The organism is Streptomyces malaysiense, assembly GCF_000980885.2.
GTDB lineage: Bacteria > Actinomycetota > Actinomycetes > Streptomycetales > Streptomycetaceae > Streptomyces > Streptomyces malaysiense.
Map to the genome: position 1 here is coordinate 1 of NZ_LBDA02000012.1, position 112974 is coordinate 112974.

The window sequence follows — 112974 nt, forward strand, 5'->3', positions numbered from 1 at the left end:
AGCGCGACCCCGAACGCGCCACCCGCCGCGCGGTCAACGCGCTCAACCAGCTCGGCTACACCGTCACCCTCAACCCGCTGCAAGGCACGGCCTGACCAGCCAGAGCCAGGACACCCGACGACCGCCACGGCCACCGGGCACTCAGACCTGCCCCCACCCACCCTGACCTGCTGCTATTTACGCGTCAGAGCGCCGTACCCGGGAAAACACAAGACCGGATGCACCTGTCGGTCCCGGTTCGCGCGGGTCATCCTGGAACGGCGGGCCCGCCCGGGGCCGCGCCCCGCGGAAGGAGCCCCTGTGGACGGCTGGTACGTCGACGACCGCTGTACCGACTGCGACGTCGCCCGGCAGCTCGCGCCGGACCTGATCGACGAGGAGAACGGCACGTCCCGGATCGTGCGGCAGCCCGAGACCGAGGAGGAGAACCGGCGTCTGCACGCGGCCGTCTTCGCCTGCCACACCCGTTCGATCCGCCCCACCACCGGGCAGGCCGACCAGGCGCTCGACCCGTTCCCCCTGGCCCTGGACGACGGCGTGCTGCTGTGCGGCCACAACTCGCGGCGCACGGCGGCCGCCAACTCCTATCTGCTGTGCCGGCCCGACGGCACCCGGATGATGGTCGACACCCCTCGCTGGAGCCCCGCCCTCGCCGACCGGTACACGGCCCGGGGCCGGATCACGGACGTACTGCTCACCCACCGCGACCACGCCGCCCACGGCCGCCGCTACGCCGACCACCTCGGCGCCCGGCTGTGGATCCACGAGGGCGACCTCGACGCCGCGCCCGACGCGGACCAGGTGATCCGGGGCCGTGAGCCGGTGGAGATCGGCCCGGGGGTCACCGTGCACCCGCTGCCCGGCCACACCCGGGGCAGCGTGCTCTACCTCGCGGACGACCGGTACTGCTTCAGCGGCGACAGCTTCTACTGGTCGCGCTCGCTCGGCGACCTCGCCGTCGCGGACAGCGTGACCTGGTACTCCATCGAGGAGTTGGCCGCCTCCCTGGCGCGTACGGCGGACCGGTTGCGCTTCGAGTGGGTCCTGCCGGGCCACGGCGACCGCAGGCACCTGCCCGCCGACGAGATGTCCCGCCGCCTGCGCGCCCTGACCGAGCGCACGCGCTCCCTGCGCCCGCGTCCCGTCGACTTCACGGCCGTACGGTGGTGAGGAGGCGGTGACGGGCCGCCGGCCGGCCACCCGGAGCCTTCCGGGAGGCCGGAGCGGGCCCGCGAGACCGGAACCCGGCCGGGCCCGGAGGTCCGGGCGCCCGGGGGCGCCTCGCCGCCGTCTCACCGCCCGCGCGTCTCCAGTTCCTGCTCCGGTTCCTCCCGCGTGGCCCGCAGCCGTTCGTCGCACCACCGCCTGGCCGCGGCGGAGACCTCGGCCAGCGCGCGCGGGTCCTCGAAGAGATGGGTGGCGTCGGGTACGACGTGCAGTGCGTGCGCGGCCCGCAGCCGCCGGGCCGCGTCCTGGTTCAGCCGCAGGATCTCGTGGTCCTGCCCGCCGACGACCAGCAGCACCGGCGCCCGGACCTGCTCCAGCGCGTCGCCCGCCAGATCGGGCCGTCCGTCCCGGGAGACCACGGCCAGGACGCGGTCGGGCCGCTCGGCGGCGGCCGTCAGCGCGGCGGCGGTGCCGGTGCTCGCGCCGAACAGCACCACCGGCGTCCCCCGGGTGTCCGGCTGCTCCGCGAGCCAGTCGATCGCGCCCACCAGCCGGTGCGCGAGGAGCGGGATGTCGAAGCGGTGCTCCGCGTTCAGCGCGTCGTGGCGCTCCTCCCGCTCGTTGAGCAGATCGAGCAGCAACGTGCCGTACCCGGCCGTGCGCAACTCGGCGGCCACGGTCCGGTTGCGGGTGCTGTGCCGGGAGCTGCCGTTGCCGTGCGCGAAGAGCACGACCGCGCGCGAGGGCGCCTGGACCACGAGGTCACCGTGGAGCGCGGCGTCGTCCATGCGGACGAGAACCATCTCGGAGATCATCGGCCTCCACCCTTCCCGGGGCGCCGTTCCCGCCGAGCGATACGGCCCGGATGTCCCACCTCCCATGATGCCCACGGGACCCGGCCCCCGGCACCCGCAGGACCGGTCCCTGCGGGGACCGGCGTCACCAGCCGGTCAGCAGCAGATGATTGACGAGCAGCGCGAGCACGGCCTGGGCGGCGAGCCAGGGACGGGGGCGGGGGAGCAGGGCGCAGGCGGGCAGCAGCCACAGCGCGAAGGGCAGCCAGATCCGCTCGGTCTCGGCCTTGCTCATGCCGGACAGGTCGGCCACCAGCACGGCGAGGAGCACGGCCCAGACGAGGAGGGCGAGCCGGGCCCGGGAGCCGGTGCGGCGGTGGAGGAGCACGGCGCCGGTACGGCGCAGGCCCGCCGCGGTGGCCGGGCCGGCGATGACCGCGGCGCAGGCGAGATCGGCCCACACCCAGTAGCCGTAGGGCCGGATGCCGCCCACGCCCTGGTAGTAGCGGATCGTCAGGAGCCGGTAACCGTGCCACCAGTCGAAACCGGCGAGCGTGAACACCGCGGGGAACACGGCGAGTCCGGCGAGCAGGGGCAGCAGCAGGACGGGTCTGGCGCGTAGTTCGCGGCGGGCGAGGAGGAGCACCGCCACGCCGGCGAGGGCGAAGAGCGTGAGGCCGTACGAGAGGTAGCAGGTCAGCCCGAACAGCAGGCCCGAGCAGGCGGCCGCCCAGGGGGAGGGGCGGGTCAGGGCGAGGGCGAGCAGGGCCACGGACCAGGCGGCGACCGCCGCGAAGTAGCCGTCGGCGGAGACGCCCTGCCACACCGCGGCCGGGGCCAGCACCGTGAACGGGGCCGCCCGCCGCGCGAGCGCCTCGCCGGCCAGGGCGCGCACGGCGATCAGCACCGCCACGCATCCGCTCGCGCCGACGACCACGCAGAACATCCCGGCCCAGCCGCCGCCCCGCAGCCCGATCCGGTCGAGCAGCACGAAGGTCAGCGTGGCGGCCGGGGGGTGCCCGGCGACATGGGCGGGCCAGGGGTGGGGGGTGCCGCTGACGATGTGCCGGGTGAAGTCGTGCAGGGTGGCCGGGATGTCATGGAACCGGCCGATCACCCGGAGGTACTCCTCACGGGAGGTCAGCCGGCCCGCGACACCCCGCTGCCAGCCGTCCACCAGCGCCAGCGAGACGATCCACGCCAGCGCGGTCCCCCAGGCCGCCGCGAGCAGCCCGCGCCAGGGCAGCCGGGCCGCCAGCGCGGGACCGAGGGACACCGTCGCCGCGGCCACGGCCAGTGCGGCGGGGGTGCCGGGACCGAGGTGCGGGTCCCAGTCGGCGAACAGCGGGGGCCAGTGCACGAACAGCGTGCGGTGGACCTGCTGGATATGGCGGCCGACCACGACGGCCGCCGTCACCAGCAGGACGGCGGCAGCGGCGGCGTACAGATCGCGGCGCGTGGCACGGGCGGCGCCGGCGGGATCCGCGGCACTGTCCGGCGCGAGGTCTCGGTGGAGAGAACGGGTCACACCGGAACGCTAGGCCGCACGGGCGGTACCGGGCCGCCGTCCGGGCCGGACGTCAGGGTTTCGTCACCAGTCGTACCGCCTTTCCCGGAGGTCCCGCGGCTTACGGTCAGGACATGCGTGACCAAGACCGCCTCCCCACCTCACCGGGATTCTGGCGCAGCCCCCTGCGCGGCCCGTGGTTCACCTCGGTGCTCGGCCTCGTCCTCCTCGTCGGCATCACCGTGCTGTTCGTGACCGGCCTGGTGTCGTACGCCGCCTACAACCCGGGCCTGTCCCGGGTCAACGACACGACGCCGGACAAGGGCCTCCTGGGCTTCTACCTCTTCGCGTGGCCGACCGGCCCGGTCTGGCTGTACCGCCTCACCCAGGGCGTCCACGTCACCCTGGGCATCACCCTGATCCCCGTCCTGCTGGCCAAGCTGTGGTCGGTGGTGCCCAAGCTGTTCGCCCTGCCCCCGGCCCGCTCCGTCGCCCACGCCCTGGAACGGATCTCCCTGCTGCTGCTGGTCGGCGGCGGCCTGTTCGAGTTCACCACGGGCGTGCTCAACATCCAGCTGGACTACATCTTCCCGGGCTCCTTCTACCCGCTGCACTTCTACGGCGCCTGGGTGTTCTTCGCGGCCTTCCTCGCCCACGCCGCGCTGAAGACACCCACGGCGCTGCGCGCCGTCCGAGGGCGGCTGCGCGACCGACCCGGGGAAGGCGCCGCACCGGAACCGGACACCCTGACCTCCCCGCGTCCCGATCCGCCCACCGTCTCCCGGCGCGGCGCTCTCGGGCTGGTCGGCGGCGGCTCGCTGCTGCTGTTCCTGACCACGGTCGGACAGAGCCTCGGCGGACCCTTCCGGCGCACCGCCCTGCTCGCACCGCACGGCACGGCCGATCCGAACGGCGGACCCAACGGCTTCCAGATCAACAAGACCGCCGCGTACGCCGGGATCACCGCGGCCGACACCCACGAGGACGCCTGGCGGCTCGTCGTCACGGGCCGCACCGGCACCGTCCGTCTCAGCCGGGCCCAGCTGCTCGAACTGCCCTTGTACAGCGCTTCGTTGCCCATCGCCTGTGTGGAGGGCTGGTCGACCGCCGACCAGTGGTGGCGGGGGGTACGGCTGCGCGACCTCGCCGCGCTCGTCGGCTACGAAGGCGATCCGCCGGACGTGCTCGTGGAGTCCCTGCAACGCCACGGCGCCTTCCGCCGCGCGGCCCTGCGCGCAAACCAGGTGGCCGATCCGCGTTCCCTGCTCGCCCTGTACGTCAACGGCGAGGAACTGTCGCCCGACCACGGCCACCCGGCGCGTGTCATCGTGCCCGCCGCACCCGGTGTGCTCAACACCAAATGGGTGGCCCGACTGAGCTTCGGAGCCCTGTGATGATCCCTCGCCGGATGCGCGTTCCGCTCGGCAGCCCCTTCCAACTGCTGCTGCTCGGCTGCTCGTTCGCGCTGGCCGCGTACGCCGGGGTCCGGCTGCTGGCCGGTGACTGGTTCGGGGTGGCGCTGTGGATCGTGGGCGCCGCCCTGCTGCACGATCTCGTGCTGGTGCCCCTGTACGCGGCGGCCGACCGGGCGGTGACCCACGGTCTCACGACGGTCGGACGGCGCGCCTGGACCCTCTACGTCCGGGTCCCGGCCGCGCTGTCCGCTCTCCTGCTCCTCGTGTGGTTCCCGCTGATCAGCGGGCGGGTCGCCGAGCGCTACCGGCTGGCGACCGGCCTGTCCCCGGACGGCTTCCTCACCCGCTGGCTGCTGATCACCGCCGTGCTCTTCGGCGGTTGTGCCGTGCTGCTGGCGTGGCGGGTGCGCAGGGCGGCGAAGCACCGGCCGTCGGCGCTCCACTGAGCGACGCGCCGCCACCCGGCCCCGCGCGCACGGCGCAGCAGGGCCGGGGTGCCGAGCCGGGCCCACGGGAACGGGGCGCCGCGGCCCTGCGGGCCGGCGGTCACGTCGACCACCTCGACCTGGGCGCGTTCGTCGACATCGACCGGCGCGGTCTCCGCGATCAGCAGGCCGCCCGGCCGCAGCAGCCCGGCCACCCGCCCCAGCAGCGCGGCCGGGTCCCCGCCGATGCCGATGTTGCCGTCCATGAGCAGCACGGTGTCCCAGTGGCCCTCGCCGGGCAGCGCCTCGAACACCGAGCGGCGCAGCACCGGACCGCCGAGCCCGGTGGTGTGCTCCACCGCCGCGTCGCTGACGTCGATGCCGAGCACGGTACGGCCCCGGGCGGCGAGTTCCGCCACCAGCCGGCCGGGCCCGCAGCCCACGTCCAGCACGGCGCCTTCACAGCGGTCCAGCACCGCGAGGTCGACCGGATCGGGCCGGCCGCACCAGCGCTCCACCTCCAGCGGCAGCAGCCAGCCGTCGGTACGGCGCAGGAACAGCGGGCCCCGGCCGGTGCGCAGCGCCGTGGCGTACGGGTCGGCGGCGGCCCAGGCGACGGAGCCGCTCATCGGGGCAGCCCCGGGGCGCAGCGGGCCAGCCGCTCGGCGAACCGGCCGTGCGGGGCCAGCCCGGCGACCGCATGGGCGTCGGCGGCGACATCGACGTCCCGCAGCCGGGGCAGCTCGCGCACCCGCAGCCCGGCGGCGGTCAGCCGCGCCCGCTGCGCGGCGCCGGTGCCGGGCGTCGACATGGGCACGCCGCGCAGCAGCGCCGGATCGGGCTCGGCCAGCCCCAGCGCCCAGAACCCGCCGTCCTGCGCCGGGCCCAGCCACGCGTCACAGTCCGCGAAGTCCACGGTCAGCAGCTCGGGCGTGACCTGCGGGGTGTCCATGCCGATCAGCAGCGCCGGGCCGGGGCAGCGCGCGAAGGCGTCCGCCAGCCGCTCGTCCAGTCCGCCCGCGCACTGGGGTACGACCTCGAAGCCCGGCGGCAGCCAGGCTCCCGGTGCCCCGTCCAGTACCAGGACCCGCCGGGACGCGGGCGTCCGCGCCACCGCGTGCAGGGTGTCACGAAGCGCCGCCTCGGCGAGCTCGGCCGCCTCCCGAGGGGTGAACGGCGGCGTCAGCCGGGTCTTGACCCGCCCCGGGCGGGGTTCCTTGGCGATGACGAGCAATGTGGTCACTGTGCCGTCCTCTCCCGGGCCGGGGCCTCGGTCAGCACCCGGCGCATGTCGCGCACCGCGTGCCAGGTGCCGGTCCAGGTGCCCGTCACCTTGGAGGCACCGGTGCGCGGGAGGTACGGCACATCCCGCTCGGCGATCCGCCAGCCGGCGTCGGCGGCGCGTACCACCATCTCCAGCGGGTACCCGCTGCGCCGGTCGGTGAGACCCAGCCCGAGCAGCGCCTCGCGCCGGGCGGCACGCAGCGGCCCCAGGTCGTGCAGCCGCAGACCGGTGCGGTGCCGCAGCATCCGCGCCAGCGCGAGGTTCCCGGCCCGCGCGTGCACCGGCCAGGTGCCCCGGGCGACCGGGCGCCGCCGGCCCAGCACCAGATCGGCCGTCCCCTCGTGGATCCGCTGCACGAAGGGCACGAGCAGGGCCGGGTCCAGCGAGGCGTCGCAGTCGCAGAAGCACACGATGCCGGCGGTGGCGGCGGTCAGCCCGGCATGGCACGCGGCGCCGAAGCCGCGCCGCGGCTCGTCCACCACGGTCGCGCCCAGTGCTCGGGCGATCCGGGCCGAGCCGTCGCGGGAGCCGTTGTCGACGACGAGAGCACGCCAGCCCGCCGGGATCCGGCCGAGCACCCAGGGCAGGGCCTCGGCCTCGTCCAGACAGGGCAGCACCACGTCGACGTCCGAAGAAGAGATCGTCATGGCTCTCACCCTACGAACGCGAACCGGGCATAACGGACTTCCGGTCCTTACGAAACGCGGACACCGAACCCGCCGCCGTACCCCCTGACCGCGGGCGGTGGGACGCTTGGGGCATGCGATCGCAGTACGAGCCCCACCGGGCCACCACCACGGACGACCCGGTACGAGACCGAGACCGGGACGGAGCCCGCGCCCGGGTCCTCGTCGTGGACGACGACCCCACCGTCGCCGAGGTGGTCGCCGGATACCTGGACCGGGCCGGCTACGCGGTCGACCGGGCCGACGACGGCCCGGCGGCGCTCGGCCGCGCCGGCGCCCAGTGGCCCGACCTCGTCGTGCTCGACCTGATGCTGCCGGGAATGGACGGCCTGGAGGTGTGCCGGCGGCTGCGGGAGCGGGGAGCCGTGCCGGTCATCATGCTGACCGCGCGCGGCGACGAGGACGACCGCATCCTCGGCCTGGAGGTCGGCGCCGACGACTACGTCACCAAGCCCTTCAGCCCCCGCGAGCTCGTCCTGCGCGTGGAGTCCGTGCTGCGTCGCAGCCGCCCCGCCGCCGACGCCGGGCACCGGCTGGCCGCGGCCGGTCTCTCGGTCGACCCGGAAGCCCGTCGCGCCACCAAGAACGGCGCTGAACTGGCGCTCACCCTCAGGGAGTTCGACCTGCTCGCCTTCTTCCTGCGCCATCCCGGCCGCGCGTTCGGCCGGGAGGACCTGATGCGGGAGGTGTGGGGCTGGGACTTCGGTGACCTCTCGACGGTGACGGTGCACGTGCGCCGGCTGCGCGGCAAGATCGAGGACGACCCGGCCCGGCCCCGGCTGATCCGGACCGTGTGGGGCGTCGGCTACCGCTTCGAGCCCGGCGGGGCGGTGGACTGACCGTGCACGCCACCCTTGTCATGGCCCTCTACGCCTTCGCCGGCGCCGCCGCCACCGGCCTCGCCGGAGCCTGCGTCCTGCGGCTGATCCGGCGCCGCTCGCTCACCTCCTCCCTCGCCGTGGTCGCGGCCGTCGGTGTGGTCGCCATGCTCGCCGGCACCCTCGCGGTCGCCTGGGCGATGTTCCTGTCCCCGCACGACCTGTCCGTGGTGACCACCGTCGTCGCCATGGCCGCCGTGGTCTCCCTGGCCACCGCGCTGCTGATGGGCCGCTGGGTGGTCGCCCGCAGCCGCGAACTCACCGACGCGGCCCGCTCGTTCGGCGACGGCGGGGCCTTCGCCGTGCCCCCCGCACCGGCGACCGCCGAGCTGGAGGCCATAAGCAGGGAGCTGGCCGCCACCAGCGCCCGGCTCGCCGAGTCCCGGGAACGGGAGCGCGCGTTGGAGACCTCGCGGCGCGAGCTGGTCGCCTGGATCTCGCACGACCTGCGCACCCCGCTGGCCGGACTGCGGGCCATGGCCGAGGCCCTGGAGGACGGCGTCGCCGCCGACCCGGACCGCTATCTGAAGCAGATCCGCGCCGAGGTTGAACGCCTCAACGACATGGTCGGCGACCTTTTCGAACTCTCCCGGATACACGCGGGCACCCTCTCCCTGAGCCTGTCCCGGATCTCCCTGTACGACCTGGTCGGCGACGCCCTGGCCGGCGCCGACCCGCTGGCCAGGGAGCACGGGGTGCGGCTGGTGGGGGAGCGGGTCGAACCCGTGCCGGTGGAGGTCGACGGCAGGGAGATGAGCCGGGTGCTCGGCAACCTGCTGGTCAACGCGATCCGCCGGACGCCTGCCGACGGCACGGTCGCGATCGCCGCCGAACGCACCGACGAGGGCGTGGTGCTGTCCGTCACCGACGGCTGCGGGGGCATCCCCGACGAGGACCTGCCGCGCGTCTTCGACACCGGCTGGCGCGGCACCGACGCCCGGACGCCCCCGGCGGGCGCGGGTCTCGGCCTCGCCATCGTCCGCGGCATCGTGGAGGCGCACCGGGGCCGGGCCTCCGTGCGCAACATCGCGGGCGGCTGCCGCTTCGAGGTCACGCTGCCGGCGGCGCCGTAGCGGGCGGCTCCCGGGGCGCGAAGCCCCGGGAGCCCCCGGAGGTCATCCCTCCCGCAGCCCGGCCCGCGCGAACTCCCGCATCCCGTCCTCGAAAGCGACCTGCGGCTTCCACCCCAGCTCGGCCCGCAGCCGCCCGGAGTCCGCGGTGATGTGCCGTACGTCCCCCAGCCGGTACTCCCCGGTGACCACCGGCTCCGGGCCGCCGCACGCCTCGGCCAGCGCCCGCGCCAGCTCGCCGACGGTACGGGGCTCACCGCTGCCGGTGTTGTACGCGCTGAGCGCGCCCGGCGCGGACTCCGCCTCCAGCGCCGCCACGTTCGCCGCGGCCACGTCCCGGACGTGCACGAAGTCCCGCCGCTGGCCGCCGTCCTCGAAGACCCGGGGAGCCTGTCCGCGGGCGAGCGCGGAGCGGAAGAAGGAGGCGACACCGGCGTAGGGGGTGTCGCGGGGCATCCGCGGGCCGTACACGTTGTGATAGCGCAGGGAGACCGCCGTACCGCCCGTGGCCCGGGTCCAGGCGGCGGCCAGGTGCTCCTGGGCGAGCTTGGTCGCCGCGTACACGTTACGGGGGTCGGCCGGGGCGTCCTCCCCGACCAGGCCGGGGGACAGCCCCGCCCCGCACGCCGGGCAGCGGGGCTCGAACCGGCCCGCGTCCAGGTCGGCCACGGCGCGCGGGCCGGGCCGTACGACACCGTGGCGCGGGCAGGTGTACCGGCCCTCGCCGTAGACGACCATGGACCCGGCGACCACCAGGTGCCTCACGCCCGCCTCCGCCATCGCGGCGAGCAGCACGGCCGTCCCCAGGTCGTTGCGCGAGACGTACTCCGGGGCGTCGGCGACGCCGTCGCCGAGCCCGACCATCGCCGCCTGATGGCACACGGCGTCCGCACCGGCCAGCGCACGCGCCACCGCCCCGGGGTCCCGGACGTCCGCGCCGGGGTCCGTGCGGACGTCGTACACCACCGGCTCGTGACCGCGCGCCCGCAGCGCCTCGACGACATGAGAACCGATGAACCCGGCACCGCCGGTGACCAATACGCGCATACGGCCACGCTAGTCGCGGCCGGCGCCGCGCCCCCGCCGCGGGCGGGTCATGTCACGACTCCGTAAGACGCCGGAGCCGCTCAGCCGATGCAGAGCACCAGCACGCAGAGCTGTTCCGGCGAGGTCGACGCGCGCGCCGGGGGCGGGGCGGCGGCCGTGCTCCGGCCGGTGCCGCCGGTGGTGGAGGCGGGCGCGGGGGTGGCCGGCGCGGCGGATACGGGAGAGCCGGTGCCGCCGGTCGCGGGGGCGGCGGCCGTCGTGCTCCGCGGCTGCCGCGCGGTGGCGGGCCGGGCCTGGGGGACCGGAGTGACGGGGGCGGCGGAGTCCGGGCGGGGGTCCGGGGCTGCCGCGCGGTGGTGGGTCGCGAGGGTCTGCCGGACGGTGCCCGTGCCGCCCGGTGTCCCGGCCGTGCGGGCCGGACGGTGGGCCGGGGGCGTACCGGGCGTGGCCGCCGGGTCGGGGGCCTGACCGGGCGCCTCGTCCTGTGGCGCGCCGCTCATGCTCCGGTCGTCCGGCGGCGCGGACGCCTGTGCCCGGTCGGCGGTGTGCCGGTCCATCGAGGCGACGGTCAGCCCGCCCCCGACGAGGGCCACGGCGGTGGCGACCACGGCCCGGCGCTGGTTCTTCTTCCAGCGCGCCCGCTGCCGCCGTCGCGCCGCCCGGCCCTCTCCCGCGGACGGCGCGTCCGCGACGTCGGCGGAGGTGTGTGCGACCGGGTCCGGCTCATCCGGGAACGAGTCCGGGGCCGTTCCGGACTCCCGGCCGGGCCGGGGCACTTCGGTCATCGCGGCGCGCGCCGGCGACCCACCGGCGCCGGGGGCGACGTCCGGGGCGCAGGCGCCGCAGCCGGGGCACACCAGCGCGCCGTTGAGGTGCCGACGGCACCCGGAGCAGTAGTCCATCTGCGTCTTCCGGTCTTCCCTGTTCGACTGCGCCATCGGCCCGTCCGGGCCACGGCCTGGTCACGTTCGTACGGAGGATCGAGCGGCCAGTCACGCTAACGGGGCTTTCGAAAGGCTGTGTGCAGTCGGTGTGTCGCTCCTGCGCAGATTCGCCGGGAGCCGTGCGCCGGGGCCGGGGCCCGGCGCGAGCGCCCCGCCGCCGGGACCGGAGGGGCCCCGGCACGGTGGCGTCCACCGTGCCGGGGCGCGGGGGTCAGTCGGTCGTCAGCAGGCGCCGTACGACGTAACCGGCCGAGTCCACGCCGGAGGTGCCGCCCTCGACCAGAGCCGCGACCGCGATGTGCGAGTCGTAGGCGGTCAGCCAGCCGTTGGTGTGGTCGCCCTCCTCGGCGGTGCCCGTCTTGGCGCCCACCCCGGCGAGGCCGGCCAGGCGCGGCGCGGCGGTGCCGCCGGTGGCGGTCGCGCGCATCATCGACCGGAGGTAGCCCGCGGTGCGGGGCGTGATGGTCCGCGGCGCGCTCGTCTGCTGCTGCCCCGGCACGATGATCGGCTGCCGGAAGCCGCCGGCCCGCACGGTGGCCGCCACGGAGGCCATGAACAGCGGGGTGGCGGAGACCCGCCCCTGTCCGATGAACTGGGCCGCCTGGTCGCCGCCCTGGGCCTCCACCGGAATGCTCGGGTCGGTGGTGGCGACCCCGCCGCCGATGGACCAGCTGCCCATGCCGAAGACGTTCACGGCCTCGTCGTGCAGGGCGGAGGCGTCACCGTCGTGCACGAGGTAGTGGAAACCGTCCTTGATGAAGGAGGTGTTGCACGACACGGCGAAGGCCTGCGCCAGGGTGGACCCCGGATTCGCCTTCACCCCCGAGTCGTTGTGGAACGTCTGGCTGTTGGCCGTCAGGGAGTCGGTGCACGGCGCCGCACTGGCGGGGGTGAGGCCCGCCTTGTCGAACAGGGCCGCCGACGTGATGATCTTCATGGTGGAGCCGGGGGACTTGATGCCGTTGATGGCGATGTCCCCGTCCGCGCCCGTGTGCGCGACCGCCAGGATGTGCCCGTCGCTCCAGTCGACGGCCACCGTGCCGGCGGGCCTGCCGGCGAGGTGCGGGTCCTTCACCGCCTGCTCCGCCGCGGCCTGGAGCCGCGCGTCGATCGTGGTCCTGATGACCGGAGCGCTGCCCTTCTTGAACGTCTTCAGCGTCTTCACGCCCGCTCCGTCGGCGTCCACGACGGCCACGCCGGTACCGGGACGGCCGCCGGTGGCCTTGCCGTTCTTCCGGATCGTCGCCGCGATCTCCCGCAGCGAGTCGAACCCCGACAGGTCCGTCTTGCCGTCGTCGGCCACCACCTTCGCGTCGACCGAACCCGCGGGCAGCGTGCCCGCGGTCAGCGACTGGCCGTCCCCGAGACCCGGGTACAGCACCGAGTTGTTCCAGTGCACCGCCGTCGCCCCGTTGTCGCTCTTGCGCACGGCCACCGCGCTCGGATAGCTCCAACTGCCGCCCGCCACTCGCGCGGTGACGGTGAAGGTGACCTTGGTCGCCCCGGGGGTCACGCTCGACGGACCCGCCGGGAGAACGTTGTCGAACGTCACCTTCTCCAGACGCAGCCCCTCCTTGTACTGCCGCAGCGCCAGGGTCGCCGCGTCCGGCTCGTCGGTCTCCGCGGCCGCCGCGCCGACGTTCTGCCCGGACCAGTGGTCCAGGAAGGCACGGGTCAGCTTCACCGCCTCGGTTCCGGAGGGCGGTGTGGTCGACGCCGCCGACGGATCGAAGCCCGTGTCCTGCGTCCGGTTCCCGGCCGTACCGCCGGTCAGCCCGTGCAGGAGGTTGTAGGTGCCTATCCCCCCCAGAACGAGCAGGGCGGTGGACGTACCGGCAATGCCGATCTTCACAGCTCTGTTCATGCGCTGGATCGTATGTACGTTCCATGAAGTGACGAGACGGCTACAACGGGATCGTTACCTGAATGTCAATACGGACTGCTCAAAAATCCGGCGTGAGCCGACGCGTCGCCCCGGTGGGACCGCCGTCCTCGGGGCTCCGACGGTTAAACCGTCCGATACTGGTGTAAAAGTGAGACTGATGGAACCAGCGCGCAAGAGCGGCACCGCAGCCACGTCCATGGGGTCGGCGGACCTCTTCGACGCGTCCACGGACGCGGTCGCGGTGATCGCGCGGGACGGCGCGGTGGTGGGCTGGACCCGCGGTGCCGAGGCGCTGCTCGGCTACTCCGCGGCGGAGATGGCCGGCGTCATGGCCGGACGCCTGCTCGCCGAGCCCGAGGACCCCGCCCGGATCGCCGGCGTCGCGGAACGCTGCGGCGCCGGAAACGGCTGGAGCGGCACGATCCGGGTGCGGCACCGCGACGGCCGTCCGCTGGAGGTCCTGCTGCGGGTCTCGGCCGCCTTCCGCATGGCCGGGCGGGACTGCTTCCTGCTGTCGGCGCGCGAGGAGCGCGGGCGGTGGACGGTGGCCCAGTCCGTCCTCGACGGATTCCTCGCCCGCTCACCGGTCGGCATGGCCGTACTGGACCGCGACCTGCGCTACGTGTGGCTGAACGGCAGCCTGGAACAGCTCGGCGGGGTGCCCCAGGAGGAGCGGCTCGGCCGGCGGCTGAGCGAACTGCTGCCGGGCCTGCAGGGCGAGGCACTGGAAAAGCTGATGCGCAAGGTGCTGGCCAGCGGCGTGCCCGTCACCGACTACGAGTACGACGGCTGGAGCTGGGCCGACCCGCACCGCAGGCACGCCTACTCGGCGTCGTTCTTCCCCCTGGCGGACGCCGACGACACCGTCACCGGCATCTGCTACATGGTCCTGGACGTGACCGAACGCTGGGTCGCACGCCGGATCCTGTCGATGGTCAACGAGGCCGGCACCAGCATCGGCACCACCCTCGACGTGCTGCGCACGGCCGAGGAACTGGCCGACTTCGTCGTCCCGCGCTTCGCCGACTTCGTGGCCGTGGACCTGCTCGAACCCGTGCTCGGCGACGAGACGCAGGAGGCGCTGCTCGACGACGCCGGGTCCGCGCCGGCCAGGCCCGCACTGCGCCGCGCCGCCCTGCGCTCGGTGCGCGAGGGCTGCCCCGAGGCCGTCTTCCGGGTCGGCGACCGGGTCGGGTTCCTCGGCCCGCCCTACGACGCCAAGACCCTCATCAAGGGCGACCCGCTGTTCGTCCCGGTCCTGGACGCGGACCAGGGCCCCTGGGTCGCCGCCGAGCCGCTGCGCGCCGACCGCATCCGCGAGTTCGGCATGCACTCGCTGATCTCCGTCCCCGTACGGGCCCGCAACGCCGCGCTCGGCCTCGCCACCTTCGCCCGCACGACCGAGCCGGCGCCCTTCGGCTCCGACGACGTACTGCTGGCCCGGGAACTCGTGGCGCGGGCGGCGGTCTGCCTGGACAACGCCCGCCGCTACACCAGGGAGCACACGGCCGCCCTCACTCTCCAGCGCAGCCTGCTGCCCCCGGCACTGACCGGCGGCAGCGCGCTGGACGTGGCCTCCTCCTACCTCCCGGCCGACTCGGCCGGCGGGGTCGGCGGCGACTGGTTCGACGTGATCCCGCTGTCCGGGGCGCGGGTCGGGCTCGTCGTCGGCGACGTGGTGGGCCACGGCATCAGCGCCGCCGCGAGCATGGGGCGGCTGCGCACCGCCGTACAGACGCTCGCCGACATGGAACTGCCCCCGGACGAGCTCCTCGCCCACCTGGACGACCTCGTCCTGCGGCTGGGCGGCGAGGAGTCCGTCTCCGGAGCCGACGTGCGGGGCGCGGCCGCCCTCACCGGCGCGACCTGCCTCTACGCGGTGTACGACCCCGTCACCCGGCGGTGCGCCATGGCGCGCGCCGGACACCCGCCGCCCGTGATCGTCCCCCCGGACGGGCCCGCCTACTTCCCGGAGATCCCCGTCGGCCCCCCGCTGGGCCTTGGCGGCATGGCCTTCGAGGCCACCGAGGTCGAGCTGGCCGAGCACAGCCTGTTCGGCCTGTTCACCAACGGTCTCATCCAGGCCCGCGACGACGTGGAGCGCGGTATGACCCGGCTCGCCGAGGTCCTCGCCCGCCCCGAGCCGGATCTGGAGAGACTCTGCGCCGCCGCCGTGCGCGACCTGGTCCCCGGGCCGCAGCCCGACGACATCGCGCTCCTGCTGACCCGCACCCGCACCCTCGGCGCCGGCCACGCGGTCTCCTGGGACGTCCCCGACGACCCGGCCGCCGTCGGCGAGATCCGCGCGCTGGCCGCCCGCCAGGTCACGGAGTGGGGCCTCGGGGAGCTGGCCATGACGACGGAACTCCTGGTGAGCGAGCTGGTCACCAACGCGATCCGCTACGCCGCCCCGCCCATCCGGGTACGGCTCCTCCGCGATGCCCGGCTGACCTGCGAGGTCGCCGACGCCAGCAGCACCGCGCCCCGCCTCAGGCACGCCCGCAGCACCGACGAGGGCGGTCGCGGACTGTTCCTCGTCGCCCAGATGTCGCTGCGCTGGGGCGTCCGCTACACCGGCGAGGGAAAGATCATCTGGGCCGAGCAGAAGATTCCCGCCGTCCACCCGGCCCCCCCGGTCCCCGGTGAGGGGGAGAGCGCCTAGCCAGGGGACGGATGGCCCGGCTGGGACAGGTGCGGCTCGTCCGCGGCGCGGATCCCGTCGTCCGCGAGCAGGCACGCCGCGAGCGCCGCGGTGTCGTCCTGGAGGTTGTCGCCGCTGTAGTCCAGCAGATCGTGGTGCAGCCGTTCCAGCAGTTCGTGCGGGGGCAGCGGGCCGAAGGAGCGCAGGCGCCGCATCAGGGGGTAGAAGGTGCCGGACGCGTCCCTGGTCTCGGTCACGCCGTCCGTGTACAGCAGCAACTGCTCGCCGGGCGCGAAGGGGTAGCTGTCGACGTGGTGCGGATCCGGGAGCAGCACGCCGAGGTTGAGCGGGGGGCCCGAACACCCGTTGTCCAGCTCCCGCACCTCGTCGGCGCGGATCAGCAGCGGCGGCGGATGACCGCAGTTGACGACCCGGACGACCCGCCCGTCGGCCGGGATCTCGGCGAAGACCGCGGTCACGAACCGCTCGCCGATCTCGCTGCCGCCGAGGTGCTCGGCCCGGCGCGTCATGCTGCGCTCCATGCGCAGGGCCAGGGCGGCGAGGTCGGGCTCGTCGTGCGCGGCCTCACGGAAGGCGCCGAGCAGCGCCGCGGCCGTCTCCACCGCGAGCAGTCCCTTGCCGCGTACGTCGCCGATGAGCAGCCGTACCCCGAACGCGGTGGGGACGGCCTCGTAGAGGTCGCCGCCGATGCGCGCCTCCGCGGCGGCGGACAGGTAGAGGCTCTCCAGGAGGAGATTGCCGATCCGCTGCGGAAGCGGCCGCAGCAGCACCCGCTGCGCGATGTCGGCGACGAACCGTACGTCGGCCAGGGTGCGTTCACGGTGGATGCGGTGCGCGGAGAGGATCGTGCCGAGCGCGCCCACCAGGGCCGTGCAGACGTAGTCGGCGACGTAGTGGCGGTCCCACAGGTAGCCGACCGGACGGCCCGCGCAGCACGGCGTGCCGGCCAGGATCCCCTCCATGAAGACGGCGAACACCGTGGCGCCCGCGACGGTGCGGGGCCCGTGCGCGAACGCGGTCACCAACGGCAGGGCGACCAGCAGGAAGCTCACGGGCCAGTCGACGGGCGTGATCGGTTCGAGGACCAGCACGGCCGCGACGTAGAACACCGGGAGCCAGCGCATCCAGCCCGGAGGCGCCGGCGCTCCGGTCCGCGTGGCGGCACCGACCTCCGGCTGGCGACGTGGACTTCGCACACAGGACTCCTGTCACACGGGCTCGACAAGTGTCCAGCCTGGTGCGCGGGTCCACGCCGCACCGGTCATTGCTCCACTCAGCGGCATGTTCCGGTCCCAGGGGGCCAACGGGCCCCGGTGGGGAACCGGGGCGCCCGGCCGGGGGAACGGTTCACCAGTAGTGCCGGCGGCCGGCGACCGCGTGTCCCATCGAGCCGAGGATCCACAGCACCGCGCCGACCACCAGGAGGATGATCCCGATGGTCCACAGAATGGATATCCCGGTGAGGAATCCGACGATGAGCAAGATGATGCCGAGGGCGATCATGACCCGCCTCCTGTCGACGAATGTTCCTGGCAAGCGGGTGCCCCGAAGTGCGCCGAGTCATCATCCGGGATGCGAAATTCTGTCCGGATGTCTTCCGGGAAGCTGTCCTCGCGGGACCCGCCGCCGTTCAGCCCCCGGGCGCACCCCGGCGCAGGCCGTCCATCACCAGGTCCAGGAGCCGGGTGGCGCGCGGCCGCCAGTCCTCGCGGGGGTCGAGCTGCCAGAGGCCCGCGATGGCGAGCAGGAAGTCGTCCGCGGTGATCCCGGGCCGGATGGTGCCGGCCTCCTCGTTGGCCCGCAGCAGCAGCGCGGCCGCGTCGGTCACCGGGGTGTGCGCGGGCTTGGCCGGCCCGCCCGGTGCGCCGGTGACCTGCCGGATCGCGTCGGCCAGACCGGCCTTGGCCATGGCGAACTCGGAGAGCCGGTCCATCCAGGCGCGCAGGGCCTGCTCGGGCGGCCGGGTGTCCAGCAACCGCGCCGCGCTGTCCGCGACCTGTCCCATCTCGTGGCGGTAGACCTCCAGGACCAGCGCCTCGCGGTTGGGGAAGTTGCGGTAGAAGGTCCCCTGGCCGACGCAGGCCTCGCGGGCGATGGCGCTCAGCGGGACGTCCGGGCAGCGCGACAGCTCGGCGAGGGCCACCTCCAGGATGCGCTCCCGGTTGCGCTGGGCGTCCGAGCGCCGTGATGAGTCCTTCATGTGCGGTACTCGTCCTCCCCGAGGGTCGTGGCCGAACCTCGCCCTTGCTAAGCGGACAGTTGTCCGTTACGTTTCCGAAGTAACGGACAGTTGTCCGGTTGACTCCACGATAGCCGCGGAACCGTCACCGCGGCAGCCCTCGGGCCGTCGCCCCGCCGCGGGCGGGCCGCATCGGCCCGCCCGCGGCGATCCGCACCGGCTCCGCGTGTCGCCGCACCGCATGCCGAAGCTCCGCTGCATCGGCTCCGCACACCCCGTGTTCCTGGAAATGCGAAAGAAGCTGCCATGGCCTCCTCGACGTCCAGTGTCATCACCCTGCACATCAACGGCGAGAAGTTCACACTGCCCGTCGACCACCGCACCACTTTGCTCGACGCACTGCGTGAACGCCTCACCCTGACCGGCACCAAGAAAGGCTGTGATCAAGGGCAGTGCGGGGCCTGCACCGTCCTGCTGGACGGGCGCAGGACGGTCTCCTGCCTGCAACTGGCCGTGGCGGCCGAGGGGCGGGAGATCACCACGATCGAAGGCGTCGCCGAGGGGGACCGGCTGCACCCCGTGCAGCGGGCGTTCCTCGAACTCGACGGCTACCAGTGCGGTTACTGCACCCCGGGGCAGATCTGCTCCGCGATCGGGGCGCTGCGGGAGCACGCCGAGGGCCTGCCGAGCGCCGTCACCGACGACATCCGGCCGGAGGCGGGACCGCCTCCGCTGACCGAGGAGGAGATCCGGGAGCGCATGAGCGGGAACCTGTGCCGGTGCGGCGCCTACGTCGCCATCGTCGAGGCCGTGGCCAGGGCGGCCGCGGACGGCGGGCGCACGGGTGCCGCGACCGGGTCCGAGGAGGTCGTGGCATGAGGGAGTTCGACTACCGGCGGGCCACCGACGTCGCGGGCGCGGTCGCGCTGCTCGGCGCCGACCCGGACACCCGCTACCTCGGCGGCGGCACCAACCTCGTGGACCTGATGAAGACCGGCGTCGAACGCCCGGCCCGGCTGGTCGACATCCGCGAACTCCCGCTCGACCGGATCGAGCCGGCGCCGGACGGCGGCCTGCGCATCGGCGCCACCGTCACCAACGCCGACCTCGCCGCCCATCCCGAGGTGCGCCGGCGCTACCCGGCGCTGGCCCAGGCCGTGCTGGCCGGTGCCTCCGGGCAGCTGCGCAACATGGCCACGGTCGGCGGGAACCTGCTCCAGCGCACCCGCTGCGGCTACTTCGCCGATGTCACCCGGCCCTGCAACAAGCGGATCCCGGGCAGCGGCTGCCCGGCCGTCGAGGGCGAGCACCACAACCACGCGATCCTCGGTGCCTCCGAGCACTGCGTGGCCGTACACCCCTCGGACATGGCCGTCCCGCTCGCCGCCTTCGACGCGGTCGTCCACTACGAGACCGCCGACGGGCCGGGGGAGCTGCCGCTCGCGGACTTCTACCCGCCGGTCGGCGAGACCCCGCACCTGGAGACCTCCCTGCCGGCCGGTGCGCTGATCACCGGCGTCGTCCTGCCGCCCGCGCCGGTCGCCGCCCGCTCCCGCTACCGCAAGGTGCGCGAGCGCGCCTCGTACGCGTTCGCCATCGGCTCCCTCGCGGCCGCGCTCGACATCAGGGACGGTGCCGTGCACGAGGCGCGGCTGGCCCTCGGCGCGGTCGCCTCCCGGCCCTGGCGGGCCCGGACCGCCGAAGAGGTGCTGACCGGGGCGCCGGCCGCACCCGAGACCTACGCCGCCGCCGCCGAGGCCGAACTGGCCGCCGCCCGGCCGCTGCCGCACAACGGATACAAGGTGACCCTGATGCGCAACCTCGTCGTGGCCGTGCTCACCGAACTCGCCGAGGAGGCCGCCCGATGACCACCGTCACCGCCACCGGCACGAGCACCCGCACGCCGTCCGTCGGCACCGCCCGCACCCGCGTGGAGGGCGTGGAGAAGGTCACGGGCGCCGCCCGCTACGCGGGCGAGATCCCCTTCGCCGGCCTCGCCCACGGCTGGCTGACCCTCTCCACGGTCGCCCGCGGCCGTATCAGCGCCCTCGACACCGACGCGGTGCTCGCCATGCCCGGCGTCCTCGCCGTGCTCGACCACCGCAACGCGCCGCGCCTGAACACCGACTTCGTCAGCCTGCTCGGTCAGCGGCCCGACCCGACCTGCGCCGTCTTCCAGCACGACCGGGTGCCGCACCTGGGCTGGCCGGTGGCGCTCGTCGTGGCCGAGACCTCCGAACAGGCCCGGGAGGCGGCCGAGTCGCTCGTGGTGCACTACGAACCGGAGCCGCACGCGACCGACTTCGGCGCGGACACCCCCGACAGCTATCCGCTGGACGGCTTCATGCCGGCGCTGACGGAGAAGGGCGACATCGAGGACGAACTCGCCGCCTCCGCCGTGGTGCTGGACGCCACTTACACCACCCCCGAAGAGCACCACAACCCGATGGAGCCGCACGCGGCCGCCGCCCTGTGGGACGACGGCCGCCTGGAGGTGGTCGACTCCAACCAGGGCGCCACCTGGGTCGGGGGCGACCTCGCCAACCTCTTCTCGCTCGATCCGGCCGCCGTACGCGTGCGCTCCGAACACGTCGGCGGCGGCTTCGGCAGCAAGGGCGTGCGGGCTCATCAGGTGGCCGCCGCGATGGCCGCGAGCGTACTGGGGCGCCCGGTGCGCGTGGTCATGACCCGCCGTCAGATGTTCACGCTGGCCGGCCACCGCAGCCCCACGGTCCAGCGGATCAGGCTCGGCGCCGACGCCGGGGGACGGCTGCGCGCCCTGGAACACCGCTCCCTCAGCCACACCTCCACCGTCTACGAGTTCGTGGAGCCGAGTGCCGGGGTGGCACGGGTGATGTACGACGCCGACGCCCACCGCACCGAGAACCGCGTGGTGCGGCTCGACGTGCCGAGCCCGACCTTCATGCGCGCCCCGGGCGAGGCGCCGGGCTCGTTCGCGCTGGAGTCCGCGCTGGACGAGCTCGCCGCGGCCTGCGGACTGGACCCGATCGAACTGCGGCTGCGCAACGACGCCGAACGGGGGCCGGTCTCGGGGCTGCCGTTCGCGGGCCGGCGGCTGGCCGACTGTTTCCGGGAGGGCGCCCGCAGGTTCGGCTGGGCCGGCCGCGATCCGCGCCCGGCGGTCCGCCGCGACGGCCGCTGGCTGCTGGGCACCGGCACCGCCGCGGCCTCCTTCCAGGCGGGCGCGGCCCCCTCCACGGCGACCGCGACCGCCCACCCGGACGGCGGCTTCACCGTCCGGATCGCCGCCGCCGACATCGGCACCGGGGCCCGTACGGCCCTCACCCTGGTCGCCGCGGACGCGCTGGGCGTGGCGCCCGAGCGGGTCCGGGTCCGCATCGGCGACAGCGCCTTCGGACCGGCGATGATCGCCGGCGGCTCCATGGGTACCCGCTCCTGGTCCTGGGCGGTCAAGGCCGCGGCCGAGGAACTGCGCGAGCGGCTCGCCCTCGGCACCGGCATCCCGGCCGAGGGCATCACCGTCCGCTCGGACACCACCGCGGCCATCGGCGCGCTCGCCGCCGCCGAACGGCACTCCTTCGGCGCCCAGTTCGCCGAGGTGGCCGTGGACGTCACCACCGGCGAGGTGCGGGTGCGCAGGATGCTCGGGATCTTCGCGGCGGGCCGGATCATCAACCCGCTCACCGCGCGCAACCAGTTCCTCGGCGGCATGACCTGGGGCATCTCCATGGCCCTGCACGAGGAGGCGCTGCGTGACCGCGCCTCGGGCGGCCTGGTCGGCGCGGATCTGGCCGGGTACCACGTCGCGACCCACGCGGACGTCCCGCGGATCGAGGCCGACTGGATCGACGACCCGGACCCGGACGACCCGGTCGGCATCAAGGGCATCGGCGAGATCGGCATCGTGGGCGCGGCGGCCGCCGTCGCCAACGCCGTCTGGCACGCGACCGGCGCCCGCCACCGCGATCTGCCGATCAGCCCGGACCGCGTCCTGACCGCGGGGGCGCCGGATGCTTGACCTGGCCGCGGAGCTGACCCGATGGCTGGCCGAGGGGCGGGAGTTCGCCGTCGCCACCGTGGTGTCCGTCGGCGGCAGCGCCCCGCGCGATCCCGGTGCCGCCCTCGCGGTCGACCGTGCGGGCACCGTCATCGGCTCGGTCTCCGGCGGCTGCGTGGAGGGCGCGGTCTACGACCTGTGCCAGGAGGCACTGGAGAGCGGCCGGAGCGTCGTCGAGCGGTTCGGGTACAGCGACGAGGACGCCTTCGCCGTGGGGCTGACCTGCGGCGGGGTGATCGACGTCCTGGTCACCGCGGTGGGCGCCCGGGCGCCCGCCCGGCCGGTCCTCGCCGCGGCCCTCGCGCTCGCCGCCGAGGGCGGTCCGACGGCCCTCGTCCGGGTCGCCCGCGGTCCGGAAGACCTGCTGGGCCGGGCCCTGCTGGTGCGGCCGGACGGCGCCCACGAGGGAACGCTCGGCGGCCCCGCGGACCTCGACCGCACGGCGGCGGCCGAGGCGAGCGCGCTGCTGGAGGCGGGCCGCACCGGCACGGTGGAGATCTCCGCGGACGGCTCCCGCTGTCCCGGCGGGCTCACCCTGCTGGTCGAGTCCGACGTGCCGCCCCCGCGCATGATCATCTTCGGTGCGGTGGACTTCGCCGCGGCGCTGGCGCGGGCCGGCAAGTTCCTCGGCCACCATGTGACCGTCTGCGACGCCCGCCCCGTCTTCGCCACTTCGGCCCGCTTCCCCGACGCCGACGAGGTGGTGGTCGACTGGCCGCACCGCTATCTGCGGCGCACCGCGACCGACGCGCGGACCGTGCTCTGCGTGCTCACCCACGACGCGAAGTTCGACGTACCGCTGCTCAAGGTGGCCCTCGGCATGCCGCTGGCGTTCGTCGGGGCGATGGGTTCCCGGCGCACGCACGCGGACCGGACGCGACGGCTGCGCGCGGAGGGCGTGAGCGAAAGCCGGCTGGCCCGGCTGCGCTCGCCGATCGGCCTCGACCTGGGCGCCCGCACACCCGAGGAGACCGCCCTGTCCATCGCGGCGGAGATCGTCGCCGCCCGGCGGGGCGGCACCGGCGCGCCCCTGACCGGCGGCCGGGCACCGATCCACCGGGACCGGCCGCCCGCCGTGGCGGCCGGCGTGTGAGAAGGGAGGCGGCGGGTACAGTGGAGCAGAGATATTCACTGTCCGATGAATTGCTGCTCCGGCGAAGGGCAGGGCCGTGATGGACACGGTGGACACGGTGGGCGCGGGAAACACGGGCGACGCCGTCGAGCGGACCACGTGCTGCGTGGTGGGCGGCGGCCCCGCGGGCATGGTGCTCGCCCTGCTGCTGGCCCGGTCCGGCGTCGAGGTGACGGTGCTGGAGAAACACGCCGACTTCTTGCGCGACTTCCGCGGCGACACCGTCCACCCCTCCACCCTGGCACTGCTGGACGAACTGGGTCTGGCCGAGCGGTTCGCCCGGCTGCCGCAGCGCCGGGTGCGCACCGTGCGGCTGCCCGTCGACCCCGGCCGCCCCGAGGTCACCGTCGCGGACCTGTCGGTGCTGCGTGGCCCCTACGACTACGTGGCCATGGTGCCCCAGTGGGACCTCCTGGACCTGCTCGCCGACGAGGCCCGCCGTGAGCCCTCCTTCCGGCTGCGGATGAACACGGAGGCCACCGGCTTCCTGACCGAGGAGGGGCGGGTGACCGGGGTTCGCTACCGCACCGCCGACGGCCGCACCGGCGAACTGCGCGCCGGGCTCACCGTCGCCTGCGACGGCCGCGGCTCCCTCGCCCGCGCCCGCCGGGAACTGGGACCGCGCTCCTTCGGCTGCCCGATGGACGCCTGGTGGTTCCGGCTGCCGCGCCGCGCGGACGACCCGAGCGGGCTGGTCGGCCGCGCGGGCGACCGCTTCCTCACCGCACTGATCGACCGCGGCGAGTACTGGCAGTGCGCCGTGCTCATCCCCAAGGGCACCGACGGCAGCCGCCGCGCCGCCGGACTCGCCCGGTTCCGGGCCCAGTTCGCCGCCGCCGTGCCCTGGCTCGGGGACCGCACCGCCGCCCTGCGCTCCTGGGACGAGGTCAAGCTCCTGGACGTGCGCATGGACCGGCTGCGCCGCTGGCACCGCCCCGGACTGCTGTGCATCGGCGACGCGGCCCACGCCATGTCCCCGGTCTTCGGCATCGGCATCAACCTCGCGGTGCAGGACGCCGTGGCCGCCGCCCGCCATCTCGCCGGACCACTGCGCCGGGGCGCCGTGAGCGAGCGCGACCTGCGCGCGGTGCAGCGCCGCCGCCGGCCCACCACGGTCGCCACCCAGGCTCTCCAGCGGCTGGCCCACGCCCGCCTCGTCCGGCCCGTGCTGGAGGGCCGGCCGCCACTGGGCGACGCGGACCGGGCCCGGCGCGTCGCCCATCTGCTCGCCGGATCGCGGTGGTTGCGCAGGCTGCCCGCCTCCTTCATCGCGTACGGCGCCCTGCGCGAGCGGCCACCCGCGGCGGCGGTCCGCGGCGCCGCCCGAGGGCCGGCGGAGGGCGGCCGGACGAGGCGTCCTGGCGGCGGCGAACCCTACTGACGAGGTGTCGTGCGGACAGGAAATTCCCAGCAGACGGACAGGTAACCGCGGGTAAGCGGGGTAATCCATAACGATCTTGGCGCAGACCTTGCGCAAGGGACGAACACCCCTAGCCTCCCCCCATGGCTTTTCTTTCAAGTCGCCGCAGGAGAACGCGTCTGGCCCCGGAGCTGGACGACCAGGAGCTGGGCAGACTTCTCAAATCCCTGCGGGCGACGACCCGGACGGGGACGATCGCGACGACGGACCTGTGCGCGGCGCAGATCACCCGCCTGCTCGACCAGGACCCGGGCGACTGGGACCGGCGCACCCACCGCGTCGACGTCCTGGCGGACTTCCTGACGGCGTCCCACCTGCCGCGCTCCTGGGCCGCGCGCGAGCCGCGCAACGCCGACGCGCTGGTGCTGTACGCGTGGACCCTGGTCGGCGACGCCCGTGCCCGGGACCGCCCGGAGGACGCCTCCGAGGCCACCGACATCTGTCTGCGGGCCGCCGAGATCGCCCCCGACGACCCCACCCCCTGGGTCGCCCTGCTGGCGGTGGCCCGCCTCCAACGCTGGGCGCAGCCACAGGCGTTCGGCGTGTGGAACGAGGTGCTCGCCCGCGACCGCTGGAACCGCGAGGCCTACCTCGGCATGCTCGGCTACCTCAGCCCCGAGGAGGGCGGCTCGCGCATCCAGGTCCTGGAGTTCGTGGACACCCTGTGCGCCCGCATGCCGGCGAACGCCCCCTGCGCGGGCATCGAGCTCACCGCCCAGGTCCTCCAGTACCACTCCGTCCTCGGCCGCGGCGGATTCGAGGCCCTGGTGGCCCGCAACCACTGGTCCCACGCCATGGCCGCGCAGGCCCTCGACCGCGTCGCCCACACCTGGCCCCAGCCGGGTTTCCTGCGCCACGCCAGGGCGCTCGCCGACCTCAACCTGCTCGCCTACGCGCTGATGGCCGCCGACCGCCGCCGCGACGCCGCGCCCGTGTTCGAGGCCCTGGGCGGCATCGTCACCTCCTGGCCCTGGAACCTCGGCGGCGAGGCCCTCGACGAGTACGACCAGGCGCAGCGCAGGGCCACCGTCGGCCTGTGACGGCGCGGCGCCCGGGGCCCGCCGGCGCGGGCTCCCCGGTGCCGGAATATCCGGGGCGGGCCCCCTGTTGCCACGCGGTGATCGGCATGCCCGGAACAGAGCCCGCCAAGGGCGGGAGCGACGGCCGGGCGGAAAGGCATCCCATGGCACGCAGCACCGCGCGTCCCGTCGTCAGGCTGAAGTCGACGGCCGGGACCGGCGTCACCTACGTGACGCGAAAGAACCGTCTCAACGACCCCGAGCGACTCGTACTGCGCAAGTACGACCCGGTCGCCGGGGGGCATGTCGCGTTCCGCGAGGAGCGCTGAGCCCCAGGGGGCGCCTCGGGCGCCTCCGGTGATCGACCGGCCCGGTTCCGCCACTGGCGGGACCGGGCCGGTCTCCGTCCGGGCCGAGACCGGCCCGGTTGTGATGTCCCCCACCCACCCTTGTGATAGCGGAGAAGGGCTACCTAAGTTCGTATGTATGTCCGCTTATGACCCCACCCCGCCCGTCCAGCCGGTCGAGTTCTCCGTCGACCTCACCGCCCACGAGATGCTCCGGCGCGCCCATGTCATGGACGCCGTCGGCCCCACGTGGGACCCCGTCAAGGCGCTGCGGGACGAGGACGCGGCCCGGGACCTGCTCTACTCCGACCTCGACGAGGAGCAGCAGCGCGTCTACGACGAGCTGGTCGCCGCCGGTGTCCTGCCCCAGCGCGGAGACGGCCGTGCTACCGCTTGATCCGCAGGCGGACATCGGCCGCCGTGCCTGGGTGACCTGCCCGAACTGCTCGGACCACCAGGACTGCGCCACCTGCCGGGAACGCCGCCGGTGCGCCCGGCACTGGCGGTATCTGCTCTCGAACACCGGCAGCGTGCTCCACCTCCAGTGTCCGACCTGCACCCACGTCTGGGACCACGAGACGGGCTTCGGCGCGAGCCGGGGACGCCCGAACCGGGCGCCGGACGACCGCTGACGCTCGTGTCGCCGGCGCCGCCGGCGCCGTGCTCGCCGGGGGCTCCCGGTCTCAGGCGGCGCGCGTGAACAGGGGCAGGTAGCCGAGGGCCTGCCCGGAGGCGTTCGGGTGGTACGACTCGGTGAGGTCCAGCACCTCGACGCTGCGCAGCCACGGACCCGCGGAACAGATCTCGTGCCCGCTGAACGCGGTCCGGGCGTCCGCGAACGCGAACCCGTGACCGGTGGCGTGCTCGGCGATCACACCGTCGAGGTGGTCGATGGCCGCGTTGAGCGCCGCCCGCTCGGTGTCCTCCAGTCCCCGCGAGCAGGTGCCGTGGAGCTGGTAGAAGTGCGGATAGCCGAGCACCACGACGCGGGCGCCCGGCGCCTTTCCCCTGATCGCCGAGTAGACCCGGTCCAGATTGCCGGGCAGCGTCCTGTCGACGTAGGCGCGCGCGGTGCCGATGGCGTTGAGGCACGCCGTGGTGCCGGGCAGCGCGCAGATCCCCATCACCTTGGCCCAGCTCGCGTCACTGCCGCCGACGGTGACGCTGACCAGGTTGGTGCGGCCGCTCAGCGCGCCGAGCTGCTTGTTCAGCACGTCCCCGGTCTTGGCGCCGTTGCAGGCGGCGAAGGAGAACGACGAGGCGTGCGCCGAGGCCCACAGCGCCGGGTACGCCCGGCTGCTGCGCAGGCAGCTCGCGCCCTCGGGGAGGTAGTCGCCGGCGCCGACACCGGCCGAGTAGGAGTCCCCGAGCGCCACGTAGTCCAGGGCCGCGCGGTTCGGCGCCGCCGGTGCGCTGGCGGGACCGGTGAGGGCACAGGCGCCCGCGAGGGACAGGGCGGCGGCCCAGGACTGGATGCGGAACGGTCTCATGCCCCGTTTATCGCGGACCCCTGACACCTCCGCCTGGTCACGTTCCGCGATGTTGACAATCCGCTCAGTCAGTGCGCCCCCGGGGGCTGGTTCGGGCCGGAAGGCGTCGAAGCGCGGTGCCGTCGGGCCGTCGCCGGGCCGGCGTTCACCCGGAAGGACGTCACCCGGACGGGGGGCGGAGACGGGAAAGGCAAGGAGTGCGTACTCCTTGCCACTCTCAACTTATAGCGGGTGGGGGGCCTTGCGGCAAGGCCCCTCCGATGCCGCACAATCTCCGCTCTGGACGGCGAACCGCAGGTGGGACGCCTTTGCGGGGGAGGGACTTTCATGATCGACGTGATCATCACGGGCGGCGGGCCGACCGGGCTGATGCTGGCCGCCGAGCTGCGGCTGCACGGCGTGCGCACCGTCGTGCTGGAGAAGGAGACGGAGCCCACCCGGGTGGTCCGGGCGCTCGGGCTGCACGCGCGCAGCATCGAGGTGCTGGACCAGCGCGGCCTGCTGGAACGCTTCCTGGCCCAGGGCAGGAAGTACCCGCTCGGCGGCTTCTTCGCCGGCATCCGCAAACCGTCGCCGACGGGCCTGGACACCGCGCACGGGTATGTCCTCGGCATCCCGCAGCCCGTCACCGACCGCCTGCTGGCCGAGCACGCCGCACGGCTGGGCGCCGAGGTCCGCCGGGGCGCTGAACTGGTCGGGCTGGGCCAGGACGAGGACGGCGTGAGCGTCGAACTGGCCGACGGCACGCGGCTGCGCTCGCGCTACCTCGTCGGCTGCGACGGCGGCCGCAGTACGGTGCGCAAGCTGCTCGGCGTCGCCTTCCCCGGCGAGCCCTCCCGGACCGACACACTGCTCGGCGAGGCACGGCTGACCGCCTCGCCCGAGGAGGTGGACGCCGTGGTGACCGAGGTCCGCGCCACCCAGGTGCGGTTCGGCGTCGGACCCCTCGACGACGGGGTGTACCGCTTCGTCGTACCGGCCGACGGCGTCGCCGAGGACCGTACGGCCCAGCCGACCCTCGACGAGGTACGTCTCCGGTTGCGGGCCGTCGCCGGCACCGACTTCGGCATCCACGCGCCCCGCTGGCTCTCCCGCTTCGGCGACGGCACCCGGCAGGCCGAGCGCTACCGGGTCGGCCGCGTCCTGCTGGCGGGCGACGCGGCCCACGTCCATCCGCCGATGGGCGGGCAGGGGCTCAACCTCGGCCTCCAGGACGCGTTCAACCTCGGCTGGAAACTGGCCGCCGAGATCGCCGGCTGGGCGCCCGAGGGGCTGCTCGACACCTACGAGCGCGAACGCCATCCCGTCGCCGCCGACGTGCTCGACAACACCCGGGCCCAGATGGAACTGGTCTCCCTCGAACCCGGAGCCCGTGCGGTGCGCCGCCTGCTGTCGGAACTGATGGACTTCGAGGAGGTGAACCGCCGTCTGACCGAGAAGATCATCGCGACCGGGATCCGCTACGACTTCGGCGACGGCCCCGAACTCCTCGGCCGCCGTCTCCCGGACATGCCGCTGAAGCAGGGGCGCCTGTACGAGCTGCTGCACCGGGGCCGGGGCCTGCTGCTCGACCGTACCGGCCGCCTCTCGGTGACCGGCTGGGCCGACCGGATCGACCATGTCGTCGACGGCAGCGACGAACTGGACGTCCCCGCGGTGCTCCTGCGGCCCGACGGCCACGTGGCCTGGGCGGGCGAGGACCCGTCCGGCCTCGCCGAACGGCTGCCGAGGTGGTTCGGCGCGCCCGTTCCGTCCCGCTAGCGGCGCCCGCGCCGTCCACGGGCGCTCGGGCGCGGCGGTGTCCGCGCCCGAGCACCCGTGCCGGGCGCGCCGCGGGCCGCACGGACTCGCACGCCCGGGAGCCTCGGTGTCAGACGGCGCCGTCCTCGGCGGCCCGGAAGTAGTGGCCCTCCTCCAGGTCGGCGAGGAGGCTCGGACCGGTCGGGTCCCAGCCGAGCAGGGCGCGGGTGGCGGCGTTCGAGGCGGGGGCGTCGAGGGCGACGAAGCCGCTCATCCAGCCGAAGTGCCCGGCCAGGTCCTCGGCACCCACCGGCGCCGTCGGCAGCTTCAGCCGACGGCCGATCACCTCGGCGATCTCGCGCAGCGGCACGCCCTCCTCGGCAACCCCGTGCAGCACCGTGCCGGCGGGGGCCTTCTCGATCGCGAGCCGGAACAGCCGCGCGGCGTCCAGCCGGTGGACGGCCGACCAGCGGTTGGCGCCCGTGCCGGGATAGCCGGAGACGCCCTTTTCCCGCGCGACGCCGATCAGGAAGGTCATGAAGCCGTTGTCCCCGTCGCCGTGGCAGGTGGGGGAGAGGCGCACCACGGACGAGCGCACGCCGCGCCGCGCGCACGCGAGGACGGCCTGCGCGGTGACGGCGCGGATCAGGACCGGTGAGTCGCCCTCGGTCACCGGCATGTCCTGCTCCGTCGCCACCTGCCCCGGCTTGAGCCCGGCCAGTCCGGAGGCGAGCACGAAGGGGCGGTCGCTGTCCGCGAGCGCGTCGGTGAGCACGTCCACGGCCCTGCGGTCGGCCTCCGCGGCGCTCTGGAAGCCGCCGGAGAAGGCCACGTCGTGCTTGAAGGCGAGGTGGATCACCCCGTCCGAACCGGCGGCCGCGGCGCGCAGGACGTCCAGGTCGTCCAGGCCGCCCCGGACGACCTCGGCGCCGGCCGCGGTCAGCGACTCGGCGGAGGAGTCGGAACGGGCGAGGCCGACGACCTGATGACCCGCCCCGATGAGTTCAGGGACGACGGCCGAACCGATCCAGCCGGACGCCCCGGTCACGAAAACGCGCATGAGAGATCCCCAGACAGTTGATGTCAGTTACTGACATCGACGCTAGCACTGATGTCAGTCGCTGTCATCGCGTAGGATTCGGGCCATGGGCAGATGGGAGCCGAACACTCGTGAGCGCCTCGCGAAGGCGGCGTTGGACCTCTACGGCGAGCGTGGGTTCGAGCGGACCACCGTGGCGGAGATCGCCAAGAGCGCGGGACTCACCGAGCGCACCTTCTTCCGGCACTACGCCGACAAGCGCGAGGTGCTGTTCTCCGGCGCCATCGAATTCGAGCAGCTGTTCGCGCGAGCGGTCGCCGACGCCCCGCCGTCGGCCGCGCCGATCGACGCGCTGGCTTCGGGCCTCGACGCGATCTGCGCGGTGTTCGAGGAACGGCGCGACTTCGCGCGCAAGCGCCAGGCCGTCATCTCGGCGACCGCGGAACTCCGTGAACGCGAACTGATCAAACTGGCCTCCCTGGCGGCCGCCCTCACCGAGACCCTCCGCGGCCGGGGCGTCCCGTCCACGACCGCCGCCCTCACCGCCGAGACCGGCGTCGCCGTCTTCAAGGTGGCCTTCGAGCGCTGGATCACCGGCGACGAGGCACGTCCGCTGGGGCGATTGGCGCGGGAATCGCTCGCCGAACTCAAGGCCGTGGCCGTGGGCGGGAACGCCCCGGCGAGTGAGGTGTGACCGGCGGGGCGGACCCCTCCACCGGCCGGGGCGGCTCCGGTCGGTGCGGCCCCGCGTGCCACTGCCCCGGCCGCGACGGCGGCGCCTTTGAGCGCCACGCGCCTCCCCGCCCGGTCCGGCCCCTGGACCGAGGGGGAGCCGGCCCGGTCCGACCCCTGGGTGGAGCGTCGGTCGGCCCGGTACGCGCCCGCTTCCCGCGATCAGGGCCGGCACGGGCCCGCGGTACGCTCCCGCCGGCGCCCTCGGCCGGGGTGGGCCCCGGCCTTTTTGCCCGGGGTGTCCGTAGGGGACGCCGGATGCCGGGCACTCCCGGCCACCCGCGTTCCCGGCCCCCGTCCCCGTGTCACCCCTGCCCGCCGCCCGCCTCCGCGGGGGGCGCCCCGGTGACCGCCGCGCCGTACAGCGCGCGGGTCGCGGAGCCGAAGTACGCGCTGTACGAGACCTGCGGGGTGTTGCCGCCCGTGTGGTACCCGCCGATCACGCCGACGACCGCCCACCCGTCGACCCACGGAACGAGCATGGGGCCGCCGCTCGTGCCGCCGACGAAGGCGTCGCAGGCGATGCGCGAGAAGGTCCCCGGGTCGGCCGGATCGTCGCTGGCCCATCTCGTGGTCCGGCTCCAGCACTCCAGCGGCTTCTCCGCGCCCGCCGGGTAGCCGATCATCCGTACCGGCGCGTGGCGGTACCCGGTCCCCGTGAGCAGCCGAACCCCGCCGACCGCGTCCTGCAGCGACGTCCCGTCCTGGTCGGGTTCCGTCACCGCGAAGCCGAAGTCGTAGGCGGCGCCCGCGTGTTCGCCCCGGTCGTAGTACTGCTGCGGCACGTAGACCCCGTCGGGCGTGACCGGGAAGACCCCGTAGGGCTTGACCCCGTCGTGGTACTGGGGGACGAAGGCCAGCCGGCGCTGCGGGGCGGTGCCGGAGTAGCCCTTCAGGCAGTGGCCCGCGCTGAGGACCAGGTCGTGCCCGGGGCTGCGGACGACGGAGCCGCTGCAGGTGCGCCCGGTGCCCCGGGCGTCGGTCCAGAAGAAGGTGCCGGCCTGCGGGATGCCGTCGAAGCTGCGGCTGGGCGGGATGTACTCGCCCGGCCGGGGGCCGTCCACCGCGGGAGAGGCCGCGGGGCCCGGCTCGGAACCCTTCGCCCCCTCGGCGGGCAGGGCGGCCGTCATGCGGGCCGCCGTCCAGTAGGCGTCGAGCCGGGCGGCGACCGGATTCGGCCCCGCCGCCGTGTCCTTCGCGGAGGCCGCCGGGGTCGCCGGGACCGGCGAGGCCGAAGCCGCCCCGGCCGGACCGCCCGACAGCAGCAGCGCGGTGGCGCAGACGGCGAGGTGGCGCAAGCCCGGAATCCCACGCACCATCAGTTCCTCCCGGGGCACGGGTACATGACGGCTCACCCTAGGCCCGGGGCCGAAGCGGCGGAAGAACGCGTGGCGGTGGCGGCGGCCCCGCCGGGTCGCGTCGCGGCGGCGCCTCGTCGGCCGCTTCCCGCTCCGCCCCCGCCCGGCCGACGACATGGGGCGGCGTCAGAGGTGACAGGTGGGGCGTCGTCGGAGACGGCACCGCGCGAGATGCAAATGCTATGAAGCGCCTGAATGGGTACATTCTGTACAGGTGTATCTGTGTGGCACGTGAGTGTCACAGCCCGCCTCGGGGGCACTGACCAGCATGTTTGCGGGCTCGGCGAGCAAGGGCCTTGGGCCCTGCTGACCATTGGTCGAAGGGATGCCGGTTATGAACGAGGACACGAGGAGCCCGCACCCGGAGCAGCCGCCGCCCGGGGCGGTCCCCCCTGGGGACACCGCGCACGAGGCGACCCCGCGCGCGGCGGCCTGGGCCGATCCGGCCCCCCTGGGTCTGGCCGGCTTCGCCCTGACGACTCTGCTGCTGTCGATCATCAACACCAACCTGCTGAAGGAGACCGCCGGCATCCTGCCGGTCCTGGGTCTCGCCCTGTTCTACGGCGGACTCGCCCAGTTCGCCGCGGGCCTCATGGAGTTCCGCCGGGGCAACACCTTCGGGGCGACGGCGTTCGTCTCCTTCGCGGCCTTCTGGCTGTCCTACTGGTGGATCGCGCCCCGCGTGGCGCTCGCCGGTGACGCGCACAACGCGCTGGGCCTGTTCCTGCTCGGGTGGGCGATCTTCACCGCCTACATGACCGTCGGCGCCCTGCGGGTCAGCCTCCCGGTGCTCGCGGTGTTCGTGCTGCTGACCCTGACCTTCCTCTTCCTGGCCATCGGGTCGTTCCAGGGCGGCGCCGGGCACGTCATGACCGAGGTGGGCGGCTGGTTCGGCATCCTGACGGGGCTCGCCGCCTGGTACGCGTCGGCGGCCGGTGTCATCAACGCGGCGCACGGGCGCACCGTGGTGCCGCTCGGCTCGCTCCCGGGCCGGGCCGGGCCGGGAGCACGGGTGCGCCACGAGGAGCGGTCCGTCTGACAAGGGCGGCGTGATCCGCGTACCCGCCGGACGCGTCCTTCACCCGCCGCACCCGCCGCACCCGCCGCACCCGCCGCACCCGCCGCACCCGCCGCACCCGCCTCATCCCCGCCGCGCCGTCTCCGCCGCCGCCCCGCCCGCGCGCGGCCGCGCGCACCCGCGGCGCACCCCGTCGTACTCCGGCTCCCGCGGTCGCAGCCCCGCCACGGCGAAGCCGGCCGCCCCGGCGGCACGGCACGACGCCGGGTCGTCGGCCCGGTGGCCGGGTTCGAGGCGGAAGGGTCCGGCGTCGTCGAAGGCCCGGCGGGCCAGGGAGCGGCAGGCCCCGGAGGCCACGCCACCGCCCTCCCCGGGACGCCGGGTCCGGTGGGACACCCGGCCCGTCGAGTGGCGCCGGTCGACCGCGCTCACGGCCACATGGACGGTGTCCCCTCGTCCACGACGGCGAACGCGAAGGCCGTCTCGGACCAGCGCCGTGGCCACGGTCCCGTCGATGCCTCCAGCCGATCACCCGTCGCCGCGGTCTCCCGCACCGACCGCATGCCGGTCCCTCTCACCCGATCGGTGGACGGTTCGACTCGCGCGGTCCGGGGAGAGTGGGGTGGGGCACATGATCCGTTGCGTGTCCCCGCGCGGGCGCCGGACCGGTGGCGCCCGGCATGCGGAGCAAAGCTGCGCAGCCGTGAACGCGGAGGTGAACGCCGTACCTCGGCGGAGGACCAGAATTGCATCGCTCGTTTTCTTGAATCCTTCGTCTTTGTGAGAGTAGGTTCGGCCACATGACCGCCTCCCCGACTCCGACCACCGCCGAGGAGCTCCGCGGTGCCGGCCTGCGCGTGACGGCGGCTCGCGTCGCGCTGCTGGAGACGGTCCGGGATGGCGACCACCTCGGTGCCGAGGCGATCGCCTCCGGGGTCCGTGACCGCGTAGGCCATATATCCCTGCAAGCCGTCTACGAGGCTCTGCACGCGCTCACCGCGGCGGGGCTCGTGCGCCGCATCGAGCCGGCCGGTCATCCGGCCAGGTTCGAGGGGCGCGTCGGCGACAACCACCACCACATCGTGTGCCGGTCGTGCGGGGCCGTCGTCGACGTCGACTGCGTCGTCGGCGAAGCGCCCTGCCTGGCCGCCGCCGACGACCGGGGCTTCGCCATCGAGGAGGCCGAGGTCGTCTACTGGGGCGTGTGCCCCGGCTGTTCCACCGGCCGCAGTTCCTGAGCACCTGGTTCCGCTTAGTTCGGAAGGATTGCCATGACTGAGAACCACGACGCGATCGTCACAGACGCGAAGTCACAGGAGGGGAGCGGCGGCTGCCCCGTCGTTCACGACCGGGCTCTGCACCCGACCCAGGGCGGCGGCAACCGCCAGTGGTGGCCGGAGCGGCTCAACCTGAAGATCCTCGCCAAGAACCCGCCCGCGGCCAACCCGCTGGGCGAGGAATTCGACTACGCGGCGGCCTTCCGGAGCCTCGACCTCCCGGCGGTGAAGCGGGACATCGAGGAGGTGCTCACCACCTCCCAGGACTGGTGGCCCGCCGACTTCGGCCACTACGGCGGTCTGATCATCCGGATGGCCTGGCACGCCGCCGGTACCTACCGCATCAGCGACGGCCGCGGCGGCGCCGGTCACGGCCAGCAGCGCTTCGCCCCGCTGAACAGCTGGCCCGACAACGTCAACCTGGACAAGGCCCGCCGCCTGCTGTGGCCGGTGAAGAAGAAGTACGGCCAGAAGATCTCCTGGGGCGACCTGATGGTCCTCGCGGGCAACGTGGCGCTGGAGTCCATGGGCTTCGAGACCTTCGGCTTCGGCGGCGGCCGCAAGGACGTCTGGGAACCGGAGGAGGACGTCTACTGGGGTCCCGAGACCACCTGGCTCGACGACCGCCGCTACACCGGCGACCGCGAGCTGGAGAACCCGCTCGGCGCCGTCCAGATGGGCCTGATCTACGTCAACCCCGAGGGTCCGAACGGCAACCCGGACCCGCTGGCCGCGGCCCGCGACATCCGTGAGACCTTCCGCCGCATGGCGATGAACGACGAGGAGACCGTCGCCCTGATCGCCGGCGGCCACACCTTCGGCAAGACCCATGGCGCCGGCCCCGCCGACCACGTCGGCCTCGACCCCGAGGCCGCGGGCCTGGAGGAGCAGGGCATGGGGTGGAGGAGCACCTACGGCAGCGGCAAGGGCCGGGACGCCATCGGTTCCGGCCTAGAGGTCACCTGGACCTCCACCCCGACCCGGTGGAGCAACGGCTTCTTCGACAACCTGTTCGGCTACGAGTGGGAGCTGACCGAGTCCCCGGCCGGCGCCAAGCAGTGGGTCGCGAAGGACGCCGAGGCCACGGTCCCCGACCCGCAGGACCCGTCCGAGAAGCGTCTGCCCACGATGCTCACCACGGACCTCTCCCTGCGCTTCGACCCGATCTACGAGCCGATCTCCCGCCGCTTCCACGAGAACCCGCAGGAGTTCGCCGACGCCTTCGCCCGCGCCTGGTACAAGCTCACCCACCGCGACATGGGCCCGAAGTCCCTGTACCTCGGCCCCGAGGTCCCCGAGGAGACCCTGATCTGGCAGGACCCGCTGCCGGAGCGCGAGGGCGAGCTGATCGACGACGCGGACATCGCGGCCCTCAAGGACAAGCTGCTCGGCTCCGGTCTGAGCGTCGGCCAGCTGGTCACCACCGCGTGGGCCTCCGCGTCCACCTTCCGCGGCAGCGACAAGCGCGGCGGCGCCAACGGCGCCCGCATCCGCCTCGCGCCGCAGCGCGGCTGGGAGGTCAACCAGCCCGACGAGCTGGCCCAGGTGCTGCGCACCCTGGAGGGCGTCCAGCGGGACTTCGACGCCGCCGGCGCCAAGAAGGTCTCGATGGCCGACCTGATCGTCCTCGGCGGTGTCGCCGCGGTCGAGAAGGCGGCGAAGGAGGGCGGTTTCGAGGTCCGGGTGCCGTTCACACCGGGCCGGGTGGACGCCGGTGACGAGCACACCGACACGGAGTCCTTCGAGGCGCTGGAGCCGACCGCGGACGGCTTCCGCAACTACCTCGGCAAGGGCAACCGGCTGCCGGGCGAGTACCTGCTGCTCGACCGTGCCAACCTGCTCACCCTCAGCGCCCCCGAGCTGACCGTCCTCGTCGGCGGTCTGCGCGTGCTCGGCACCAACCACGCGCAGGCCCAGCAGCAGGGCGTCCTCACCAAGACGCCCGGCGTCCTCACCAACGACTTCTTCGTCAACCTGCTCGACATGGGCACGACCTGGAAGTCCACCTCCGAGGACCAGACCGCCTTCGAGGGCCGCGACACCGTGACGGGCGAGCTGAAGTGGGCCGGCAGCCGTGCCGACCTCGTCTTCGGCTCCAACTCCGAGCTGCGCGCCCTCGCCGAGGTCTACGCGAGCGACGACGCCAGGGAGAAGTTCGTGAAGGACTTCGTCGCCGCCTGGGACAAGGTCATGAACCTGGACCGGTTCGACGTCGCCTGATCCGGCCGGCACGGTGTCCGGGCCGCCCCGTGCGGGCGGCCCGGACACCGTCGTCCTGTCGGCTCGTCCCATCGGTGCGGGTCGGCGGGGGGGCGAGCGGGTACGACACCCGCGTGTGCGTCAGCCGTCAGCCGCGCAGCGCCTCGAAGGCGTCCCGGGCCGCCGCGCCCATCGCCAGCTCGATGTCCGGCGCCAGAGCGGCCCGCCGACCGGCGCGGGTGAGCGCGGCCATGGCGACCCGGTCGCCGGACTCCGCCTCCACCACGCCGATCTCGTGCCGCAGATGGAGGAACGTGCCGGTCTTCCCGCTCCAGCGCAGGGAGTCCGCGCGCAGGTCGCACGCCAGCCGCTGGGTGAAGACCTGCGAGCCCATCAGCCGCCGCAGCTCGGCCGTCGCCCCGGGCACGGCGATCTCGTCGCACCACACCCGCCGCAGCAGGCCGACGAGCGCCGCCGCCGAGCCGCTGTTGGCGCGCGCCGGGTCCAGGGTCTCGATGGTCGCCAGGCCCGCCCGTTCGTCCCGTACGGCCAGCTCCAGGGCGAGCGAGAAGTCGTTGCCCGCGGCGCCGACCGCGCATTCGTACATATGGTTCATCCGGTGCCGCATCCGGATGCCGTCGCACCCCCACGCCCGCAGCCGCGCGTCCACCTCGGCCACCTGCACCAGGTCGAACAGCGCGTCCGCGGCGGCGTTGTCACTCACCGACAGCATCAGCAGGAGCAGATCACCGACGGCCACGGTGGCCGGGTGCCGGAACGCCGAGAGACCGGTGGACCCGACGCTGCTGCGGGCCGGATCGACCGTCACCGGCCGCGCCGCGTCCAGTTCGCCGGCCGCGATCCGGTCGAGCACGACCAGTGCCAGCGGAACCTTCGCGACGGACGCGAGGGGCATCGACTCGTCGACGCCGAAGCCGAGTCGCGTACCCGTGTCCAGGTTCAGGGCGAGGAACGAGCCGCGCACGCCGAGCGCCGCCCAGTCCGCAGCGACCGCCTCGGCGACATCCATCAGGGCGCCGTCGTCGCCGACGCAGACCGGCCGGCCGTGCGCGGCGCCCGTCTCCGCCGGGCTCATCCACGGGCCGCCAGACGTGCGGGCACGTCGCCGGCGGCCCGGAGGTCCCCGGTGTCACCGTGCCGTGCCGCCCCGACCGCGCCGACGGCCTGGGCCAGTGGCCGAGTCAGCCATCGCGGCACCTCCGGTGTGCCTCGCGGGCCGGGGGGCGCGCTCACGTCGTACCCGCGGTGCAGGGCGGTGTCGCCCAGGGGCGCCCACCGGGCGTCGTAGCGGTGCGCGTACTGCTCCGTGCACAGCAGCAGGGCGCGCCCGGCCAGGGTCTCGGTGAGCGCGTCGGCCGCCGGGCCGGCCGGTGCGATCCGTCCCTCCGGCAGCCCGGCGCGTGCGACGGCCCGTGCGAACCGCTCCTCGAAGCAGGGGACCCGGTCCTCGGCCAGGACGAGGACCGGGAGCGGCGGGGACGCGGGCGGTGCGCCGGTACGGCGACGACGGGGCCGCAGCTCTTCGAGGTGGAGGGCGCGCGGCGCCTGCGGGGTGCCGGCCGGCGCGGAGGCCAGCCCCAACGGGACCCGGAGGGCCGCGCGTTCCGGTACGACGCGGACGAGCGCGTAGGCGAGCGAGCCGTCGCTCAGGCCCGACTCGCGCTCCATGGGCGGCAGTTCGCGCATGCCGAGGGTGATCCCGTGCTCGGTGCCGGCCCGCAGGGCGCGGGCCAGGGCGGCGGGCGCGCAGTCCCCGGGCACGCCGACGGCGCGGACCCTGCGGGCCGACTGGGCGGCCTGCCGCAGCCGCTGGGCGCGGTCCAGGACGTCGCGGGCGTATGGCAGGAGCAGCACGCCCAGCTCGGTGGTCGTGACCTGGCGCCGGGAACGGTCGAACAGCGGACCGCCGAAGTGGCCCTCCAGCGTCTTGATCCGCCGGCTGAGCAGCGGCTGCGCGATACCGAGCCGGTCGGCCGCCCTGGAGAAGCTCGCCTCGTCGGCGGTCGCCACGTACGCCTCCAGGTGCGCCAGTAGATCCATCCAGTAGTCATATCAAAAAGGCATGGGACATGCACAGTTCACTCTTGGACATGAGCGTCCCCGTGCTGTTTCGCTGTCCCCCATGGATCAGCCCGCCCGACAGGGCGTGACCTGGGAGGACTTCACCATGACCGCTTCCGGACCGCTCGCGCGTCGTGGCCTGCTGAAGGCAGGCTTCGCGCTCACCTCCGTGGCCGCCGTCGCGTCCGCCGGGCGGGCCGCCGCCGCCCCGGCCGCCCCGCACTCCGGAGAGTTGGCCGATCTGGAGCGGCGCTACGGTGCCCGGCTCGGCGTCCACGCGCGCAATGTGCGCACCGGACAGGTGCTCGCCCACCGGGCGGGCGAACGGTTCGCGATGTGCTCGGTGTTCAAGGCGTTCGCGGCCGCCGCCGTGCTGCGTGACGAGGCGCGCTGCGCGCCGATGGACAAGGTGATCCACTACCCGCCGCACGACCTGCTGCCCAACTCGCCCCGTACGGAGGAGAATCAGCCCACCGGCATGGCCATGGCCGAGGTGTGCGCGGCGGCGATCCAGTACAGCGACAACGCGGCAGGCAACCTGCTCCTCCGCCAACTGGACGGGCCGGCCGGCCTCACCCGGTTCTTCCGCTCGCTCGGCGACGGGGTGAGCCGGCTCGACCGGTGGGAGCCCGAGCTGAACACGGCGGTCCCCGGGGACCCGCGCGACACCACGACCCCCGGTGCCGTCGCCGCGAGCATCGAGCGGCTGGCCCTCGGCCGGGCCCTGGCCGCCCCCGACCGCGAGCGGTTCGTGGCCTGGCTGAAGGGCAACACCACCAGCGGAACGCGGTTCCGCGCCGGACTGCCCGTGGGCTGGACCGTCGCCGACAAGACCGGGACCGGGGACTACGCGAGCGCCAACGACGTCGGCGTCGCCTGGACCACCCGGCGGACCCCCGTCGTCCTGGCCGTCCTGTCGACGAAGGAGGACGACAAGGACGCCCCGGTGGACGAGGCCCTCATCGCCGAGGCGGCCCGCATCGCCGCACGGACGGTGGCGCCCGGGGAGTGAGCCCCGCACAGGACGCGGGGCAGGCTGCGCCTACGCGGTCGGCCGGCCGCCGTAGGGAACCGTGAGGAGTTCCATCGCGTGTCCGACCGGATCCATGAAGTACACGCCCTTGCCGCCGTCGTTGCGGTTGATGGTGCCGGGGTGTTTCTGGTGCGGGTCGGCGTAGTGCTCTATGCCGCGCTCGGTGATGCGGGCGTACGCGGCGTCGAACTCCTCCTCGGAGACCAGGAACGCGTAGTGCTGCGGAGTGATCCTGTCCTCGGGGACGGTGGCGAAGTCCAGCGTGACGCCGTTGCCCAGGGCCACGGCCACGAACGGGCCCCACTCCCCGGTGATGTCCAGGCCCACGATCTCGGTGAAGAAGCGCGCGGACTCCCGGTTGTCCCGGGCATGGACGATGGTGTGGTTCAGATCTACCGACAAGGAATGCCTCCAGGGGCATCTCCCGGCACCTCCATGCCTCACCCGGCCGGTGACCGGCACGCGATGCCGCCGCCCAGTGTAGTCAGCCGTTCGGCGTAGCGGAGAGGGCAGGATTTGAACCTGCGCGGGCTCCGAGGAACCCGACCGTGAGCTGTGCTCGCTGGTCCCCGATAAGCCACTCCGGGCACCTCTCCCTGTGATCGCTGTGATCACTGTGACCGGTTCCGGTCTCCCGTCCCGCTCACAGGATCAACGGTGCCAGGAGGGGCTGACCGGGGGCTGACGCCCCGCTGACCCCGGCCGCCCGTCAGGGGGGCGGTGCCGAGCGATCACCAGCAGCAGCCGTGGCCGCCGCGGGCAGGCAGAGCGCGGTGACGGCCCGGAACGTGGCCCGCCGGCCGGGCGGCGTGGCCGGCACCGATCCCGCCGGGACGCCGGCGAGCGCGGACTCGGGGCTCGGCATGAGCCCGAGGCCCGGCACCCGGCCGGCGGCCCGCGCCCGAGCGGGGCCGTTCGGCCCAAGGCGGACGGGGACGGGGCCCCTGGGGTTTTTGATCGTGCGGCGTCGTGTCCGGACTCCAGTGGGGGGAGGCCGGACACGACGGTTCCCGGATACCCCGGTCCACCCAGGTGGTAGACGGGATGCCCCGGTGGTAGAGGTGGTACGAGCCAGGGCCCCGGCCGCCCGAGGGCCGAACACGCCGCCCGAGGGGTGCGCGCGGACACCGCGCGCGCCGGCGGTCCGGGAACCCGGCGAGGAGTGAGCGAGCATGGCAGAACGCCCCACACCTGGGCACGGCGAGTCCGAGCCGGAGGACCCTCCCGCGCGGGGCGACCTCGGTCGCCGGCTCCGGCGGCGCCGGGCGGAACTCGGGCTGAGCCGGGAAGAGGTGGCCGCGCGCGCCGGTATGGCCGAGGCGTACGTCGCCCATCTGGAGCAGCACAGCACCGCCGCGCCCGACTCCGGCACCCTGCTGCGGCTCGCCGGGGCGCTGCGCACCAGTCCCCAGGAACTCGGCGGCGGATACGCCGGGCTGCCGTCCGGGCTGGGGCAGGCCGCCCGCGAGCCGCGGATGGACGAACTCGACGAACAGGAATGCAGGGAGCTGCTGTCGACGCACGGTGTCGGAAGGTTCTCCCTCAGCACCGAGGGCGCGCCCGTCGTCCTGCCGGTGAACTACACCGTCGTGGACGGCGCGATCGTGTTCCGGACCCGCGAGGGCTCGGTGATCACCCAGGGCCTCGACCGTGAGGTGGCCTTCGAGGTGGACCGGGTGGACGACGCGCTGAGCGAGGGCTGGAGCGTGCTGGTGCGGGGGACCGCCCGGGTCGTGGGCGATCCCGTCGAGGCGGAGCGGCTGGCCGGACGGGCGTACAGCACCCCGTGGGCCGGCGGGGGCCGTGATCTGTGGGTGCGGATCGAGCCCGCCGCGTACACGGGCCGTCGTATCGAGGCGGGCTGAGGCCGACGGGGGTTGGGAGCGCCCGGGTGTCGCCGGGCCGCCGTGTCCCGAGCCCCGGCCGCACGGGCGTCACCCCGGGCGAGCCACGCCGTCCGGGGATGCCGACGGCACCAGGTTGACCACGCCCACGACCCCGTCCAGCCGCCAGGCCGCGAAGCCGGCGCGGGCGATGGCGCCGCGCAGTTCCGCGCCGCCCGCGAGGGTGACGATGCCGTCCCGCACGGACACGGTGACCGCCTCCGGGGGCAGGCCCAGCTCGCCCGACACGATCTCCTCGGACACCTGGCGGCGGATCTCGTCGTCCCCGCGCAGAAAGACCCGGAGCAGGTCACGGCGGGTGACGATTCCGATCAGCCGGTCCTCCTCGTCCACCACCGGCAGGCGCTCCACGCCGCGCCGCTCCATCAGCCGGGCGGCGTCCGGGACCCGCTGCTCGGGGTGGACGGTGACGGCGGGCGTCGACATCAGTTCGCGCGCCGGTGGCTCCCGTACCGGCTCGTCGGGGGCCCGTCCCTGCCGTGCCGCCCGTTCGCGCACCAGGTCGGAGGCCGAGACGACGCCGAGCACCTTGTCGTCATGGTCGACCACCGGCAGCCCGCTGATCCCGTACCGGTCCAGCAGCCGGGCCACGGCCGCGGACGACGTCGTCTCCGACGCGGTGACCACATCGCCTGTCATCACCTCGCCGATCGTGCTCTGGGTCACGGCTCTTCCTCCTTCAGGGTGGGCGGGCCCCCTTCGATGGATGGCGGTGCTCTCCCGCCTCCGTGAGCCCCCTCGACGCCCCGGCCACGCGCGTCGCCGCTGTCCGATTCGAGCCGGTACCACCAGCGTGCCCCGTCCGTCGCCCGGGGCCGAGGGCCGGGTGCCCCCGGGGAGGGGACCTTTGGTCCCGTCCCCGGACCCCTTACGGCTCCGCCGGGGTGCTTCTCCACGGGGCACGCGGCCCCTCCGGACGGCCCGCACGGCCCACGGGCGCGAGTCCCCTCCAAGGGGGACGCTTGTCCTACGGGAGAGCGTTCGGTGGACGGCGGGAAGCGTCGGGTCGGATCCGGAGGGACACGTCATGGCTGGTCGTATCGCGGTGGGAGTCGACGGGTCGCCGCAGAGTGTCGCCGCCGCTCACTGGGCCGCGCAGGAGGCGGTGCGCCGGGGCGCCGAGCTGGTCGTGGCGCACGCGTGGGTCACCGACGTGCGGTCGTCGCCGGCGGCGACACGGGACAGTACGGAACGCGGCTGGGCGGAGCGCGTGCTGCGGGAGGCGGTCGGCAGCGTGCGCGCGGCACATCCGACGCTGGCCGTGACCGGCAGGCTGATCGCCGAGTCGCCCGTGCCCGCGCTGCTGTCCGTGGCCGCCGAGGCGGACACGCTGGTGGTGGGCACGCTCGGACTCGGCCGGGCCGCCGGGGTCCTCGTCGGCTCGGTCTCGCTGCGGGTCGCGGGCCGCGCCCCCTGCCCGGTGGTGCTGGTACGGGCCGGCCGCGGTGCCGCCGACGAGCATCTGCCGGCCTCTCCCGGACTCGCGCCGGACGAGATCCCGAGCATCCCGTACCGCGCGGTCGTGCTCGGCCTGGACGTCGGCAGCGCGTGCGACCAGCCGATCGGGTTCGCCTTCGAGGCCGCCCGGCGGCGCTGTACCGAGCTGCGCGTGTGCCATGTCCGGGAGCCGGACGAGGGCACCGGCGCCGAGGGGGCGGCCGCCGCCGAGCACGCCGTGATCGCGCTTCTGCGGCCCTGGCACGAGAAGTACCCGGACGTGTCCGTCGCCACGACCGTCACGGAGGGCCGGGCGGGCGACGAGCTCGTGCGGGCCACGGACGGTGCCGGACTCGTCGTGGTGGGCCGCCGGATCAGCGGCAGCAGGCTCGGCGAACGCCTCGGCCATGTCGCCCACGCGGTCGTCCAGCACGCCGAGTGCCCGGTCGCGATCGTCCCGCACAACTGAGCGCGCGGCCCGTCGAGTGGCGGAGAGGGCAGGATTTGAACCTGCGCGGGCTCCGAGGAACCCGACCGTGAGCTGTGCTCGCTGGTCCCCGATAAGCCACTCCGGGCACCTCTCCCTGTGATCGCTGTGATCACTGTGACCGGTTCCGGTCTCCCGTCCCGCTCACAGGAACAACGGTGCCAGGAGGGGCTGACCGGGGACTGACGCCCCGCTGACCCCGGCCGCCCGTCACCGTCAACGCCACCGGCGCGTCGCAGAGTTCGCCGGGGGACGCGAGCACGGGGTCCACACCCGGCGCGGAGCCCGGGTTCGTCCGGGGGTCCGCGGTCCCCGAGGGCTGCCGAATTTCCCAGTACCGCCAGTAACATGATCACCTTTGTCACTGGTTGTATCGGCCAGTCAAGTCGGCGCGCCGCTCGATGTCGTGTCTTTCCCGGAGATGCCCATGTCTGCTGTCAGTGACGCATTAGAAGACGCCCGTACCCAGTACGAGCAGCACACCCGTGCCTGTCGCCAGTGCCGCGCCGACTCCGCGCCCTGCGCCGTGGCCAAGCACCTGTGGCGGCTGTTCAACAAGGCCCGGCAGAACCAGTTGCGGTCGGACGGGGCCTGACCGGGTCGCGGTCAACTGCCCCGCACGGCGCGCGGGCGGGCGTCGGGCGGCGGCGCGTTCCGGGCCGCCGGGCCCCGCGCGAACAAGCGGAGCACGTTCTCCGTGGTGCGGGTGACGAAGGCGCGGGTGCGGGCGTCCATCCCGTGGTCGCGGCCGAGTTCGCCCGTCCCGGCAAGCAGCCCCTCCACCCAGCGCATGGTCCCCGTCGCGAACACCCCGGCCCCGGCCGGGGTGGTGTAGTACGCCGAGTCGCTGTGACTCGGCCGGCCCTCGCACACCAGCGGGGAACGCGCTGTGATCTCCAGCGGGCCGGGGACCGGGAAGCCCGGGGTGACCCGGTCGTACTCCACGCCCACCAGATGCGCGAAGCCGTCCCCGGCACGGACGCCGGTGCCCTCGTACGCCCAGTGGCCCGGCGTCCGTACGACGTACGACGCGTCGACGGGGTAGCCCTCGTAGAGCACACCGGTGAGCGCGGACTCGGGGTCGGCCCCCGGCGGGAGCCGGAAGTCGGTGGTCACCAGCTCCGGGGCGGACGGATAGGACGGGTCGGCGCGGTAGTCGCTCTTGTAGCAGACCACCGTACGATCCGCCGCGCCCTCCCCGGGCTCCAGCCGCACCCGGCGGAAGCAGGTGTTCGCGCCGAGGAAGGCGATGTTCGTCCCGGCGTCCCGGGCGGCGGTGACGTGGGCGCGCTGCTCGGGCGTCCAGTACTCGTCGTGCCCCAGGCAGACCACGGCGTGCGCGCCCCGCAGCACCCCCGGGTCCCGGTGGACGTCGGTACCGGTGCTGTACGCGAGCGGGATGCCGAGCCGCTCGGCGAGCACCACCAGCGCCCGTTCGTAGGTCAGGAACTTCTCCGCCCCGCTCCCGTCGTAGGGCCGGTCGAAGCTGACCGCGAGGGAGCGGGTGGCGTACGTGCCGTCCGCTCCGGCGTACAGGCTGGCGCCGCCCCAGCGGTTGTACGCCTGCCAGGTGGCCGGGGCGTGCAGCAGCACCGTACGGCCCGTGCCGTCGGTGGAGCGGACCACGAGCGGGACGTAACGCTGGTGCCCGGTCTCCGCCTCCAGGCGCAGCAGATAGGCGCCTTCCGGCCAGCCGGTGGTGTCCACGGGCAGGGTGACCGGCCAGCCGGCGCGCACGGTCCGGGTGGCGGTCAGCACCCCGGGGGCGGCCCGCGCCCGGCCGGGTGTCCGGCCCGACACCCAGATCCGCCGGGCCCCGGCGCCGTCGTACCAGCCGACGCGGAACGCCGAGACCCGGAACGCCGCCGCCGTGGTCGACACATGCAGTCCGAAGGTCTCGCCCGGGGCCACGCTCACCCGGTCCGGGTAGCCGCTCACCGCGTCCGGCGGCCCGGTCGGACCGAGCCGCCAGGCGGCGGTGCCCGGCGCGTCCCGTTCCGACTCCGGCCGCGGCCGGCCGCCGCCGGAACGGGCCGGCGCGCCGGTGCACGCGGCGGCCGTACCGAGCCCCGCGCCCGCGCACAGGGCGAGGAACCGCCGCCGCCCGAACCCGGGGCCGCTCGCCGGGTCGGTGCCGAATCCCGGATGGGTCATCGCTCCAGCGTCGGGGCGGGCCCGGCCGGGACGCAACCCGTCGGCCGGTGGTGCGGGTCTGCGACGCCCCCCGTGGACCTGCGGCGCGACCCGTCGGGCGCGGACTCCGGTGCGCGTGTGCCGATGGCGGGTGGCGTCGCCGAGGAACCCGCCGGGGCCCCGTCCGCACGGGGCGCCTGCCGTCCGGCCGACGTCCGGGGAGAGCCGTACGTCCGCCGCCGTACCGGCTCGTACCGCCCGGGGCGCCCTGCCGCCGTGCCGGGCCCAGCGCCGGCACCCCGGCCGGCCGGGACGGGACGCGGCCGCACTGCGCGAGCACCGGCCGGAGCGCGGCCCCGTCCGCCGAGGGCGCGGGCGGTCCGGTCCGGCCGGCGTGCGCGGCCGGCGGCCCTGAGCCGGGAGCGCGCGGCGGCGGCCCCGCCGCGTCCGTGCGGCCACGCGCCGAATCGACTCCGCCACCCTCACGGCGCGCGCCCCGGTGCCCGAGCGGCCCGCCCCCGCGAGCGCGGCCGGCCGGCTGCCGACCCCCTACAGCGCCGGTTCGTCGAGGAGGCTCAGCAGCCACTCCGCGCTCTGTGTGACGCCGGGCGCGGGGCGCCCCGGGTCGGGGAACATCCGGCTCCAGGAGGCGGCGCGGCCCAGCGAGCTGAGCCGCCAGGCGAGGCTCGCGGCCCGCCGCAGGTCGGCGGCCGGGCGCCCGGCCCCGGTCCAGGGCTCCAGATAGGCGTCGCGCAGCCGGGGCAGCGCCTGCGCGCCGTACCGCTCGCGGACCTGCTCGCCGGTGACCCTGAGGCTGCAGAACGGGTGGGACACGGCCGCGTCCCCCCAGTCGAAGAACGTGAACCGGCCCGGCGCCGGGCGGAACAGCTGCCCGTCGTGCAGATCCGCGTGTTCGAGGGTGTCCGCGACGCCGACGGCGGCGAGTTCGGCGCACCAGTCCACGAGCCGTGGCCGTACGGCCGCCACCCGGGCGCGGGCGCCGGGATCGAGCGCGGTGTCAGCCGCGAGCAGCCGGTCGAACACCTCGGGCAGGTCGAGGGTGCGGGCCGGCGGGACCCCGAGCCGCTCCAGTTCCCCGGCGTACGGGGTCAGGGTGCGCTGCACGCCCGCGTACTGGCGCAGCAGGTCCTCCCAGACCTCCGGTCCGACCGTCTCCCGCGCCAGCACCTGCCGGAACAGATCGCCGCCGTCGGGGAGCAGCGACCAGGCGCGCGCCGCGTCCACGGCCAGCGGCTCCAGCACATGTCCGGGCACCCAGCGGGCCAGCGCGGCGGTCAGCGGGCCCTCGAAGGCACTGGACCGCGGATTCGCCTTGAACCAGACCGCGTCCCCGTCCGCCACGGGCACCCGCGCCAGCACCGACCACGGCCGCAGCCGCACCCGGAGTTCACCGTCCGCGCGCAGGCCCCGCTCGGCCAGGCACCCCTCGATCCAGTCGAGGGCCGCGGCCCGCCAGGACTCCTGCTCCCACGGTGTCACCGCGTCCGGGAAGGCGCCCCGGTCCACGGTCATCGAGATCTCACTGCGCATCACGCCATCCCAGCAGCACGGCCCCGGGCCTGACCACCGGTTTTCTGGCGTGGGCACGCGTGTGCCCCCGGCCGAGGGCCGGGGGCACACCCGTAGGGCCGGCTGTCGTCAGCTCTGCTGACGGCGGCGCATGGTGAAGTACGTGCCCGTCAGACCGGCGGCCAGCAGGGCGCCGACGCCGAGGCCGACCGGGAGGGCCGGGAAGGACGCGTCCGAGGTGTCGGCCGCGTTCTGGAGGGCCGGGCCCGGGGTGATGCTGGTGTGCACCGGGGCGACGTGCTTGATCCGGCCGACGGACTTCACGGAGCCGTCGGTGTTCAGCAGCACCTGCTTGTTGTTCGGGTGCCGGAAGTCGAACATCCCGCGGAGCGAGCCCGCCTTGGCGTCGAAGGAGGCGTCACCGACGCGGCCGGTGTGCCAGTTGTCCTCGATGAAGCGGGTGATGGACGCCTGGTCGGTGAGCGTGTGGTCGACCTTGTTCACCTTGCTGTAGGGCGAGATGACCAGCAGCGGCTGCCGGGTGCCGGGACCGCAGCGGTCGGCGTAGCCGCCGGCCGCCTTCGGGCCGCTCTGGCAGGCCGGACTGTCGACGGTCTTGCCGTTGGAGCCGACCGAGGTGTCGGTGGAGCCGTTGCGCGGGGCGACGAACGCGTGGTCGTACCAGCCGTCGGAGTCGTCGTAGGCGACCACGATCGCGGTGGACCTCCACTGCGGCGAGCTCTGGATCGCGTTGATCTCGCCGACCAGGAAGTGCTGCTCGTCGATCGGGTCCGAGTACCCGGCGTGGCCGTCCTGGTACGAGCCGGCCTTGAGGAAGCTGACGGCCGGGAGCCTGCCCGACTTGAGCGCGGCGGAGAAGTCGGTCAGGTCGTAGTTGTGGTTGGCCTGGCCGCTGTGGCCGATCTCGGAGACGGACTTCGGCGGCAGGTGGTGCGGGTTGGCCGTCGACTTGTAGTACGAGAACGGGTTGTGGTGCGGGCTGTAGTCGACCACGGCCGCGCCGCCCACGTTGGTGTGCGTGGTGTCGCACTTCGCGTACGAGCCGGACTTGCCGTCCCACGCGGTCGACGGACGGAAGCCGCCCTGGAACCAACCCCAGGAGACCTTCTTGGCGTTGAGCAGGTCACCGACGTTCTTGCCCTGCATGGACGCCAGCGCGTTGCCGCTGGTGTGGTCCTTGCCGGAGCAGTCGTCCCAGGCCGGGTCCGGGTCGTTGACGACCGTGCCGACACCGTCGGCGTCCGGCGACTGGACCGTGTACGAGTCCGGCTTGTCGGTCTGCTTGCCGGTGGCCGGGTCGATGGAGACCACGCCGTGCGTGTTGCCGGAGGCCAGGTTGAGGGCACCGGGGGTGGACGGCCCGTAGTTGGAGCTGTAGGAGCGGTCGCTCAGCGTGTAGTGCTGGGCGTAGTTCCACAGCGCGGTGACGGTGTTGCCGTCGTAGTAGTCCATCGCCAGGCCCGGCTCGCCGAACAGGCCGCCGCTGCACTTGTCGACCTCGGTGTTCTGCACGAACTGGTCGGCCTTGCCGCCGTTGTAGGCGTACTGCTCCGGGCCGTAGGAGTGGTTCTGGTCACAGGTCATGGCCTGGGACGGCGACAGCCGCTTCGGCGCGTACTGATTCGGGTTGTTCTTCAGCAGCCCGGCGTTGGCGAGGGTGTCGATGTTCTTCGGCGTGTGCTTCGACGCGGTGAACTTCGTGCCGTCGGTGTTGGCGGCCTTCGGGTACGTGGCGAAGTAGTGGTCGAAGGAGATGTTCTCGTCGAAGAGCACGACGACATGCTTGATCGGCGTCGCGGTCGACGAGGCCCCGTGTACGTGGGCGGGCGTCGCCGCCCACCCGGGCGCGTTGCTGCCGAGCGCGGTGAGCGCCGCGACTCCCGCGAGCGCGCCCAGGCTGCGCATCGCGGCTCGCCTTCCTCTGCTGGCCATGGTGGTTAACCCCTTTGGACAGAACGTCTGTGCGGTGTACGAGCAGGCATGCTGCGCTCCTTGCGGGGCGCGATGGCGGAGCAATGATGTCGCGTGGGTGAACACCGAGTCAGGGAACCTGTGGGAAAACTTGACGGTGTATTGACCAAGTGGACCGTCGGCTTGTCCGGACAGGTTCGGGTGAACTGCCCGCTCGAACAGGGGAAAAGGACCGGACCGGCCCGCCGGCGGACCGGACACGTCAGGCGAACAGGGCGCGTCCGTACCAGTCCTGGACATCGCGTACCCCGGGCAGCGCGAAGAAGTAGCCGCCGCCGAACGGGCTGATGTAGTCGGTCAGCGGCTCGCCGGCCAGCCGGTGCTGCACGGTCTCGAACTGCCTTACGAGATCCTGCTGGTAGCAGGTGAACAACAGGCCCATGTCGAGGTTGCCGTTGGCATCCATGCCCAGGTCGTAGTTGTACGCGCGGCGCAACAGGCGTTGCCGGGCGGTGGCCGGGGTGCGCGGGTTGGCGAGCCGGATGTGCGCGTCCAGCGGGATGACGTCGCCCTTGGGGTCGTCGGCGTACTTCGGCACGTCGTGCTCACGGTCACCGTCCAGCGGCGCGCCGGAGGAACGGGAACGGCCGATCATCCGCTCCTGCTCGGTGAGCGAGACCCGGTCCCAGAACTCCACCAGCATCCGGATCAGCCGTACGACCTGGTAGCTGCCGCCGACGGCCCAGTCCGGCTCGCCCGAGTCCCGGTCCACCCAGATCAGTCGGTCCATCTCGCGGGCGCTGGCGGTGTCCGGGTTGGCTATGCCGTCACGGAACCCGAGCAGATTGCGCGGGGTGCCGGAGGGCCGGGGCGGGCTGGCGAAGCCGTCCATCCGCCAGCGGACCTGGATGCCGCCCCGGGTGTGCCGGGCGATGTCCCGCAGCGCGTGCAGGGTGGTGTCCGGGTCGTCGGCGTGCAGCTGGAGGCTGAGATCGCCGTGGCACCACTCGGGCCTGAGGTCGTCGTCGGGGAAGGCGGGCATGGCGGTCAGCCGTCCGGGCCTGCGCGCGGTCAGCCCGAACCGGTCGTCGAACAGCGAGGCGCCGACTCCCAAGGTGACGGCCAGCTGCCCGCCGGGCAGCCGGTCCCCGAGGATGCCCGAGTCGGCGGGCGGCCCGGTGACGCCCACCGGGTCCGGGCTGCCGCCGGTGGTGAGCAGCCGGGCCCGTTCGGTCAACGTCCTCAGCAGATCCACGAGTTCGGCACGCGTCTCGGCGGTCACGTCGAGGGCGGCGAACACACAGGTACGGCGGGGTGCCGCGATCGCCGATGCCTGGTGGACGCCGTGGAACGGCGCGAGGGCGGTCTTCGCCCCGGCCGTGCCCGGGTCCGGGGCGGCGGCGCCGGTGGTGAGCCCCGCGCCCGCGAGCGCGGCACCGCGAAGGAAGCCGCGCCGGGCGAGTCCGGAGGGTCGTTCGGCGGTGCTCACACGGTCCTCCGGGGGTCGCACAGGGTCGCCACCGACGCCAGCCGCTCCACGAGTCCGCCGAGCGCGGAGTCGACCCGCTCCCGCTGGGCGCGGGTCAGCCGGTCGAGCGCGGTCCAGTGCCCGTCGTGCCGGAACCCGTCGAGGGTCCGGCCGGCCTGTGTCGACTCCTGCTCCAGGCCCGGCAGATCGGCGTACCTGGTGGTGAGCAGCGGACGCAGCCGGGACAGCACCTCGCGGGTGCCGTCGAGGTTGGCGCGGGCGGTGGCGAGGTTGCTGCCGCTGCCGTAGTCGGTGCGGCCGGTCAGTTCGAACTGGACGGTGTTCTCCAGGATCTCGTGCGCGCGCAGCCCGAGCTGGGCGGGGTCCATGCGGCTCTGCGCCCAGCCGTCACGCAGCCCGGTGAGCGCCTTGACCAGGGCGGCGGCCGGAGCGCGCAGTCCGTTGGCCGACTCTCCGTGCCACAGGCCGTACTCGATGCGGTGGAACCCGGTGAAGCCCTTGTCGTGCACCCCGCCCGGCAGTCCGGCGTCGGTCCCGTTGATCTCGCCGTCCACGTCGCCGAAGGCGTCGTACGCCGCTCCGAGCCGTTCGTACTGGAGATGTGCCGGCAGCCAGGCCGAGCGGGCGGCGGCGAGGTCGCCCCGGTCGATGGCGTCCTTGAGGCCGGCCGACAGCCGTACGGCCGTGGAGAGTCCGCCGCCCACCCACTTCTGGTAGGCGAGGGCGGGCGGGATCAGATCGTGCTCGGTGACCGGGGCGGCACCGGGGCCGCGCCGCCCGCCGGTGACCCGCACGGTGGGTCCGGTGACGGCGTCGGCGTCGTCGGGGACGCACATGAACGCGTACGAACCCTTTCCCACCCGGACCGTCAACTGCCGTGTGGTGCCGGGGCCGATGCCCTCCACCTCGCCGTACACCGCGTGGGTGCCCGGGTCCTCCAGGTAGACCTCGGCGGCGCCGTCGGAGGTGTTGTGCAGGTCGAAGGTCTGCACCCCGGGCTCGGGACGGGTCCAGCCCCGGCCGCACCGGCTCTCGGAGACCTCGACGACCAGGCGCCGGGTGGCGGTCCTCTTCTGCCCGGAGCCGCCGGAGCAGAGGGCGACCAGGGCGAGCGCGACGGCGAGTACGAGGAACACGGTCGGTGCCGTCCGGGGACGATGCGACCGCGTGCCGAGGCGGGGCAACGGCATGCTGAGCCTTTCCGGACGACGTACGCAGGTGTCCGCGGGGCGGGTCGACCGCCGGCGGAACGGCCTCATCGTAGACACCCGGAGTGAACCGAACACCCGTCCGGGGTGTTCGGTGGCCAAGAATTTCCCGGGGGTTCACCGGACGGAGGCCCGACCGGGGGTCCGTCCGGTGGGTGGACCGGGGTCCGGCCGGGGCGGTGCGTTCAGCGTACGGGGAAGCCGAAACCGTAGCCCTGCTGCTTCAGCCACGGCAGCAGGGTGCGCAGCGCGGCCACGGTCTGCGAGCGGTCGCCGCCCGCGTCGTGGAAGAGCAGGGTGGGCCCGTTGGCCAGTTCGTTCCTGACGGTGGAGACGATGGCGTCCGTGCCCGGTCGTTCGAAGTCCTTGGAGTCCACGTTCCAGCCCAGCGGCCGCATCCCGTGCGACGCGGCGAGTTTCCTGCTGTACGGCGTGAAGGCGCCGCCCGGTGCCCGGTAGTACATCGGGCGGACGCCCCCGGACGCCTCGGTTATCTGCCGCTCTGCGTCCAGGATCTGCTGCGACTGGTAGGACTCGGACTTGTGGTCCATGCCGGTGTCGTGCGACACCGTGTGGTCGCACAGCCGGTGCCCGGCCGCGACCACACGCTTGACGATGTCCGGGTGCGCCTGCGCCTCGGGGCCGATCATGCAGAACGTCGCCTTGACGCCGTTCTCCCGCAGCACCTGGAGCACCTGCGGGGTCCAGGTCGGGTCGGGGCCGTCGTCGATGGTGATGTTGACGGCGTGCGCGCCGCCGTCCGAGGAGTGGGCGATGACGGGGGACACGGTCACCGTCTTCGGCGCGGTGTGGTGGGCCGGCGCGGCCGGGGTGTTCTGCCCCGCCTGCGCGGTCCACACCGAGGCGCCGGCCGTCAGCGCCGTGACCCCGACCGCCGCCCCGATCACCCATCCGTACCATCCTCGCCCGCCGTGCCGCGCCATGTCCCGCCCCCTGCTCCCCGCCGTGTCCCCGGCTCTCGTGTCGTGCACTGCACCTGCCAGGACGGTGGCGACACCGCCCGCGCTCCCGCTGTTACCGATCAAGGACAATTCCGCGACAACGCCTGGACGTGGTGTCCGCCGCCGAGGGGCGCGCACCGGTTTTCGAAGGGGCGGTGCTCCGCGGCGCGGGCCGCCGTGTTCGGCGTGGCGGCCGAGCCGGGGCCCCGGACGGTCGGGGGGGCGGCAGGGCCCGCGCATCGTCCAGGGGGCCCGGCCGACGGCGGTGCCCGGCTCAGCCCTCGTGCCTCAGATACAGCCGGGTGCCGCCGGACCGGAAGCCGACGCGTTCGTACACGCGGCGGGAGCCGTCCCCGGAGTACTCCAGCCACACCGTCCGGGCACCCCGGGCGAACAGGGTTTCGGCGAGGCTCACGGTGACCGCCCCGGCGATGCCACGGCCCCGGTACGCGGACAGGGTGCCGACGCCCGCCAGTTCCGCGGTGCCCTCGGCCGGTGCCGAGCACAGGGCGCCGCCCGCGCAGCCCCCGTCCTCGGCGCGGACGAACCGGACCGCCCCGCCGCCCTCCTCGGTGCGCCGCAACCGCGCCGCGCCCTCCGGGGACGGGGCCCACTCGCCGCCGAACGCCTCGGAGAGGGCCCTGTCGATCGCGCTGTAGTCCTCGTCGGTGACCGGTGCCTCGACGCGCACCCGGGCCCCCGGTCCGGGCGCGGCTCCCGGGGGAGTGAGCGCCGCGGGGGTGCAGACCAGGTACTCGTGCACCGCCTCCGTGGTGAATCCCGCGCGCCGGAGCGCCGGTTCGACCCCGGGGGCGGCGTCCGGGGCGAATTCGAGCCGCGGCATGAGGCCGCGGGCGCGGAACGCGGCGATCAGGTCCGCCACGTCCGTGTCGGTGGGCTCGGCGCCCGGGACGGGGGTGGCGTAGTTGACGTACGGGCTCGTGGTGGCCGGATCGAACCCCAGGACGAAGCCGCCCGCACGGCAGGCGTCGGGGCGGCGAAGGAGATGGGCCGCGGCAAAGCTCTGGACATCGGTGTGCACGCTGAGAAGTCCTCACGGTGAAAGCGGTCGTGCGTACGAGGGATCGCCTCGGTGAGCGAGGCGGCGGTGTGCTGGACACCGCGTCGTCGGGCCGCCGTGAGGAGGGCGTGGGAACGTACGGGCGCGCTGCCGCGGGGGCGACGGGCGCTCAGTTCCGACGGCGGCCGCTGCGGGACGCCAGAACCATGGACTTCGGTCCTTCGTGGAGAAGTGCGTGCGGTGGAGCTGCTGTTCGAGCTGGACGGATCCTGCCATCACCGGAACGGGGACGGCAAGCCCTTTGCCCGGTGCCGGGCCGGATCCCGCGGGTCAGCCGTGCCGGGTGTCGAGCCAGCCGAGGATCTCGGGGGTCACCTCGTCCGTGATGTCCGCGAACTCCTCGTGCTTCTTGAGGAACTTGGCGACGTACGGGCACACGGGCACGATCCGCTTGCCGAGCGCGCGCACATCCGTGAGGGCGTACTCGACCAGTTGACCGGCCAGGCCCTGCCCCGCGTGTGCGTCGTCGATCTCGGTGTGGAAGAAGACCCGTTGCCCGCCGCGGTCGCGGTAGGCGGTGAGGCCGGCGCGTTCGCCGCCGACCAGGATCTCGTATCGGTGCCGTGCGTCCACGCGCCGCACGGCCGGCGTGGGGGAGGACTGCTCCATGGTCGTCCTTTCGGTGGGGGGTCACCGGTGTCGCGGGGCGCGGGAGGATGCCGCCGAGGGCCCGCCACGCCCCGCACTCTATCCCCGTCACCGCAGGTCAGCGTCAGGAGCCCGGCTCCCGGGGGGAATCCGGTGGCGGCTCGGTGGCTCGGTGGCACGGCGGCGCGGCGCCTGGCTGCCGCCGGGACAGGCCGCCGACACGCCGGGACCGGCGCCCGTCGGTCCACCGCTCCGAGGGGCATCCGTGCTCGAATTATCCGTCATGCACCCATTGCGCCGCCGGACGGTCATGACGGCCCGTCACCGGGGTCCAGGTGCCGTACCGGCGCCAAGTCCTCCCGCTGTGACGGAATTTCTTCATCCATGTTTCATGAGCGTTTCAAGAACTTCGGTCCGCAATGTTGACTCGGCGATCAGACGCCCGCACATTACCTAGCGGTAGAACTCGTCAGTAGTACCGCAACTCCCTGCTCCACGGCCGTCGTTGTGCGCACCCCACGCAGCGCCCCGGCGACCGGCGATACCCCCTGCCCCGCACCCGTCGCCCAGAAGAGGGAGCACTCCTCATGCCCACCCCCGCCCTGCGCCGTACCGCCGCCGCGGCGTCCGCGCTCGCCGGCACACTGGCCCTCGGCCTCACCGCCGCACCCGCCCATGCCGCGACGCCCCTCAACTACGTCGCCCTCGGCGACAGTTACAGCGCGGGCTCGGGCGTCACACCCATCGACACCAGCATCTCCTCTGTCTGCGCTCCACCGCGAACTACCCGCACGACCTCGCTCGGTCGACGGGTGCCGCGCTGACGGACGTCACCTGCGGGGGCGCCGAGACCAAGGACTTCACCCAGTCCCAGTACCCGGGCGTGGCACCGCAGCTGGACGCGGTGAACGCGGACACCGACCTGGTGACGCTGACCATCGGCGGCAACGACAACAGCACCTTCGTGAGCGCCATCGTGGACTGCGGCACCGCCGGCGTGCTCAGTGCCGGCTTCGGCCACCCCTGCAAGGACAAGTACGGGACGTCCTTCGACGACGCGATCGACGCGAACACCTACCCCGCGCTGAAGAGCGCCCTGACCGCTCTGCGGGCCAAGGCGCCCAACGCCCGGGTGGCGGTGCTGGGTTACCCCTGGATCGTCCCCTCGGCCTTCGAGGCGTCCTGCTTCGTGAAGATGCCGATCGCCGCCGGTGACATCCCCTACCTGCGGGCGCTCCAGGCCCACCTCAACTCAGTCGTCCAGCGCGCCGCCCAGGAGACCGGCGCCACCTTCGTGGACTTCTCGCAGGTGTCCGACGGACACGACGCCTGCCGGCCCTCGGGCACCCGGTGGATCGAGCCGCTGCTGTTCGGTTCGAACATCGTGCCGGTCCACCCCAACGCGCTCGGCGAGCAGCGCATGGCCGAGCGCACGATGAGCGTCATGGGGCTCGGCTGACGAAGACCCGGATCAGGCGCGGGCGCCCCCGTCGACCCGTAGCACCGTGCCGGTCACGAAGGAGGACCGGTCGCTGAGGAGCCACGCGGCGGCCTCGGCGATCTCCTCCGGGGCGGCCACCCGGCCCAGCGGGACCGCCGCCGTGATCCGCTCCCGGACACCGGGCGACGCCGCCTCCCAGGTCCGGGTCATCTCCGTCAGCGTGAAGCCGGGCGCGATCGCGTTGACCCGGATGCCCTCCGGGCCGTAGGTCACGGCGGCCGACTCGGTGAGGCTGTTCACCGCCCGCTTCGCCGCGCCGTAGGCGGGCAGCTCGGGGTTCCCGCGCAGGCTGCCCACGGACGAGTTGTTGACGATGGCGCCGGTCCCGGAGGTCGCCCGGACGGCGGCGACCTCGGCGGCCATGGCCAGCCAGACGCCCTTCATGTTCACGGTGTAGATCTCGTCGAGATCGGCCTCGGGCAACTCGTCCATGGGGCCGGGCCGCTGGATCGTGGCACCGTTGTTGAACGCGACGTCGAGCCGGCCGAACCGCTCCACGGCACGGTCCACGGCGGCGCGCACACTCGCCCCGTCGGCCAGATCGCACACGACGTGCTCCGCGGTGCCGCCCGCCGCCCTGATCTCCTCGGCCACCGCCCTCAGCTGATCCTCCGTGCGGGCCGCGAGCAGCACCCGCGCGCCCTCCCGGGCGAACAGCCGCGCCGCCGCCGCGCCGATGCCGCGCCCGGCACCGGTGATGAAGGCGACCTTGCCGGCCGGCAGCCCGGCGGACGCGGGGTGAGGCGTACCGGTGTTCTGTGTGGTGTTCATGGCTGTGAGCCTCCGCCGCGCCCCGGTCCGTATCCAGGCACCGGCTGTACCTGGCTCGGCCGTCCGGCGGGCGCGCACACTGGAACGGTGGACAGAGCGGAACTGGGAGCCTTCCTGCGCAGCAGGCGCGAGCGGATCGGACCGGCCGACGTCGGACTGCCCCTCGGGCCGCGCCGTCGTACGCCGGGACTGCGGCGCGAGGAGGTGGCGGCGCTGGCGTTCATCTCCACCGAGTACTACGCCCGGCTCGAACAGGCCCGCGCCCCGCGCCCCTCGCGCGAGGTGCTGGCCGGGTTGTCCCGGGCACTGCGGTTGACCGACGCCGAACGCGATCATCTCCACCGGCTGGCCGGCGCCCCGCCGAGCACCGCGCCCGGACCCCCGCGCGAGGTCCGGCAGAGCGTCCTCGACCTGGTGCACCGGCTCCCGGGCGCTGCGGCCTTCGTCACCTCGGCCACCCTGGAGGTGCTCGCCTGGAACGACCTGGCGGCCGCCCTCATGGAGGACTTCTCGGCCCTGCCCCGCCGCGACCGCAACCTCGCCCGCCGGGCCTTCCTCGGACCGGGCGCCGAGGGCAGGGGGCTGTACGGGGTGTCCGACACCGCCGCGTTCGCGCGGCACGCCGCGAGCCGCCTGCGCACCGCCGCAGTCCGCTATCCGGACGACCCCGAGGTGTCCGGACTGATCCGCGAACTCCTGGACGGCAGCGCGGACTTCGCCCGCCTGTGGGCCGCCCGCGAGGTGGACGGCGGACCGACCGTGCGAAAGACCTTCCGGCACCCGCTGGTGGGACCGGTCGCCGTCAACTGCGACGCCCTCGAACTGACCGACCGCGACCAGCAGGTCGTCATCTACACGGCCGTCCCGGGCTCCTCCTCCGAGGAGGCCCTGCGGCTGCTGTCGGTCATCGGCACCCAGCGTATGACGACCCCCGGCTGAGCGGGTCGGGCGGGAGCGCGGCCGTCCGGCCGGGCCCTGGTGTTCGGATCATGACAGAGCGACGGGCCATCCCCGGCGGTTCGGTCGTCGAGGAGCAGATCGGTTACGCCCGTGCCGTGGTCGACGGAGACCAGGTGCATGTGTCCGGGACCACCGGGTTCGACTACAGCGCCATGACCATCTCGGACGACGTGGTGGAGCAGGCCGGGCAGTGCCTGTGCAACATCGGGGCCGCACTGGCCGAGGCGGGGTGCACGTTCGCCGATGTGGTGCGGGTGCGCTGTCTGCTGTCCGACCGTGCGGACTTCGAGCCCTGCTGGCCGGTGCTGCGCGCCTGTTTCGGCGAGGTCCGTCCGGCCGCCACCATGATGGAGTGCGGTCTCGCCGACCCGCGGATGAAGATCGAGATCGGGGTGTACGCCCGCCGCGCCGGCGGCTGAACCCGTACCGCGCCGCGCTACTTGGCCGGGCGCAGGAACGAACTCCAGCCGCCCGGCGGCTTCTCGCCGACCTCCAGGGTGCGCAGGCGCGCGAGGATCGCCGGGTCCTGGGCGTCGAGCCAGTCGACGAACTGCCGGAAGGAGACCAGCCGTACCTCCGGCCGCCCGGCGATCTGCCGCAGCGCCTCCTCGACCGCGTCCATGTAGATGCCGCCGTTCCACTGCTCGAAGTGGTTGCCGATGAACAGCGGAGCGCGGTTCGCCTCGTAGGCCCGGTCGAAGCCCGCCATGTACGCCTGGGAGGTCTGGGCGCGCCAGTAGGGGTAGTTGTACGAGGGGGCGCGCGTCGAGTTCAGGGACTGGTTGGCGAGCATGTTCCAGTCCATGGACAGCACCTCGAAGCTGCGTCCGGGGAACGGGATGCCCTGCAGCGGCAGATCCCACACGCCCTCCCGCTTCCTCGGCCAGCGCTGCACCCCGCCCGGCGAGGACGCGTCGTACCGCCAGCCCAGTTCGCGCGCGGTCGGCAGCAGGTTCTCCTGGCCGAGCAGACAGGGGGTGCGGCCGCCCACGAGTTCCTTGTCGTAGTCGAAGGGGAGCGGCGGCTCGTCGTGCCAACCGGTGTTGGTGCGCCAGGTCTTGACGAAGGTCCGGGCCTGTTCGATCTCCGAGCGCCACTGCGCCGGGGTCCAGTCGGCCACCGATCCGGAGCCCTCGCAGAAATGGCCGTTGAAGTGCGTGCCGATCTCGTGCCCGTCGAGCCAGGCCTGGCGTACGTACTTCAGGGTCTCCTTGATGTGCGCGTCGGTCAGATAGCCGATGTCCGAGGCGCCGACCGGGTTGTTCGGCGGCCGGTACAGCCGCTTCTTGTCCTCCGGCAGCAGATAGAGGCCGGACAGGAAGAAGGTCATACGGGCGTCGTGCTCGCGGGCGAGTTCCAGGAAGCGCGGGAAGAGCCCGGTGCCGAGTTCGCCCGCGCCGTCCCAGGAGAACACCACGAACTGCGGCGGGGTCTCGCCCGGTTCCAGCCGGGTGGGCGCGTCCGGCTGGTTCGGCTGGCGCCCGGTGTACGAGGTCGAGCCGTCGCCGATCAGCCGGGGCGCCTGCCGCCGGCCGCCGGGCCCGGACGAGCCGAGGCCCCGTCCGTCCCCGTCGCATCCGGTCAGCGCGGCGGCCGCCACGCCGAGACCGGCGCCGAGGCCCAGGCGCGCCGCACTCCGGCGGCTGATTCCACTCGACGCCACACCATCGCCTCCTCGACCGGGGCATTCGATTCGTCCGATGTGTCGCATCATATGAACGATAAGCATATAAACGGTGTTATTTGACGCGGCGTGGTGCGCAAAAGGACGGACACGAGCCCCGGTCCGTGGACGCAGGCCCCGGGACCGACGCCCGGGGGCCGGTCAGGTCGCGAGCCCCTCCTCGGCCGTTGCCGGCCCGACCGTGACACGCTGTACCGCCCGGCTCAGCACCAGCACGCCCGCGACGATCATGAGCGCCCCGCCCGCCTCCGGCGCCAGCCACCAGCCCGTGCGGACCCGCTCGTGGAACAGGGCGATGCCGAGGGCCAGGCTCACCACCGCGTCGCCGATGGTCAGTGCGGGCTGGGCCGCGGTCAGCGGGCCCGCCTGGAGCGCGTTCTCCAGGAACAGGACGGCGGCCACCCCGGCGAGCGCGAAGCCGTACGTCTGCCAGGACCGCAGGAACGCCAGGAACCCCTGGTCGGCGAAGGTGCTGGAGGCCGACTTCAGCAGCGCCGCGGTCAGCGCGTTGCCCGTGGCGGCGGCGGCCGCCAGCAGCGCGGCGCGCCGGACCGCCGGGCGTCCGGGGGTGGCGAGGAGCGCGGCACCGGCCATGGCGCCCACGCACAGGCACAGTGCCGGGATCCACCGGGCGAGCGGCGCCTGGCCGAGGGTGCCGTGCGGCGCGGCCGCGATCAGCAGCACGGCGAGTCCCACCACACAGCTCACGACGCCCCACCAGCCCGTACGGGGCAGCCGCCGGTGCATCAGCGGCGCGGCGACCAGCAGCGCGAAGGGCAGCTCCAGGACGAACAGCGGCTGGACCAGCGTCAGCGGTCCATTGACCAAGGCTAGGCTCTGGAACAGGGCCGCGCAGATCACACCGGCCATGCCGATCATCCAGAACGGCCGGCGCACCAGCTCCGCGAGCAGCCGGACGCCGCCGCGGCTGCTCGCGGAGGCGGCCTTGCGCTGGAACGCGGTGCCGGCGGCGTTGCTCGCCGCGCCCGCGACGGCGAACGCCGCCGCCAGTCCGATCACGGCAGTCCCTCCCGCCTGCGGTCATGTCGTCCCGAGGAGTCCTGCTCACAGCCTCTCCCAGGCTACGGAAGATCACCGCGCGGCGCGGGGCGGGAGAGCCGGTCGGGCCCGTCCGGTGCGCTCACCGGACGGGCCCGACCGCGGGGAGGAGTCAGGAGAGGGCGAGGTCGTCGGCGTAGACCGCGCCCTGGCCGTACCAGCCGTGCACGTACACGGTGACCGTGCCGGAGGAGCCGGTGGTGAACGGCACCGTCAGCTTCTGCCAGGAGGAGGACGAGGCCCAGGTGCTGGCCGTGGCGCCGCCGCTGACACCGAGGTAGGCGTACGGCCCCTGCACCCAGCCGCTGAGGGAGTAGGACGTGTTCGGCTTGAGGGTGAGGGTCTGGGCGCACTGGCCGGTCGCCGAGGAGGTCGGCGTGGTCTTCAGCGCGTGGCTGCCCCCGTGCGCCGGGGAGGAGACCACGGAGGCCCCGCTGTCGCAGGTCCAGGGCGACAGCGAACCGCTCTCGAAGTCGCCGTTGGAGAGGGCCGTCGGGGTGCCGCCGCCGGACCCGTTCACGGTCAGGTCGAAGGTGGAGCTGTGGGTGGCGGAGCCCGCCGTGCCGGTGACGGTCAGCGGGTAGGTGCCCGGCGCCGTGGAGGCGGCCGTCCGCACGGTGAGCGTGGAGCTGCCGCCCGCGGTGACCGAGGTGGGGCTCAGCGTCGCGGTCACCCCGCTCGGCGCCCCGCTGACCGTGAGGCCGACGGACTGGGCGCTGCCCGAGGTCACCGACGTCTTCACGGTCGCCGTCGTGGCGGCGCCGGGGTCGAGGGCGGCGCCGGCGGGGGAGAGGGAGACCGAGAAGTCGTTGGCCGGCGGGGTGGTCGTACCGCCCGAGAACGGTGCGAAGGTGTGCGTGAAGTACCAGGTGTCCTGGCTGATGCCCGAGCAGCTGTCGGAGCCGCCGGTGCCGGGGCAGCCGCCGTTGTCGCGCTGCAGCGCCCAGAAGGAGAGGGTGTTGATGCCCTTGGAGACCGCCCAGTTGTACACAGTCGTCGCGTCGGCGGTGGCGAAGGTCTCGGCCGCGCCGTAGTCGTCGATGCCGGGCATCTCGGTGACGCCGATCATGTTCCACAGCTGGCTGTCCGACAGGTTCGGGTACAGCGAGGCGAGCTGGTCGTGCAGCCCGCTCGCGGCCGTCTGGGTGTCGGTGGCCATGTGGTGGGTGGCGCCGTCGTAGTAGTCGAACGTCATGAGGTTGACGACGTCCACCTTGGCGCCCGCGTTCTTGGCGCTGCGCAGCACCGCGAGCCCGCTGCCGGCGAGCCCGCTCGTGGTGGTGGGCAGGGTGTACGAGAACTGCACCGAGCGCCCGTTGGCGGCGGCCCAGTCCTGGACCTTCTTGATCGCCTGGTTGCGGCGGTCGATGCCGGCCTGGTTGGTCAGCGAGTTGTCCTCGACGTCCATGTCGAGACGGGATACGTCGTACGTGGTGATGATCTTCTCGTATGCGGCCGCGATGGAGTCGACGTCGGTGCAGCTGTCGGCGATCTCGGTGCCTCCGTCGTCGGCGGCGTACCCGCCGAGCGAGGGGATGACGTCGCCGCCGCGCGAGCGGATGGTGCTGAAGTCGGAGCCGTAGACCGAGGAATCGACGGGGGTGCCGGTGTCGCCGTCCCAGTAGGGCGTGCAGGAGCCCTTCTTCTCGGTCTGGATGAAGGCCATGGTCAGGTACTTGGCGCCGGAGGACTGGGCGAGCGCGGCGGGGCTGTCGCCGTTGTACGCCTCGAAGTAAGGGGCGAAGACGTGCGCGGGCAGCGGTGTCGCCGCGTGCGCGGTGCCTCCGATCCCCAGGGCCAGCCCCGCGGACGCGGCCAGGGTGGCCACGCCGGTGAGCAGGGCGCGTACGGATCTCGGACGGGTCATCGGGTACTCCCGGTTGGCGAACGACAGTCGATCGAGCGGGGGTGGCGCACGGTAGGGCCCGGCCGGGGCTACTGGTCTAGGCCATAATTGGTCTGGACCAAACCCCGGTCAAGGTGCGGGAGCCGCCTTTTTGCGTGTTCATGAAGCAATCAACTGTTCGTCCGCGGACCGGAGCTGACCGGAGGTCAGGTCGCGCGGGTGCCGCCACCTCGGCGGATACGGCCCAGCAGATCCCGGTGGTAGGCGGCGAGCCGCCCCTCGGGTACGGGAGCCGGACTGCCGGTGAGGGTGTACCAGGTGTCGCCGCCGAAGTGCTGGACGGCGACGCGCGCGCTGCGGCCGTCGGACCGCAGGATCGTGGCCACGGTGAGATCACCTGTGATGATGCCGGCCTCGTCCGTCATCGCCCCGCCGGGTCCGGCGGTGACCCGGTCGACATAGCTGTTCACGCTCGGAGGGTTGCTCATGGGCCGCAGGGTTCCATCACGGCGGCCGCCGCACCGGGACCGGCCCTCACCCGCGCGTGTCCGGCCCCCGGCTCGCGCCCGTACCGGCCCGGGGAGCGGGGGAGCCGATGCCGCTGTGCCTCAGTCGACCGGCCAGGTGTGGACCGGGGCGTTGAGGTGCATGTAGTCGATGTACAGCTCGGTCATGCGCCGCAGCGCCTCGTGCCGGGAGCAGTGGGTGCTGTCGATGATGTGGTGGAACATCTCCTTCTGCCACACGGCGCCGTTGCGGGCCGCCACACAGCGCTGCTCGATGATGCCGAGCAGCGGCTCCCGCCACGCCGCGTCCATCCCCGAGCGCTCCAGCCCGCGGTGGGCGAGCGGCAGCAGCCGGCGCAGCACCAGTTCGGGCGCGGTGACCTCGCCGGCGCCCGGCCAGTACAGCAGTGCCTCCATGCCGTGGCGGGCGGCGCTGTGCAGGTTCTCCTCGGCGGCCTTGAAGGACATCCGTGACCACACCGGCCGGTCCTCCTCGACCAGCGCGCGGGTGAGCCCGTAATAGAGGGCGCCGTTGGCCAGGGTGTCGGCGACCGTCGGACCGGCGGGGAGCACCCGGTTCTCCACGCGGATGTGCGGCCGGTCGCGGGAGACGGCGTAGACGGGGCGGTTCCAGCGGTAGATCGTGCCGTTGTGCAGGGTGAGTTCACCGAGTTCGGGCACGTCGCCGCGGTCCAGCGTCTCCGCCGGGTCCTGGTCGTCGCACAGGGGGAGCAGGGCGGGGAAGTAGCGCACGTTCTCCTCGAACAGGTCGAAGACGCTGTTGATCCACCGTTCCCCGAACCACACCCGGGGCCGTACGCCCTGCACCTTGATCTCCTGCGGGCGGGTGTCCGTGGCCTGTTCGAACAGCGGGATGCGCGTCTCGTGCCACAGCTCCTTGCCGAACAGGAAGGGCGCGTTCGCCGCGAGCGCGACCTGGACGCCGGCGATGGCCTGCGCGGCGTTCCAGTAGTCGGCGAACTCCTCGGGGGAGACCTGGAGATGGAACTGGGTGCTGGTGCAGGCCGCCTCCGGGGTGATGCTGTCCGCGTAGGTGCGCAGCCGGTCGACGCCGTCCACCTCGATGCGAAGGTCCTCGCCCCGGGCCGCGAAGACCTGGTCGTTGAGCAGCCGGTAGCGGGGGTTCTCCGAGAGCGTCTCCTCGCCGATGTCCTCCTGCCGCAGCGTGGGCAGGATCCCGATCGTGATCAGCCGGGCGCCGACCGAGCGCGCGTGCTCGTCGGCGTGGTCGAGCGCGCCGCGGATCTCCGACTCCCAGGCGTCCGGGCCGCCCGCCGTCAGCCGTCTCGGCGGCACGTTGATCTCCAGGTTGAACCGGCCCAGCTCGGTGGACCACGCCGGGTCGGAGATCGCGTCGAGCACATCGCTGTTGCGCATGGCGGGCTCGGCGTCGTCGTCCACCAGGTTCAGCTCGATCTCCAGGCCCACCTGCGGGCGCTCGGAGTCGAACCGCGCCTCCCGGAGCATCTTCGCGAACGCGTCCAGGCACTCCTGCATCTTGACCCGGTACCGGCGGCGGTCCTCGCGGGTGAACACGAGCGCCGGGACGTCTCGCCCCATCGCGCCTCCAGGATTACCCCTCGTCGGACAGTCTCATCCCAATGTCGCACCATCGGTGGGGCGCCACCATGCGGCTGCGCGGGCCCCTGCCCCGCGCCGCCGGTGCCGCCGCCCGCGCCGGCGGCACCGGCTCCGGCGACCGAGGCCGTGCGCAGCCCGACTGCCGGGCCGGATGCCGGTGAGGAACGGGACCGGCGGGCACGGTGGGGGCGTCACCCGGTCGGTCCGTCTCCGTTGGCCTCCGGGCGAGCGGCGGCGCAAGGTCTGAACGAGATCTCCGATCGCCGCGGTCCGCCTCAGCGCGTCGCGGTGCGCCTCAGCACGCCCGTGGCACGCTCCTCCGTGCCGCAGCGCCCCAGACCGGCCCCCGCCGCAGCGTCGATGAATCGACGACGTATCGGCGGTGGGTCGACCCGGGGCGGGGAACGTCAATCCAATGCGCTCGGGTAGTTCCCCGCCCCGTCCTGCCTCCTCGCACCGTCCTGCCTCCCCGCGCCGGCGTGCCCGCGCACCCCGGGCGAGACCCTGAGTTCGGGGTTCCGGCGACGTCCTCGGACCACGGGCCGCCTCTTCGCCCAAATCACGCGCGTTCGAATCGCCGCCCCTTCCTCGTCGAGCCTGGCACCACCGGACAGCCCAGGTGCGGTGCCGAACCAGAGGAGGGACGCAGGGCACCACCATCATGGTCGAGGACGTCCAGCGGTTCATGGCCGTCCTCGTCCGCGTGATCGCCGCCGGCGGGGTGATCACCGCACTGCACTGGCTGATGCCGCTGCTGCTGCTCGCCGGCCTCGGGGCGGTGCTCTCGGCCCGCGTCGACTACGAGACCCACTACCTCGACCTCGCCGACCTCGCCGACCGCGACGTACAGGGCATCGTGCGCTGGTGGGCCGCGTACTCCCGGCACGGCGACGAAGTCCGCGCGAACGGGACGACCGGCTACCTCCTCCACTGGTACCGGGCGCTGTCCGAGCGGCGCGGCGAGATCCTCGCGGTCGCCGGCGAGAGCGGCTCGGGCAAGTCCACGCCGGCCAGGCTGATCACCGGCATCCTCCTGCGAGTCCGTCTGGTCGCGCACCACGCTCGTGCCGCGGAACTTCGTGTTCGCCGGACTCGTGGTCCTGGCCAAGGACCGCTGACGCGCCGCCGGGTCCCGCCAGGACTCCCTGGACAGCGGCCGGCCGATCACTTAGCCTTTCTGTCCAGAAATAGATTTTAAGGCCAAAGAGCCTCGGGGGAGGGGTCGGCGGATGGACGGCGGGGCGGCGGACGAGCATCTCGTCCAGGAGGCCGAGAAGATCGCCGTCGCACTGGGCCGGATGTTCCCGGGCCTGTGCGAGGTGGTCCTGCACGACCTGCGCGACCCGGATCGCTCGGTCCGGGCCATCGAGAACAACCTGTCGGGACGTCGGATCGGCGATCCCGCGACCGAGTTGGGCCTCAGCCGCATCGCCGATCCCGCCTTCCCCGATGTCGTCCAGAACTACCCCAACCGCTTCCCCGACGGCCGCCCCGTCAAGAGCACCTCCATCGGTGTCAGGAACGCGGAGGGGAGGTACATCGCGGCGATCTGCCTCAACCTCGACGTCTCCGTCCTGTCGCCCGTGACGCTCACCCTGGCGAACCTCGTGGCCACCGACGGCGGACACGGCGACACGCCCGTGGAGACACTGCGCGACCGCCACGCCCGCGAACTGCGCCGGGCGGTGGAGGAGTTCTCCGCCGAGCGCGGTGCCCCGCCCCGTTCGCTGAGCCGGGCGGACAGGAAGACGCTCGTGCAACAGCTCAGCCGGGACGGCTACTTCGAGTCCCGTGACGCCGGGCGGACCATCGCCGACCTCCTCGGTGTGTCCCGGGCGACCGTCTACAACTACGCGAGACCACCGTCGGAGTCCGTGACGAGCGGCGGGACGGCCCCCCGTCGTCCGGCCCGGCCCACCGCCGGCCCGTAGGCGGTAGGAGCACCAGCACCCGACGCACACCCCGGTACAGAAAGAGGACTCCGCCATGTCCCGCGCCGCCGACCTGCCCGTGACCCTCGACGACATCCGCGCCGCGGCCGCGCGCATCGAGGGCTTCACCCACCGCACCCCGGTCCTCACCTCGCGCACCCTCGACGAGCGGGTGGGCGCGCGGGTGTTCATCAAGTGCGAGAACCTCCAGCGGATGGGGGCCTTCAAGATCCGCGGTGCCTACAACGCCATCGCCAAACTCGCGCCCGAGGAGCGGGCCAAGGGCGTCGCCGCGTTCTCCTCCGGCAACCACGCCCAGGCCACCGCGCTCGCCGCCCGCGAGCTGGGCACCAGCGCCGTCATCCTGATGCCCGAGGACGCCCCGCGCTCCAAGATGGAGGCCACCGCCGGGTACGGCGCCGAGATCGTCACCTACGACCGGTACACCGAGGACCGCGTCGCGCTCGGCACGGCGCTCGCCGAGGAGCGGGGTCTGACCCTGATCCCGCCCTACGACCACCCGGACGTCATCGCGGGCCAGGGTACCGCCGCACTCGAACTCCTGGAGGAAACGGGCCCGTTGGACGCCCTGCTGGTGCCTGTCGGCGGCGGCGGGCTGATCGCGGGCAGCGCCGTCGCTGCCAAGGGGCTGCACCGGGACATCCGGGTCATCGGGGTGGAGCCGGAGGGCAGCGACGACACCAAGCGGTCCCTGGAGAGGGGCACCCGGGTGGCCGTACCGGTGCCGCGCACCGTCGCCGACGGCCAGGCGGTCGCCGTCCCGGGCGAGTTGACGTTCGCCGTCAACCGGCACCTGGTCGACTCCGTCGCGCTGGTCGGCGACGCCGAGATCATCGACGCCGTGCGGTTCGCCTTCGACCGGCTGAAGACCGTCTTCGAACCCAGCGGCGCCACCGGTCTGGCCGCCCTACTCGCCGGGCGCGCCGGCGACCTCCCGCCCCGCGTCGGCGTCATCGCCTCGGGCGGCAACATCGACAGCCGCCGCTTCACGGAGCTGCTCGGCGGCTGAGCGGGCGGGCGTTTCGCCGTCCGGTCGATTGTCAGTGCCCCCGCCTACGGTGTGATCAGTGAGGACCTGCGGGAACGGCCGCGGGTCCGCTGTGGGGAGGGGTGTGCCATGTCTGCGGTGTCCGCGGCGGAGACGACGTATCTGGAGCTGTCGCAGGAGGACGGGGGCGCGCACAAGTTCTACGAGGTGAGCGTCGACGGACCGGTGGTGACGGTGCGGTACGGCCGGATCGGTGCCGGTGGGCAGACGCAGACCAGCACGTTCCCGACCGTGGAGAAGGCGCGGGCCGCGGCGGCGAAGAAGGTGGGGGAGAAGGTCCGCAAGGGGTACGCCCCGGCGGTGCAGGGCGGGCGCGCGCCGCGGCCGGTGACCCGGCGTCAGGTCAGCTCGGCCCCGTCGACCGCCCGCGCCGTGGCACCGGTGCTGTGGCGGTTCCGGACCGGCTCGGCGGCGTTCGGCATCCATGTGGACGACGACCACTGCTGGGTCGGCAACCAGGCGGGCGACGTCTACACCCTGGACCACGAGGGCGCCGTACTGGCCCGTTTCGGGCTGCCGGACGGAGTGAAGTGCCTGGTAGCCGACGACTTCTGGATCTACGCGGGCTGCGACGACGGCAAGGTGTACGACCTCTCCTCCAAAGTGCCCTTCGCCGCGTACGACATCAACGCCGACGTCGACATCTTCTGGCTGGACATCCACGAGGGCGTGCTCGACGTCTCCGACCGCGCGGGCCGGCTCACCGTCATCGACCACGAGGACGAGCACCAGTGGGCCCGCCGCAGCCAGGGCGAGCACGCCTGGATGGTGCGCGCCGACGACCGCGCCGTCTACCACGGCCACCACCAGGGCGTCACCGCCTACCGGCCGGACGGCGGCGGCGAGCTGTGGCACACCCGCACCCGCGGCGGGGTGCTGTTCGGCTGGCAGGAGGACGACGCGGTGTACGCGGGCACCGGGCACCGGGTGGTGCAGCGGCTGGCGAAGGCGACCGGCGCGATCGAGGCGACGTACGCCTGCGACAGCGCGGTGTACTCCTGCGCCACCTCGCCGGGCGGCCGCTTCGTGTTCGCCGGGGACGCGGCCTCGTCCGTCTACTGCTTCGACCGCGACGGCACCCGGCTGTGGAAGCTCGGCACGGGCGGTGGCTCGGCGCTGTCGATGCAGTACCGCGACGAGCGGCTGTACCTGGTGACCACGGACGGCTCCCTGGTGTGCGTGGACGCGAGCGAGGCCGCCATCGGCGCGGCACAGCAGGGCTCGGTGCCGGTCGTCCGCGATGTCAAGCTCGCCGCCGCCCTTCCCGCGTACGCCCCGGCCACCGCCGTCGAGGCCGTCGCCACCGTGGCCCAGGCCCCGACCGGCTCGGTCGTCGTCGAGTGCGTCCAGGAAGCCGGCCGCCTGAGGGTCCACGTCATCTCCGGCGGCTACGACTCCTCCTGGAACGTCCAGTTCCCCCGTGCGATACGCGTCCCGGGCGCCCGTTACGTCGTGGACGCCCTGCACCCGGCGGCGGGCGGCTTCTACCGGGTGCGGGGAGACATCCGGCGGCTGGTGTGAGGGGGAGGAGGAGTGCGGGGGGCGATTGCCGCCGGCCGGAACCGCCGCCCCCGCGGACGTGACCGCTCAGCCCGGCACGCCCTCCGCCACCACCTCCCGCGCCACCGCCAGCGCGGCGTCCCGGTCCGCCGGGACCAGGCCGATGCGGGTGCGGCGGTCCAGGAGGTCGGATTCGTCGAGGGCGCCCTCGTGGCGGGTGGCCCAGAGGAGTTCGGCGCGGGTCACGGGATGGCCGGGGAGGACCGGTTCGGCGAGCGAGGGGTGGTCCGCGGTGAGGGCGTGGACGGCGAGGGCCTCCGTGCCGTAGCGGCGGACCAGACGGTTCGGCACCGGCAGGGACCGCAGCCGTTCGGGCGCGGCGGCGCCGACCAGCGGCAGGCCCGCGGTGGGCGACGGGGGCACGGAGAGCCCTCGGGCCGCGGCGGCCGCGTCCACGGCGTCCTGGGCCATCCGGCGGTAGGTGGTGAGCTTGCCGCCGACCACCGTGGTCACCCCGTCCGCCGAGGTCAGCACCGCGTGCCGGCGCGAGATGTCGGAGGTGCGGGTCCCCGCGCCGCCGCCCGATATGTCGAGCAGGGGCCGCAGCCCGGCGAAGGCGCCGACGACCTCGTCCCGGGCGACGGGCACGTCCAGGGCCGAGCCCAGCACGTCCAGCAGGAAGCCGATGTCCGTCTCGGGTACCTCCGGCACATCGGGGACGCCCCCTTCGACCGGCTCGTCGGTGAGGCCGACGTACACCCGGCCGTCCCCCTGGGGCAGCACCAGCACGAAGCGGTTGGTCTCGCCGGGGATCGGGATGTGCAGACCGGCCGGCAGATCGCCGAGCCGCTCCGAGCGCAGCACCAGATGGGTGCCGCGCGAGGGCCGGATCCGGATCCCGTCGACCAGACCGCCCGCCCACACCCCGGTGGCGTTGATCACCGCGCGGGCCCTGATCTCGCCCTCCTCGCCGGTGAGTTCGTCACGGACCCGGGCGCCGCCGCCGGTCAGCTCCAGCACCCGGACCCGGGTGAGCACCCGCGCCCCGTGCGCCGCCGCCGTACGGGCCAGCGCGGTGACCAGACGGGCGTCGTCGGTGACCCGCCCGTCCCAGGACAGCAGCCCGCCGCGCAAGCCGGCCCCCCGCACCGCCGGCGCCAGGTGCCGGGCCTCCGTCGCCGACAGCCGGCGCGGCGCGGGCAGCACCTGGCGCGGGGTGCGCGCGGCCAGCCGCAGCATGTCCCCGGCCCGCAACCCGGCCCAGGCGATGGAAGCCTGAGCCGTCGACACCATCGGCGTCAGCGGCAGCACGAACGGCTGCGCGCAGACCAGATGCGGGGCGGTGCGGGTCATCAGCACCCCCCGCTCCACCGCGCTCTCGTGCGCGACCTCGAACTGCGCGGACGCCAGATAGCGCAGCCCGCCGTGGATCAGCTTGGAACTCCAGCGCGAGGTGCCGAAGGCCAGGTCCTGGGCGTCCACCGCGACGACGTCCAGACCGCGGGCCGCCGCGTCCAGGGCGACCCCGGCCCCGGTGGCGCCGAGCCCGACGACCAGCACGTCGGCCACCCGCCCCTGCGCCGCCTCGGTCAGTTCCCGGGTGCGCCGGGCAGCGCTGAGGGACGAGCCGGGTATCGCCTCGGTGTGACTCATGGCCTGAGGATCCTCTCCAGGAGGGTGCGCAGCTCGCCGAGGAAGGCGGCGGAGTCCAGCTCCGGATCGTCCTCGTCGGCCATCGTGCGCAGGGACAGGGTGAAGGACTGCACCGTCAGCAGCAGGGCACGCGCCTGCCGTTCGGTGTGTGCGGGACGCACGGAGCCGTCCTCGTGGCCCTCGCGCAGGCCCTCCGTCAGCAGCGCGAGCAGCGCCAGCTGGCTCGCGCCGCGCCGGTCGAGCACATAGGGGAGCAGCAGCTCCGGATCGACGTCGACGATCTTGCGGAACAGCGGGTGCGCCCGGAACGCCTCGACGCCCGCCACCAGCCCCTCCACCATCCGGGTACGCGTGTCGAGACCGGGCGCGGGCGCGGGGATCGCCCGGGTGGCCACGTCGATCCACTCACGGGTCATCAGATCGCCCACCAGTGTCCGCAGGTCCGGCCAGCGCCGGTACAGGGTCATCCGGGAGACACCGGCGCGGCGGGCCACGTCGGCGAGGGTCGTGCGGCGCACCCCGACGGCCAGCACGCAGTCGCGCACCGCGTCCAGGATCGGATCGCTCTCCGTGTCTTCCGCACCGTTGTGACGAATAGGCGTCATGTGTAACAGTGTAACGCCCCGGGTCGGGCAGAACCAGCGGACCGTCGCCGTACGGCCCGCCGGACACCGCCCGGACCGAGCACACCGACCTGTGAGGACGACCGTTCAATGGACATGCTGTGGAACGGCTGGGGCGACCCGGCCAAGGCGGCACCGCTGCCCGACTCGGTGACCGGGCTGCTGCGCGACCTGCTCGGCGTCAAGCCGCGCAGCACTCCCGCGCTCGCCCTGGACGATCTCGACCTGCCCGCCCCCACGGCCGCTCCCGCCGCCCTCGCGGCGCTCGCCGAGGCCGTCGGCGGCACCGGCCACGTGCGCACCGACGCCGAGAGCCGCGTGCGGCACACCCGCGGCAAGTCCACCCCCGACCTGCTGCGCATCCGCGCCGGTGACGTCAGCGACGTCCCGCAGGCCGTGGTCCTGCCCGCCACCCACGACGAGGTCCTCGCCGTACTGCGCGCCTGCGCCGAGCACGCCCTGGCCGCCGTCCCGTTCGGCGGCGGCACCTCCGTCGTCGGCGGACTCGCCCCCGAGCGCGGCGCGTTCGTCGCCCTCGACCTGCGCCGCATGGACGGACTGCTCGACCTCGACCCCGTCTCGCGCACCGCCGTCCTCCAGCCCGGCCTGCGCGCCCCCGAGGCGGAGGCGCTCCTCGCCGAGCAGGGCTTCACCCTCGGCCACTTCCCGCAGTCCTTCGAGTGGGCCAGCATCGGCGGTTTCGCCGCGGCCCGCTCCAGCGGCCAGGCGTCCGCCGGTTACGGACGATTCGACGAGATGGTCCTCGGCCTCACCCTCGCCACCCCCCGGGGCACCGTCGAGACGGGCCGCGCCCCCCGCTCCGCCGCGGGCCCCGACCTGCGCCAGCTGATCCTCGGCTCCGAGGGCGCATTCGGCGTCATCACCGCCGTCACCGTGCGGGTGCGCCCGCTGCCCGAGACGAAGGTCTACGAGGGCTGGCGGTTCGCGTCCTTCGAGGCGGGCGCCGCCGCGTTGCGGGTGCTCGCCCAGGACGGACCGCGCCCGACCGTGCTGCGCCTGTCCGACGAGACCGAGACCCTCATCGGTCTCGCCTCGCCCGACAAGATCGGCGCCGGCCTGGACCGGAGCGACGCCGGGTGCCTGGCCGTCACCGGCTACGAGGGCACACCCGAGGAGACCGCGTACCGGCGCGAGCGGGCCGCCGCCGTCCTCACCGCCCACGGCGGCACCCCGCTCGGCACCGAGCCGGGCGAGCGCTGGGCCCACGGCCGCTTCTCCGCGCCGTACCTGCGCGACGCCCTTCTCGACGTCGGCGCCTTCGCCGAGACCCTGGAGACCGCCGCGTTCTGGTCCCGGATCCCCGAGCTGTACGCGGCCGTGCGCAGCGCGCTCACCGACACCCTCACCGCGGCGGGCACCCCGCCGCTGGTGATGTGCCACATCTCCCATGTGTACGAGAACGGCGCCTCGCTGTACTTCACCGTCGTCAGCGCCCAGGGCGAGGACCCGGTGGCCCACTGGACGCCCGCCAAGCACGCGGCCAACGAGGCGATCCTCGCCGCCGGCGGCACCATCTCCCACCATCACGGGGTGGGCACCGACCACCGCGACTGGTATGTCAGGGAGACCGGAGAGCTGGCCGTCGAGGCACTGCGCGCCGTCAAGCGCCGCCTGGACCCCGACGGGCTGCTCAACCCCGGCGTCCTGCTGCCCACCGACTGACCCCACCCCACCGCCTGCCCCGGAGGCACTCCCGATGCGCCAGTTCACCGCCGTCGTCAACCCGACCGCGGGCGGCTCCACCGCGGCGGCCACGCTGCTCCGGGTGGCCCGCCTGCTCAGGGAGGCCGGGGCCGGTCTGGAGACCGAGTACAGCCACAGCCTGGCCCACGCGAAGGACATCGCCCGCAAGGCGGGCGAGCGGGGCCGGATCGTGCTCGCCGTCGGTGGCGACGGCATCACCGGCGGCATCGGGGGCGCGCTGAGCGGCACCGGAACCGTGTTCGGCCTCGTACCGGCCGGCCGCGGCAACGACTTCGCCCGCGCCCTCGACCTGCCGGCCGACCCCGCGGCCCTCGCCGACATCCTGCTGCACGCCGAGCCCCGGCCGGTCGACACCGTCGAGGTGGAGTCCGCCGTCCACCGGCGCACCGTGGTCCTCGGCAGCGTCTACGCCGGGGTCGACGCGCTGGCCAACCGGCACGCCAACCAGACCCGGCTGCTGCGCGGCGCCGCCGCCTACTACGCGGGCGGCCTGCGCGCGGTGACCGCCTGGCGCCCCGCCGACTACCGGGTCACGGCCGACGGCGTGGAGCACACCCACCGCGGCTACACGGTGGTCGCCGCCAACTCCCCCTATTACGGCTCCGGCCGGCGGATCGCTCCCGGCGCCCGGGTCGACGACGGCCTGCTGCACATAGTGATGATCAAGGAGGCGCCGCGCCGGCTGTTCTTCACCCTGATGAACGAACTCAAGACCGGAACCCACATACACCGCCCCGAAGTACGCGTCCTGCGCGCCAGGGAGCTGCGCATCGAGTCCATGGACCCCGTGCCCTACGGCGCGGACGGCGAGGTGGAGGCCACCTTGCCGGTGACCGTCCGGGTGCGGCCCGGGGACCTGCCGGTGCTGTACCGGCCCGCGGACGCCGCCTGACCCGTGTGCGGGCCCGCCCGCCGGGGTAGACGAGCAGCGACCGGGGGAGCGGCGGACGAGGGGGAGGAAGCGCGTGGAGAACGCCGTGCAGGCCGTCGTCGTGTACGACGGACGGCTGCTGCTGGTCCGGGAGGCGGGCGAGTGGGGGCTGCCGTCGGGCGCCGGACAGCCGGCCGAGACGGTGGAGGCCACCGCCGCCCGCGTCGTCCAGGAACTCACCGGCTATCTGGCCGACGGCTCCGCGGCGCTGGACGGCAGCTCGGCCGTGCTGTGCCAACTCCTCAGCGAGGAGCCCACGGACGGCGCCAGGCTGGCCGCCGCCGACATCCGCTGGACGCCGAACGAGGAGACCCCGGCCATCGCGCTGCCCGAGACCGTGCGCCGCTACCTGGAGGGGCACACCCCCGTGTGACCGCCCCGCCCCGCTCAGGGGTTCCCTTCGGGGAACCGCCGTCGGTCCATCACCGCCCGGTCGATGCCGCCCTCCTGCGGCCCGCGGGCCCGCCGCGTCGGCCGGCCGCACCGCGGGGGTGAGCCGCGGCACGCTCGCACGGGCATCTCGCCGCCGCCCAGCGCCCGCGCGGTGCCGGCCTCGGTCACCCGGTGGACATCGGACACCTGGCACCCGGTGGGTATCGGCCGCCCGGTCGCGCATCCCCCCCCCGTGCCGAGCCGCCGGGGGCTCTCCGACCTGCCGAGCCCGCGCGGCCGGGCCATGCTGGAACGGTCCGGCTCCGCCCCGTACGAGGAGGCAGGTCCCCGTGCCCGAGTCGCAGCCCGTCGTCGTCCCGCCCGCCAGGGCCGCCGTGTTCCTCGTCGCCACCGTCGAGCAGGGCGGCGAGGACACCGTCCGGGACCTGTTGCGGGAGGTGTCCGCGCTGCGCCGTTCGGTCGCCTTCCGGGCCCCGCCCGAGGAGCTGAGCTGCGTGGTCGGCATCGGCTCCGCCGTCTGGAGCCGGCTGTTCGGCGGGCCGCGTCCCCGGGACCTGCATCCGTTCAGGGAACTGGACGGCCCCCGTCACCAGGCCCCGGCCACCCCCGGCGACATCCTCTTCCACGTCCGCTGCCGCCGCATGGACCTCTGCTTCGAACTGGCCCGCCTGTTCGCCGAGCGGCTGGAGGGCGCCGCCACCGTGGTGGACGAGGTGCACGGCTTCAAGTTCTTCGACGAACGCGATCTGCTCGGCTTCGTCGACGGCAGCGAGAACCCCGAGGGCGAACTCGCGGACGAGGCGGTGTTCATCGGCGACGAGGACCCCGGCTTCCGCGGCGGCAGCTATGTGATCGTGCAGAAGTACCTGCACGACATGAAGGCATGGAACGCCCTGTCCGTCGAGGAACAGGAGAGGACCATCGGGCGCACCAGGCTCGCCAACGTCGAACTCCCCGACGACGTGAAACCCGCCGACTCCCACGTGGCCCTGAACACCGTCACCGACGAGCACGGCGACGAGCGCGAGATCCTGCGCGAGAACATGCCCTTCGGGAACATCGCGCAGGGCGAGTTCGGCACGTACTTCATCGGCTACGCCCGCACGCCCGACGTCACGGAGTCCATGCTGCGCAACATGTTCCTCGGCCGGGACCCCGCGTCGCACGACCGGATCCTCGACTTCTCCGTGCCGGTCACGGGCTGCCTCTTCCACGTGCCGACCATCGACTTCCTCGACGATCCCCCCGCCCGGCCTCCGCTTGCGGGCCACTCGGCGCCGGGGTTCAGTGAGTACTGACCCCTTGCGCCCCAGGAGTTCTCATGTCGATGCCGTTCGGCGCCCCCTTCGGTTCCCAGGACCCCTTCAGCGAACTGCTGAATCGCTTCTTCGGGATGTCGCCGGCATCCTCACCGCCCGCGGTGCAGCGGGTGCCGATCGGACGCCTGCTGACGGAGTCGTCGCAGGAACTGCTCAATCTGGCCGCGCGGCGGGCCGCCGAGGACGGCACCTCCGACCTCGACACCGAGCATCTGCTGTGGGCGGCCACGAAGGTGGAGCCCTCACGCCGGCTGCTGCTCCAGGTGGACGTGGACCCCGACACCCTCGCCAACGAGATCGCCAAGGTACTGCCGAGCGAGTCCGGCCAGCCCTCCGCGCAACCCGGGCTCACCCCCGCGGCCAAGCGCACCCTCGGCGCCGCCTACGCCCGGTCCCAGGCGTCCGGGGTGTCGTACATCGGCCCCGAGCACATCCTCGCCGCGCTGCTCGGCGACAGCGACACCGGTGCCGCCCGGCTGCTGCGGGCCGAGGGCATGGACACCGGGAAGATCTCGGGCATCGCCGAACAGGCGGCCCGCGCCGAGAACTCGCCGGCCGAACGCAAGCAGCCGGCCACCACCCTGGACGAGTACGGCCGCGATCTGACCGACGAGGCCAAGGCCGGCAAGCTGGACCCGGTGGTGGGCCGCGCCGAGGAGATCGAGCAGACCGTGGAGATCCTGTCCCGGCGCTCGAAGAACAACCCCGTGCTGATCGGCGAACCCGGAGTCGGCAAGACCGCCATCGTGGAGGGCCTCGCGCAGCGCATCGTGGCCGGCGAGGTCCCCGACACCCTGAAGGACAAGCGGGTCGTCGCGCTCGACCTGTCGGGCATGGTGGCGGGGGCCCAGTACCGGGGCCAGTTCGAGGAGCGGCTGAAGAAGGTCATCGAGGACGTCCAGGCCGCGAGCGGCGGCATCATCCTCTTCATCGACGAGTTGCACACCGTCGTCGGCGCCGGCGCCACCGGCGAGGGCTCCATGGACGCGGGCAACATGCTCAAACCCGCCCTCGCGCGCGGCGAGTTGCACGTCGTGGGCGCCACCACCATCGACGAGTACCGCAAGTACGTCGAGAAGGACGCCGCCCTGGAGCGCCGGTTCCAGCCGGTGATGGTCCCCGAGCCGACCGTCGAGGAGACGGTGCAGATCCTCGAAGGGCTGCGGGACGCCTACGAGGCGCATCACCAGGTCCGCTTCGACGACAGCGCGCTGGCGGCCGCGGCGGAGATGTCCGACCGGTACGTCACCGACCGCTTCCTGCCGGACAAGGCCATCGACGTCATGGACCAGGCGGGCGCCCGGGTACGGCTGCGCAGCGCCGGCCGCTCCACCGAGGTCGTCAGCCGCGAGGACCGGATCGCCAAGCTGCGCCGCGAACTCGAACAGGCCGTGTCCGCCGAGGACTTCGAGCGGGCCTCCGAGCTGAAGCGGCAGGTCGCCGAGACGGAGGCCGAGCTGGCCGGCATCGAGGAGCGCCGGGAGGGTGTCGTCTCCGTCACCGCCTCCGACATCGCCGACATCGTCTCCCGGCGCACCGGCATCCCGGTCTCCCAGCTCACCGCCGGCGAGAAGGAGAAACTCCTCAGGCTGGAGGCGGAGATGCACGCCCGTATCGTCGGTCAGGACGAGGCGGTCACCGCGGTCTCCCAGGCGGTGCGGCGCAACCGCGCCGGCATGGGCGACCCCGACCGGCCCGTCGGTTCCTTCCTGTTCCTCGGCCCGACCGGGGTCGGCAAGACCGAACTCGCCAAGACTCTCGCCGAGTTGCTGTTTGGCGAGGAGAACCGCATGGTCCGCTTCGACATGAGCGAATTCCAGGAGAAGCACACCGTCGCGCGACTCGTCGGCGCCCCGCCGGGATACGTCGGCTACGAGGAGGCGGGCCAGCTCACCGAGAAGGTGCGCAGGCAGCCGTACAGCGTCGTGCTGTTCGACGAGGTGGAGAAGGCGCACCCCGACGTCTTCAACACCCTGCTCCAGATCCTGGACGACGGCCGCCTCACCGACTCCCAGGGCCGTACCGTCGACTTCCGGCACTGCGTCGTCATCATGACGTCGAACATCGGCGCGCACCGCATCCTCGACCACAAGGGCGATGTGTCCGACCTGAAGGACGAGTTGATGGAGGACCTGCGGGGCCGCTTCCTGCCGGAGTTCCTCAACCGCATCGACGACATCATCATCTTCCACGGGCTCACCGAGGACGACCTGTCGGAGATCGTGGACCACCTCCTGGACCGGAGCAAGCACCGGGTGCACGCCCAGGGCATGAAACTGGAGGTCACGGAGGCCGCGAAGAAACTGCTCATCGCCCATGGCCACCAGCCCGAGTTCGGCGCCCGGCCGCTGCGCCGCACCATCCAGGCGGAGCTGGACAACCGCATCGCCACGCTGCTGCTCGGCGGCGAGGCCGAGCCCGGGGACACGATCGTCGCCGACGTGGTGAAGGACTCGCTGCACTGCTCGGTCAGCAGGCCCGAGAACTGACCCCCGCTGCCGCGGCCCCTCTACGGGGCCGCCGTGCCGATCGACTCCACCACCGCGCTCGCGGGCCCGTCCGGGGTGTCGTACCGCACGCTGTCCCCGGCCCGGCACCCGAGCAGGGCCCGGCCGAGCGGGCTGTCCTCGGTGACCAGGTTCTGGTCCAGCGCCTCGGCCTCCTCGCCGATGGAGAGCGTCTCCACGGAGCCGTCCGCGAACCGCACGGTCACCGTGCTGCCCACCCCGACCACGTCGGTGCGCGCGGGCCCGGCCTGGTCCGCCTCGCGCAGCCGCTCGTCGATGTCCGCGATCCGCCGCTCCAGCCGGTCGAGCTGGTCCACCCGCTGCAACTCGTCCGCCTGGTCCGCCTGGTCGCCCACGTCGGGATTGCCCTTCAGCGTCCCGGCGACCATCCGCCGTTCCGCCCGTAGATCCGCCAACTCCCGCTCCAGTGCACGCCGCGCATCGGGACTGATCGGTTCGGGGCCATCGGTCATCGCTGCTCCAGACGACAGGGATCGGGACGGTGCTCGAGCTGACGGATCAGGGGGAGTCGAAACAGGGCGAAAGGGGCTCGCTTCCGCATCGTAAGCGGTTCACCGGCGGGGGACCGCGACCCGGCTCGCCAGGGACGGAGCTTTTTCCGGTCGGGCACGGCGGTCGTCCGCGTCGGCCCGCTCCACCTCGCGCGGCCCGCCGGGCCGCGTCCGGACCTCCTCGACGAGCCGCGTGCCTCGTCCCGGTCGATCCGGGACCGTCCGCCGGCGGATCGCCGCGGGGCGGAGCGCCGGAGCCGGTGCCGTTCGCCCGGCTCCCGCTTCCGGCCGTCGTCCCGGCCGAAGCGGAGCGCCGGTGGCGCGGACGAGCCGCGGACGCGGCTCTCGTGAGGTCCCCCCGCCGGCCCGGGGCCGGTCGATGGGGCGGGGACCGGTGTCAGTCCGCGTGCAGCGCCCGGTGCAGCGTGCGGGTCGCCAGGTCGATCGCGGTCCGGGCCGCGTGGGTGTCCCGCAGGGCGTCGAGCATGACGAAGTCGTGGATGATGCCCTGGAACCGCACGGCGGTCACCGGAACCCCGGCCGCGCGCAGTTTGGTCGCGTACGCCTCGCCCTCGTCGCGCAGCACGTCCGCCTCGCCGGTGACGACCAGGGCGGGCGGCAGACCGCTGAGCTGCTCGGTGGTGGCGCGCAGCGGGGAGGCGGTGATCCGGGCCCGGTCGGTCGCGTCGGTCGTGTACTGGTCCCAGAACCACTGCATCCCGTCGCGGCGCAGGAAGTAGCCGGTGGCGAACTGGTGGTACGACGGCGTGTCGAAGTTCGCGTCGGTGACCGGGTAGAACAGCACCTGCTGGACCAGCGTGGGACCGCCGCGCTCCTTGGCCATCAGGGTGAGGGCCGCGCTCATGTTGCCGCCGACCGAGTCACCGGCCACCGCCATCCGCGAGCCGTCCAGGTCCTTGGTCGCCCCCTGCTCCGCGACCCACCGGGCGACCGCGTAGTTCTGCTCGATGGCCACGGGGTAGCGGGCCTCGGGGGAGAGGTCGTACTCGGGGAAGACCACCGCGGCCCGCGCGCCCACGGCGAGTTCGCGCACCAGGCGGTCGTGGGTGTGGGCATTGCCGAACACCCAGCCGGCGCCGTGCACGTAGAGGATGACCGGGAGGCTGCCCGAGGAGCCGGCGGGCCGCACGATCCGCGCCCGGACGCTGCCCGTGGGCCCGCCCGAGACGGTGATCCACTCCTCGTCGACCGCCGGTTTCCCGACGTCCCCCGACTGCACCTCGTCGACCGCCTTGCGGCCCTCCGCGGGCGGCAGGTCGAACAGGAACGGCGGCTTCGCGGTCGCCGCCGCGAACTCGGCCGCCGCGGGCTCCAGTACCGGCTGCGGGGGCGCTACGGCATCGGACATCGATTCTCCTCGCACATCTTTGGACCGCCGGACCGGTGGGCGGACGGCCGACGTTCCCACCCTGCACGGTTTTCGAGGGTGCCGCACGCGGAGCGCCCGCCGGGGAATCCCGCCCCGCCCGGAGGCGGGACGGGATTCGGCGCCGGGAAAAGGGCGTGATCCGGTGGCACGGGGGCGGCAGAGTGTGCGCATGGAATTCCTCTGCCACCACCGCGACCGGTCCGGCTCCCTGGCGCTGCGCATGGCGTTGCTCGAAGAACACTGGTCCTACATGGACCGGTTCGACAAGGAGATGATCGCCCGTGGCCCGACGCTCGCCGGGGACGGCGCGACGCCCACCGGCAGCGTGCACATCCTGGACCTGCCGGACGCGGCGACGGCCCGCGCGTTCGCGTTCGACGAGCCCGGCTACCAGGCGGGCGTGTACCGGGACGTGCTGCTGCGGCGCTGGCGCAATCTGCTCGGACGTACCATGTGGGACTTCCCCGGCGGCCCCACCGACGGCGACGGCTACCTGGTGCTGGGCCTCGGCGGGGGCGAGGCCGCCGACCTCACGGTCCCGGACGGGCGCGGCGACGGCCTGATCGCCTACGGCCCCCTGCTCTCCGACGACGCCTCCGCCTGGCTGGGCACGGCGGCCCTGCTCCGGGCCCCCGGTCCGGCCGCCGCCCGCGCCCTGCTGACCGAGGAGAATTACGCCGGGATCGAGGTCCACGCCTGGCGGTTCGGCGGCCGTCCGGAGTGACGCCCCCTACGCGTCGGCCGGTGCGGCCGGGGCGGCCGGCGTGGCCGGCCGGCGGCGTGTCCGCAGCCGGCCGACGAGGAGGGCGGTCACCGCCGCGAGGACGATCAGCGGCATCTGGTTGTACGCGTCGCGGCCCAGCAGCAGCACGGCCAGGACGCAGCTGGTGAGGGGCAGCCTGGTGATGACGGTCGTCGACGCGGAGACGCCCAGCGCGAACGCGGGGGCGGTCCCGAGCCCCGGCAGCCCCGCGCAGGCCAGCCCGGTCGCCACCCCGATCAGCACGGCCGGGAAGATCGGGCCGCCGCGCAGGCTCCCCAGGCTGATGCCCCAGGCCAGCGCCTTGCACAGGATCAGCGCCACCAGTGTGAGCACCGGCCACCCGTGCGGGTTCTCGGCCAGCTCCCCGAGCATCATCTGCCCGGACAGCGCCGCCTCCTCCGGGGAGCGGCCGGTCAGCAGGGCGTACGCCGTCAGGCACACCCCGACGGCGACGGCGCACACCACGGTGCGCACCGCCGTGCCGCGCGCGGAGGTCCAGCGGAGGGTGCGCTCGCCGACTCCGTGGGCCACCGAGACGACGACGGCGACCAGCGCGGCCGCGGGCAGCCCCCACAGGAAGTCGCCCGCGTCCGGGATGGTGTCCGGCGGCACCCTCGGCAGCCCGAGGGCGCCGATCGACAGCCCGGTCCACTGGCCGAACCCGGTGAACACGAGCGCGCCGGCCCCGCTCGCGGCGAGGCAGGGCAGCAGCAGTACGACGAGGCGGGGCCCGGCGAGCCCGGCGGCCTCCATGACCATGACGGCGGCCACCACCGGGCCGCCCAGGATGGTGGAGATGGCCGCCGTGGAACCCGCGGTGGCCACGACCGACGCCGAGGCGGCGTCCGCCGGGTGCCGCCGCAGCGTCCGCACCCCGAGCAGGGCGAGCCCGGACCCGACCGCCATCAGCGGCGCCTCGGGGCCGAGGGCCACACCCAGCGGAAGCGTGAGGACCGCGGCCAGCACCACGCCCGGCAGGGCGCGGGGGCCGATGGGGTCCCCGCCCAGGCCGTGCACCGGGATGTGCCCGCCGGCGCCGGGCAGCCGGGTGACGATCGGAGCGAGGATCAGTCCGGCCAGCGCCAGCGAGGGCAGCGCCCACCACCAGGGGGCCCGCCCCAGCCCGAGCGCGTGCGGCAGCTCCTGCCACACCTGGTGCTCGAGCCAGTGCTGGATGCTGACGAAGAAGAAGCTGGCGAGCGCGATGGGCACACCGAGGCACAGCGAGAGCGCCAGCAGCCGGAGATAGCCGCGGCTCAGCAGCGTCCGCGCCGGGTCGTCGGCCGCGGGGGACTGCCCGACCGTGCCGCTCACGCCCGTTCCACCTCCACCGCCCATGGCGCCCTCGGACGGCGTTCGGCAACGCACCGGGCGGGCTTCAGTAAACGACCGCCGCCCCCGCCCCGCATCTCGGCGGGCGTCTGATCAGCCCAAGGACCCGGGCGCGACGGCTTCCTCCAGCGCCAGCCGCATGAGGGTCAGGTCGAGCCGGCGACCGAACTTGATCCCGGCCTCCCGGACCGTACCGGCGTGCTCGAACCCGAAGCGCTCGTGGAGCCGTACCGAGGCGGCGTTGCCCGACTCGATACCGGCGATCACGAGGTGGTGACCCGCCGCGCGTGCCGCCGTGACGAGAGTGGCCAGCAGTGAGGAGCCGATGCCGAGCCCGTGCCGGCCCTCGCGGACGTAGACCGAGTCCTCCACCGTGTGCCGGTAGCCCTCCAGGTCCCGCCAGGGCGCGAACACCGCGAACCCCACCACCTCGCCGGCCGCCTCGGCCACGAACGCCGAACCGCGTTCCAGATGCCGCGCCAGCCAGGCCGCGCCCTCGGCGGCCGACTGCGGGATCTCCGTCCACAGGGCCGTCGAGTGCTCGATCGCGTGGTTGCGGATCGCGCGTACCGCCTCCGCATCACCGGCGCATGCCGGGCGCACGGTCACCGCACGATCTCTCTCATATATTGGAAGCATGTCCAACATAGTAGATCCCCTGGTCGGGAGGATCGCGGCCCGGATCCGCGCCGAGCGGGAACGGCGCGGCTGGACCCTGGCCCAACTGGCGGAGGCGTCCGGGGTCTCCCGCGCCATGATCAACCGGATCGAGCGCGGTGAGAGCAGCCCCACGGCCGTCGTGCTCGGCAAGCTCTCCGCCGCCTTCGAGCTGAGCGTCGCCTCGCTGCTCGCCCTCGCGGAGGGCGCACCGCCGCGGACCGCGGAGGAAGCCGGCGTGCGCCGGCGGACCGAGGCGCCCGAATGGCAGGACCCCGCCACCGGCTACCGGCGGCGCCAGATCACCGGAGCGCGCTTCCCCGCGGAGGTCGCCGAGGTCCGGCTGCCCGCCGGGGCGCGGGTGCCCTACCCGGCCGCGGCCTTCGCCTTCGTACGCCAGGTCGTCTGGGTCCTCGACGGCCGCCTGACCTTCCACGACGGAGCGGAGGTCCACGAACTCGGCCCGGGGGACACCCTCGAACTCGGCGATCCCGCCCCGCGCGTCTTCGCCAACACCACCGGCGCCGAGTGCCGCTACGCCGTCATCCTGGCCCGCGGCTCCCGGCCCTGATCCGCGCGGGTCAGTCCTCGCCGTGCTGGCGGCGGATCCGGGCGGCCACCTCGTTCTGCTCCGTCTCCCACCAGGGCCGTACCCGTACGGCCTCGGCCGCCTCGGACGGGGCCGCCGCGCGGCCGGGCGCGGACACGGGGGACACGACGGGCGTGAGGTCCCGGTCCAGCCGCCGGTCAAGGGCCGCGCTCTGGACGCGCTCGGCACGCGCCCACTGCACCAGGATCGCCAGCAGGAAGGGCAGCGCGACCAGCTCGGCGATGCTCAGCATGGCGCCGCCGCCGATCTGCTGGTCGTGCCGCACGTCCGGCGACCAGGCGGGGGCGTGGTGCAGGTACCAGGCCCCGGCGATCAGCGTGCCGTGGGTCATCACCACCAGACCGGGGACCGCGTCGATGACGCTGTCCAGGAACACCAGCGCCGCGCGCACCGGGTGGCTGCACCACCGGGGCAGCGCCTCCTCCCGGGTGAGGACCGGTACGACGAACAGGCAGCCGGTCACCAGCAGGTGCAGGTACAACAGCTCGTGCAACCAGCCGACGCGCAGGGCGGTGGCGAAGTACGGCGTGAAGTAGACCGTCAGCTCGGTTCCCAGCACCAGGGCCGTGCTGACCAGCGGGAAGGTGAGCAGTCGCACGACCCGTCCGCTCATCGTCCTGCGCACCCGCCCGGCGCCCTCGCCGGGCAGCGCCTCGATGGCGAGCCGCAGTGGATCGCCCAGGGCCAGGCCCAGCGGGGTGATGAGGTCCAGCAGCACGTTCTGCACCGCGGCCGGCCAGAACAGCACATGGTCGTAGACGGCAAGACTCGACATGGTGGCCACCGCGAGCCCGCCGAGCCCCAGCAGGGTGAACGCGAGGGTCCGGCCCGGCGACCAGGTCCCGCCCGCCCGGCGCACCCGGAGCACGCCCCAGCCGTACAGGCCGCCCAGGAGCGCGATCAGGATCAGCGCGGGCACGTCGAGCTGCCACGATCCCACCGCGCGTGCGGGTGTCAGCTCCGGCAGGCTGCCGACCGCCACGGCGGCCGTCGCGTGACCAGACATGGAAAAGCTTCCTCCACCTGCCTATAGGGAGCACACCGGACGACAGGTGACAGTAGCCGCTGACGGCGGGCGCCCCGTCGGCAGGGTCGGCCTCAGCGGGCCAGCCGGCCGGACGTGCTGAAGCGGGCCGCGCGACGCCGCAGATGGCGGTGACCGGCCTCGGCGCGCGGGCCGACCTCACGGGGCCGGGTCCGGTAGAAGAGGCGCTTGCCCACCTCCACCAGGGCGAGATAGCAGAGCACCATCCCGGCCAGCGCGGCGAAGTAGCCGAGGGGGAGCCGCTGGAAACCCAGGGTGGGCGCGAGCGGGGTGACCGGCAGCAGGGCACCCACCACGACCACCGACAGCGTGGTCAGCACCAGCGGCAGACTCGCCCGGCTGCGCCAGAACGGGCTGCGCCGGGTCCGGATCGCGAAGATGACCAGCGTCTGGGTGGCGAGGGACTCCACGAACCAGCCGGTGCGGAACTGCGCGGGCCCGGCGTGGAAGACCCACAGCATCACGCCGAAGGTGGCGAAGTCGAACAGCGAGCTGATCGGGCCGAAGCACAGCATGAACCGGCGGATGAAGGAGATGTCCCAGTGCGCCGGGCGGCGTACCTGCTCCTCGTCCACCTCGTCGGTGGGAATGGCCAGCTGGCTGGTGTCGTACAACAGGTTGTTCAGCAGGATCTGCGAGGGCAGCATCGGCAGGAAGCTCAGGAACAGCGAGGCGCCGGCGGCGCTGAACATGTTGCCGAAGTTGCTGGACGTCCCCATCAGCACGTACTTGATCGTGTTCGCGAAGATGCGCCGCCCCTCGGCGACCCCGTCCGCGAGCACCCCGAGGCTCTTCTCCAGCAGGATGATGTCCGCCGCGTCCTTGGCGACATCGGTGGCCGAGTCCACCGAGATGCCCACATCGGCCGCGTGCAGGGCGAGCGCGTCGTTGACGCCGTCACCCAGGAAGGCGACATCGCCGCCGGTGCCCCGCTGCAGGCGGACGATCCGCGCCTTCTGCTCGGGACTCACCCGCGCGAACACCGTCGTGCGCGCGATCGCCGCGGTCAGCCCGACGTCGTCCAGACCGTCCAGCTCCGCTCCGGTGAGGGCCGTGACCTCGCCGAGCCCCAGATCGCGGCACACCTTCACCGCCACCGCGGCGTTGTCCCCGGTCACGATCTTCACGTCGATCCCGAGCCCGGCCAGCCGCTCCAGCGCCGCCGCCGCGTCCGGCTTCGGCGGGTCGAGGAAGACCAGCAGCCCGGCGAGGCACAGCCCCCGTTCGTCGTCGGCGGTGGGCGCCGCGGCGGCCGGCAGCGGGCGGGTGGCGACGGCCACCACCCGGTTGCCCGCCGCGAACTCCGCGTCGAGCCGCCGCCGCGCCTCCCGCGGAACCCGCGTACAGCGCTCCAGTACGGCCTCCGGGGCGCCTTTCGTCACCAGCAGCGCGGCGCCCGAGGCGTCGGTGACGGTCACGGAGACCAGCCGCCGCTCGTGGTCGAACGGCAGCAGTCCCGCCTTGGCGCACCCGGCCACGGCGGCGCGCTGGGCGTCGGCCGCCGGGGAGTTCCACAGCGCGGCGTCCAGGGGGTTGCCGCCCACCGCCCGTCCCTGGTCGAACTCCGTCTCCGTGCACAGCAGTCCCCACCGCAGCACCTCCTGCGCGCCGGCGTCGCCCAATGGCACCGACCGCATGAACTCGATGCGGCCGAGGGTCAGGGTGCCGGTCTTGTCGGTGAACAGGACGTCCACGTCCCCGAGATCCTCGATACACACCAGCCGCTTGACCAGCACCTTCAACCGGCTCAGCCGCCGTGAGCCGGCCGCGAGACTGGTGGAGACCACCGCCGGAAGCAGCTGTGGGGTGATGCCGACCGCGATCGCCAGGGAGAACAGCAGCGCGTCGATGAGCGGCTTGTGCAGCACCACGTTGATCACGAAGATCGTCGTGGTGAGCACTCCGGCGACGTACACCAGCAGCATGGAGAACCGCCGCAGCCCCACCTGGAACTCGGTCTCCAGCTGGTGCTCCCCTAGCCCGGCCGCGATCGCACCGAACTCGGTACGCGGCCCGGTCGCGACCACCACCCCGCGCCCGCTGCCCGCGTGCACCACGCTGCCCATCAGCGCGCACCCGGTCAGCTCCGCCAGCGCGGCCCCGGCGGGCACGGTCGCCGTGTCCTTGGCGACCGGCAGGGACTCACCGGTCAGCGCCGACTCGTCGCAGCTCAGCTCGGTCACCGACAGCAGCCGCAGATCCGCGGGCACCACATCGCCGAGCCGCAGGTCCACCACGTCCCCCGGGACCAGCCGGGTGACGTCGACCTCCAGAGGCCGGCCGTCGCGCAGCACCAGCACCTGGTGCCGGATGCGGGCGTGCAGCGACTCGGCGGTCCGCTCCGCCCGGTACTCGTTGGCGAAACCGAGGCCGACCGAGAGCGCCACGATCACCGCGATGATCACGGCGTCGCTGCGTTCGCCCACGAAGTACGACACGACGGCGGCGGCCAGCAGCAGACCGAGCAGCGGGGAGCGCACCTGGTGCCAGAGGACCAGCGGACCACGTGCCCGGTGCGAGCGGACCGCGTTCGGCCCCCAGCGCTCCAGCCGCCGGGCCGCCTCCTGCTCGGCCAGCCCGGTCGGTGCCACCTCCAGCTCGCGCAGCACGTCCTCACGGGGCCGTGCGGCGGCCGCGCCGATCCCGCTCGCGGCACCGGGCCCGGCCCCCACGGCCGTGGTCACCATGACCGGCCGCCGAAGCCGGCGCTGCTGGGGTGATGCATGGCGAGAACGCTCCTGCCCGACCGGACGCCCGGCCTTCCGGCCGCTCGGTCACCAGTCTCCGCGTCCGCCCCGCGGTCGCCACGGGGCCGTTCGGTCCAACTCCGGGCGACTCGACGCCCCGCCGCCGGGCCGGGCTGCGGCAGGATGGGGCGGTGCCGACCAACTCGAGCAAAGCGGACCGGATAGAACTGACCGAGGGTGAACTGCGGGAGATCACGGGCTACGCGGCCGACTGCGCCGACCGGGTCCTGCACCTGTTCGAACAGAGCCTTCCCGACGACACGCGGCCCCGCGAGGCCGTCGAGGGGGCCCGCGCCTTCGCGGGCGGCGGCCGCCGCACCCAGGCGCTGCGGCTGAGCGGCTTCGCGGCGTTCCGCGCGGCACGCGAGCCCGCCTCACCGGCCGCCGCCGACGCCGCCCGCGCGGCGAGCCACGCGGCGGGCGCCGCCTTCCTCCACCCCCTCGCCGACGCCTATCAGGTCAGACACATCCTCGGCGCGGCGGCCCACGCCGCCCGCGCGATGGAACTGGCGGCGGCCGAGGACCCGGCCGTCGCGGCCGACGCCCTCGCCTGGGCGCACGAACACGCCCCGGCCGCCGTCGGCACCGTCCTCGGCCGCCTGCCCGCGGCTCCCGCCGGGGGCGGCCGCGTGGGCGAGTACCTGCGCGGCCTGGACGCCGCGCTGCGCGCCTGAGCGGGGCCCGGCGGCGAGCACCGCGCCGGCCTCGCGGCCCGGCGCGGGCGGGCGTCCCGGGGCGGGCCCGGAGCCGGTCACCCGGCCCGACAGGGCGCGTCCCGCCGCTCAGCCCGCCTCGCGGTGCAGCACTCGGCGTGCCGCCTCGGCCTCGGCCGCCGGCGGGGACAGTTCGTCCAGGGTGTCGAGTTCGTCGTCGGACTCCAGTTCCCGCTCCCAGGCCGCGGCCAGCTGCTCCTGTTCGGCGCGTGGCTTCGCGCCGATGGCCTCCCGCTGCCCGGGGTCCAGAGCCGCCATGAATCGTCCGATCGCGTCCGTCGGCATGCCGTGCTCCTTGTCGCGCAGAACTGCCGGTCTCAGCCCAGCATGGCCAATGGTCCGGGCGCCCGCCTCTCGGCGGCCGGTCAGGCGGTCAGCTCCGTGCGCGCCGGCGCCGAGGTGGCGAGCTCGTGCCGGATGAACCACTCCGTGCCCATCAGCCGCTTCCGCTCGGACGCCGTGAGACGGGCGATCAGACCCGGTACGGCCCCGCGCTCCACCTCGGAGCGGTGCGCCAGCACGGCGGCGATCTTCCGCTCCAGCCAGGGGCCGGCGTCGACCGTCGCCGTGACCTGCTCGTCCGGCACGCTGTACGCCGTCTTGCGCTCCCCGACCACCTCCCGCAGCGCCGGCACGGCCGAGTGCGGATGGGTCGCCAGGTACAGGGCGCGCGGCTGCCAGGACGGGCCGGCGTCCGGATGGAACCCCGCCAGCCCGGCGGCCTGGGCGGCGAGCACCGTCACCCGGTGGGTGTGCACATGATCCGGGTGCCCCGTCACCCCGCCGTACGCGTCGTGCGTGACGACGATCTCCGGGCGGAACGCGCGGATGTGCGCCACCAGCCGCCGTACCGCCTCGTCCAGCGGCGCGTCGCACAGCCGCGCGCGGCCCGGCGCCGACCCCGGCACCCGCGCGTCGGCGTACCCCAGCAACCGGGGCTCCCCGGCGCCGAGGATGCGCAACGCCTCGGCCAGTTCCCCGGCTCGCCCGGTGCCCGCGGCCCATGTCGACGTGACGACCCCGGTACGGGCGCCCGCGGCCGCGTGCCGGGCCAGCACCCCGCCCGCCGACAGGGACTCGTCGTCCGGGTGGGCGAACACCGCGAGCAGACTCGGCAAGGACACGGGCGGACCGCCTTCGGCACGGGGACCTGGAGGACGGCTCACAACGGTCGCGCGTACGCCGTCCGTCCGCCACCATACGGACGGCTCACGGTCAGGTCGCTCACCTCGAACGACATCTCGTCCGTCCCCGGCTCCGGCTGCGGGTGGTAGCGCCCGGCGCACACCGAGAGGCCGACGATGAGATGGGCCCGCCAGGCCTGCCCCACGCCCCGGTGGTCCGCGAAGACCGAGGCGCCGTTCAGCGACCAGATCACACAGCGCGGCCCGAACTCGGTCCGCAGAGCCACCCAGGCGCCGGGGCGGACCGCCTCGTCGTGGAGGTAGCAACTGGCGCTGCGTACACGGTTGGTGAACTCCAGATGGTCGGGGTTGTCCACGTGGTACTCGAACACGTCCACCCCCTGGCCGCCGTCCCGCCAGGTCCTGATCGCCGGCCAGGCGCCGGTCTCCCGGGGCAGCCGCACCCGTGCCTCCAGCACATCGCCCGGCCGCACGGTGAACCCCTCCCGGCTGCCCTCCGTCGTCAGCAGCCCGGTGTCCCAGCGGCCGTCCGCCCGGCGGGTGGCCCGGAAGACCCCCGAACGGCAGTGGCCCGGATCGGCCGCCAGCCGGTCCAGCCGGTCCTCGTCCGGATGGGCCGGGCCGCCGCCCGGGAACGCCCGCGAACGGCCCGCGACCCACTGGGCCGTGGAGGTGAAGTCCGCCGTGAACACCACGTCGGTCGCGGCCGGGAAACGCGGGGCGCCGGACAGCGGGTCGCCCCGCGGCGGTTCGTCCATGTTCATCTCCATGACCGATGTCTCACCGCCCGCGGGCCGGTCATGCGCCCGGACCACGACTCCTGGCCGGATACACCCATCCGGGTGAGCGGCCGGTGTGCCCGCCGCGGACACCGGCCCCCTGGTGGGCCGCGTGACGGACGTGGTGCCGGCGGACCCGGACCGTCCGTGCGGCTACTGGCCGGCCACCTCGTCCAGCTCGGCCAGTCCCTCCGGGCGCCGCCCCCGGGGCTGCTGCGGCTCCGGCCGCACCGGCGAGGGCGGGACCGGGCGGTCCTGCGGAGCGTCGACGGCCAGGGTGACCGGATCGCCGTGGTGCAGGACCGTCACGGGGTCGCCCTCCACCAGCCGGTAGCGCACCCGCTGGGGGCCGATGTCCACCTTCAGCCGGCGCCCGCGCACCTGCACCGTGAACACCACCCGGGACAGCGCCTCGGGCAGCCGCGGCGCGAAGCCGAGCACATCGGGCCGCTCGTCCTCGCCGAGGTGCCAGCGCAGGCCCCCGAAACCGCCGACGACGGCGATCCACGTCCCGGCGAGGGAGGCGATGTGCAGCCCGTCACGGGTGTTGTGCTCCAGATCGTCCAGGTCCATCAGGGCGGCTTCGGCGAGATAGGCGTACGCCAGCCTCAGGTGCCCGGTATCGGCGGCGAGCACCGCCTGGCAGCACGCCGACAGGGAGGAGTCGCGCACCGTCAGCGCCTCGTAGTAGGCGAAGTTGCGCGCCTTGTCCTCCTCGGTGAACGCGTACGGGCACTCCAGCATCGCCAGCACCACGTCGGCCTGCTTCACCACCTGCTTGCGGTACAGGTCGAAATAGGGGTAGTTGAGCAGGAGCGGATAGTTCTCGGGAGGGGTGCCCTCGAAGTCCCAGCGCTGGAAGTGCGTGTAGCCGGCGGACTGTTCGTGCACGCCCAGGGCCTCGTTGTACGGGATCGCCATCCGGGCCGCCGCGTCCCGCCAGGTCGCGGCCTCCTCGTCGTCCACGCCGAGTTCGTCGGCCCGGTCCGGGTGGCGGATGGCGACGTCGGCCGCCGCCAGCAGGTTCTGCCGGGCCATCAGGTTGGTGTAGAGGTTGTCCCGGGCGATGGCGCTGTACTCGTCGGGCCCGGTGACCCCGTCGATGTGGAAGACGCCCTCCGGGTCGTGGTGGCCGACGGAGCGCCACAGCCGGGCGGTGTCCACCAGGATGTCGAAGCCCTCCGCGCGCTCGAACTCCTCGTCACCGGTCGCCGCGATGTACCGGACCGTGGCCAGCGCGATGTCGGCGTTGATGTGGAACGCGGCGGTCCCGGCAGGCCAGTAGGCGGAGCACTCGGCGCCGTCGATGGTCCGCCACGGGAACACCGCTCCCTCCAGCCCCAGCTGGCGGGCGCGTTCGCGGGCCGCGGGCAGGGTGCTGTGCCGCCAGCGCAGGGCCGACGCCACGGTCTCGGGCGCGGTGAACGTCAGCACCGGCATCACGTACGACTCGCTGTCCCAGAAGGAGTGCCCGTCGTACCCGGTCCCGGTCAGCCCCTTCGCGGGGATCGCCCGGTTCTCCCCGCGCGCCGCCGCCTGGAGCACATGGAAGAGCGCGAACCGCACCGCCTGCTGGATCTGCGCGTCGCCCTCCACCTCGACGTCCGCGCCCGCCCAGAACGCGTCCAGATAGGCCCGCTGCTCGGCGACCAGACCGTCCCAGCCGGTGCTGACGGCGACCGCCACCGCGCCGTCCACCTGGTCGTGCATGCTCGGCAGCGAACGCTCGCCGGACCAGCCGTAGGCCACGAACTTGACCAGCCGCAGCGGCTGTCCGGGCGTGAGGTCCGCGGTCACCGTCAGCCGGCTGACATCCGGCTCGCACTGCGCCGACCAGCGGGTGTTGTCGGGTCCTTCCACGGTGTGGTCGGCCGCCGCGCCCACCCGCAGCCCGCTGCGGTCGGTGCGGTGCACCAGGCGCAGCCGGGTCTCCTCGGCGTAGTGCTCCTCCGGCGTCAGCGGCGACTCGGTCGCGGCGGCGACCCGGGGATCGCCCTCCACGTGCGGGAGTTGCTCATTGGCGACCAGTTCGGACTGGATGGCGACCGAGGCCGGGCCGTCCTCCGGCTCCACCTCGTAGACGACGGCGGCCACCGCGCGCTGGGTGAAGGACACCAGCCGCCGCGAGGTGATGCGGACCGTGCGGCCGCCGGGCGAGGTCCAGCGGGCGGTGCGGCTGAGCACACCGGTCCGGAAGTCCAGTACCCGCTCGTGGGACAGCAGTCGGCCGTAGCGCAGATCGTACGGGTGGTCGTCCACCAGCAGCCGGATGACCTTGCCGTCGGTGACGTTGATCGCCGTCTGGCCGGACTCGGGATAGCCGTAGCCGGCCTCCGCGTACGGCAGGGGATGCCGCTCGTAGACCCCGTTGAGATAGGCGCCGGGCAGCCCGTGCGGCTCGCCCTCGTCCAGGTTGCCGCGCCAGCCGACATGCCCGTTGGACAGCGCGAACACCGATTCGCTCTGCGCGAGCACATCGAGGTTCAGATCGGTCTCGCGCAGGGACCACGGCTCGACGGTGTAGCTGGGATGTGTGATCACGGCGACTCCAGGAGTTCCGCCAGGTCGCGTACGACGACGTCGGCGCCGTGCGTCCGGAGCTGCTCGGCCTGCCCCACCCGGTCCACCCCCACGACCAGCCCGAACCGTCCCGCCCGCCCGGCCTCGACGCCGGCCAGCGCGTCCTCGAACACGGCCGCCGCGCCGGGCTCCACGGACAGTTCCCGTGCCGCCTCCAGATAGGTGTCCGGAGCGGGCTTGCCGCGCAACCGCCGCTCGCGGGTCACCACCCCGTCGACCCGTTCGTCGAACAGGTCCGCGATACCGGCCGCGGCCAGCACGTCCCGGGCGTTCGCGCTGGACGACACCACCGCGCAGGCCAGACCGGCCGCGCGGACCTCGTGCAGAAAGCGGACCGAACCCTCGTACGGCTCCACGCCGTCCTCCCGGATCCGGCGCAGCACCAGCTCGTTCTTGCGGGCGCCCAGCGCCCGCACCGTCTCGGCGTCCGGCGGATCCTCGGGAGAACCCTCGGGCAACCGCACCCCGCGCGCCGCGAGGAACGTCCGCACCCCGTCCGCCCTGGGCCGCCCGTCCACGTACTCGTCGTAGTCCCGCACCGGGTCGAAGGGCACGAACTCCGTTCCCTCCCGCCGCGCGCGTTCTCGCAGATAGGCGTCGAACATCTCCTTCCAGGCCGCCGCGTGCACCTTGGCGGTCTGGGTGAGCACCCCGTCGAGATCGAACAGACAGGCGCGTACGTGTGCGGGAAGCCGGGGCATGCTCCGAGACTAGGAGCCACCGGTGACCGACGCGTGGGGACGGCGGTCCGGCGCGCCGGAAGGCACCCGCTCGGTGGAGGCGTGCGCCGGGGCGCGTGACAGGATGCGCGGATCATGACTGCTGACTGGTACGTCCTCATCGAGGAAGACATACGGAAGACCAGGCGTGTGCAGGCCGTCGAGTTCAGGCTGCACCACTGGAAGCTGGCGGCCGCGCACCGCGTCACGGGGGACGAGGGGAGGATCGCCGCCGTGGCCGAGGACGCGGCGCTGCACTACATGCCGACCACCCTGACCCGGTACGCCAGACCGGGGGACCGGCCCGCACGGCACGCCTTTCTCGCCCAGGACGGTTCCTGGGTGGTCCTCGTCGGGCTGCGCGGACATCAGTGCCACATACGGGTGAGCACCGCCCGGCTCATGCATGTGCACGAGGAGGAGGAGGTCCCGCCGAAGACTCTCAAGGAGTCGCTCCGCGACGCGTGGCAGGGGCCGCCGGCCCCGGAGCGCCCCTGGTCGCCACCGGCGGCGGAGGACTGAACGCGGACCGTACCGGCGGAGAGGGCAGGATTTGAACCTGCGTGGACCCCTTGGGGATCCGACCTTGAGGCGAGCTCGCTGGTCCCCGATAAGCCACTCCGGGCACCTCTCCTTGTTCCCGGTCCGGGATGGTGCCCCGTTCCGTTCACAAGAAGAGGATGGCAGCGGCCCCTGACGGGCTGCTGACGTGTCCCTGACGCGGCCGCGGACGGCGGGAAACCGGAAGCCCCCGGCCGGCTACCGCGCGACGAGGGCCTTTCCGTACACCGTGGAACTGCGCCGCACCGTCATCCCGATCCGCTCGTACAGCGGCAGCGCCCCCGTGTCCGAATGCGTCCACAGGACGCAACTCCGCTTCCCCTGGCGGTAGAAGGCGCGGAACGCCTCTTGCAGCAGCAGCCGCGCGATACCCCGGTTGCGCTGATCACGGCGGACCGCGACCCGCTCGACGTACCCCTCGCCACCGTCCGGGGCCCCCGGCGCGGGAGCCGCGGCCACCCCGGCGTCCACCTCTCCGTCGGTCCCCGGATCCAGGGCCAGTACCGCACCGACCAGCCGGCCGTCCACGAAGGCGAGCGGTGACGCCGCCGGCGCGAACGTCGCCCGGCCGACCGTGTGCCGCGCCCACTCGGCGTACGGCTTCCGGCGCTGCTGCCACTCGTCGAACGCGTCCTCGGTGAGCCGGTAGGCGGCCTCCTCGTCGCCCGCGCGGAACGCCCGCACCGTGATCCCCGAAGGCGGCTCCGGCACCACCGGTTCGTGCGGCATCGGCATCTCCAGCAGCCACTCGGTGACCATCCTGACGTACCCGCCGGAGCGCAGCAGCGCGGTGGCGGCGAGATCACTGTCGGAGATCGTCTGGGCCAGTCGGTCGCCGCCCAGTTCGCGGGCCCGCGCCTCGGTCCAGGCGAGCAGGGCGGCGCCGAGCCCCCGCCCCCGGTGCCCGGGGTGCACATGGACGGTGGCTCGCCGCCCCCGCACCCATCCCCATGCCGCCGGGTCCCCGGCACGGTCCGTGACCAGCACCGTGTCACACGCCGGCTCGCCCTGGGCCCCGCCGAGGTCGGCCGCGATGCGGTCCGCGCCGGTCGTGACCCGGCCGTGCAGCGCGCACTCGCCCGCGCCGACCAGGCGGTGCACCGCGTCGGTGTCGGTGGTGGTGGCGGGGCGGACTCGATAGCCGGCCGGCCATGTTCCAGCGGAAGGATCAGCCATGGGTGAACCCTGCACCGGCACACCCCACCGGAAACAGGGGGAAGGCCCCCGGCCGGCGGTGACGCCGGTCAGGGGCCCTTTGACGCCCGAACGGTCGGGGTGCGTCAGCCGTCGTTCTCCGACGACGGGAGGTACGCGCCCGGGACGTCGTTTGGCGCGTACAGCTTCTTCTCACCCGGGTACGGCTTGGCCCAGTTGTGGGTCTGGTACCACGTGTAGTGGTTCATCTGGGCCGGGTTGGCGTAGTCGGGCACCGCGTTCGGCCCGGTCAGCCGCTGCTCGGACTTCCACCTGTCCCACTGCGCCGCGAGCGGCTTCTCGGCCGCCGGCACCTTCGAGGCCGGCACCGCGGCGGCCTTCGGGTCCTGCGGCGCCGGGGTGTCCACACCGCAGGACGGCGGGGTGCTCAGGCCGTCGGTCAGCGACGTCCGGTTGGGCAGCGCCGTGAACGGCGTGTAGTCCGGATGACCGGTGAACGCCCTGGTCATCGGCGTGGCCGCGCTGTCCTTCTGGTTCATCGGGTGGATCCCGAGGATCTGCTCGATGGTGCGGATCACCGTGATCTGCGTGTAGTAGTGGCTGTCGACCCCGCCGTGCTGCGACCAGGGGCTGATGATCTGGATCGGGGCACGGTGGCCGTCGACGTGGTCGAGACCCGCCTGGGAGTCGTCCTCGACGACGAAGATCGCCGAGTCCTTCCAGTACTTGCTGTGCGAGATCTGGTCCACGATCCTGCCGGTGGCGAGGTCGTTGTCGGCGACCTGCGCGGCGGCGCTCGCCGGACCACCGGTGTGGTCGCTGGAGAGCCAGAACATGTTCAGGTCCGCCGGACCGTTCTTCTCGAAGTCCTGCTTCCAGATCTGGTACCGGTAGACGTCCGGCACGCTGGTGTCGAACTTCGCGAAGCCGTGCACCGACACGTCGTTGAGCGACGGGATCGGCGAGGACGAGTTCAGGGTGTAGGCGGAGCCCTGCCCCGTCGCCTCCATGTTCTTGGCGTCGCAGTACAGGTTCTGCCAGCTGGAGCCCGGCGGCTTCGTCAGGAACTGCTGGAACTCGCCGAAGTCCCGCACCGACTTGCCCGCCGCCTGCGCACCCGTCCACAGGAACCCGGACCGCTGGTGGCCGAGGGCGTCGTCCTCGGTGTCGTAACTGCGCGCGTACTCACCGGCGGAGGACTCGGTGTACTCCGGATTGTCCGCCTGCATCAGCCAGTTGTGGCCCTCGGCGGAGTTGGTGCCGATGTCGTACAGGTTGTCGTACAGGCCGAACTGCGAGGCCATCGCGTGCTGATTGGGCGTGACGTTCTCGCCGAACTCCGTCAGCGACGGATCGCCGTTGCCCTCGGGCATGTCGCCGAGCACCTGGTCGTAGGTGCGGTTCTCCTTGACGATCAGGAAGACGTGCTTGATCGTCGACGGGTCGCCGAGGCGGGCCGGGACCGGCACCGGCCTGGCCCGGTTCCCGCCCTTGGCGAACCTCACCGACCCGGGGGTCCAGCCGTTCTGCCGGAACACCTTGTACGTTTGGGCCCGGATCACGCTGTCGTCGGGCAGCGTGAAGCGCTGCACGCTCGACGTGGTGTCGTGGGTGCCGTGCCCGGCGCTGGTGGTGGGACGCAGCGCGTCGATACCGCGGGTGTTGGAGACCACCACCTGCTTGCCGACGCCGGCGATCTCCGAGGGGAAGTAGTCCGTCGGCAGCAGACCGATGTAACTCACCGGCTCCAGCGGGCTTTTGTAGCGGTAGACCGCGACCGCGTCGGCCCGGCCGAGCGTCACCAGCAGATGCCCGTCGTCGGTGAGGGTCACCGCGTCGGGCTCGTAGCCCACCGACGCCTCCGGCCACGGCTGGGTGGAGATCGTCTGGACGACCTTGTCGTCGGACGTGTCGATGACCGACACGTCGTTGGTCGCCGTGTCGGTGACGAACAGCGCGCCCTTCTTCGCGTACATGGCGGTCGGGTGCAGTCCGACGTCGATGCTGCTCGCGGCGTCGGCCGGGTGCGCCAGGTCGATGACGCTGACCGTGCCGGTGGTGGTGGCGCCGGTCTTCGGGTCGGCCGGCACCTGGGTGCCGTACGAGTTGATGGTGGTGTCGCCGGCCCTCGCCGGCCGCCCGCCCTCGTTGCTCACGTACAGTTTGTCGCCGACCTGCACCAGGTCGCGCGGGGCGTTGCCGACGGGCCAGCTCTGCTCGATGCTCCCGGTCGCCGTGTCGATGGCGACCACCCGGTTCTGGCCGTTGACCGCCGAGTACACGGTGGAGCCGTCGGCCGAGAACACCGCGGCGCCCACCAGCGCGTGCCGGGTACCCTGCGCCGGGATGCCGATGTAGGCCGGATCGGCGACCGTGCCGTCGGCGTTCACGGTGAAGCGCGTGTAGCCGTTGGTCTGGCCGAGCCACAGCTGCTTGCCGTCGGGGGAGTAGGCGGGGCCCTCCTGGCCGACGTCGTTCCCCTTGATGCGGGGGCTGGACGAGGCGGAGCTGCCGACGACCTGCTGCACCTTCCAGCCGTCCAGGTCCACGACGGCCAGCGCGCTGCCGCCGTCGGCGAGGGAGGCGGCGAGGTGGGTGCCGTCCGGGCTGACCGTGGACGACATGATCTTGCCGTTGTCCAGGACCAGGTGCTTGCCGTACGGCGCGAGGTACTGGTCGCTGGAGACGACCTGGCCCCGGTGGGTGGTCTGTCCCACCTGCTGGGTGCCGAACTGGTGGGTCTGGGCGAAGGCGGCACCGGCGGCGACGAGCGCGAGCGCGGAGGCCCCGGCGGCCATCAGTGGTATCCGGCGGCCGAAGCGTCTGGACACAAAGCCCCGGCGTTCCTTCCGGACACGCCTGCGGCGGCGTGTTACCTGCATGGTTCATCCCTTCGACGTGGGGAGCAGCTCGACGTTGCCGTCGAACTGCCACAGCGGGTTCGGCGCGTCCCCCTCGGGGGTGCGCACCAGGAAGTAGCCGTTCACTTCCTTCGGGCCGTCGCCGTCGGCGACGAACCGCCCGTCCGAAGCGACGTCGAGCTGGTAGACGGCCGTACCCGTGGCCTCGACGCCGGGCAGATGCCAGGACACGACACAGCGCCAGTCGTTGCCCGGCCCCCGGGCGGCGATCCTGTCACTGCCCTTGTCGCACGCCGCCGTGGCCCGCAACCGCGCCTCGGTGACGGCCGGCCGGTGGAGCTGCCGCGTCTGCATCCGGTACAGATGGGCGAAGGCGGTGGCGAGCGAGCGCTGTACCTTTTCCTGCTCGATGCCGGAGCCCGATCCCCCGGTCACCGGTGCGATCACGGCGGCCGACACGGCGAGGAGCCCCACGAGCGGCAGCAGCCCCGCGGTCACCGCGCGGCGGCCCGAGCCGTCGTAGCCCAGGTCGGTGAAGTCGCGCCGCAGGAACAGCGCGTAGGCCAGCGCGGTCGCGGTGAGGGCCCAGGCGAGGCTCACCGCGACGCCGATGAGCAACGGGCCGACCTGCCCGGGGCTGGTGAACAGGCCGTTCCAGGCGATGAAGGCGTAGCCGGGCAGCGCGAGGCGCACCACGAGGGGCAGTGGCAGCATCTGGGCGAGCTGCATCGCGAGCGCCACGACGGCGGGCAGCAGCAGGCCCATGGGGGAGCGGCCCAGCGTCACGGAGCCGAGCAGTCCGATCCCGGCGAGCGCGAGCGTCGGCGCGAGGACGGCGACCCAGGCGAGCAGGGTCTTGAGGGCGGCGTCCGAGGGCGCGAGCAGATGGCCGTCGAGGCCGACCAGCGGCTGGTCGCCGACCGTCAGCAGGCCACCGACCGCGCCGGAGACGGCCAGCCCGGCCACGAGCAGCAGGATGACGGTCAGGCTCGCCAGGGTCTTGGCGACGAAGATCCGGCGGGCCGAGCGGACGGCGACGAGCAGATGGCGCCAGGTGCCCAGCCGGTCCTCGGCGGCGAACACGTCACCGGCGACCAGCGATGTCAGCAGCGGCAGCGCCCAGGTGCCCGCGAAACCGAGCACCACCAGCGGCCCGGCCCAGCCGGTGGCGTGCATCCAACGCCCGAACAGGGTGTCGGAGGGCAGGGTGCTCTGGGCACTCACCCCCGCGACGAACAGCGCCGGCACGATCCAGCAGGCGAGCACCAGCAGCCGGATCCGCCACTGCGCCACCAGCTTGACCAGCTCGAAGCGGTAGGCGCGCGGCACGGAGACCGGACGGGCGGGAGCGGGGCGCCGCGCCGCCAGGGTCGCGGTCATCGGCCTGCCTCCAGCTGTTCCAGCTGTTCCGTCCGCTCCTGCTGTTCCTGCTGTTCCTGCTGTTCGGTGAGCGCGAGGAAGGCCGCCTCCAACGGGGGCACCACGGGAGCCAGTTCGCGTATCGCGATGTCCGACCGCACCACCCGGGAGACGAGTCGATCGAGCGCGGGTACCGACGCCCGTACGACCAGCACCTCGTCGCCGTATCGCGTCCCACCGTCCTCGACGACCCGGACGCCGTCCGCCCCGGCCGCCAGCCGCCGCGCGGCCCCGGGGTCGGAGGTGATCAACCGGTACTCCAACTCGCGTTTCTGGGAGGAAAGTTCGGCGATCGGGCCGGAGAAGACGACCCGTCCGGTGGTGAGGATGGTGACCTCGGAGCACAGCGCCTCGACGTCGTCCATCCGGTGGCTGGACAGCACCACGCCCGTGCCGTCCGCCGCCAGGCGCTTCAGGACGCGGTGCACATGCCGCTTGCCCGAGGGGTCGAGGCCGTTGGAGGGCTCGTCCAGGACGAGCAGCCGGGGCCGGGTGAGCAGGGCGGCGGCGAGTCCGAGCCGCTGCCGCATACCGAGCGAGAATCCGCGCACCCGGTCGTCGGCGACATCGCGCAGACCGACCTCGGCGAGCACCTCCCCGACCCCCGCCGTGGTCGCGTCGCGCCCGCGCAGCGAGAGCAGCGCGGCCAGGTTCTGCCGCGCGGTCAACGACGGGTACAGGCCGGGTCCGTCGACAAATCCGGCCACTCCCTCAACGGCCGAAAGGGCGCGCCCGACCGGGACGCCGAGGATCTCCAGAGTGCCCCCGTCGGCCGCGGCGAGTCCCAGCAGCAGGCCGAGCAAGGTCGTCTTCCCGGCCCCGTTCGGCCCGACCAGGCCGTGGATCCGGCCCCGGGTCACGTCCAGGTCGACACCGTCGAGCGCGACCACATCACCGAAGCACTTCGTGATCCCGCGCGCCAGCACCGCGAGACTTGCGTCCATGAACTCCTCCTCCAAGACCGCAAGGACCGTAGGCGTGTGCCGAAGAACCCTGGCAGGGAGGTGAGTTGAACGTTCCGGGAACGAGGGGCAACAGATGTCCGGCACATCGCGCGCCCCCTTCCCCCGGCCCGCTCCGGACCGCGTGGCACCCCCCGCCCCCACCCGCGCGTGCGCGTCCGGCACCCCCCGTGCCCCACGGGCGGGGCGCCGCAGCGATCACCCTAGAGCGCGTTCCGCCCGGCCGGGGGGCCGTGCCGCGATCCCCGGCCAGCCGCGCACGCGGTCCGGGCGCACAGTCTGGCCGGGTAACCTGCTCCCCCCACCGCGCCGACTGCCGTATTGCCGAAGCGTGACCGGACACTGGCGTGCGGGTGGCGTCGGCCAGGCCCTACACTCACTTGGTAGCCGCAAGCAACGGAATGTGAGTGATGATCGGCACGGGGAGCCGCAGAGGCCATGAGGGCGCCGTACGGACGGACGCCGTACACACGGACGCCGTACGGGCGGACGGCGCGCGCACGGACGACGCGCCCTCCGCCGGGACGGCGTGCACCGCGGACGCGGTGAGCGCCGGGGCCGCCGCGCTCGCGGAGACCGTGAGCGCCGAGGCCGCCGCGTCGGGCCTGGGCGCGGAGATGGTCCGCCTCATGCGGCTCTTCGCCGCCTGGACCCAGCGCGCCGGCTTCGAGTGCGGGGCCGCGGACCGCGTGCTGCTCGCCCGGCTGGTGACCTGCGGCCGGTGCCGCGCGACCGACCTGGCGGCGGACGTCTTCCTCGACCTGTCGACGGTCAGCAGGCAGGTGCGCTCGCTGGTGGACCGGGGGCTGGTGGAACGCCACCCGGACCCGGAGGACCGGCGCGGCTCGCTGCTCGGCGCGACCGAGGCCGGCCGGGCCGCCTACCGGAGCGCCGTACGCCGCCGGGAGGCGGAACTGACCCGGCTCCTCGAACCGTGGCCGGCCGAGGACCGCGCCCATCTCACCCGTCTGCTGAAGCGCCTCAACGACGACCTGGTGGACAGCACGTACACGAGCCTCGGGACCGGGCAGCATCCGGTGGGCGAGGCGAGGCAAGGAGATCTGCACGCATGACCATGTCCGCGTCCCCGGCCCGTGGGGGAACACCAGCGATATCCGAGCCGCCACCACCGGCCGGCCGGCTGACGCACCGCCAGATCATGACGATCCTCAGCGGTCTCATGCTGGGCATGTTCCTCGCCGCCCTCGACCAGACCATCGTCAGCACCTCGATCCGCACCATCGCGGACGACCTGCACGGACTCAGCGCCCAGGCGTGGGTCACCACCGCCTACCTGATCACCTCGACGATCAGCACCCCGCTGTACGGAAAGCTCTCCGACCTCTACGGTCGCAAGCCCTTCTTCCTCGCGGCCATCACCATCTTCATCGCCGGCTCGGCGGCCTGTTCCTTCGCCACCTCGATGAACGAGCTGTCCGCCTTCCGCGCCTTCCAGGGCATCGGCGCCGGCGGTCTGATGTCGCTGGCGCTGGCGATCATCGGTGACATCGTGCCGCCGCGCGAGCGCGCCCGGTACCAGGGCTACATGCTCGCCATGTTCGGCTCCTCCAGCGTCCTCGGCCCGCTGATCGGCGGCTTCCTGGCCGGTCGCAGCAGCATCCTGGCCATCGCGGGCTGGCGCTGGGTGTTCCTCGTCAACGTCCCGGTCGGCATCGTCGCGCTCTTCGTCGTCGCCAAGGTGCTGAACCTTCCGCACACCCGGCGCGAGCACCGCATCGACTGGTGGGGCGCGATCACCATCGCCATCGGCGTGGTGCCGCTGCTGCTGGTGGCCGAGCAGGGCCAGTCCTGGGGCTGGACCTCCACCGACGCGTACCTCTGCTACGCCATCGGCGTGGTGGGGCTGATCGCCTGGGTGTTCGTCGAGCGGGCCATGGGCGACGAGGCGCTGATCCCGATGCGCCTGTTCCGCAGCTCCGTGTTCAGCAAGATGAGCCTGCTGTCCGTGCTGATCGGCATGGGCATGTTCGGCGGGATGATGATGGTCCCGCTGTACCTCCAGATCGTGAAGGGCGTCAGCCCCACCAAGTCGGGTCTGCTGATGCTGCCGCTGATGCTGGGCATGATCGCCGGCACCATGGTGGTCGGCCGCATCATCTCCAAGACCGGCAAGTACAAGATCTTCCCGATCGTCGGCACGGTCCTGCTGATCGCCGCCATGCTGCTGTTCCACTACCGGGTCCAGTGGGACAGCCCGCTGCCGGAGACCATGGCCTACATGGCGCTGTTCGGCCTCGGCCTCAGCGGCTGCATGCAGATCCTGACCCTTGCCGTGCAGAACTCCGTCGAGCCCAAGGACATGGGCGTCGCCACCGCGTCGGCCACCTTCTTCCGGCAGATGGGCGGTACCGCCGGTACGGCGATCTTCCTCTCCGTGCTGTTCAGCACCGTCGGCGACAAGATCAGCTCCGCCTTCCGGTCGGCCGCCCGGACCCCCGCGTTCCAGGCCGCCCTGCACGACCCGGCCGTGCGCGCCGACCCGGCGAACGCGCCCGTGCTGCACATGCTCAAGCACCCCGCGCCGGGCGGTGGCGGCTCTGGCGTGCTGGACGACTCCTCGTTCATCCAGCAGCTCGACCCGCGGCTGGCCCAGCCCTTCAAGGAGGGCTTCACCGACGCCATGCACGTGGTGTTCCTGTGCGCCGCGGCCATCATGGTCCTCGGCTTCCTGGTCGCGGTGTGGACCAAGGAGGTGCCGCTGCGCAAGGTCTCCGGCCTGGAGGCACGGGCCGCCGAGGCGAACGGCGCGCAGGCCGAGGCCGCCGATGTGAAGGACGCGCAGGTGAACGCCGTGGCGGCCGACAGCGGCCAGGCGCCCGCCGTCCCGCTCGCCGAGGAGGCCCCGGCGGCCGTCGAAGCCGTGCCCGCCGCCGGGCGGATCGTCAGCGGCCGGGTCCTGGACGGCGCGGACGGCCCGGTGCCGCAGGCGGCCGTCACCCTGATCGACGTCCGTGGCCGGCAGCTCGACCGCGCGGTCAGCGGCGAGGACGGCGGCTACACGGTGTCGGTGCCCGGCGCCGGCACCTATGTGCTGATCGGCGCCGCCGGTGCCCGTCAGCCGCAGGCCGTCACCGTGCTGGTCGGCGACGAGCCGGTGGTCTGCGACCTCGTCCTCGGCGGCAGCAGCGCCGCGCTCGCCGGATCCGTCCGGGACGCGGCCATGGGGAACCCGCTGCCGGGCGCCCTGCTGGTCGCGACCGACCTGCGTGGTGAGGTCGTGACCTCGGCGACCTCCGCAGCCGACGGCGGCTTCTCGCTGGTGGACCTGGTCCCGGGCAGCTACACCCTCGCCGTGAACGCGCCGGGCTACCGTCCGGCCGCCTTCCCCGTCGAGGTCATCCCGGGTGCGGCCGAGCCCTGCGAGATCCGTCTCGAAGCCGGTGCCCGACTGCACGGTGTCATCAGCGCCGCCACCGGCGGGCCGCTCGGCGACGCCAAGGTGACGCTGCTGGACGCGGCCGGCAACGTGCTCGGCACCGCGACCACCGGCCCCGACGGCGCGTACGGGTTCAGCGACCTCGACCTCGGCGAGTACACCGTCATCGCCAGCGGGTACGCCCCGGTCGCCACCTCCGTCCGCGTGGACGCCGGCGGCACCACGGACTTCGACCTCGAACTGTCCCACGAGGACACCGCCGGGTAACGCCGCCCCGGGGTATCGGTCAGGGCCCGCGATCCATCGGATCGCGGGCCCTGACGCCATGTGCGGGTCCCTCGTACGGGCCGCCCCCGGTCGGCGCCTGCCGTGAGAGCGCCCGCCGTCCGCTCAGTCCGCGTCGTCCGGCGGCAGGCTCGGTACATCGGCCCGGAAGAGGCTGATCAGCAGTCCGTACGGCGCCCCGTGCGCGGGGTCCGCCGGATGCGGACCGGCGGCCGTCGCGCGCAGCCGCTCCTCCAGGGCGTGCGCCTCGGCGTCGCTGAGCCAGAGATGGCGCAGCATGGTGTCCGACGCCTGCCCCGGCTCGCTCGGCACCATCTCGTCGAGCGCGGCCCTGATCAGGAACTCCGCCCCGCCGGTACCCTCCGGACGCATCGTGAAGGTGCGGCTGACCAGCGCGAAGTACTGCTCGGTGCCGCCGCGCACCTGACGGGTCCCGGCGAGCAGCACCAGTCCGGCCTCGCGCAGCACCCGCACGTGGTAGCCGATGGTGCCCTTGCTCGCCCCCAGCGCGCCGGCGAGCTGCCGCAGCGTGGCGGGGCGCTGGCGCAGCAGGTTGACCAGGCGATGCCGTACCGGGTGCCCGAGGGCCTTGAACTGCTCGGCCGAGTGCAGCACCAGGTGGCCCTGCTCGTCGTAGATGTTCTCGTGGGTGCCGCCGGGTGGCTGGTCCGCTGCCATGGGGGAAAGTGTCCAGGAAATTAAATACTTTTGACAACTCCGCCGTGGTGACCGCAGAATCCGGCATCAGGAAGCGGCGAGAAAACTCGCCGCTTAGCCGGATCGACGGACACTCAACAAGGAGTTCGATGCCCCTCTCCACAGCCCGTGTCGCCACCCCCCGCTCCGCCCGCTACATCAAGCAGCTCGTCTCCCACATGGGCCACAAGGCCGCCACCGCCCTCACCCCCGACGGCCGCGGCACCATCACGGTGACCGCCGGCACCTGCACCCTCACGCCCGCCCCGGACCGGCTGGAGCTGACCGCCACCGCCGCCGACGAGGAGCGACTGGCCCGGGTCCAGGACGTGATCGCCCGCCATCTGGTGCGCTTCGCCACCCAGGAGCAGCTCGCCGTCGAGTGGACGGCCCCACTGCACGGCGGCGACCTGGACCCCACCCATCCCGTCGTCGACGAATACCTGCTGGCCCATCACACCCCGGCCGACGACGTCCTCGGGGAGCTGGCCGCCGCCACCCGCGAGGCCGCCGGCGACGCCGCGCACATGCAGGTCTCGGCCGACGAGGGCGCCCTGCTCACCATGCTGACCCGGCTGACGAACGCCCGCTTCGCCGTCGAGGTCGGCGTCTTCACCGGCTACTCGACCCTGTGCGTCGCCCGTGGCCTGGCCGCCGGCGGACGGCTGCTGGCCTGCGACGTCAGCGAGGAGTGGGCCGCGATCGGGCGGCCGTACTGGGAACGCGCGGGCGTCGCCGACCGGATCGACCTGCGCATCGCCCCGGCGCTGGAGACGCTGCGCGCGCTGGCTCCCGAACCGGCCGTCGACATCGCCTTCATCGACGCGGACAAGGAGAACTACCCGTTCTACTACGAGGAACTGGTGACCCGGCTGCGTCCCGGCGGCCTGGTGGTGCTGGACAACGTCTTCCTCGGCGGGCGGGTCCTCGATCCGGCGTACCGGGAGGAGCGCCATGTGACGATGCGGCGGCTGAACGACCTGATCGCCGCGGACGAGCGGGTGGATTCCGTGATGTTGCCGGTGCGGGACGGGGTGACGGTCGCGCGGCGACGATGAGGTGGGCGACCGTCACCCCGCTCCCCGGTTGGCCGGTGCCGCGGTCACCGGCTCGTGTGGGCGGTGATCCAGTCGGCCAGGGCCTGATCGCGGGCGGGGGCCTGTCGGCCGGCGTCGGTCCGTCCGCCGGCGGGGGTCCCCGTGGTGGTGGCGGGCGGCAGGTCCCGGGCGCGGGAGAGCGGGGTGGAGGAGAGCTGGAGGTGGGTGGGGCAGCCGTAGGGGCCCTCGTCGGCGGACGGACCGAGGATCAGGGCGTGGGTGAGGGTGCGCCAGACGCGGTGCGTCAGCGCGGGACCGGGACCCGTGGTGTGCGCGGAGACGAGGCTCCGCTCCGGGGCGCGTCGAGCACCTCGGTGACCGCACCCGCGGCCTCCGCGAGGACGGCCTCGCGGTCCCGGTCGGTGGCGGGCCGCAGGCCGCGCCGGCCGGACAGCCGCTCCCACCCCTCCATGTAGCCGTTCAGCCAGGTGCCGTCGGCCATCGACTCGTCTTCCGGGTCCACGGGATACATCCCCCCGAAGACGAGGAAGGCGCGCGCCCTCAGCTCACCGAACGGGCTGAAGGCGTCGCTGCACGGCACATGACCGTGCCCGGTGCGGAACGAGTCGCGGACCAGGTCCTCCCACCACCAGTCGCGCCGGCGCAGCTCCGCCTCGACGGCGGCTTCGTCGTCCTCGTCCACGGGCGGCACGTACGGCAGGGCCACCAGCTCCGCGACGGCCTCGGCGGTCAACGGCCGGTGGGTGAGGGCAGGTACGGGTATCGGCATGGTGATCACCGCAGGCCGCCTGGAAGACGGGGCCGCAGCCGCCGCCGGCCGCGCCGCGCGGGAACGGCCGCCGGCGTTCGCGGCCGGATCGCGGGCGGACGGATCAGTGCGCCGCTTGACTTGGAGAGCACTCCAATTCGTAGCGTGCCCGGCATGAGTACTGCACAGCACAAGATCGGGTCCGGATTCGGCGCCACCAGCACCGCGGACGAGGTTCTGGAGGGCATCGACCTCGGCGGCAGGCTGGCCATGGTCACCGGGGGCTACTCGGGGATCGGGCTGGAGACGACGCGCTCGCTGGTCAAGGCCGGTGCGCGGGTCGTCGTACCGGCGCGCCGGCCGCGGACCGCGGAACAGGCGCTGGCCGGGCTGCCCGGGGTCGAGGTGGACGAGCTGGACCTCGGGGACCTGGAGAGCGTGCGCGGATTCGCGGAGCGGTTCCTCGGCACCGGGCGCGGCCTGGACATCGTGATCGACAGCGCCGGGATCATGGCCTGTCCGGAGACACGGGTGGGCGACGGCTGGGAGGCGCAGTTCGCCACCAACCACCTCGGCCACTTCGCCCTCGTCAACCGGCTGTGGCCCGCGATCGCGCCGGGCGGCGCCCGGGTCGTCTCCGTGTCCTCGCGGGGCCACCACGCCGCCGGTATCCGCTGGGACGACGTCCACTGGCGGCGGGGCTACGACAAGTGGGAGGCGTACGGCCAGGCCAAGACCGCCAATGTCCTGTTCGCCGTGCACCTCGACAAGCTCGGCCGGGACACCGGGGTCCGCGCCTTCGCCCTGCATCCCGGCGGCATCCTCACGCCGCTCCAACGGCACCTGGCCCGGGAGGAGATGGTCGAGCGCGGCTGGATCGACGAGCACGGCAACCTGCTCCACCCCGAGGCGTTCAAGACCCCGCAGCAGGGCGCGGCCACCCAGGTCTGGGCGGCGGCCTCCCCGCAGCTCGACGGTCTCGGCGGCCTCTACCTGGAGGACTGCGACATCGCCGAGCCCGCCTCGGGCACCGACGACCGCCAGGGTGTCAAGGACTGGGCCATCGATCCGGAGCAGGCGGCCCGGCTGTGGACGCTGTCGGCCGAGCTGACCGGGGTGGACGCGTTCGCGTCCTGACCGCCGCTCGCCGCCCCGCGGGGTCCGCGGGGCGGCGAGTCCCGCCGTCGACGCCCGGAACCGGGCAACCGTTCGGGGCGGCGGTCCGTGGCGCCTACGTCGCCCGCCGTCCCGCGATCCGTCTTCTCTCGACTACCACCGGTACCAGCGCCCCCGGCGGCCGCCGTTCCCGGCGGGCCGGACGACGAAGCCCAGCAGCCACAGCACGAGCACGATCACCGCGATCCACCACAGCGCCTTCAGCGCGAAGCCCGCGCCGAAGAGGATCAGGGCCAGAAGAAGAACCAGAATCAAAGGAACCATCGTTATCAACCTCCTGGCCACCGAATGCCCTTGCTTCGTGCCCACAAGCGCACAAAAGGCCGGTTACTTCCACGGGACACAGGGAAGAGGAACGCGTTCGGACGGTGTCTCTCCGTCCGGTCTCCTCTTCGCCGCCCCGGCGCGGGTGCCGGCCGCCTCGCCTTCCCCGCCGGTCAACCGCGCGAGGCCGCCTCGCCGGCCCGGCAGGCGGCCCGGTCCGTGGCGGGGTCGATGCGCCGCGGTGCCCTTGAGCCGATGAGGTCAGAACGGGATGGGGAGGAACAGCAGGAAGCCGTGGGTGGTGGCGGCGGTGTAGCAGGTGGTGCCGGGGAAGGTGGCGGTGTAGAAGGGGGTGGCGATGGCGAAGACCGGGACGACGGCGTCGTGGATGGTGGCGGTGCCGTTGGCGTCGGTGACGGCGGTGCCGAGATTGACCGGGCCGAAGAGGGTGATGGCGGTGAAGGTCACCGGCTGACCGGCCACCGGCATCCCCGAGGTGGTCGTCAGTGTGGCGCTCAGGGTGGGGATGTAGTACTCGGGCAGCGGGGTCAGCCGGAGCCGGATCGTGCCCGGCGCCGCGGTCAGCGTCGTGTGGTCGGGGTTCACGGTGACGGGGGCGCTTGCGCCGGAGCCGGTGAAGCAGGTGTCACCGCTGTAGACGGCGGTGAGGGTGCCGGTGGTCAAGGCGGTGGTGGTGAAGCAGGCATGCCCCGTCGCGCCGACGGGGACCGTCTGCGTCTGGCTGTCGGGGAGGGTGAAGGTGACCGTGCCGGCCGGCACTGCGGCGGTGGCCGTTGCCGGGTTGGGGGTGGCGCACACGGTCACGCTCTGCCCGCAGGTCGAGGGGTTCGGCGTCACCGACAGGGTCAGCGTGGTGGGATCGGGGTTCACGGTGACGGGGGTGGGGTTGCCGTTCACGGTCGCGGTGAACGTACCGGCGGTGTAGGTGTGGGTGGTCTGCCCGCTTCCGGCGGCGTCCAGGGCGACGGTGACCGTGGGGCTGCCGTCCCCGAAGTCCACCACCGCTGTCCCGGTCGGAGTCCCCCCGGAAATACTGAACGTCACCGGTTGCCCGCACACCGGCGACGTCGGCGAGGTCGTCACCGTCAACGGCGAAATCTCCGTCACGTTGAGCGAGTTGGCGTTGGTGACGTAGACGTTGCCGTTCGCCGCCGCCGCCACCGAGAACGGGAACGCGCCGACGGGCACGGTGGCCAGGACGGTGTTCGTGGCGCTGTTGATCACCGTCACGTTGTTCGCGTTGGAGTTGCCGGCGTAGACGTTGCCGTTCGGCGCCACCGCCACCCCGAACGGGCCTCCGCCGGTGGGCACGGTGACCAGGACGGTGTTCGTGGTGCTGTCGATCACCGTCACGTTGTTCGAAACGGTGTTGGTGACGTAGACGTTGCCGTTCGGCGCCACCGCGAACACCCCCGGGACCGTGCCGGCGGGGACGGTGGTCAGGACGGTGTTCGTGGTGCTGTCGATCACCGTCACGTTGTCGGAGGTCTGGTTGGCGATGTAGACGTTGCCGTTGGGCGCCACCGCCGCCGCGCCCGGGAACCCGCCGGTGGGGAGGGTGGTCAGGACGGTGTTCGTGGTGCTGTCGATCACCGTCACGGTGTTGGCGTTCCGGTTGGCGACGTAGACCCTGCCGTTGGGCGCCACCGCCACGGCGTCCGGGACCGTGCCGGCGGGGACGGTGGTCAGGACGGTGTTCGTGGTGCTGTCGATCACCGTCACGTTGTTCGAGGTGGAGTTGGCGACGTAGACGTTGCCGTTCGGCGCGACCGCCAGGGCGAACGGGCCCCCGCCGGTGGGCACGGTGGTCAGGACGGTGTTCGTGGTGCTGTCGATCACCGTCACGTTGCTGGAGCCCTGGTTGGTGACGTACACGTTGCCGTTCGGCGCCACCGCCACCATGGCGGGGCTCGCGCCGGCGGGGAGGGTGGTCAGGACGGTGTTCGTGGTGCTGTCGATCACCGTCACGTTGTTCGAGTTGCTGTTGCCGACGTAGACGTTGCCGTTCGGCGCCACTGTCACCGCCAGCGGGGTCGTGCCCGCCGGGATGGTCACTGTGGAGAACGCCGCACTCAACAGCGAGGCCGCGAGCCCCCGCACAGCGGGCACATCGGGTCCACCCGTCGGCGCGCCCGGCCGAACCCCGCGGGCCACCGCCGGAGCCCCCACCCAACTGACACTCGGATCCATGACGAACCCCTCTCAGATGAGAGAGCCGCCCAAGGACACCCACCCGGGCCCGCGTCGCACGGCGACGGCATGCGCGAACCGGATCCGCCGCTTGCACGACGGAACGGAGACGCGACATACCGGCACTTACCACACACCTGCGCACCACAGGGGGAAATATGGGCAACTCACCGAAAAGCAGTCATGGCAATTAACCCGAAACGACTAATAGGGCACCACCCCCCTGACGCGACTATCACCCGATCAGACCACCCCGGCCCGACCCGGGCTCGCAGCCGTTCGTGACCGAGGCCGCCCGGCCTGTGGCCGGCGGCCCAGGCCGAACATCGGTCAGCGTCCCCTGAGATCGTCCGCGACCAGTGAGAACAGGACCAGATCGACCCGCCCGTCATGCACGAACCCGGCGTTGCGCAGGATGCCCTCCCGGTGGAAGCCGGATTTGAGGGCGGTCTTCTGGGAGGCGGTGTTGGCGGTGGCGGCGCGGAGTTCGAGGCGTTCGAAGCGCCGGCCGGTCAGGAGCCAGTCGGCCAGAGCGCGGGTGGCCTCGGTGGCGATGCCTCGGCCGCGGGCCCAGGGGGAGACCCAGTAGCCGACCTCGCTCGTCAGCCCCCGCCAGTCGGTCTTCTTCAGGCCGACGGTCCCCACCAGGCGTTCGGTGCGGCTGTCGGTGACGGCGAAGTGGATGCCGTCGCCGGACTCGCGCAGGGCGTGGGAGACGGAGGTGCACCAAGTGGTGGCGGCGTCCAGGGTGTAGGGGCGGGGGAGCGGGAGCCAGCGCTGGGTGAGCGCGTCGGCGCAACTCGCTTGCGTGTCCTGGGCGTCGGCGGCGGTGAACGGACGCAGGACCAGGCGGTCCGTGTGCAGCACTGTCTCGGGGAACATCCGTCCGTCCTTGATTGATCACTTGGCGCGGTCGAAAGTAGCAGGATCGCCGCGTGATCCGGTCGGGCCCTCGGGGCTCGCGACCGCGGCCGGTCCCTCGGCGGTCCGTCGGGCGCCCTGTGTACGGAGTTCGGCCCGGAGGACCGTGTACGGGGAGTCGGCTGGACGTCGTACCCCCAGGGGGTATAGTGGCGCGTCTGGAGTCTGATGGCCGACGAGACGCGGTCTCGCGGTGTGCGGTCCCGGGCGTGGCCCCGGAAAGGGGAGGGTGGCAGGTGACGGACCGGCGGATCGGCTCCCGCGGCGGCGTGGCGCGCCATGCGTGGGCCGCCGTCCTCGCCCTGCTCGCCGCCTTCGCCGTCCTGGTCCACCACGACCTGGTCGCGGCCCCCGCCGCATCCGCGACCGCCATGAGCGCGATGCCCGCGACGGACCGCACCGCGCACCGCATGAGCGGGCGGGACCTGACCGAGACCGAGGTACTGAACTCGGCCGTGGACCATGACACCGGCGGCGCCTGCTCCGGCGCCGGCATGCAGCACTGCGCCTCGGGGGCCGTCGGCTCACCGCAGTGGCTCGATCCGCCGACCGCGCCGGCCCACGCCGTCCGCCCCGCCCCGCCGCGGGGCGTCCTCGCCGGACGCGGCCTGCCGGGCAACCCGCACCGCGCGCCGCCGGACCTCTCCGTCCTCTCCCGACTGTTGATCTAGTGCCGCAACAGGCGACGTCCGCCCCGTCGCGACGCCCTGCACGCACTCTCGCCGCACCGGCCGAAAGCCCGAGTACGTCCAGTACGAGGGCTTCCGTCCAGCGTGCCGAGAGCACGCACCGGACGCCGCTACTTGACGGGCGAACGTTGCCTGCCGCGGCACTAGGCCGCCCCCGCGCGGCCCGCTCCCCGCTACACCGTGGGGGCGATGTCGCATGCGCACAGGTCAACGGCATCTCGAGAAGAGGCATCGCACATGAACAGCATCAACCGTCGTTCCGCCCTGCTGGCCGGCCTCGCCGTCGCCGGGACGGGGGCGCTCGCCGCGTGCGGCGGCTCCGGGTCCACTCCGGCCCTGGTGAGCCCCGACAGCAAGGTGGTCGCCACCACCGAGAGGAAGCGCAAGAGCACCGGCGACGTCCGTCACGTGACCCTGACCGCGGCGCCCGCCGTGCTCGGCCTCGGCGGCGGGGTGACGGCGAAGAGCTGGGCCTACGGCGGCCGGACCCCGGGCAAGGAGATCCGAATCTCGGCCGGTGACACCCTCGCCGCCGAACTCTCCAACCAGCTCCCGGACCGGACCGCGACGTCCGTCCACTGGCACGGCATCGCGCTGCGTGCCGACATGGACGGCGTGCCCCCGGTCACCCAGGACGCGGTGCGCGCCGGCCGCGGCTTCACGTACCGCTTCCTCGCCGACACCCCCGGCACCTACTTCTTCCACCCCCACGTCGGCGTCCAGCTGGACCGTGGGCTGCACGCCCCGCTGATCGTGGAGGACCCGAGGGAACCGCTGTCGTACGACGACGAATGGGTCGTCGTGCTGGACGACTGGGTCGACGGTGTCACCGGCACCCCCGACCAGGTCCTCGCCGAACTGAGCCACGGCATGGGCGGCATGGACGACATGGGCGACATGGACATGGACATGGACGGCACGGAGATGGGCGGCGGTGACGCCGGCAAGGGGGGCGAGGCGTCGTCCGGCTCGATGAAGTTCATGCTCATGGGCGCGCGGAGCAGTCTGCTCGGTGGCGACGCCGGCGACGTCAAGTACCCGTACCACCTGGTCAACGGCCGGGTGCCGGCCGATCCCGACGTGTACACCGGCAAGCCCGGCCGGCGGGTGCGGCTGCGCGTCATCAACGCCGGCGGCGACACGGCGTACCGCCTCGCGCTCGGCGGCCACAAGCTGACCATCACCCACACGGACGGCTTCCCGGTCGTCCACCGGGAGGTGGACGCCCTCCTGGTGGGGATGGGGGAGCGGTACGACGTCCTCGTCACGCTCGCCGACGGCGTCTTCCCGCTGGTCGCCCTCGCCGAGGGCAAGAACGCGAGCGGTCTGGCACTGGTGCGCACCGGTTCCGGTGCCGCTCCCGCGGCGAGCGTCCGCCC

General features: G+C 73.4%; 98 protein-coding genes and 4 pseudogenes (1 of these 102 only partly in view). 45 read left to right on the forward strand and 57 right to left on the reverse strand.

The window, feature by feature from the left end:
* Positions 1-300 precede the first annotated feature (300 nt).
* On the forward strand, positions 301-1170 hold the full coding sequence (locus VT52_RS05885; protein ID WP_046420005.1) for an MBL fold metallo-hydrolase: 870 nt from the start codon (positions 301-303) through the stop codon (positions 1168-1170).
* 122 nt (positions 1171-1292) lie between these two features.
* Here VT52_RS05885 and VT52_RS05890 read toward each other — a convergent pair whose 3' ends face one another.
* Positions 1293-1982, reverse strand: a complete 690-nt coding sequence (locus tag VT52_RS05890; RefSeq protein ID WP_046420008.1) for a dienelactone hydrolase family protein — start codon at positions 1980-1982, stop codon at positions 1293-1295.
* 124 nt (positions 1983-2106) lie between these two features.
* Complete coding sequence (locus VT52_RS05895; protein ID WP_046420073.1) at positions 2107-3408, reverse strand: hypothetical protein; 1302 nt, start codon at positions 3406-3408, stop codon at positions 2107-2109.
* A 194-nt stretch (positions 3409-3602) separates the two neighbouring features.
* On the opposite strand from VT52_RS05895, the gene VT52_RS05900 reads away from it, so the two are divergent.
* Positions 3603-4862: a molybdopterin-dependent oxidoreductase gene (locus tag VT52_RS05900; RefSeq protein WP_079174862.1), complete on the forward strand. Its 1260-nt coding sequence runs from the start codon at positions 3603-3605 to the stop codon at positions 4860-4862.
* Positions 4863-5184: 322 nt separating this feature from the next.
* Here VT52_RS05900 and VT52_RS05905 read toward each other — a convergent pair whose 3' ends face one another.
* The 3 genes from VT52_RS05905 to VT52_RS05915 are packed head-to-tail and all read right to left on the reverse strand — an operon-like array spanning position 5185 to position 7240.
* Positions 5185-5937, reverse strand: coding sequence for a class I SAM-dependent methyltransferase (locus VT52_RS05905; RefSeq protein WP_046420010.1), 753 nt, complete (start codon positions 5935-5937; stop codon positions 5185-5187).
* On the reverse strand, positions 5934-6551 hold the full coding sequence (locus tag VT52_RS05910) for a TIGR04282 family arsenosugar biosynthesis glycosyltransferase (protein WP_046420011.1): 618 nt from the start codon (positions 6549-6551) through the stop codon (positions 5934-5936). The genes VT52_RS05905 and VT52_RS05910 overlap by 4 nt, the downstream gene beginning before the upstream one ends.
* Positions 6548-7240: a glycosyltransferase family 2 protein gene (locus VT52_RS05915; RefSeq protein WP_206306445.1), complete on the reverse strand. Its 693-nt coding sequence runs from the start codon at positions 7238-7240 to the stop codon at positions 6548-6550. The genes VT52_RS05910 and VT52_RS05915 overlap by 4 nt, the downstream gene beginning before the upstream one ends.
* 113 nt (positions 7241-7353) lie before the next feature.
* Between VT52_RS05915 and VT52_RS05920 the strand changes: the two genes are divergently transcribed.
* The gene (locus VT52_RS05920) at positions 7354-8118 is read left to right on the forward strand and encodes a response regulator transcription factor (RefSeq protein WP_240509651.1); all 765 of its coding nucleotides are present in this window, start codon (positions 7354-7356) and stop codon (positions 8116-8118) included.
* Between the two features lie 20 nt (positions 8119-8138).
* On the forward strand, positions 8139-9230 hold the full coding sequence (locus tag VT52_RS05925) for a sensor histidine kinase (protein WP_046420079.1): 1092 nt from the start codon (positions 8139-8141) through the stop codon (positions 9228-9230).
* Positions 9231-9272: 42 nt separating this feature from the next.
* Here the strand turns inward: VT52_RS05925 and VT52_RS05930 are convergent, their stop codons facing one another.
* The 3 genes from VT52_RS05930 to VT52_RS05940 all read right to left on the reverse strand — a co-directional run bounded on the left by VT52_RS05930 (position 9273) and on the right by VT52_RS05940 (position 13082).
* Complete coding sequence (locus tag VT52_RS05930; RefSeq protein WP_046420016.1) at positions 9273-10274, reverse strand: NAD-dependent epimerase/dehydratase family protein; 1002 nt, start codon at positions 10272-10274, stop codon at positions 9273-9275.
* An 80-nt stretch (positions 10275-10354) separates the two neighbouring features.
* Positions 10355-11212, reverse strand: coding sequence for an SCO2400 family protein (locus VT52_RS37800; protein WP_167377657.1), 858 nt, complete (start codon positions 11210-11212; stop codon positions 10355-10357).
* A gap of 217 nt (positions 11213-11429) precedes the next feature.
* The gene (locus VT52_RS05940; RefSeq protein ID WP_046420020.1) at positions 11430-13082 is read right to left on the reverse strand and encodes a penicillin-binding transpeptidase domain-containing protein; all 1653 of its coding nucleotides are present in this window, start codon (positions 13080-13082) and stop codon (positions 11430-11432) included.
* Positions 13083-13260: 178 nt separating this feature from the next.
* Between VT52_RS05940 and VT52_RS05945 the strand changes: the two genes are divergently transcribed.
* Complete coding sequence (locus VT52_RS05945) at positions 13261-15765, forward strand: SpoIIE family protein phosphatase (protein WP_046420023.1); 2505 nt, start codon at positions 13261-13263, stop codon at positions 15763-15765.
* Here VT52_RS05945 and VT52_RS05950 read toward each other — a convergent pair.
* From VT52_RS05950 to VT52_RS05955, 3 genes are all read right to left on the reverse strand, one after another.
* On the reverse strand, positions 15762-16961 hold the full coding sequence (locus VT52_RS05950) for a PP2C family protein-serine/threonine phosphatase (RefSeq protein ID WP_053055476.1): 1200 nt from the start codon (positions 16959-16961) through the stop codon (positions 15762-15764). The genes VT52_RS05945 and VT52_RS05950 overlap by 4 nt on opposite strands.
* Positions 16962-17112: 151 nt before the next feature.
* Positions 17113-17268: a DUF6131 family protein gene (locus VT52_RS37470; RefSeq protein WP_086807291.1), complete on the reverse strand. Its 156-nt coding sequence runs from the start codon at positions 17266-17268 to the stop codon at positions 17113-17115.
* A gap of 127 nt (positions 17269-17395) precedes the next feature.
* Entirely contained in the window at positions 17396-17965 is a 570-nt protein-coding gene (locus VT52_RS05955; RefSeq protein WP_046420026.1) for a TetR/AcrR family transcriptional regulator, read from the reverse strand.
* A 285-nt stretch (positions 17966-18250) separates the two neighbouring features.
* Between VT52_RS05955 and VT52_RS05960 the strand changes: the two genes are divergently transcribed.
* The 9 genes from VT52_RS05960 to VT52_RS06000 all read left to right on the forward strand — a co-directional run bounded on the left by VT52_RS05960 (position 18251) and on the right by VT52_RS06000 (position 26533).
* A complete protein-coding gene (locus tag VT52_RS05960; RefSeq protein WP_046420028.1) occupies positions 18251-18823 on the forward strand; it encodes a (2Fe-2S)-binding protein in 573 nt (190 codons plus the stop codon).
* Complete coding sequence (locus VT52_RS05965; RefSeq protein ID WP_046420030.1) at positions 18820-19812, forward strand: FAD binding domain-containing protein; 993 nt, start codon at positions 18820-18822, stop codon at positions 19810-19812. The genes VT52_RS05960 and VT52_RS05965 overlap by 4 nt, the downstream gene beginning before the upstream one ends.
* Positions 19809-21944, forward strand: coding sequence for a xanthine dehydrogenase family protein molybdopterin-binding subunit (locus VT52_RS05970; RefSeq protein WP_046420032.1), 2136 nt, complete (start codon positions 19809-19811; stop codon positions 21942-21944). Before VT52_RS05965 ends, VT52_RS05970 begins: the two co-directional genes overlap by 4 nt.
* Positions 21937-23076 carry an XdhC family protein gene (locus VT52_RS05975; RefSeq protein ID WP_046420034.1) on the forward strand — a complete coding sequence of 380 codons (1140 nt, stop codon included), beginning with the start codon at positions 21937-21939 and terminating at the stop codon, positions 23074-23076. Before VT52_RS05970 ends, VT52_RS05975 begins: the two co-directional genes overlap by 8 nt.
* A gap of 79 nt (positions 23077-23155) precedes the next feature.
* Entirely contained in the window at positions 23156-24496 is a 1341-nt protein-coding gene (locus tag VT52_RS05980) for an FAD-dependent oxidoreductase (protein ID WP_063888344.1), read from the forward strand.
* Between the two features lie 122 nt (positions 24497-24618).
* Positions 24619-25575 (forward strand): hypothetical protein, encoded by a 957-nt coding sequence (locus tag VT52_RS05985; RefSeq protein WP_046420037.1) that lies wholly within the window; start codon positions 24619-24621, stop codon positions 25573-25575.
* A 143-nt stretch (positions 25576-25718) separates the two neighbouring features.
* Positions 25719-25883 carry a 50S ribosomal protein L33 gene (gene rpmG / locus VT52_RS05990; protein WP_046420039.1) on the forward strand — a complete coding sequence of 55 codons (165 nt, stop codon included), beginning with the start codon at positions 25719-25721 and terminating at the stop codon, positions 25881-25883.
* 157 nt (positions 25884-26040) lie between these two features.
* Positions 26041-26298, forward strand: a complete 258-nt coding sequence (locus VT52_RS05995; protein ID WP_046420041.1) for a DUF6400 family protein — start codon at positions 26041-26043, stop codon at positions 26296-26298.
* Positions 26285-26533, forward strand: coding sequence for a hypothetical protein (locus VT52_RS06000; protein ID WP_046420044.1), 249 nt, complete (start codon positions 26285-26287; stop codon positions 26531-26533). Before VT52_RS05995 ends, VT52_RS06000 begins: the two co-directional genes overlap by 14 nt.
* Before the next feature lie 51 nt (positions 26534-26584).
* On the opposite strand, the gene VT52_RS06005 is transcribed toward VT52_RS06000, so the two are convergent.
* Entirely contained in the window at positions 26585-27391 is an 807-nt protein-coding gene (locus VT52_RS06005) for an SGNH/GDSL hydrolase family protein (protein ID WP_079174863.1), read from the reverse strand.
* Between the two features lie 327 nt (positions 27392-27718).
* On the opposite strand from VT52_RS06005, the gene rox reads away from it, so the two are divergent.
* Complete coding sequence (gene rox / locus VT52_RS06010; RefSeq protein WP_046420046.1) at positions 27719-29152, forward strand: rifampin monooxygenase; 1434 nt, start codon at positions 27719-27721, stop codon at positions 29150-29152.
* A 109-nt stretch (positions 29153-29261) separates the two neighbouring features.
* Here the strand turns inward: rox and VT52_RS06015 are convergent, their stop codons facing one another.
* Positions 29262-30191 (reverse strand): SDR family oxidoreductase, encoded by a 930-nt coding sequence (locus VT52_RS06015; RefSeq protein WP_046420049.1) that lies wholly within the window; start codon positions 30189-30191, stop codon positions 29262-29264.
* 85 nt (positions 30192-30276) lie between these two features.
* Between VT52_RS06015 and VT52_RS06020 the strand changes: the two genes are divergently transcribed.
* On the forward strand, positions 30277-30864 hold the full coding sequence (locus tag VT52_RS06020; RefSeq protein ID WP_046420051.1) for a TetR family transcriptional regulator: 588 nt from the start codon (positions 30277-30279) through the stop codon (positions 30862-30864).
* Positions 30865-31207: 343 nt separating this feature from the next.
* Here the strand turns inward: VT52_RS06020 and VT52_RS06025 are convergent, their stop codons facing one another.
* A complete protein-coding gene (locus VT52_RS06025; RefSeq protein WP_053055477.1) occupies positions 31208-32221 on the reverse strand; it encodes a trypsin-like serine peptidase in 1014 nt (337 codons plus the stop codon).
* Between the two features lie 373 nt (positions 32222-32594).
* Between VT52_RS06025 and VT52_RS06030 the strand changes: the two genes are divergently transcribed.
* Positions 32595-33299: an acetate uptake transporter gene (locus tag VT52_RS06030; protein WP_079174865.1), complete on the forward strand. Its 705-nt coding sequence runs from the start codon at positions 32595-32597 to the stop codon at positions 33297-33299.
* Between the two features lie 102 nt (positions 33300-33401).
* Here VT52_RS06030 and VT52_RS37805 read toward each other — a convergent pair whose 3' ends face one another.
* On the reverse strand, positions 33402-33710 hold the full coding sequence (locus VT52_RS37805; RefSeq protein WP_167377658.1) for a hypothetical protein: 309 nt from the start codon (positions 33708-33710) through the stop codon (positions 33402-33404).
* Positions 33711-34078: 368 nt separating this feature from the next.
* On the opposite strand from VT52_RS37805, the gene VT52_RS06040 reads away from it, so the two are divergent.
* Together VT52_RS06040 and katG are read left to right on the forward strand one after the other, a co-directional pair.
* Complete coding sequence (locus tag VT52_RS06040; protein ID WP_046420054.1) at positions 34079-34516, forward strand: Fur family transcriptional regulator; 438 nt, start codon at positions 34079-34081, stop codon at positions 34514-34516.
* Positions 34517-34549: 33 nt separating this feature from the next.
* Complete coding sequence (gene katG, locus VT52_RS06045; RefSeq protein ID WP_046420056.1) at positions 34550-36775, forward strand: catalase/peroxidase HPI; 2226 nt, start codon at positions 34550-34552, stop codon at positions 36773-36775.
* 127 nt (positions 36776-36902) lie between these two features.
* Here katG and VT52_RS06050 read toward each other — a convergent pair whose 3' ends face one another.
* Complete coding sequence (locus VT52_RS06050; protein ID WP_046420058.1) at positions 36903-37850, reverse strand: serine hydrolase; 948 nt, start codon at positions 37848-37850, stop codon at positions 36903-36905.
* Complete coding sequence (locus VT52_RS06055; RefSeq protein ID WP_046420061.1) at positions 37847-38815, reverse strand: LysR family transcriptional regulator; 969 nt, start codon at positions 38813-38815, stop codon at positions 37847-37849. Before VT52_RS06055 ends, VT52_RS06050 begins: the two co-directional genes overlap by 4 nt.
* 127 nt (positions 38816-38942) lie before the next feature.
* On the opposite strand from VT52_RS06055, the gene bla reads away from it, so the two are divergent.
* Entirely contained in the window at positions 38943-39848 is a 906-nt protein-coding gene (bla, locus tag VT52_RS06060; RefSeq protein ID WP_046420088.1) for a class A beta-lactamase, read from the forward strand.
* Positions 39849-39878: 30 nt separating this feature from the next.
* Here the strand turns inward: bla and VT52_RS06065 are convergent, their stop codons facing one another.
* Positions 39879-40271: a VOC family protein gene (locus tag VT52_RS06065; protein WP_046420066.1), complete on the reverse strand. Its 393-nt coding sequence runs from the start codon at positions 40269-40271 to the stop codon at positions 39879-39881.
* Between the two features lie 99 nt (positions 40272-40370).
* A pseudogene (locus VT52_RS37810) lies at positions 40371-40465 on the reverse strand.
* Between the two features lie 576 nt (positions 40466-41041).
* Here VT52_RS37810 and VT52_RS06070 point away from each other — a divergent pair.
* Positions 41042-41734 (forward strand): helix-turn-helix domain-containing protein, encoded by a 693-nt coding sequence (locus VT52_RS06070; RefSeq protein ID WP_046420069.1) that lies wholly within the window; start codon positions 41042-41044, stop codon positions 41732-41734.
* 69 nt (positions 41735-41803) lie between these two features.
* On the opposite strand, the gene VT52_RS06075 is transcribed toward VT52_RS06070, so the two are convergent.
* The gene (locus tag VT52_RS06075) at positions 41804-42439 is read right to left on the reverse strand and encodes a CBS domain-containing protein (protein WP_338059177.1); all 636 of its coding nucleotides are present in this window, start codon (positions 42437-42439) and stop codon (positions 41804-41806) included.
* Between the two features lie 361 nt (positions 42440-42800).
* Here VT52_RS06075 and VT52_RS06080 point away from each other — a divergent pair, with 361 nt between their 5' ends.
* The gene (locus VT52_RS06080) at positions 42801-43679 is read left to right on the forward strand and encodes a universal stress protein (protein ID WP_046420070.1); all 879 of its coding nucleotides are present in this window, start codon (positions 42801-42803) and stop codon (positions 43677-43679) included.
* 17 nt (positions 43680-43696) lie between these two features.
* On the opposite strand, the pseudogene VT52_RS37815 reads toward VT52_RS06080, so the two are convergent.
* The 9 genes and pseudogenes from VT52_RS37815 to VT52_RS06120 form a co-directional block, all read right to left on the reverse strand.
* Positions 43697-43794: pseudogene (locus tag VT52_RS37815) on the reverse strand.
* Between the two features lie 509 nt (positions 43795-44303).
* On the reverse strand, positions 44304-45851 hold the full coding sequence (locus VT52_RS06085) for a N,N-dimethylformamidase beta subunit family domain-containing protein (RefSeq protein ID WP_240509653.1): 1548 nt from the start codon (positions 45849-45851) through the stop codon (positions 44304-44306).
* 528 nt (positions 45852-46379) lie between these two features.
* Positions 46380-47381, reverse strand: coding sequence for an aminoglycoside phosphotransferase family protein (locus VT52_RS06090; protein WP_046423757.1), 1002 nt, complete (start codon positions 47379-47381; stop codon positions 46380-46382).
* A gap of 108 nt (positions 47382-47489) precedes the next feature.
* Entirely contained in the window at positions 47490-49313 is a 1824-nt protein-coding gene (locus VT52_RS06095; RefSeq protein ID WP_046423759.1) for a phospholipase C, read from the reverse strand.
* 241 nt (positions 49314-49554) lie between these two features.
* On the reverse strand, positions 49555-50781 hold the full coding sequence (gene efeB / locus VT52_RS06100; RefSeq protein ID WP_046423760.1) for an iron uptake transporter deferrochelatase/peroxidase subunit: 1227 nt from the start codon (positions 50779-50781) through the stop codon (positions 49555-49557).
* Positions 50778-51971, reverse strand: coding sequence for an EfeM/EfeO family lipoprotein (locus VT52_RS06105; RefSeq protein WP_046423762.1), 1194 nt, complete (start codon positions 51969-51971; stop codon positions 50778-50780). The genes efeB and VT52_RS06105 overlap by 4 nt, the downstream gene beginning before the upstream one ends.
* Positions 51972-52174: 203 nt before the next feature.
* A complete protein-coding gene (locus tag VT52_RS06110) occupies positions 52175-52933 on the reverse strand; it encodes a polysaccharide deacetylase family protein (protein ID WP_046423764.1) in 759 nt (252 codons plus the stop codon).
* 292 nt (positions 52934-53225) lie between these two features.
* Positions 53226-53993 (reverse strand): GNAT family N-acetyltransferase, encoded by a 768-nt coding sequence (locus tag VT52_RS06115; protein WP_046423766.1) that lies wholly within the window; start codon positions 53991-53993, stop codon positions 53226-53228.
* A gap of 309 nt (positions 53994-54302) precedes the next feature.
* On the reverse strand, positions 54303-54641 hold the full coding sequence (locus VT52_RS06120; protein WP_046423767.1) for a GNAT family N-acetyltransferase: 339 nt from the start codon (positions 54639-54641) through the stop codon (positions 54303-54305).
* A gap of 566 nt (positions 54642-55207) precedes the next feature.
* Between VT52_RS06120 and VT52_RS06125 the strand changes: the two are divergent.
* Positions 55208-56079, forward strand: a pseudogene (locus VT52_RS06125) (SGNH/GDSL hydrolase family protein).
* A gap of 12 nt (positions 56080-56091) precedes the next feature.
* Here VT52_RS06125 and VT52_RS06130 read toward each other — a convergent pair.
* Positions 56092-56892, reverse strand: coding sequence for an SDR family NAD(P)-dependent oxidoreductase (locus VT52_RS06130; RefSeq protein ID WP_046423769.1), 801 nt, complete (start codon positions 56890-56892; stop codon positions 56092-56094).
* Positions 56893-56979: 87 nt separating this feature from the next.
* Between VT52_RS06130 and VT52_RS06135 the strand changes: the two genes are divergently transcribed.
* Together VT52_RS06135 and VT52_RS06140 are read left to right on the forward strand one after the other, a co-directional pair.
* The gene (locus VT52_RS06135) at positions 56980-57831 is read left to right on the forward strand and encodes a helix-turn-helix transcriptional regulator (RefSeq protein WP_046423771.1); all 852 of its coding nucleotides are present in this window, start codon (positions 56980-56982) and stop codon (positions 57829-57831) included.
* Positions 57832-57881: 50 nt separating this feature from the next.
* Positions 57882-58271 (forward strand): RidA family protein, encoded by a 390-nt coding sequence (locus tag VT52_RS06140; protein WP_046423773.1) that lies wholly within the window; start codon positions 57882-57884, stop codon positions 58269-58271.
* A 17-nt stretch (positions 58272-58288) separates the two neighbouring features.
* On the opposite strand, the gene VT52_RS06145 is transcribed toward VT52_RS06140, so the two are convergent.
* From VT52_RS06145 to VT52_RS06165, 5 genes are all read right to left on the reverse strand, one after another.
* Positions 58289-59563 (reverse strand): polysaccharide deacetylase family protein, encoded by a 1275-nt coding sequence (locus tag VT52_RS06145; RefSeq protein WP_420856261.1) that lies wholly within the window; start codon positions 59561-59563, stop codon positions 58289-58291.
* Between the two features lie 114 nt (positions 59564-59677).
* Positions 59678-60556 carry a DMT family transporter gene (locus VT52_RS06150; RefSeq protein WP_046423775.1) on the reverse strand — a complete coding sequence of 293 codons (879 nt, stop codon included), beginning with the start codon at positions 60554-60556 and terminating at the stop codon, positions 59678-59680.
* A gap of 151 nt (positions 60557-60707) precedes the next feature.
* Positions 60708-62462, reverse strand: a complete 1755-nt coding sequence (locus VT52_RS06155) for a carbohydrate binding domain-containing protein (RefSeq protein ID WP_046423777.1) — start codon at positions 62460-62462, stop codon at positions 60708-60710.
* 185 nt (positions 62463-62647) lie between these two features.
* Positions 62648-62929 carry a hypothetical protein gene (locus VT52_RS06160; RefSeq protein ID WP_046423780.1) on the reverse strand — a complete coding sequence of 94 codons (282 nt, stop codon included), beginning with the start codon at positions 62927-62929 and terminating at the stop codon, positions 62648-62650.
* 120 nt (positions 62930-63049) lie between these two features.
* On the reverse strand, positions 63050-64528 hold the full coding sequence (locus VT52_RS06165; RefSeq protein ID WP_046423782.1) for a glutamate-cysteine ligase family protein: 1479 nt from the start codon (positions 64526-64528) through the stop codon (positions 63050-63052).
* Positions 64529-64569: 41 nt separating this feature from the next.
* On the opposite strand from VT52_RS06165, the gene VT52_RS37820 reads away from it, so the two are divergent.
* The 5 genes and pseudogenes from VT52_RS37820 to VT52_RS06185 all read left to right on the forward strand — a co-directional run bounded on the left by VT52_RS37820 (position 64570) and on the right by VT52_RS06185 (position 69070).
* The gene (locus VT52_RS37820) at positions 64570-64710 is read left to right on the forward strand and encodes a hypothetical protein (protein ID WP_167377659.1); all 141 of its coding nucleotides are present in this window, start codon (positions 64570-64572) and stop codon (positions 64708-64710) included.
* A gap of 479 nt (positions 64711-65189) precedes the next feature.
* Positions 65190-65504, forward strand: a pseudogene (locus VT52_RS35305) (ABC transporter ATP-binding protein); the annotation flags it as partial.
* Positions 65505-65778: 274 nt separating this feature from the next.
* Complete coding sequence (locus VT52_RS06175; RefSeq protein WP_079174866.1) at positions 65779-66480, forward strand: helix-turn-helix transcriptional regulator; 702 nt, start codon at positions 65779-65781, stop codon at positions 66478-66480.
* A 55-nt stretch (positions 66481-66535) separates the two neighbouring features.
* A complete protein-coding gene (locus VT52_RS06180; RefSeq protein WP_046423786.1) occupies positions 66536-67510 on the forward strand; it encodes a pyridoxal-phosphate dependent enzyme in 975 nt (324 codons plus the stop codon).
* A gap of 108 nt (positions 67511-67618) precedes the next feature.
* Positions 67619-69070: a WGR domain-containing protein gene (locus VT52_RS06185; RefSeq protein WP_046423788.1), complete on the forward strand. Its 1452-nt coding sequence runs from the start codon at positions 67619-67621 to the stop codon at positions 69068-69070.
* Positions 69071-69136: 66 nt separating this feature from the next.
* On the opposite strand, the gene VT52_RS06190 is transcribed toward VT52_RS06185, so the two are convergent.
* Together VT52_RS06190 and VT52_RS06195 are read right to left on the reverse strand one after the other, a co-directional pair.
* Positions 69137-70702 (reverse strand): glycerol-3-phosphate dehydrogenase/oxidase, encoded by a 1566-nt coding sequence (locus tag VT52_RS06190; RefSeq protein WP_046423790.1) that lies wholly within the window; start codon positions 70700-70702, stop codon positions 69137-69139.
* A complete protein-coding gene (locus VT52_RS06195; protein WP_046423792.1) occupies positions 70699-71307 on the reverse strand; it encodes a TetR/AcrR family transcriptional regulator in 609 nt (202 codons plus the stop codon). The genes VT52_RS06190 and VT52_RS06195 overlap by 4 nt, the downstream gene beginning before the upstream one ends.
* 108 nt (positions 71308-71415) lie before the next feature.
* Here VT52_RS06195 and VT52_RS06200 point away from each other — a divergent pair, with 108 nt between their 5' ends.
* The 5 genes from VT52_RS06200 to VT52_RS06220 all read left to right on the forward strand — a co-directional run bounded on the left by VT52_RS06200 (position 71416) and on the right by VT52_RS06220 (position 78182).
* The gene (locus VT52_RS06200) at positions 71416-73008 is read left to right on the forward strand and encodes an FAD-binding oxidoreductase (protein WP_046423793.1); all 1593 of its coding nucleotides are present in this window, start codon (positions 71416-71418) and stop codon (positions 73006-73008) included.
* Between the two features lie 34 nt (positions 73009-73042).
* Complete coding sequence (locus VT52_RS06205) at positions 73043-73942, forward strand: diacylglycerol kinase family protein (protein ID WP_046423795.1); 900 nt, start codon at positions 73043-73045, stop codon at positions 73940-73942.
* A gap of 73 nt (positions 73943-74015) precedes the next feature.
* Entirely contained in the window at positions 74016-74354 is a 339-nt protein-coding gene (locus tag VT52_RS06210; RefSeq protein WP_046423797.1) for an NUDIX domain-containing protein, read from the forward strand.
* Between the two features lie 349 nt (positions 74355-74703).
* On the forward strand, positions 74704-75672 hold the full coding sequence (locus VT52_RS06215; RefSeq protein WP_046423801.1) for a Dyp-type peroxidase: 969 nt from the start codon (positions 74704-74706) through the stop codon (positions 75670-75672).
* Between the two features lie 23 nt (positions 75673-75695).
* On the forward strand, positions 75696-78182 hold the full coding sequence (locus tag VT52_RS06220) for an ATP-dependent Clp protease ATP-binding subunit (RefSeq protein ID WP_046423802.1): 2487 nt from the start codon (positions 75696-75698) through the stop codon (positions 78180-78182).
* Positions 78183-78202: 20 nt separating this feature from the next.
* Here the strand turns inward: VT52_RS06220 and VT52_RS06225 are convergent, their stop codons facing one another.
* Both VT52_RS06225 and VT52_RS06230 read right to left on the reverse strand, forming a co-directional pair.
* A complete protein-coding gene (locus tag VT52_RS06225; protein ID WP_046423804.1) occupies positions 78203-78673 on the reverse strand; it encodes a GreA/GreB family elongation factor in 471 nt (156 codons plus the stop codon).
* Between the two features lie 436 nt (positions 78674-79109).
* Positions 79110-80081 (reverse strand): alpha/beta hydrolase, encoded by a 972-nt coding sequence (locus VT52_RS06230; protein ID WP_046423807.1) that lies wholly within the window; start codon positions 80079-80081, stop codon positions 79110-79112.
* A gap of 190 nt (positions 80082-80271) precedes the next feature.
* Between VT52_RS06230 and VT52_RS06235 the strand changes: the two genes are divergently transcribed.
* A complete protein-coding gene (locus VT52_RS06235; protein WP_046423809.1) occupies positions 80272-80826 on the forward strand; it encodes a YciI family protein in 555 nt (184 codons plus the stop codon).
* Positions 80827-80832: 6 nt separating this feature from the next.
* Here VT52_RS06235 and VT52_RS06240 read toward each other — a convergent pair whose 3' ends face one another.
* Both VT52_RS06240 and VT52_RS06245 read right to left on the reverse strand, forming a co-directional pair.
* Positions 80833-82179, reverse strand: a complete 1347-nt coding sequence (locus tag VT52_RS06240) for a chloride channel protein (protein WP_046423811.1) — start codon at positions 82177-82179, stop codon at positions 80833-80835.
* A gap of 111 nt (positions 82180-82290) precedes the next feature.
* Positions 82291-82836 carry a GNAT family N-acetyltransferase gene (locus tag VT52_RS06245; protein ID WP_046423814.1) on the reverse strand — a complete coding sequence of 182 codons (546 nt, stop codon included), beginning with the start codon at positions 82834-82836 and terminating at the stop codon, positions 82291-82293.
* On the opposite strand from VT52_RS06245, the gene VT52_RS06250 reads away from it, so the two are divergent.
* A complete protein-coding gene (locus VT52_RS06250) occupies positions 82835-83425 on the forward strand; it encodes a helix-turn-helix domain-containing protein (protein WP_046423816.1) in 591 nt (196 codons plus the stop codon). The two genes, VT52_RS06245 and VT52_RS06250, sit on opposite strands and share 2 nt — an antisense overlap.
* Before the next feature lie 10 nt (positions 83426-83435).
* On the opposite strand, the gene VT52_RS06255 is transcribed toward VT52_RS06250, so the two are convergent.
* A complete protein-coding gene (locus VT52_RS06255) occupies positions 83436-84470 on the reverse strand; it encodes a cytochrome c oxidase assembly protein (protein ID WP_046423817.1) in 1035 nt (344 codons plus the stop codon).
* A 92-nt stretch (positions 84471-84562) separates the two neighbouring features.
* Positions 84563-87196, reverse strand: a complete 2634-nt coding sequence (mgtA, locus tag VT52_RS06260; protein WP_046423819.1) for a magnesium-translocating P-type ATPase — start codon at positions 87194-87196, stop codon at positions 84563-84565.
* A 191-nt stretch (positions 87197-87387) separates the two neighbouring features.
* On the opposite strand from mgtA, the gene VT52_RS06265 reads away from it, so the two are divergent.
* Positions 87388-87930, forward strand: coding sequence for a putative immunity protein (locus VT52_RS06265; RefSeq protein ID WP_046423822.1), 543 nt, complete (start codon positions 87388-87390; stop codon positions 87928-87930).
* A 108-nt stretch (positions 87931-88038) separates the two neighbouring features.
* On the opposite strand, the gene VT52_RS06270 is transcribed toward VT52_RS06265, so the two are convergent.
* The 5 genes from VT52_RS06270 to VT52_RS06290 form a co-directional block, all read right to left on the reverse strand.
* Positions 88039-88254, reverse strand: coding sequence for a hypothetical protein (locus VT52_RS06270; protein WP_046423824.1), 216 nt, complete (start codon positions 88252-88254; stop codon positions 88039-88041).
* 80 nt (positions 88255-88334) lie between these two features.
* Entirely contained in the window at positions 88335-89093 is a 759-nt protein-coding gene (locus tag VT52_RS06275) for a PIG-L deacetylase family protein (RefSeq protein WP_046423827.1), read from the reverse strand.
* A gap of 38 nt (positions 89094-89131) precedes the next feature.
* The gene (locus tag VT52_RS06280; protein ID WP_046423856.1) at positions 89132-89872 is read right to left on the reverse strand and encodes a LamG domain-containing protein; all 741 of its coding nucleotides are present in this window, start codon (positions 89870-89872) and stop codon (positions 89132-89134) included.
* A gap of 174 nt (positions 89873-90046) precedes the next feature.
* Complete coding sequence (locus tag VT52_RS06285; RefSeq protein WP_046423829.1) at positions 90047-92434, reverse strand: glycoside hydrolase family 65 protein; 2388 nt, start codon at positions 92432-92434, stop codon at positions 90047-90049.
* Positions 92431-93174: an HAD family hydrolase gene (locus VT52_RS06290; RefSeq protein ID WP_046423831.1), complete on the reverse strand. Its 744-nt coding sequence runs from the start codon at positions 93172-93174 to the stop codon at positions 92431-92433. Before VT52_RS06290 ends, VT52_RS06285 begins: the two co-directional genes overlap by 4 nt.
* A 114-nt stretch (positions 93175-93288) precedes the next feature.
* Between VT52_RS06290 and VT52_RS06295 the strand changes: the two genes are divergently transcribed.
* Positions 93289-93714 (forward strand): hypothetical protein, encoded by a 426-nt coding sequence (locus tag VT52_RS06295; RefSeq protein WP_046423834.1) that lies wholly within the window; start codon positions 93289-93291, stop codon positions 93712-93714.
* Positions 93715-93951: 237 nt separating this feature from the next.
* Here VT52_RS06295 and VT52_RS06300 read toward each other — a convergent pair whose 3' ends face one another.
* The 4 genes from VT52_RS06300 to VT52_RS06315 all read right to left on the reverse strand — a co-directional run bounded on the left by VT52_RS06300 (position 93952) and on the right by VT52_RS06315 (position 100132).
* Entirely contained in the window at positions 93952-94929 is a 978-nt protein-coding gene (locus tag VT52_RS06300) for a GNAT family N-acetyltransferase (RefSeq protein WP_046423835.1), read from the reverse strand.
* A gap of 104 nt (positions 94930-95033) precedes the next feature.
* Positions 95034-97790, reverse strand: a complete 2757-nt coding sequence (locus tag VT52_RS06305; protein WP_046423837.1) for a bifunctional YncE family protein/alkaline phosphatase family protein — start codon at positions 97788-97790, stop codon at positions 95034-95036.
* A 3-nt stretch (positions 97791-97793) separates the two neighbouring features.
* Positions 97794-99149, reverse strand: a complete 1356-nt coding sequence (locus tag VT52_RS06310) for an ABC transporter permease (RefSeq protein ID WP_046423839.1) — start codon at positions 99147-99149, stop codon at positions 97794-97796.
* Positions 99146-100132, reverse strand: coding sequence for an ABC transporter ATP-binding protein (locus tag VT52_RS06315; RefSeq protein ID WP_046423842.1), 987 nt, complete (start codon positions 100130-100132; stop codon positions 99146-99148). The genes VT52_RS06310 and VT52_RS06315 overlap by 4 nt, the downstream gene beginning before the upstream one ends.
* Before the next feature lie 428 nt (positions 100133-100560).
* Here VT52_RS06315 and VT52_RS06320 point away from each other — a divergent pair, with 428 nt between their 5' ends.
* Positions 100561-101223, forward strand: a complete 663-nt coding sequence (locus VT52_RS06320; RefSeq protein WP_107481253.1) for a MarR family winged helix-turn-helix transcriptional regulator — start codon at positions 100561-100563, stop codon at positions 101221-101223.
* Positions 101220-103814, forward strand: a complete 2595-nt coding sequence (locus VT52_RS06325; protein WP_046423843.1) for an MFS transporter — start codon at positions 101220-101222, stop codon at positions 103812-103814. Before VT52_RS06320 ends, VT52_RS06325 begins: the two co-directional genes overlap by 4 nt.
* A gap of 123 nt (positions 103815-103937) precedes the next feature.
* Here VT52_RS06325 and VT52_RS06330 read toward each other — a convergent pair whose 3' ends face one another.
* Entirely contained in the window at positions 103938-104510 is a 573-nt protein-coding gene (locus VT52_RS06330) for an ArsR/SmtB family transcription factor (protein WP_053055577.1), read from the reverse strand.
* Between the two features lie 128 nt (positions 104511-104638).
* Here VT52_RS06330 and VT52_RS06335 point away from each other — a divergent pair, with 128 nt between their 5' ends.
* Complete coding sequence (locus VT52_RS06335) at positions 104639-105586, forward strand: DUF2218 domain-containing protein (RefSeq protein ID WP_079174867.1); 948 nt, start codon at positions 104639-104641, stop codon at positions 105584-105586.
* Between the two features lie 283 nt (positions 105587-105869).
* Here the strand turns inward: VT52_RS06335 and VT52_RS06340 are convergent, their stop codons facing one another.
* A complete protein-coding gene (locus VT52_RS06340; protein WP_143070839.1) occupies positions 105870-106355 on the reverse strand; it encodes a hypothetical protein in 486 nt (161 codons plus the stop codon).
* 153 nt (positions 106356-106508) lie between these two features.
* Here VT52_RS06340 and VT52_RS06345 point away from each other — a divergent pair, with 153 nt between their 5' ends.
* Positions 106509-107471: an SDR family NAD(P)-dependent oxidoreductase gene (locus VT52_RS06345; protein WP_046423845.1), complete on the forward strand. Its 963-nt coding sequence runs from the start codon at positions 106509-106511 to the stop codon at positions 107469-107471.
* A 132-nt stretch (positions 107472-107603) separates the two neighbouring features.
* Here the strand turns inward: VT52_RS06345 and VT52_RS06350 are convergent, their stop codons facing one another.
* The 3 genes from VT52_RS06350 to VT52_RS06360 all read right to left on the reverse strand — a co-directional run bounded on the left by VT52_RS06350 (position 107604) and on the right by VT52_RS06360 (position 110867).
* The gene (locus VT52_RS06350; protein ID WP_046423847.1) at positions 107604-107774 is read right to left on the reverse strand and encodes a DUF5670 family protein; all 171 of its coding nucleotides are present in this window, start codon (positions 107772-107774) and stop codon (positions 107604-107606) included.
* A 261-nt stretch (positions 107775-108035) separates the two neighbouring features.
* Complete coding sequence (locus VT52_RS06355; protein ID WP_046423849.1) at positions 108036-109904, reverse strand: virginiamycin B lyase family protein; 1869 nt, start codon at positions 109902-109904, stop codon at positions 108036-108038.
* Between the two features lie 411 nt (positions 109905-110315).
* Positions 110316-110867 (reverse strand): GNAT family N-acetyltransferase, encoded by a 552-nt coding sequence (locus VT52_RS06360; protein ID WP_046423851.1) that lies wholly within the window; start codon positions 110865-110867, stop codon positions 110316-110318.
* A 275-nt stretch (positions 110868-111142) separates the two neighbouring features.
* Between VT52_RS06360 and VT52_RS06365 the strand changes: the two genes are divergently transcribed.
* Positions 111143-111577, forward strand: a complete 435-nt coding sequence (locus VT52_RS06365; RefSeq protein ID WP_053055579.1) for a DUF6153 family protein — start codon at positions 111143-111145, stop codon at positions 111575-111577.
* Between the two features lie 255 nt (positions 111578-111832).
* Positions 111833-112974: the 5' portion of a multicopper oxidase family protein gene (locus VT52_RS06370; protein ID WP_071387414.1), read on the forward strand. The gene runs 433 nt beyond the window's last position; only the first 1142 of its 1575 coding nucleotides appear in the window; it begins with the start codon at positions 111833-111835; its stop codon lies beyond the right edge, outside the window.

Coding starts and splice junctions, on each gene's coding strand:
- VT52_RS05890 (WP_046420008.1), bottom strand. CDS start 1,982: ATGATCTCCGAGATGGTTCTCGTCCGCATGGACGACGCCGCGCTCCAC.
- VT52_RS05900 (WP_079174862.1), top strand. CDS start 3,603: ATGCGTGACCAAGACCGCCTCCCCACCTCACCGGGATTCTGGCGCAGC.
- VT52_RS05905 (WP_046420010.1), bottom strand. CDS start 5,937: ATGAGCGGCTCCGTCGCCTGGGCCGCCGCCGACCCGTACGCCACGGCG.
- VT52_RS05915 (WP_206306445.1), bottom strand. CDS start 7,240: ATGACGATCTCTTCTTCGGACGTCGACGTGGTGCTGCCCTGTCTGGAC.
- VT52_RS05920 (WP_240509651.1), top strand. CDS start 7,354: ATGCGATCGCAGTACGAGCCCCACCGGGCCACCACCACGGACGACCCG.
- VT52_RS05925 (WP_046420079.1), top strand. CDS start 8,139: ATGGCCCTCTACGCCTTCGCCGGCGCCGCCGCCACCGGCCTCGCCGGA.
- VT52_RS05930 (WP_046420016.1), bottom strand. CDS start 10,274: ATGCGCGTATTGGTCACCGGCGGTGCCGGGTTCATCGGTTCTCATGTC.
- VT52_RS37800 (WP_167377657.1), bottom strand. CDS start 11,212: ATGGCGCAGTCGAACAGGGAAGACCGGAAGACGCAGATGGACTACTGC.
- VT52_RS05940 (WP_046420020.1), bottom strand. CDS start 13,082: ATGAACAGAGCTGTGAAGATCGGCATTGCCGGTACGTCCACCGCCCTG.
- VT52_RS05945 (WP_046420023.1), top strand. CDS start 13,261: ATGGAACCAGCGCGCAAGAGCGGCACCGCAGCCACGTCCATGGGGTCG.
- VT52_RS37470 (WP_086807291.1), bottom strand. CDS start 17,268: ATGATCGCCCTCGGCATCATCTTGCTCATCGTCGGATTCCTCACCGGG.
- VT52_RS05955 (WP_046420026.1), bottom strand. CDS start 17,965: ATGAAGGACTCATCACGGCGCTCGGACGCCCAGCGCAACCGGGAGCGC.
- VT52_RS05960 (WP_046420028.1), top strand. CDS start 18,251: ATGGCCTCCTCGACGTCCAGTGTCATCACCCTGCACATCAACGGCGAG.
- VT52_RS05965 (WP_046420030.1), top strand. CDS start 18,820: ATGAGGGAGTTCGACTACCGGCGGGCCACCGACGTCGCGGGCGCGGTC.
- VT52_RS05970 (WP_046420032.1), top strand. CDS start 19,809: ATGACCACCGTCACCGCCACCGGCACGAGCACCCGCACGCCGTCCGTC.
- VT52_RS05975 (WP_046420034.1), top strand. CDS start 21,937: ATGCTTGACCTGGCCGCGGAGCTGACCCGATGGCTGGCCGAGGGGCGG.
- VT52_RS05980 (WP_063888344.1), top strand. CDS start 23,156: ATGGACACGGTGGACACGGTGGGCGCGGGAAACACGGGCGACGCCGTC.
- VT52_RS05985 (WP_046420037.1), top strand. CDS start 24,619: ATGGCTTTTCTTTCAAGTCGCCGCAGGAGAACGCGTCTGGCCCCGGAG.
- rpmG (WP_046420039.1), top strand. CDS start 25,719: ATGGCACGCAGCACCGCGCGTCCCGTCGTCAGGCTGAAGTCGACGGCC.
- VT52_RS05995 (WP_046420041.1), top strand. CDS start 26,041: ATGTCCGCTTATGACCCCACCCCGCCCGTCCAGCCGGTCGAGTTCTCC.
- VT52_RS06005 (WP_079174863.1), bottom strand. CDS start 27,391: ATGAGACCGTTCCGCATCCAGTCCTGGGCCGCCGCCCTGTCCCTCGCG.
- rox (WP_046420046.1), top strand. CDS start 27,719: ATGATCGACGTGATCATCACGGGCGGCGGGCCGACCGGGCTGATGCTG.
- VT52_RS06015 (WP_046420049.1), bottom strand. CDS start 30,191: ATGCGCGTTTTCGTGACCGGGGCGTCCGGCTGGATCGGTTCGGCCGTC.
- VT52_RS06020 (WP_046420051.1), top strand. CDS start 30,277: ATGGGCAGATGGGAGCCGAACACTCGTGAGCGCCTCGCGAAGGCGGCG.
- VT52_RS06025 (WP_053055477.1), bottom strand. CDS start 32,221: ATGGTGCGTGGGATTCCGGGCTTGCGCCACCTCGCCGTCTGCGCCACC.
- VT52_RS06030 (WP_079174865.1), top strand. CDS start 32,595: ATGAACGAGGACACGAGGAGCCCGCACCCGGAGCAGCCGCCGCCCGGG.
- VT52_RS06040 (WP_046420054.1), top strand. CDS start 34,079: ATGACCGCCTCCCCGACTCCGACCACCGCCGAGGAGCTCCGCGGTGCC.
- katG (WP_046420056.1), top strand. CDS start 34,550: ATGACTGAGAACCACGACGCGATCGTCACAGACGCGAAGTCACAGGAG.
- VT52_RS06050 (WP_046420058.1), bottom strand. CDS start 37,850: ATGAGCCCGGCGGAGACGGGCGCCGCGCACGGCCGGCCGGTCTGCGTC.
- VT52_RS06055 (WP_046420061.1), bottom strand. CDS start 38,815: ATGGATCTACTGGCGCACCTGGAGGCGTACGTGGCGACCGCCGACGAG.
- bla (WP_046420088.1), top strand. CDS start 38,943: ATGACCGCTTCCGGACCGCTCGCGCGTCGTGGCCTGCTGAAGGCAGGC.
- VT52_RS06070 (WP_046420069.1), top strand. CDS start 41,042: ATGGCAGAACGCCCCACACCTGGGCACGGCGAGTCCGAGCCGGAGGAC.
- VT52_RS06080 (WP_046420070.1), top strand. CDS start 42,801: ATGGCTGGTCGTATCGCGGTGGGAGTCGACGGGTCGCCGCAGAGTGTC.
- VT52_RS06085 (WP_240509653.1), bottom strand. CDS start 45,851: ATGACCCATCCGGGATTCGGCACCGACCCGGCGAGCGGCCCCGGGTTC.
- VT52_RS06090 (WP_046423757.1), bottom strand. CDS start 47,381: ATGCGCAGTGAGATCTCGATGACCGTGGACCGGGGCGCCTTCCCGGAC.
- VT52_RS06095 (WP_046423759.1), bottom strand. CDS start 49,313: ATGGCCAGCAGAGGAAGGCGAGCCGCGATGCGCAGCCTGGGCGCGCTC.
- VT52_RS06105 (WP_046423762.1), bottom strand. CDS start 51,971: ATGCCGTTGCCCCGCCTCGGCACGCGGTCGCATCGTCCCCGGACGGCA.
- VT52_RS06110 (WP_046423764.1), bottom strand. CDS start 52,933: ATGGCGCGGCACGGCGGGCGAGGATGGTACGGATGGGTGATCGGGGCG.
- VT52_RS06120 (WP_046423767.1), bottom strand. CDS start 54,641: ATGGAGCAGTCCTCCCCCACGCCGGCCGTGCGGCGCGTGGACGCACGG.
- VT52_RS06130 (WP_046423769.1), bottom strand. CDS start 56,892: ATGAACACCACACAGAACACCGGTACGCCTCACCCCGCGTCCGCCGGG.
- VT52_RS06140 (WP_046423773.1), top strand. CDS start 57,882: ATGACAGAGCGACGGGCCATCCCCGGCGGTTCGGTCGTCGAGGAGCAG.
- VT52_RS06145 (WP_420856261.1), bottom strand. CDS start 59,563: ATGCGACACATCGGACGAATCGAATGCCCCGGTCGAGGAGGCGATGGT.
- VT52_RS06155 (WP_046423777.1), bottom strand. CDS start 62,462: ATGACCCGTCCGAGATCCGTACGCGCCCTGCTCACCGGCGTGGCCACC.
- VT52_RS06160 (WP_046423780.1), bottom strand. CDS start 62,929: ATGAGCAACCCTCCGAGCGTGAACAGCTATGTCGACCGGGTCACCGCC.
- VT52_RS06165 (WP_046423782.1), bottom strand. CDS start 64,528: ATGGGGCGAGACGTCCCGGCGCTCGTGTTCACCCGCGAGGACCGCCGC.
- VT52_RS37820 (WP_167377659.1), top strand. CDS start 64,570: ATGTCGCACCATCGGTGGGGCGCCACCATGCGGCTGCGCGGGCCCCTG.
- VT52_RS06175 (WP_079174866.1), top strand. CDS start 65,779: ATGGACGGCGGGGCGGCGGACGAGCATCTCGTCCAGGAGGCCGAGAAG.
- VT52_RS06180 (WP_046423786.1), top strand. CDS start 66,536: ATGTCCCGCGCCGCCGACCTGCCCGTGACCCTCGACGACATCCGCGCC.
- VT52_RS06185 (WP_046423788.1), top strand. CDS start 67,619: ATGTCTGCGGTGTCCGCGGCGGAGACGACGTATCTGGAGCTGTCGCAG.
- VT52_RS06190 (WP_046423790.1), bottom strand. CDS start 70,702: ATGAGTCACACCGAGGCGATACCCGGCTCGTCCCTCAGCGCTGCCCGG.
- VT52_RS06195 (WP_046423792.1), bottom strand. CDS start 71,307: ATGACGCCTATTCGTCACAACGGTGCGGAAGACACGGAGAGCGATCCG.
- VT52_RS06200 (WP_046423793.1), top strand. CDS start 71,416: ATGGACATGCTGTGGAACGGCTGGGGCGACCCGGCCAAGGCGGCACCG.
- VT52_RS06205 (WP_046423795.1), top strand. CDS start 73,043: ATGCGCCAGTTCACCGCCGTCGTCAACCCGACCGCGGGCGGCTCCACC.
- VT52_RS06220 (WP_046423802.1), top strand. CDS start 75,696: ATGTCGATGCCGTTCGGCGCCCCCTTCGGTTCCCAGGACCCCTTCAGC.
- VT52_RS06225 (WP_046423804.1), bottom strand. CDS start 78,673: ATGACCGATGGCCCCGAACCGATCAGTCCCGATGCGCGGCGTGCACTG.
- VT52_RS06230 (WP_046423807.1), bottom strand. CDS start 80,081: ATGTCCGATGCCGTAGCGCCCCCGCAGCCGGTACTGGAGCCCGCGGCG.
- VT52_RS06235 (WP_046423809.1), top strand. CDS start 80,272: ATGGAATTCCTCTGCCACCACCGCGACCGGTCCGGCTCCCTGGCGCTG.
- VT52_RS06250 (WP_046423816.1), top strand. CDS start 82,835: ATGTCCAACATAGTAGATCCCCTGGTCGGGAGGATCGCGGCCCGGATC.
- VT52_RS06245 (WP_046423814.1), bottom strand. CDS start 82,836: ATGCTTCCAATATATGAGAGAGATCGTGCGGTGACCGTGCGCCCGGCA.
- VT52_RS06255 (WP_046423817.1), bottom strand. CDS start 84,470: ATGTCTGGTCACGCGACGGCCGCCGTGGCGGTCGGCAGCCTGCCGGAG.
- mgtA (WP_046423819.1), bottom strand. CDS start 87,196: ATGGTGACCACGGCCGTGGGGGCCGGGCCCGGTGCCGCGAGCGGGATC.
- VT52_RS06270 (WP_046423824.1), bottom strand. CDS start 88,254: ATGCCGACGGACGCGATCGGACGATTCATGGCGGCTCTGGACCCCGGG.
- VT52_RS06280 (WP_046423856.1), bottom strand. CDS start 89,872: ATGGACGAACCGCCGCGGGGCGACCCGCTGTCCGGCGCCCCGCGTTTC.
- VT52_RS06290 (WP_046423831.1), bottom strand. CDS start 93,174: ATGCCCCGGCTTCCCGCACACGTACGCGCCTGTCTGTTCGATCTCGAC.
- VT52_RS06295 (WP_046423834.1), top strand. CDS start 93,289: ATGACTGCTGACTGGTACGTCCTCATCGAGGAAGACATACGGAAGACC.
- VT52_RS06300 (WP_046423835.1), bottom strand. CDS start 94,929: ATGGCTGATCCTTCCGCTGGAACATGGCCGGCCGGCTATCGAGTCCGC.
- VT52_RS06305 (WP_046423837.1), bottom strand. CDS start 97,790: ATGCAGGTAACACGCCGCCGCAGGCGTGTCCGGAAGGAACGCCGGGGC.
- VT52_RS06310 (WP_046423839.1), bottom strand. CDS start 99,149: ATGACCGCGACCCTGGCGGCGCGGCGCCCCGCTCCCGCCCGTCCGGTC.
- VT52_RS06315 (WP_046423842.1), bottom strand. CDS start 100,132: ATGGACGCAAGTCTCGCGGTGCTGGCGCGCGGGATCACGAAGTGCTTC.
- VT52_RS06320 (WP_107481253.1), top strand. CDS start 100,561: ATGATCGGCACGGGGAGCCGCAGAGGCCATGAGGGCGCCGTACGGACG.
- VT52_RS06325 (WP_046423843.1), top strand. CDS start 101,220: ATGACCATGTCCGCGTCCCCGGCCCGTGGGGGAACACCAGCGATATCC.
- VT52_RS06330 (WP_053055577.1), bottom strand. CDS start 104,510: ATGGCAGCGGACCAGCCACCCGGCGGCACCCACGAGAACATCTACGAC.
- VT52_RS06335 (WP_079174867.1), top strand. CDS start 104,639: ATGCCCCTCTCCACAGCCCGTGTCGCCACCCCCCGCTCCGCCCGCTAC.
- VT52_RS06340 (WP_143070839.1), bottom strand. CDS start 106,355: ATGCCGATACCCGTACCTGCCCTCACCCACCGGCCGTTGACCGCCGAG.
- VT52_RS06345 (WP_046423845.1), top strand. CDS start 106,509: ATGAGTACTGCACAGCACAAGATCGGGTCCGGATTCGGCGCCACCAGC.
- VT52_RS06350 (WP_046423847.1), bottom strand. CDS start 107,774: ATGGTTCCTTTGATTCTGGTTCTTCTTCTGGCCCTGATCCTCTTCGGC.
- VT52_RS06360 (WP_046423851.1), bottom strand. CDS start 110,867: ATGTTCCCCGAGACAGTGCTGCACACGGACCGCCTGGTCCTGCGTCCG.